The 112,841-nt window shown below is 63.3% G+C and carries 102 protein-coding genes, 1 tRNA gene and 3 pseudogenes (2 of these 106 running past the window's edge); 47 read left to right on the top strand and 59 right to left on the bottom strand.

What is annotated here, in order from left to right:
- The 4 genes from ACP2YP_RS09375 to ACP2YP_RS09360 all read left to right on the top strand — a co-directional run.
- A protein-coding gene (locus tag ACP2YP_RS09375) for a glycosyltransferase (protein WP_426423844.1) crosses the window boundary here: on the top strand, positions 1 to 350 show its final stretch. It extends 763 nt beyond the left edge of the window; 350 of the gene's 1,113 nt are visible here — the last part of the coding sequence; its start codon lies beyond the left edge, outside the window; its stop codon occupies positions 348 to 350.
- 269 nt (positions 351 to 619) lie between these two features.
- Positions 620 to 4,744, top strand: coding sequence for a beta strand repeat-containing protein (locus tag ACP2YP_RS09370; protein ID WP_426423842.1), 4,125 nt, complete (start codon positions 620 to 622; stop codon positions 4,742 to 4,744).
- Positions 4,745 to 4,924: 180 nt separating this feature from the next.
- The gene (locus ACP2YP_RS09365) at positions 4,925 to 6,025 is read left to right on the top strand and encodes an acyltransferase family protein (protein ID WP_426423840.1); all 1,101 of its coding nucleotides are present in this window, start codon (positions 4,925 to 4,927) and stop codon (positions 6,023 to 6,025) included.
- A 126-nt stretch (positions 6,026 to 6,151) separates the two neighbouring features.
- Complete coding sequence (locus ACP2YP_RS09360; protein WP_426423838.1) at positions 6,152 to 7,498, top strand: acyltransferase family protein; 1,347 nt, start codon at positions 6,152 to 6,154, stop codon at positions 7,496 to 7,498.
- 5 nt (positions 7,499 to 7,503) lie between these two features.
- Here ACP2YP_RS09360 and ACP2YP_RS09355 read toward each other — a convergent pair whose 3' ends face one another.
- From ACP2YP_RS09355 to ACP2YP_RS09340, 4 genes are all read right to left on the bottom strand, one after another.
- Positions 7,504 to 8,514 (bottom strand): acyltransferase family protein, encoded by a 1,011-nt coding sequence (locus tag ACP2YP_RS09355; RefSeq protein WP_426426092.1) that lies wholly within the window; start codon positions 8,512 to 8,514, stop codon positions 7,504 to 7,506.
- Positions 8,515 to 8,594: 80 nt separating this feature from the next.
- Positions 8,595 to 9,701, bottom strand: coding sequence for an acyltransferase family protein (locus tag ACP2YP_RS09350; protein WP_426423836.1), 1,107 nt, complete (start codon positions 9,699 to 9,701; stop codon positions 8,595 to 8,597).
- 32 nt (positions 9,702 to 9,733) lie between these two features.
- A complete protein-coding gene (locus ACP2YP_RS09345) occupies positions 9,734 to 11,074 on the bottom strand; it encodes a hypothetical protein (RefSeq protein WP_426423834.1) in 1,341 nt (446 codons plus the stop codon).
- 14 nt (positions 11,075 to 11,088) lie between these two features.
- Positions 11,089 to 12,312 (bottom strand): acyltransferase family protein, encoded by a 1,224-nt coding sequence (locus ACP2YP_RS09340; protein WP_426423832.1) that lies wholly within the window; start codon positions 12,310 to 12,312, stop codon positions 11,089 to 11,091.
- Positions 12,313 to 12,741: 429 nt separating this feature from the next.
- On the opposite strand from ACP2YP_RS09340, the gene ACP2YP_RS09335 reads away from it, so the two are divergent.
- The 6 genes from ACP2YP_RS09335 to ACP2YP_RS09310 all read left to right on the top strand — a co-directional run bounded on the left by ACP2YP_RS09335 (position 12,742) and on the right by ACP2YP_RS09310 (position 19,477).
- Positions 12,742 to 14,097 (top strand): O-antigen ligase family protein, encoded by a 1,356-nt coding sequence (locus ACP2YP_RS09335; protein WP_426423830.1) that lies wholly within the window; start codon positions 12,742 to 12,744, stop codon positions 14,095 to 14,097.
- Positions 14,098 to 14,160: 63 nt separating this feature from the next.
- Positions 14,161 to 14,787 carry a hypothetical protein gene (locus ACP2YP_RS09330; protein ID WP_426423828.1) on the top strand — a complete coding sequence of 209 codons (627 nt, stop codon included), beginning with the start codon at positions 14,161 to 14,163 and terminating at the stop codon, positions 14,785 to 14,787.
- 159 nt (positions 14,788 to 14,946) lie between these two features.
- A complete protein-coding gene (locus ACP2YP_RS09325) occupies positions 14,947 to 15,585 on the top strand; it encodes a transglutaminase-like cysteine peptidase (protein WP_426423826.1) in 639 nt (212 codons plus the stop codon).
- A 219-nt stretch (positions 15,586 to 15,804) separates the two neighbouring features.
- Positions 15,805 to 16,425, top strand: coding sequence for a hypothetical protein (locus tag ACP2YP_RS09320; protein ID WP_426423824.1), 621 nt, complete (start codon positions 15,805 to 15,807; stop codon positions 16,423 to 16,425).
- A gap of 27 nt (positions 16,426 to 16,452) precedes the next feature.
- Positions 16,453 to 18,702: a polysaccharide biosynthesis tyrosine autokinase gene (locus ACP2YP_RS09315; RefSeq protein WP_426423822.1), complete on the top strand. Its 2,250-nt coding sequence runs from the start codon at positions 16,453 to 16,455 to the stop codon at positions 18,700 to 18,702.
- Entirely contained in the window at positions 18,686 to 19,477 is a 792-nt protein-coding gene (locus ACP2YP_RS09310; protein ID WP_426423820.1) for a hypothetical protein, read from the top strand. The genes ACP2YP_RS09315 and ACP2YP_RS09310 overlap by 17 nt, the downstream gene beginning before the upstream one ends.
- A 114-nt stretch (positions 19,478 to 19,591) precedes the next feature.
- Here the strand turns inward: ACP2YP_RS09310 and ACP2YP_RS09305 are convergent, their stop codons facing one another.
- Positions 19,592 to 21,016: an undecaprenyl-phosphate glucose phosphotransferase gene (locus ACP2YP_RS09305; protein ID WP_426423818.1), complete on the bottom strand. Its 1,425-nt coding sequence runs from the start codon at positions 21,014 to 21,016 to the stop codon at positions 19,592 to 19,594.
- Positions 21,017 to 21,360: 344 nt separating this feature from the next.
- On the opposite strand from ACP2YP_RS09305, the gene ACP2YP_RS09300 reads away from it, so the two are divergent.
- A complete protein-coding gene (locus ACP2YP_RS09300) occupies positions 21,361 to 21,639 on the top strand; it encodes a hypothetical protein (protein WP_426423816.1) in 279 nt (92 codons plus the stop codon).
- Positions 21,640 to 21,808: 169 nt separating this feature from the next.
- A complete protein-coding gene (locus tag ACP2YP_RS09295; RefSeq protein WP_426423814.1) occupies positions 21,809 to 22,543 on the top strand; it encodes a metallophosphoesterase family protein in 735 nt (244 codons plus the stop codon).
- A gap of 27 nt (positions 22,544 to 22,570) precedes the next feature.
- On the opposite strand, the gene ACP2YP_RS09290 is transcribed toward ACP2YP_RS09295, so the two are convergent.
- The 3 genes from ACP2YP_RS09290 to rfbC form a co-directional block, all read right to left on the bottom strand.
- Entirely contained in the window at positions 22,571 to 22,993 is a 423-nt protein-coding gene (locus ACP2YP_RS09290) for a hypothetical protein (protein ID WP_426423812.1), read from the bottom strand.
- Between the two features lie 109 nt (positions 22,994 to 23,102).
- Positions 23,103 to 23,999 carry a dTDP-4-dehydrorhamnose reductase gene (gene rfbD, locus ACP2YP_RS09285; RefSeq protein WP_426423810.1) on the bottom strand — a complete coding sequence of 299 codons (897 nt, stop codon included), beginning with the start codon at positions 23,997 to 23,999 and terminating at the stop codon, positions 23,103 to 23,105.
- Position 24,000: 1 nt separating this feature from the next.
- Positions 24,001 to 24,555 carry a dTDP-4-dehydrorhamnose 3,5-epimerase gene (gene rfbC / locus ACP2YP_RS09280; protein WP_426423808.1) on the bottom strand — a complete coding sequence of 185 codons (555 nt, stop codon included), beginning with the start codon at positions 24,553 to 24,555 and terminating at the stop codon, positions 24,001 to 24,003.
- An 85-nt stretch (positions 24,556 to 24,640) separates the two neighbouring features.
- Here rfbC and rfbA point away from each other — a divergent pair, with 85 nt between their 5' ends.
- The 3 genes from rfbA to ACP2YP_RS09265 all read left to right on the top strand — a co-directional run bounded on the left by rfbA (position 24,641) and on the right by ACP2YP_RS09265 (position 26,886).
- Entirely contained in the window at positions 24,641 to 25,522 is an 882-nt protein-coding gene (gene rfbA, locus ACP2YP_RS09275; RefSeq protein WP_426423806.1) for a glucose-1-phosphate thymidylyltransferase RfbA, read from the top strand.
- A 12-nt stretch (positions 25,523 to 25,534) separates the two neighbouring features.
- Positions 25,535 to 26,599 carry a dTDP-glucose 4,6-dehydratase gene (rfbB, locus tag ACP2YP_RS09270; protein ID WP_426423804.1) on the top strand — a complete coding sequence of 355 codons (1,065 nt, stop codon included), beginning with the start codon at positions 25,535 to 25,537 and terminating at the stop codon, positions 26,597 to 26,599.
- Between the two features lie 83 nt (positions 26,600 to 26,682).
- Positions 26,683 to 26,886, top strand: coding sequence for a hypothetical protein (locus tag ACP2YP_RS09265; RefSeq protein WP_426423802.1), 204 nt, complete (start codon positions 26,683 to 26,685; stop codon positions 26,884 to 26,886).
- On the opposite strand, the gene ACP2YP_RS09260 is transcribed toward ACP2YP_RS09265, so the two are convergent.
- Together ACP2YP_RS09260 and ACP2YP_RS09255 are read right to left on the bottom strand one after the other, a co-directional pair.
- Positions 26,883 to 27,173, bottom strand: a complete 291-nt coding sequence (locus ACP2YP_RS09260) for a hypothetical protein (protein ID WP_426423800.1) — start codon at positions 27,171 to 27,173, stop codon at positions 26,883 to 26,885. The two genes, ACP2YP_RS09265 and ACP2YP_RS09260, sit on opposite strands and share 4 nt — an antisense overlap.
- 562 nt (positions 27,174 to 27,735) lie before the next feature.
- Entirely contained in the window at positions 27,736 to 27,891 is a 156-nt protein-coding gene (locus tag ACP2YP_RS09255; protein ID WP_354111157.1) for a hypothetical protein, read from the bottom strand.
- Positions 27,892 to 28,482: 591 nt separating this feature from the next.
- On the opposite strand from ACP2YP_RS09255, the gene ACP2YP_RS09250 reads away from it, so the two are divergent.
- The 3 genes from ACP2YP_RS09250 (at position 28,483) to ACP2YP_RS09240 (ending at position 29,727) form a co-directional block, all read left to right on the top strand.
- Positions 28,483 to 28,656, top strand: a complete 174-nt coding sequence (locus tag ACP2YP_RS09250; protein WP_187437049.1) for a hypothetical protein — start codon at positions 28,483 to 28,485, stop codon at positions 28,654 to 28,656.
- 221 nt (positions 28,657 to 28,877) lie between these two features.
- Entirely contained in the window at positions 28,878 to 29,129 is a 252-nt protein-coding gene (locus ACP2YP_RS09245) for a hypothetical protein (protein WP_426423798.1), read from the top strand.
- 232 nt (positions 29,130 to 29,361) lie between these two features.
- A complete protein-coding gene (locus tag ACP2YP_RS09240) occupies positions 29,362 to 29,727 on the top strand; it encodes a VanZ family protein (protein WP_426423796.1) in 366 nt (121 codons plus the stop codon).
- A gap of 54 nt (positions 29,728 to 29,781) precedes the next feature.
- On the opposite strand, the pseudogene ACP2YP_RS09235 reads toward ACP2YP_RS09240, so the two are convergent.
- A pseudogene (locus ACP2YP_RS09235) lies at positions 29,782 to 29,886 on the bottom strand (CHRD domain-containing protein); the annotation flags it as partial.
- A gap of 124 nt (positions 29,887 to 30,010) precedes the next feature.
- On the bottom strand, positions 30,011 to 30,295 hold the full coding sequence (locus ACP2YP_RS09230) for a hypothetical protein (protein ID WP_426423795.1): 285 nt from the start codon (positions 30,293 to 30,295) through the stop codon (positions 30,011 to 30,013).
- 317 nt (positions 30,296 to 30,612) lie between these two features.
- On the opposite strand from ACP2YP_RS09230, the gene galE reads away from it, so the two are divergent.
- Entirely contained in the window at positions 30,613 to 31,599 is a 987-nt protein-coding gene (gene galE / locus ACP2YP_RS09225; protein ID WP_426423793.1) for a UDP-glucose 4-epimerase GalE, read from the top strand.
- Positions 31,600 to 31,728: 129 nt separating this feature from the next.
- Here the strand turns inward: galE and ACP2YP_RS09220 are convergent, their stop codons facing one another.
- A complete protein-coding gene (locus ACP2YP_RS09220) occupies positions 31,729 to 32,172 on the bottom strand; it encodes a hypothetical protein (protein ID WP_426423792.1) in 444 nt (147 codons plus the stop codon).
- A gap of 149 nt (positions 32,173 to 32,321) precedes the next feature.
- The gene (locus ACP2YP_RS09215) at positions 32,322 to 32,801 is read right to left on the bottom strand and encodes a hypothetical protein (RefSeq protein WP_426423791.1); all 480 of its coding nucleotides are present in this window, start codon (positions 32,799 to 32,801) and stop codon (positions 32,322 to 32,324) included.
- A 209-nt stretch (positions 32,802 to 33,010) separates the two neighbouring features.
- Here ACP2YP_RS09215 and ACP2YP_RS09210 point away from each other — a divergent pair, with 209 nt between their 5' ends.
- Together ACP2YP_RS09210 and ACP2YP_RS09205 are read left to right on the top strand one after the other, a co-directional pair.
- Entirely contained in the window at positions 33,011 to 33,679 is a 669-nt protein-coding gene (locus tag ACP2YP_RS09210) for a hypothetical protein (RefSeq protein ID WP_426423790.1), read from the top strand.
- Positions 33,680 to 33,698: 19 nt separating this feature from the next.
- Positions 33,699 to 35,849 (top strand): CHASE2 domain-containing protein, encoded by a 2,151-nt coding sequence (locus ACP2YP_RS09205; RefSeq protein WP_426423789.1) that lies wholly within the window; start codon positions 33,699 to 33,701, stop codon positions 35,847 to 35,849.
- 212 nt (positions 35,850 to 36,061) lie between these two features.
- Here the strand turns inward: ACP2YP_RS09205 and pobA are convergent, their stop codons facing one another.
- The gene (pobA, locus tag ACP2YP_RS09200) at positions 36,062 to 37,234 is read right to left on the bottom strand and encodes a 4-hydroxybenzoate 3-monooxygenase (protein WP_426423788.1); all 1,173 of its coding nucleotides are present in this window, start codon (positions 37,232 to 37,234) and stop codon (positions 36,062 to 36,064) included.
- 50 nt (positions 37,235 to 37,284) lie between these two features.
- Between pobA and ACP2YP_RS09195 the strand changes: the two genes are divergently transcribed.
- The gene (locus ACP2YP_RS09195; protein ID WP_426423786.1) at positions 37,285 to 38,187 is read left to right on the top strand and encodes a helix-turn-helix domain-containing protein; all 903 of its coding nucleotides are present in this window, start codon (positions 37,285 to 37,287) and stop codon (positions 38,185 to 38,187) included.
- A gap of 19 nt (positions 38,188 to 38,206) precedes the next feature.
- On the opposite strand, the gene ACP2YP_RS09190 is transcribed toward ACP2YP_RS09195, so the two are convergent.
- Entirely contained in the window at positions 38,207 to 39,157 is a 951-nt protein-coding gene (locus ACP2YP_RS09190) for a GlxA family transcriptional regulator (protein WP_426426091.1), read from the bottom strand.
- Between the two features lie 120 nt (positions 39,158 to 39,277).
- On the opposite strand from ACP2YP_RS09190, the gene ACP2YP_RS09185 reads away from it, so the two are divergent.
- Positions 39,278 to 39,667 carry a nuclear transport factor 2 family protein gene (locus ACP2YP_RS09185; RefSeq protein ID WP_426423784.1) on the top strand — a complete coding sequence of 130 codons (390 nt, stop codon included), beginning with the start codon at positions 39,278 to 39,280 and terminating at the stop codon, positions 39,665 to 39,667.
- Between the two features lie 72 nt (positions 39,668 to 39,739).
- Here ACP2YP_RS09185 and pcaG read toward each other — a convergent pair whose 3' ends face one another.
- Together pcaG and pcaH are read right to left on the bottom strand one after the other, a co-directional pair.
- Positions 39,740 to 40,366: a protocatechuate 3,4-dioxygenase subunit alpha gene (pcaG, locus tag ACP2YP_RS09180; protein ID WP_426423783.1), complete on the bottom strand. Its 627-nt coding sequence runs from the start codon at positions 40,364 to 40,366 to the stop codon at positions 39,740 to 39,742.
- Positions 40,367 to 40,370: 4 nt separating this feature from the next.
- Positions 40,371 to 41,153: a protocatechuate 3,4-dioxygenase subunit beta gene (gene pcaH / locus ACP2YP_RS09175; protein ID WP_426423782.1), complete on the bottom strand. Its 783-nt coding sequence runs from the start codon at positions 41,151 to 41,153 to the stop codon at positions 40,371 to 40,373.
- Positions 41,154 to 41,256: 103 nt separating this feature from the next.
- Here pcaH and ACP2YP_RS09170 point away from each other — a divergent pair, with 103 nt between their 5' ends.
- The 3 genes from ACP2YP_RS09170 to ACP2YP_RS09160 all read left to right on the top strand — a co-directional run bounded on the left by ACP2YP_RS09170 (position 41,257) and on the right by ACP2YP_RS09160 (position 45,220).
- The gene (locus ACP2YP_RS09170) at positions 41,257 to 42,174 is read left to right on the top strand and encodes a LysR family transcriptional regulator (protein ID WP_426423780.1); all 918 of its coding nucleotides are present in this window, start codon (positions 41,257 to 41,259) and stop codon (positions 42,172 to 42,174) included.
- A 191-nt stretch (positions 42,175 to 42,365) separates the two neighbouring features.
- Positions 42,366 to 43,670 carry a nicotinate phosphoribosyltransferase gene (gene pncB, locus ACP2YP_RS09165; protein ID WP_426423779.1) on the top strand — a complete coding sequence of 435 codons (1,305 nt, stop codon included), beginning with the start codon at positions 42,366 to 42,368 and terminating at the stop codon, positions 43,668 to 43,670.
- Between the two features lie 242 nt (positions 43,671 to 43,912).
- A complete protein-coding gene (locus ACP2YP_RS09160) occupies positions 43,913 to 45,220 on the top strand; it encodes a GGDEF domain-containing protein (protein WP_426423778.1) in 1,308 nt (435 codons plus the stop codon).
- A 9-nt stretch (positions 45,221 to 45,229) separates the two neighbouring features.
- Here the strand turns inward: ACP2YP_RS09160 and ACP2YP_RS09155 are convergent, their stop codons facing one another.
- The gene (locus tag ACP2YP_RS09155) at positions 45,230 to 45,850 is read right to left on the bottom strand and encodes a TetR/AcrR family transcriptional regulator (protein ID WP_426426089.1); all 621 of its coding nucleotides are present in this window, start codon (positions 45,848 to 45,850) and stop codon (positions 45,230 to 45,232) included.
- A 609-nt stretch (positions 45,851 to 46,459) separates the two neighbouring features.
- Here ACP2YP_RS09155 and ACP2YP_RS09150 point away from each other — a divergent pair.
- Complete coding sequence (locus tag ACP2YP_RS09150) at positions 46,460 to 49,867, top strand: acyl-[ACP]--phospholipid O-acyltransferase (protein ID WP_426423777.1); 3,408 nt, start codon at positions 46,460 to 46,462, stop codon at positions 49,865 to 49,867.
- Between the two features lie 34 nt (positions 49,868 to 49,901).
- A pseudogene (locus ACP2YP_RS09145) lies at positions 49,902 to 50,258 on the top strand (esterase/lipase family protein); the annotation flags it as partial.
- Between the two features lie 153 nt (positions 50,259 to 50,411).
- On the opposite strand, the gene ACP2YP_RS09140 reads toward ACP2YP_RS09145, so the two are convergent.
- The 4 genes from ACP2YP_RS09140 to tcuA all read right to left on the bottom strand — a co-directional run bounded on the left by ACP2YP_RS09140 (position 50,412) and on the right by tcuA (position 53,832).
- On the bottom strand, positions 50,412 to 51,110 hold the full coding sequence (locus ACP2YP_RS09140; RefSeq protein ID WP_426423776.1) for a disulfide bond formation protein B: 699 nt from the start codon (positions 51,108 to 51,110) through the stop codon (positions 50,412 to 50,414).
- Positions 51,111 to 51,120: 10 nt separating this feature from the next.
- The gene (locus ACP2YP_RS09135; protein ID WP_426423775.1) at positions 51,121 to 51,279 is read right to left on the bottom strand and encodes a DUF5993 family protein; all 159 of its coding nucleotides are present in this window, start codon (positions 51,277 to 51,279) and stop codon (positions 51,121 to 51,123) included.
- Between the two features lie 68 nt (positions 51,280 to 51,347).
- Positions 51,348 to 52,454 carry a tricarballylate utilization 4Fe-4S protein TcuB gene (tcuB, locus tag ACP2YP_RS09130; RefSeq protein WP_426423773.1) on the bottom strand — a complete coding sequence of 369 codons (1,107 nt, stop codon included), beginning with the start codon at positions 52,452 to 52,454 and terminating at the stop codon, positions 51,348 to 51,350.
- The gene (tcuA, locus tag ACP2YP_RS09125) at positions 52,441 to 53,832 is read right to left on the bottom strand and encodes an FAD-dependent tricarballylate dehydrogenase TcuA (RefSeq protein ID WP_426426088.1); all 1,392 of its coding nucleotides are present in this window, start codon (positions 53,830 to 53,832) and stop codon (positions 52,441 to 52,443) included. Before tcuA ends, tcuB begins: the two co-directional genes overlap by 14 nt.
- A 158-nt stretch (positions 53,833 to 53,990) precedes the next feature.
- On the opposite strand from tcuA, the gene ACP2YP_RS09120 reads away from it, so the two are divergent.
- Entirely contained in the window at positions 53,991 to 54,674 is a 684-nt protein-coding gene (locus ACP2YP_RS09120) for a GntR family transcriptional regulator (RefSeq protein ID WP_426423772.1), read from the top strand.
- Between the two features lie 9 nt (positions 54,675 to 54,683).
- On the opposite strand, the gene ybaK is transcribed toward ACP2YP_RS09120, so the two are convergent.
- The 8 genes from ybaK to mobB all read right to left on the bottom strand — a co-directional run bounded on the left by ybaK (position 54,684) and on the right by mobB (position 64,358).
- Complete coding sequence (ybaK, locus tag ACP2YP_RS09115) at positions 54,684 to 55,157, bottom strand: Cys-tRNA(Pro) deacylase (RefSeq protein WP_426423771.1); 474 nt, start codon at positions 55,155 to 55,157, stop codon at positions 54,684 to 54,686.
- A gap of 110 nt (positions 55,158 to 55,267) precedes the next feature.
- A complete protein-coding gene (gene fdhF / locus ACP2YP_RS09110) occupies positions 55,268 to 58,033 on the bottom strand; it encodes a formate dehydrogenase subunit alpha (protein ID WP_426423770.1) in 2,766 nt (921 codons plus the stop codon).
- A complete protein-coding gene (locus tag ACP2YP_RS09105) occupies positions 58,030 to 59,739 on the bottom strand; it encodes an NADH-ubiquinone oxidoreductase-F iron-sulfur binding region domain-containing protein (RefSeq protein WP_426423769.1) in 1,710 nt (569 codons plus the stop codon). The genes fdhF and ACP2YP_RS09105 overlap by 4 nt, the downstream gene beginning before the upstream one ends.
- A 167-nt stretch (positions 59,740 to 59,906) precedes the next feature.
- On the bottom strand, positions 59,907 to 60,191 hold the full coding sequence (locus tag ACP2YP_RS09100; RefSeq protein ID WP_426423767.1) for a hypothetical protein: 285 nt from the start codon (positions 60,189 to 60,191) through the stop codon (positions 59,907 to 59,909).
- 95 nt (positions 60,192 to 60,286) lie between these two features.
- A complete protein-coding gene (locus tag ACP2YP_RS09095; protein WP_426423766.1) occupies positions 60,287 to 61,939 on the bottom strand; it encodes an OFA family MFS transporter in 1,653 nt (550 codons plus the stop codon).
- A gap of 317 nt (positions 61,940 to 62,256) precedes the next feature.
- Entirely contained in the window at positions 62,257 to 62,520 is a 264-nt protein-coding gene (locus ACP2YP_RS09090; RefSeq protein WP_426423765.1) for a sulfurtransferase TusA family protein, read from the bottom strand.
- A 44-nt stretch (positions 62,521 to 62,564) separates the two neighbouring features.
- The gene (gene glp, locus ACP2YP_RS09085; protein WP_426423764.1) at positions 62,565 to 63,821 is read right to left on the bottom strand and encodes a gephyrin-like molybdotransferase Glp; all 1,257 of its coding nucleotides are present in this window, start codon (positions 63,819 to 63,821) and stop codon (positions 62,565 to 62,567) included.
- A gap of 9 nt (positions 63,822 to 63,830) precedes the next feature.
- A complete protein-coding gene (gene mobB, locus ACP2YP_RS09080; RefSeq protein WP_426423763.1) occupies positions 63,831 to 64,358 on the bottom strand; it encodes a molybdopterin-guanine dinucleotide biosynthesis protein B in 528 nt (175 codons plus the stop codon).
- 210 nt (positions 64,359 to 64,568) lie between these two features.
- Here mobB and fdhD point away from each other — a divergent pair, with 210 nt between their 5' ends.
- Together fdhD and mobA are read left to right on the top strand one after the other, a co-directional pair.
- Positions 64,569 to 65,459, top strand: coding sequence for a formate dehydrogenase accessory sulfurtransferase FdhD (gene fdhD / locus ACP2YP_RS09075; protein WP_426423761.1), 891 nt, complete (start codon positions 64,569 to 64,571; stop codon positions 65,457 to 65,459).
- A gap of 64 nt (positions 65,460 to 65,523) precedes the next feature.
- The gene (gene mobA / locus ACP2YP_RS09070) at positions 65,524 to 66,099 is read left to right on the top strand and encodes a molybdenum cofactor guanylyltransferase MobA (protein WP_426426087.1); all 576 of its coding nucleotides are present in this window, start codon (positions 65,524 to 65,526) and stop codon (positions 66,097 to 66,099) included.
- Positions 66,100 to 66,120: 21 nt separating this feature from the next.
- Here mobA and ACP2YP_RS09065 read toward each other — a convergent pair whose 3' ends face one another.
- From ACP2YP_RS09065 to ACP2YP_RS09050, 4 genes are read right to left on the bottom strand one after another with little or no spacing between them, the layout of a single operon-like run.
- Positions 66,121 to 67,248, bottom strand: a complete 1,128-nt coding sequence (locus ACP2YP_RS09065; protein WP_426423759.1) for an FAD-dependent monooxygenase — start codon at positions 67,246 to 67,248, stop codon at positions 66,121 to 66,123.
- 52 nt (positions 67,249 to 67,300) lie between these two features.
- Entirely contained in the window at positions 67,301 to 69,250 is a 1,950-nt protein-coding gene (locus ACP2YP_RS09060) for a molybdopterin biosynthesis protein (protein WP_426423757.1), read from the bottom strand.
- Positions 69,251 to 69,263: 13 nt separating this feature from the next.
- The gene (locus tag ACP2YP_RS09055) at positions 69,264 to 70,370 is read right to left on the bottom strand and encodes a molybdopterin-binding protein (protein WP_426423756.1); all 1,107 of its coding nucleotides are present in this window, start codon (positions 70,368 to 70,370) and stop codon (positions 69,264 to 69,266) included.
- A 55-nt stretch (positions 70,371 to 70,425) separates the two neighbouring features.
- Positions 70,426 to 71,259 carry a substrate-binding domain-containing protein gene (locus ACP2YP_RS09050; RefSeq protein WP_426423755.1) on the bottom strand — a complete coding sequence of 278 codons (834 nt, stop codon included), beginning with the start codon at positions 71,257 to 71,259 and terminating at the stop codon, positions 70,426 to 70,428.
- A gap of 241 nt (positions 71,260 to 71,500) precedes the next feature.
- Here ACP2YP_RS09050 and ACP2YP_RS09045 point away from each other — a divergent pair, with 241 nt between their 5' ends.
- Positions 71,501 to 72,730, top strand: coding sequence for an ABC transporter substrate-binding protein (locus ACP2YP_RS09045; protein ID WP_426423754.1), 1,230 nt, complete (start codon positions 71,501 to 71,503; stop codon positions 72,728 to 72,730).
- 27 nt (positions 72,731 to 72,757) lie between these two features.
- Here the strand turns inward: ACP2YP_RS09045 and ACP2YP_RS09040 are convergent, their stop codons facing one another.
- Positions 72,758 to 73,720, bottom strand: a complete 963-nt coding sequence (locus ACP2YP_RS09040; RefSeq protein WP_426423753.1) for a TAXI family TRAP transporter solute-binding subunit — start codon at positions 73,718 to 73,720, stop codon at positions 72,758 to 72,760.
- Positions 73,721 to 73,827: 107 nt separating this feature from the next.
- Between ACP2YP_RS09040 and ACP2YP_RS09035 the strand changes: the two genes are divergently transcribed.
- From ACP2YP_RS09035 to ACP2YP_RS09015, 5 genes are all read left to right on the top strand, one after another.
- Positions 73,828 to 74,805: a Bug family tripartite tricarboxylate transporter substrate binding protein gene (locus tag ACP2YP_RS09035; RefSeq protein ID WP_426423752.1), complete on the top strand. Its 978-nt coding sequence runs from the start codon at positions 73,828 to 73,830 to the stop codon at positions 74,803 to 74,805.
- Positions 74,806 to 75,107: 302 nt separating this feature from the next.
- Positions 75,108 to 75,183, top strand: a tRNA-Ile gene (locus tag ACP2YP_RS09030).
- A gap of 109 nt (positions 75,184 to 75,292) precedes the next feature.
- Positions 75,293 to 75,439 (top strand): hypothetical protein, encoded by a 147-nt coding sequence (locus ACP2YP_RS09025; RefSeq protein WP_426423751.1) that lies wholly within the window; start codon positions 75,293 to 75,295, stop codon positions 75,437 to 75,439.
- Complete coding sequence (locus ACP2YP_RS09020; protein ID WP_426423749.1) at positions 75,436 to 76,059, top strand: hypothetical protein; 624 nt, start codon at positions 75,436 to 75,438, stop codon at positions 76,057 to 76,059. The genes ACP2YP_RS09025 and ACP2YP_RS09020 overlap by 4 nt, the downstream gene beginning before the upstream one ends.
- Positions 76,056 to 76,871, top strand: coding sequence for a hypothetical protein (locus ACP2YP_RS09015; RefSeq protein WP_426423748.1), 816 nt, complete (start codon positions 76,056 to 76,058; stop codon positions 76,869 to 76,871). The genes ACP2YP_RS09020 and ACP2YP_RS09015 overlap by 4 nt, the downstream gene beginning before the upstream one ends.
- A 229-nt stretch (positions 76,872 to 77,100) precedes the next feature.
- Here the strand turns inward: ACP2YP_RS09015 and ACP2YP_RS09010 are convergent, their stop codons facing one another.
- From ACP2YP_RS09010 to ACP2YP_RS08995, 4 genes and pseudogenes are all read right to left on the bottom strand, one after another.
- Complete coding sequence (locus ACP2YP_RS09010; RefSeq protein ID WP_426423746.1) at positions 77,101 to 77,859, bottom strand: SDR family oxidoreductase; 759 nt, start codon at positions 77,857 to 77,859, stop codon at positions 77,101 to 77,103.
- A 153-nt stretch (positions 77,860 to 78,012) separates the two neighbouring features.
- A pseudogene (locus tag ACP2YP_RS09005) lies at positions 78,013 to 78,189 on the bottom strand (integrase core domain-containing protein); the annotation flags it as partial.
- A gap of 92 nt (positions 78,190 to 78,281) precedes the next feature.
- Positions 78,282 to 79,172 carry a sigma-70 family RNA polymerase sigma factor gene (locus ACP2YP_RS09000; RefSeq protein ID WP_426423744.1) on the bottom strand — a complete coding sequence of 297 codons (891 nt, stop codon included), beginning with the start codon at positions 79,170 to 79,172 and terminating at the stop codon, positions 78,282 to 78,284.
- A gap of 38 nt (positions 79,173 to 79,210) precedes the next feature.
- Positions 79,211 to 79,519, bottom strand: a complete 309-nt coding sequence (locus ACP2YP_RS08995) for a hypothetical protein (RefSeq protein ID WP_426426085.1) — start codon at positions 79,517 to 79,519, stop codon at positions 79,211 to 79,213.
- A gap of 170 nt (positions 79,520 to 79,689) precedes the next feature.
- Here ACP2YP_RS08995 and ACP2YP_RS08990 point away from each other — a divergent pair, with 170 nt between their 5' ends.
- Positions 79,690 to 81,096, top strand: coding sequence for a DHA2 family efflux MFS transporter permease subunit (locus tag ACP2YP_RS08990; protein ID WP_426423743.1), 1,407 nt, complete (start codon positions 79,690 to 79,692; stop codon positions 81,094 to 81,096).
- Positions 81,097 to 81,207: 111 nt separating this feature from the next.
- Here the strand turns inward: ACP2YP_RS08990 and ACP2YP_RS08985 are convergent, their stop codons facing one another.
- On the bottom strand, positions 81,208 to 82,143 hold the full coding sequence (locus ACP2YP_RS08985; RefSeq protein WP_426423742.1) for a LysR substrate-binding domain-containing protein: 936 nt from the start codon (positions 82,141 to 82,143) through the stop codon (positions 81,208 to 81,210).
- Positions 82,144 to 82,288: 145 nt separating this feature from the next.
- Here ACP2YP_RS08985 and ACP2YP_RS08980 point away from each other — a divergent pair, with 145 nt between their 5' ends.
- Positions 82,289 to 83,320: a YeiH family protein gene (locus ACP2YP_RS08980; RefSeq protein WP_426426084.1), complete on the top strand. Its 1,032-nt coding sequence runs from the start codon at positions 82,289 to 82,291 to the stop codon at positions 83,318 to 83,320.
- Between the two features lie 235 nt (positions 83,321 to 83,555).
- Here the strand turns inward: ACP2YP_RS08980 and ACP2YP_RS08975 are convergent, their stop codons facing one another.
- Positions 83,556 to 84,116, bottom strand: a complete 561-nt coding sequence (locus tag ACP2YP_RS08975) for a DUF1697 domain-containing protein (RefSeq protein WP_426423741.1) — start codon at positions 84,114 to 84,116, stop codon at positions 83,556 to 83,558.
- 322 nt (positions 84,117 to 84,438) lie between these two features.
- Here ACP2YP_RS08975 and ACP2YP_RS08970 point away from each other — a divergent pair, with 322 nt between their 5' ends.
- A complete protein-coding gene (locus tag ACP2YP_RS08970; RefSeq protein ID WP_426423739.1) occupies positions 84,439 to 85,941 on the top strand; it encodes a tetratricopeptide repeat protein in 1,503 nt (500 codons plus the stop codon).
- On the opposite strand, the gene ACP2YP_RS08965 is transcribed toward ACP2YP_RS08970, so the two are convergent.
- The 7 genes from ACP2YP_RS08965 to ACP2YP_RS08935 all read right to left on the bottom strand — a co-directional run bounded on the left by ACP2YP_RS08965 (position 85,938) and on the right by ACP2YP_RS08935 (position 93,981).
- Positions 85,938 to 86,735, bottom strand: a complete 798-nt coding sequence (locus ACP2YP_RS08965; protein ID WP_426423737.1) for an adenylate/guanylate cyclase domain-containing protein — start codon at positions 86,733 to 86,735, stop codon at positions 85,938 to 85,940. The genes ACP2YP_RS08970 and ACP2YP_RS08965 overlap by 4 nt on opposite strands.
- Positions 86,736 to 86,830: 95 nt before the next feature.
- Positions 86,831 to 88,039 (bottom strand): adenylate/guanylate cyclase domain-containing protein, encoded by a 1,209-nt coding sequence (locus ACP2YP_RS08960; protein WP_426423735.1) that lies wholly within the window; start codon positions 88,037 to 88,039, stop codon positions 86,831 to 86,833.
- Between the two features lie 115 nt (positions 88,040 to 88,154).
- On the bottom strand, positions 88,155 to 88,739 hold the full coding sequence (locus ACP2YP_RS08955) for a HutD/Ves family protein (protein ID WP_426423733.1): 585 nt from the start codon (positions 88,737 to 88,739) through the stop codon (positions 88,155 to 88,157).
- A gap of 135 nt (positions 88,740 to 88,874) precedes the next feature.
- Positions 88,875 to 90,029: an ABC transporter substrate-binding protein gene (locus tag ACP2YP_RS08950; protein ID WP_426423731.1), complete on the bottom strand. Its 1,155-nt coding sequence runs from the start codon at positions 90,027 to 90,029 to the stop codon at positions 88,875 to 88,877.
- 24 nt (positions 90,030 to 90,053) lie between these two features.
- A complete protein-coding gene (locus ACP2YP_RS08945; RefSeq protein ID WP_426423730.1) occupies positions 90,054 to 90,887 on the bottom strand; it encodes an amidohydrolase family protein in 834 nt (277 codons plus the stop codon).
- Between the two features lie 25 nt (positions 90,888 to 90,912).
- Positions 90,913 to 91,752: a shikimate dehydrogenase gene (locus ACP2YP_RS08940; RefSeq protein ID WP_426423728.1), complete on the bottom strand. Its 840-nt coding sequence runs from the start codon at positions 91,750 to 91,752 to the stop codon at positions 90,913 to 90,915.
- Positions 91,753 to 91,878: 126 nt separating this feature from the next.
- Positions 91,879 to 93,981, bottom strand: coding sequence for an adenylate/guanylate cyclase domain-containing protein (locus tag ACP2YP_RS08935; protein ID WP_426423726.1), 2,103 nt, complete (start codon positions 93,979 to 93,981; stop codon positions 91,879 to 91,881).
- 322 nt (positions 93,982 to 94,303) lie between these two features.
- Here ACP2YP_RS08935 and ACP2YP_RS08930 point away from each other — a divergent pair, with 322 nt between their 5' ends.
- The 5 genes from ACP2YP_RS08930 to ACP2YP_RS08910 all read left to right on the top strand — a co-directional run bounded on the left by ACP2YP_RS08930 (position 94,304) and on the right by ACP2YP_RS08910 (position 97,742).
- Positions 94,304 to 94,609: a DUF2282 domain-containing protein gene (locus ACP2YP_RS08930; protein ID WP_426423725.1), complete on the top strand. Its 306-nt coding sequence runs from the start codon at positions 94,304 to 94,306 to the stop codon at positions 94,607 to 94,609.
- A gap of 45 nt (positions 94,610 to 94,654) precedes the next feature.
- Positions 94,655 to 95,566, top strand: coding sequence for a DUF692 domain-containing protein (locus ACP2YP_RS08925; RefSeq protein ID WP_426423724.1), 912 nt, complete (start codon positions 94,655 to 94,657; stop codon positions 95,564 to 95,566).
- Positions 95,556 to 96,332, top strand: coding sequence for a DNA-binding domain-containing protein (locus ACP2YP_RS08920; RefSeq protein ID WP_426423723.1), 777 nt, complete (start codon positions 95,556 to 95,558; stop codon positions 96,330 to 96,332). Before ACP2YP_RS08925 ends, ACP2YP_RS08920 begins: the two co-directional genes overlap by 11 nt.
- Positions 96,332 to 96,841: a DoxX family protein gene (locus tag ACP2YP_RS08915; protein ID WP_426423722.1), complete on the top strand. Its 510-nt coding sequence runs from the start codon at positions 96,332 to 96,334 to the stop codon at positions 96,839 to 96,841. Before ACP2YP_RS08920 ends, ACP2YP_RS08915 begins: the two co-directional genes overlap by 1 nt.
- A gap of 88 nt (positions 96,842 to 96,929) precedes the next feature.
- Positions 96,930 to 97,742, top strand: a complete 813-nt coding sequence (locus tag ACP2YP_RS08910) for a class I SAM-dependent methyltransferase (RefSeq protein WP_426423721.1) — start codon at positions 96,930 to 96,932, stop codon at positions 97,740 to 97,742.
- Here the strand turns inward: ACP2YP_RS08910 and ACP2YP_RS08905 are convergent, their stop codons facing one another.
- From ACP2YP_RS08905 to ACP2YP_RS08870, 8 genes are all read right to left on the bottom strand, one after another.
- The gene (locus ACP2YP_RS08905; protein ID WP_426423720.1) at positions 97,743 to 99,317 is read right to left on the bottom strand and encodes a L,D-transpeptidase; all 1,575 of its coding nucleotides are present in this window, start codon (positions 99,315 to 99,317) and stop codon (positions 97,743 to 97,745) included.
- Between the two features lie 542 nt (positions 99,318 to 99,859).
- A complete protein-coding gene (locus ACP2YP_RS08900) occupies positions 99,860 to 101,053 on the bottom strand; it encodes a CaiB/BaiF CoA transferase family protein (RefSeq protein ID WP_426423719.1) in 1,194 nt (397 codons plus the stop codon).
- A gap of 175 nt (positions 101,054 to 101,228) precedes the next feature.
- The gene (locus ACP2YP_RS08895; RefSeq protein ID WP_426423718.1) at positions 101,229 to 101,924 is read right to left on the bottom strand and encodes an ABC transporter ATP-binding protein; all 696 of its coding nucleotides are present in this window, start codon (positions 101,922 to 101,924) and stop codon (positions 101,229 to 101,231) included.
- Positions 101,924 to 102,673 (bottom strand): ABC transporter ATP-binding protein, encoded by a 750-nt coding sequence (locus ACP2YP_RS08890; protein ID WP_426423716.1) that lies wholly within the window; start codon positions 102,671 to 102,673, stop codon positions 101,924 to 101,926. Before ACP2YP_RS08890 ends, ACP2YP_RS08895 begins: the two co-directional genes overlap by 1 nt.
- Positions 102,670 to 103,962, bottom strand: a complete 1,293-nt coding sequence (locus ACP2YP_RS08885; protein WP_426423715.1) for a branched-chain amino acid ABC transporter permease — start codon at positions 103,960 to 103,962, stop codon at positions 102,670 to 102,672. The genes ACP2YP_RS08890 and ACP2YP_RS08885 overlap by 4 nt, the downstream gene beginning before the upstream one ends.
- The gene (locus tag ACP2YP_RS08880) at positions 103,959 to 104,906 is read right to left on the bottom strand and encodes a branched-chain amino acid ABC transporter permease (protein WP_426423713.1); all 948 of its coding nucleotides are present in this window, start codon (positions 104,904 to 104,906) and stop codon (positions 103,959 to 103,961) included. Before ACP2YP_RS08880 ends, ACP2YP_RS08885 begins: the two co-directional genes overlap by 4 nt.
- Positions 104,907 to 105,025: 119 nt before the next feature.
- A complete protein-coding gene (locus tag ACP2YP_RS08875; protein WP_426423712.1) occupies positions 105,026 to 106,258 on the bottom strand; it encodes a branched-chain amino acid ABC transporter substrate-binding protein in 1,233 nt (410 codons plus the stop codon).
- A 226-nt stretch (positions 106,259 to 106,484) separates the two neighbouring features.
- A complete protein-coding gene (locus ACP2YP_RS08870) occupies positions 106,485 to 106,634 on the bottom strand; it encodes a hypothetical protein (RefSeq protein ID WP_426423710.1) in 150 nt (49 codons plus the stop codon).
- Between the two features lie 156 nt (positions 106,635 to 106,790).
- Here ACP2YP_RS08870 and ACP2YP_RS08865 point away from each other — a divergent pair, with 156 nt between their 5' ends.
- Both ACP2YP_RS08865 and ACP2YP_RS08860 read left to right on the top strand, forming a co-directional pair.
- Complete coding sequence (locus ACP2YP_RS08865) at positions 106,791 to 107,879, top strand: glycosyltransferase (RefSeq protein WP_426426083.1); 1,089 nt, start codon at positions 106,791 to 106,793, stop codon at positions 107,877 to 107,879.
- Between the two features lie 100 nt (positions 107,880 to 107,979).
- On the top strand, positions 107,980 to 109,047 hold the full coding sequence (locus ACP2YP_RS08860) for an endo-1,4-beta-xylanase (protein WP_426423709.1): 1,068 nt from the start codon (positions 107,980 to 107,982) through the stop codon (positions 109,045 to 109,047).
- A 3-nt stretch (positions 109,048 to 109,050) separates the two neighbouring features.
- On the opposite strand, the gene ACP2YP_RS08855 is transcribed toward ACP2YP_RS08860, so the two are convergent.
- Positions 109,051 to 109,848: a protein-L-isoaspartate O-methyltransferase family protein gene (locus tag ACP2YP_RS08855; RefSeq protein WP_426423707.1), complete on the bottom strand. Its 798-nt coding sequence runs from the start codon at positions 109,846 to 109,848 to the stop codon at positions 109,051 to 109,053.
- Positions 109,845 to 112,841, bottom strand: the 3' portion of a protein-coding gene (locus ACP2YP_RS08850; protein ID WP_426423705.1) for an ATP-binding protein. 468 nt of this gene lie beyond the right edge of the window; the window shows 2,997 of its 3,465 coding nt (coding positions 469–3,465); its start codon lies off the right edge, out of view; its stop codon occupies positions 109,845 to 109,847. Before ACP2YP_RS08850 ends, ACP2YP_RS08855 begins: the two co-directional genes overlap by 4 nt.

The raw sequence follows: 112,841 nt of genomic DNA, 5'->3' as shown, positions 1-112,841 counted from the left end.
GCATCAACGACGCGGAAGAATCCTGGGACAAGAAGCCGAGCACCAGCGCGCGCAGCGCGCTCGTCAGCCCCGACGCACCGGCGTGGCGGCTCTATTATGCCTGCCGGAACCGGATCCTGATTGAGAAACGATATACAACCTCCCCGATTGTCTATCGTATCAACCGAACGAGCTACGTCGGCCTGCTCGCGGTCGAGGCAATCCTGGCTTACCGCAGTCTTAATGGTGCCCGAAAGGCGCTTCGTCCGCTGCTCGAAGCCATCGCCGACGGCGACGCACAGCGACTTGGATGGCGGACCGAATATCAATTGCCCGGCGCATCATCTTCGAGCACCGCGCCCGCGCATTAGCACGCGACGAATCATTTTCGTTTGCGCAACCGATTCACTCCGCGGTCACGGAACATTCCGTAGAACAACGGGCTACTGATGAAACGTAATTGGGCAATCGCGGCGCGTTCCTGTGAGGAACAAGCATTGTCACGCAATGTGCTGAAAATACTTGCAGTTCGTTCGGAGAAAAGCCGCGGATATCTACATCTTTAGCCTTCATTATAACGTCACTGACAAACTCTGCCGCTATGCACGGGGCAACACAGCGGGCGTCACCAGGGGAAGTCATGGCAACCATCACCAGCACCGACCAAAACGTTCTCTCTGCGAGCGCGTTTACGAACTCCATCGGCGTCAACACGCACGTGTCGTATGCGTGGGGCAGCTACAACAATCTCGCGCTTGTCGAAGCAGACCTCAAATATCTCGGCGTCACCACGCTTCGTGACAGTTTGACGAACATTCCGGCAGCACAGCCCGTGCTCGACGGTTTGGCGAACGCCGGATACAAGTTCGATCTCGGCGTTTCATCATCGATCCCGGCAACGGGCGCGACGGGCCTTCAGCAATATGTCAACGCGCTCGAAGCATTCCAGGCGGCACACCCAGGCAGCGTCATCGCGCTCGAAGGCCTGAACGAAGTCAATCTCCAGGCGTTCAGCTACAACGGCAGCTCGACGATCGAGGCCGCGGCGCAATTTCAGCAGGCACTCTACAGCGCGATCAAAGCGGACGCGTCGCTCGCAAGCCTTCCCGTCTACAATCTGACCCTCGGCTACGACGATCCCGCCGATTTCGCCAGGCTCGGCAATCTCGGCTCGTTCTCGAATTACGCCAACTCTCATGCTTATGTCAGCACCGGCACCACGCCCGCGGCCGCGCTGGCATCGGCCCTCAATCTCGCGAGCTCGGTGGCTCCCGGCGATCCCTCGGTCATCACTGAAACCGGCTACTCGACGCTGAGCACGACGCCGTTCCTCGGCATAAACGAGTCGGCTGAGGCGAAATCGATCCTCAACACCTTGATGGATGCCTTCAAGGATGGCGTCGGCAAGACCTATCTCTATGAGCTGCTCGATCGCAACTCGTCGAGCAGCGATACCAATCCGCAGAGCCATTTCGGGCTGTTCTACGACGACGGGACGCCCAAGCTGGCCGCCACCGCGGTTCATAACCTGACCACGATCCTCCACGACGACGGAACCGGCCATAGCCAGCCGACGAGCCCGCTGAGCTACACGCTCAGCAACATGCCGGGCTCCGGTAACAGCATGGTGCTCGGCAAGAGCAACGGCGCCTACGATCTCGTCGTCTGGGCCGAGCCGAAGGTCTGGGATCCGACGACCAACACCGAGATCAGCAATCCGAGCCAGACCGTCACGGTTCAGCTCGGCGGCGTGCATCAGTCCATCAAGGTTTACGATCCCACTGGCGGAACGGACCCGATCGCAACCTACACCAATGTCAGCTCGTTCACGGTTCCCGTAAGCGATCACCCCATCATCATCGAAATCGACGGGGTATCGCAGGCAGCCGGGGGTCCGGCCCAGGCCACCGACGTCACCGGCACGGCTGCCCAGATCGTTGCGGAACTCGCCGACCTCTCCGCGTCGACGGCCTTGCATTCGATCACGCTCACGGACACCCACGTGCTCCCGGTCGCGTCGGTATCGACGATGGACTACATCATCTCGCACTACGGAAACGCCCTTGCGGCCATTCAGGGCGGCTACTCGTTCTCCGTGACGACCTCCACGACGAGCTGGAGCGAGACGAAGTTCTTCAACGCCACCGGTACGCTGACGGGAACGCAGACGTCGAACTTCAGCAACGGCGTCATCACCAGCAAATCGCTCGTCAATGTCGACTCAAGCAGCGACATGGTTCTGTACTCGGCCGGCGTGAAAACGCAGGAAGTCATCGTCGGTGCAAACGGCGCTAAGGAGACCATCAACTACAATCCGGACGGCAGCATCTCGAGCGATACCGTCATCAATTCGGACAAATCGGTCACGACGACGATTTACGCAAACGGCCTGAAGTCGAAAGTCTATGTCACCAATGCCGATGGAACGCACACCAACACGTTCTACGGCATCACCGGCCAAGCATACGCCACCCAGATTCTGACGACAAAGGCGGACGGAACGGTAACAGCCATCACCGACCTGCACGCCGACGGCACGACCCAGTACACGAAGGTGGTCAACGCCGACGGCAGCACCATCACCGGCCTCTACAACGGCGCCGGCCAGAAGACGTCGGAGGTGCGCAACTATACCGACGGATCGAGCTTGACCACGAACTACGACACCTCCGGCGCCATGACGCAGACCGTCGCCAAGTCCGCCAGCGGCACGACGACAACCAACTACATCGCGGGCGTGCAGGCCTCGATCTATATCACCAGTGCCGACGGCACCAAGGAGACGAAGCTGTTCAGCGGCGGCCAGCTCACGAGCGATCTGGTCCAGAAGACCGACGGGTCGTCGACGACGACGGTCTATGCGAATGGCGTCAAATCCAAGGTGTATGTCACCAACACCGACGGAACACATACGAACACGTTCTACAACATTACCGGTCAGGCCTACACGACGCAGATTCTGCAAACCAAGGCCGATGGGACGGTGACCGCCATCACCAACCTGCATGCCGACGGCACAACGCAGTACACCAAGGTCTCGAACGCGGACGGCAGCACCACCACTGGCCTCTACAACTCGGCCGGTCAGAGGACCTCCGTAGTGCAGAACTACGCGGACGGTTCGAGCCTCATCACGAACTACAACACGTCCGGGGTGGCGACACAGACGGTTGCCAAGACAGTCAGCGGCACCACCACAACGACGAACCTCAGCGCCGGCGTTCAGACGTCGATCTACATCACCAGTGCCGACGGCACCAAGGAAACCAAGCTGTTCACGGCCGGCGTGATCGCCAGCGATCTCGTCCAGAAGACCGACGGCTCGTCGACCATGACGGTGTTCGCCAGCGGCGTGAAATCGAAGGTGTATGTCACCAACGCCGACGGCACCCACACCAACACGTTCTATAACATCACCGGGCAGGCCTACACGACCGAGATCCAGAAACTCAAGGCCGACGGCACGATCACGGCGATCACCGACCTCCATGCCGACGGCACCTTGCAGTACACCAAGGTGGTCAACGCTGACGGCAGCGTGGTCACCGACCAGTACGACGGTACGGGCCACAAGACGACCGAGACTGTCAACTACGCTGACGGCTCGACGCTGACGTCCACCTACGACACCACAGGCAACGTCACGCAGACGGTGGCGAAGGCTGGCGGCGACGCCACGACGACCAACTACAGCAGCGGCGTCGAGACTTCGGTCTACATCACGCACGCCGACGGCTCGAAGGAGTCCGATCTCTACACGGCCGGCCACCTGACCAGCACGCTGATCCAGAAAACGGACGGCTCATCGTCGACGACGGTCTACAGCAACGACGTCAAGACCGCGACGTATGAAACGCATGCCGACGGCACGCACACCAATACGTTCTTCAACGTCACCGGCAAGGCCTACACGACCGAGATCCAGCAGATCAAGGCGGACGGCACCATCGCGTCGATCACCGATCTGCACGCCGACGGCACCCTGCAATATACCAAGGTCGTCAACGCGGACGGCAGCGTCACGACGGACCAGTACGACACCACGGGGCACAAGACGACCGAGGTGCAGAACTACACCGACGGCTCGACCCTGTCGTCTACGTTCGACACGTCGGGCAGCGTGACCCAGACGGTGGCGAAGGCCTCCGGCAACACCACGACGACCAATTACAGCAGCGGGGTCAAGACGTCGGTCTACATCACCAATGCCGACGGCTCGAAGGATACCCAGACCTATTCGAGCGGCAAGATCGCCAGCGACTACGTTCAGAACACGGACGGCTCGAACGCGACGACCGTTTACACGGATGGCGTCAAGGCGAAGATGTACGTCAACAACGCCGACGGGTCGCACGACAATTTCTACTTCAACGCGACCAACACGGAGCACGACTCCTACAACACTGCCGGCAATCTGACTTATGTCGACATCCTGAACTCGGATGGAACGCACAACGAGTCGGCCAAGGTCGCAGGCATCACGCTCACCGGCGGCACTGGAAACGACACCTTCGCGGCGGCCGGCGCCGGATCGACCACGATCTCCTTCAGCGGTGGCAACGACACGGTCAACGGTTTCCATGCCGGCTCGGCAACGGGCCACGACACGGTCGCGATCGCAAAGCTGATGGCCGCCGACTACGGCACTCTCCAGCTCAGTCAGTCCGGTGCCGACACCCTGGTCCACGTCACGGCGAACGACTCGATCCTGCTGAAGAACGTCGTCGCCGCGAACTTGAACAGCAACGACTTCCTGTTCGTCTGATCGAGCCGGAATTGCGTGCGGCGGGCCCCTCGCCGCACGCATCCGCATCGGCTCGCCCAGATGCGGCCGCCTTATCGCTGCGGCATTGCCTCATCCATCATCATCGCGCCAAAAATCAGGATTTGACCGATCACTGATGCGCTCGGTAAAATCGAGCACCAGCGCGGCATTGAGGCGACATTGACGGATATCGAGGGTGCGCGGTCCCCCAAAGGCGGGATCGTACCGGGAATTCAATACCTGCGCGGTTTTGCAGCCATTCTGGTGGTGATCTGGCACGTCAACTGGCTGGTCAGCCTGCCGCCATCTTACGGTGAGAGCCCGTTTACGCTCGCCGAAACCGGCCTGTTCGGCGTCGCGATCTTCTTCGTCATCAGCGGCTTCATCATCACGATTGTTTCATTCGGGACGGTCCGCAGCACGCGCGCGGAATTCTTCGTCCGGCGCTTCGTGCGCATCATTCCCTTCATGTGGGTATGCGTGATCGGATACAACCTGCTGTCGATCGCCGGCACGGCGAAGATCGATCCTCTCCCGGGCTTGCGAGCCATGGCGCTCTGGCCGATCGGCGAGCTGCGGCCCCACGTGGTCTGGACGCTCAGACACGAGTTCATTTTCTACATCCTGTTCGCAGTCACCATGTTGCGGCCGCGCCCTCTGTCATATGTGCTCGCTGCCTGGTTCCTTGCACCGTTGGCGTGGTACGCGGCGTCTCACCTGCTGGCGTGGCCAGAACTGCTGCAGCCCGAAAGTTCAGGCCTCGCGCTCGCGACCGTGGTCGGTTACGGCAACATCATGATGCCCAACCTTCAGTTCGGCATGGGTTTTGCGCTGGGCCTGCTGTGGCTGAAGGGGCATCCCCTCGTGCAGAGCCGATTCCCGGCGGCGTTCCTGCTCACACTCGCTGCGACCATCCTGGCAACCACCCTGGTCGGGGCGACACTGTCGGAAGACAACGGGCTCCGCGCCCTGTGCTGGACGCTGTTCGCGACGATCGTCGTCTGGCTGGGCGTCGTTTCGACGGAAAAGCCGGGATCGCTGCATTCCCTCGGCATGCTGCTCGGCGACGCCTCCTATTCAATCTACCTCACCCACGCCGCGACCGCGGTCGTGCTGATTCAGATATCCGCGCGTCTTCACAATCCATTGCCGAGCGCACAGTTCGTTATCGCCGCGGTGGTCGCATCGGTCCTCGCCGGGATCCTGATCCATTGGTATGTCGAGCAACCGCTCATTGCCTATTGCCGCAGGTTCGGACGCCGCCGCTCGATTGTCGCGTAGCGGCGATCGATCGGGCGAACGCCGCAATTCGATGCTATGCCAAGGCGGCCGCTCGGCCATGAATTGGCTTCAACTCCGTGGCATCCGCTGATGCCGCCAGAACAGGCGCATGAAAGGCCTACGAGCATGTCGCAACCGGATCGAGACGCAGAGCTCGCAACCGTTTCGTTGCCGGGCGCCCTCGGCCGCGAGCGCTCCTCCGCGCCGTCGCGCTTCTGGCGGCTGCCCGACACCATCCAGTCTGGCCTGGCGCGGCATGAAACCGCGGAAAGCATCCTGGTGAAGAACAACGGTCTCGGACCGGGTTTCAACATGATGCGGCACCTGCTGTCGCTGGTCATCCTGTCGCATCACTGCCGTGTCGCAGTTGCCGGCCTGTTCGCCGGGGCCGCCTTCGTCAAGAAGCTCGATGAACCCGGAATGGCCGTCTATGTCCTCAGGGATCCCGGCGCCGCTGCCTTTGACAAGATGGGCGGACTGACCGCGCTGTCCTTCAGCCACCTCCATGCGTCCGAAATCATCCAGGAATTGCTCCGACCCGGGCTGATCGCGCTCGTCGGAATGTTCTTCGCGCTCAGCGGCTTCCTGGTCACCGGCAGCGCCATCAAGAACCCGGATCTCAAGACGTTCTTCATCAACCGCGTGTTGCGGATCGTCCCGGCGCTCAGCGTCGAGGTGACGCTTTGCGCACTCCTGGTCGGACCGCTGCTGACGCAACTGCCGCTATCGCAATATCTGTCCGAGTACCAGTTCTACCGCTATTTCGGCAACATCGTCGGCCACGTCACGTTCGAGCTGCCGGGCCTGTTTCTGCGCAATCCCTGGCCGGAGATGGTCAATGCCAATCTCTGGACCCTGCCCTGGGAGCTCTGGTGCTACGTCTTCGCCTTCGCGCTCCTGCTTGCGCGCATGATCTCTGGTGAGGCGCCAAAAATCCGCTGGATCACGCTCCTGGTGGGCGCAGCGCTCCTCGTCGAACTGGTCGCTTACTTCATCGATCCCGCGACCTTCAACGTCCGGTCCGATTCGACGAGACTGGCCGGCTGGTACCTCGTCTTCATGTTCTTCTTCGGCATGGTGTTCCGTCTGCACGCCAGATACGTGCCGATCCACTGGGCAATCTTTGCGGCGTCGGCGCTCTGCTACGCGGCGATCATGTGGCTCAACGTTCTGCTGCCGCTTGCCGGGATCTTCCTGACCTATTGCACGGTCTATATCGGCATGCAGAGTTTCAAAGCATTCGATCGCCTGTTCAGCCAGGATCTGTCCTACGGCATCTACCTCTACGGCTTCCCGATCACGCAGGCGACGATCGACATCTCGCAGCGCGTGCTGGGGCCGGATCACCGTCTCTCGCTGGCGATGATCCTGCCGATCGTCATCGTGCTGACGCTCGGCTTTGCGGCCTTCTCCTGGAACGTCATCGAAAAACCGGCGCTGCGACTGCGCCGGTTTTATCAGAGGCCGGCCTGACGTCATCAAGCCGCCGGGCTCTGCGCCATTTTCCGCGCGAAGACGTACCGGAGCGTCCCATCGACGAACCGGCGCAGGCGCACCTCGATGATCTCGTAGCTGAGCGCGCTTGCGATCAAGGCGAGCGCCAGCCCAAAGACCGCGAATCCGCTCCATAGGAGCCAGCGATCGACACCGCGGTCGACCAGCTTCAGCCCGATGACCTGCAACGGGAACAACACGAACGGGTGAACGAGATAGAGGCTGTAACTGATCTTGCCGAGGTATTGCAGCGGCGCTGAACTCAACAGACCCGCCATCCCGGATCCCGTCGCCAGCACCATTCCGAACAGCAGAAAGCCTGGGATCAGCGCGGCAAACGGATGCAGCACGTCGAGTGCGGCATACATCGCGGCAAAACAGGTGAGCCCAGCAACGATGCCCACGGCTCCCGTCACCCGAAAGCGCAGATTGGTCGCGCTGAACAACATGCCGATCACGAAGAAGGCAGTGATCGGCCAACGCAAGATGCATAGGAAGCCGATAAGGATCAGTGGCGCCGCAAGCCACCAGCTCTTCAGCCGCACAACGGCACCGAAGCACAACGCAAACAGGATATAGAACGCCCATTCGTAGGTCAGCGTCCAGGCGTTTTGCTGGGCGATCGGAAGTCCGAGTGCGTCCTGCACGAAGAACAAATTGGCGAAGAACACTTGGAGATAAGTCGGCAGGTCGATGCCCCGGAAGAACTTGTATCCGACGATCGGGCCGGCCACGAACAAAGCCATATGCAACACTACGAAGACCGGCATGATGCGCAGAACGCGATCATACATGAACTTTCCGATCGACCCGTGCCGTACCAGGCTCGCGGGAATCAGAAAGCCGCTGATCATGAAGAACAGTTCAACGCCATGCCCGCCCGAGTTGAGCACGGCCTGAAGCCACGGCCAGATCGGCGGCAGAAAGCCGGGATTGGGGATGTCGTAGACGCCCCCCTTCGGCATGTCGCAAAAATGATCGATCAGGACACTCATCGCGGCCACGCCGCGGAGCCCCTGGATGGACGGCACGAAGCCGCCACCGGCCTCGGCATAAGACGCGCGCGCCGGCGTCGTCACTCGGCCACCTGGCTTCGCAGGGACGGCTGGAGCGAAACCGAAGCAAAAGCCCGAGGGGATCGGAACCGTTGCCCGAAACTGATGCAAGGCTTTTCGACCGTCAGATAGGTCAGCCAACTGACGAGGACCGACGCGACGACCACGGCAACGGTGTACAGAAGCCATTGCAGCGGACCGTTGCCGGCACCGAAGAAGTAGAAGATCACGATCATGGCGAACGACCCCATCAGATAGACTGAATAACTGATCATTCCGACGAACGACATGAAGCCCCAGGCAGCCTTCTCTCCAAGGGCTGCGGCGCCAATGAAAACGAAAGCAGCCGCGATATAGGCAGCGCCCATTCCGTAAGCGCAAAAGAAGTTCTCCTGGTAGGAGATGCCGTAACGCTTGTACGCGACGCCAGCCGCGAAGGTCACATACAGAACCGCGCAGATTCCCACGTGGCGCCAATTCAGCTTGCCCTCCATCACGGTGTCGCGGATCACCTTGCCGAAGAACATCGCAGTCAGATCAAGAGCCAGCTCGAGCACGCCCCACACCGCGTGAATCTTGATCAGCGGAAACGCAACGATGCCGACGACGGACGCTGCAATCACAATTTGGAACGCAGTCAGGCGTCGCTTGAGGAAACCGGTCGCGAATAGACCGATGCAGCTAATGTAGAACATCAATTCCACCGCCAGGGTCCAATAGGCGATCCGGATGTTCGGAACGCCCATGAACATCTGGAACATGGTCACGTTGGCCGCGACGTGCGACAGCGGAATGGCCTTGCCTTCGATAACCGGGGAGAGAATCAACAAGACGACGATTGACAGCCAGTACGCCGGATAAAGGCGGAAGAACCGGCTGATGGCGAAGTCCCGAACCGGCGCGGCACTGTTCGGAAAACTGTAGGGGATCACGAAGCCGCTGACAAAGAAGAACAACACCACGCCGAAACGCCCGAAGTTGAAATACTCGCCGAGCGCATGGTGAAACGTCCAATAGTAGCTTCCGGTCGGCTGATTGAGCACGATCTGCTCCAGCGAGTGCTGGAGTACGACCGACAGCACAGCGATGCCGCGGAGCGTGTCGATGAAGGCCAACCGTTTATGCATCACAAACTTCCTTGGGTCTTCCTTGGGTCGACTTACGAAGCGGGCCGCGGCGCGTTCGCTCCAATAGCCGGACGCTCGTCTTCCAACAGATTCGCGCGTGCCAAATTCGGTCGTCGAGAAGGCTCTTGGAGAACGAAAGACGCCCGACGCGAGAATACAGTGGAGAAGCTCAGCGCGATCATCAGAAGCCCTGTAGAGGGACCGTAGTTTAGAACCGTGATCGTAAAAAGATTGACCGTGAAGATCAGCGACAACTTGTAAACATCGGTGACCAGAAATGTCGCCCGGAACACCGTCCACATGAAAACGACAAACGGCAATCCGAACATGAGGTACGTACCGATGTAAAAATTGTCGACCGGCACCCAATACGAAACCAAGTTCGAAAACAATTGTTGCGGGTAGTTGAAACAACCCGCGCCACACCCGGTGATGAAGCCAACCGGCATCAGCTCGCTCATGTACACGAAAGGCAACTGCCAGCTGTTGTTGATCCGGTCCATGATGCTGAACAGCAGATCCTTGTTGCCAACCGACGCACCGGAAGCCAGCAGAATGAGAATTCCCGGCACAAAGATGGAGACGAAGGACGTCAGTGCGATCCCTCGCAGGGCCGAGAACTTCATTCGTTCCGGCAAGCTCCGCACGATGAGCATCAACACCATGTAGAGCAAGAGCACGAGCATTGTCGTCTTGCTCGTGGTCAATTTGATCGCATAGATCGCAATCGAACCGAATATCAAGCACCACAAGGTGCTCCGACGAATCGAGGTCACCACGAACGTGACCAGAATGAAGAACGCCGCCATCGTATTATCTGCGGCAAAGCCCGAGAGCCGTTGCTCCGCGGCAGCCCACCACAACCGCCCCGCCTCTCGGACCGCGCCGAACGACTCATATTTGAAGCCGGTCCACGGCATGGTCGTGTATTTGGACAGGAATACGCCAATGACGGAAGCGTAAAACACGCCCGTGAAAATCATCAGCAATTTCTTGTACGATCCGAGATCATTGTCGCAAAACGAGAAGCCGACGAATACGGGAAGCATCATCTTGAAGGATGATGAAACTGCATTGACCGTGCCCAGAAAAAGGTACCCGATGCCGAGCGACAGCACCATCTGGAGCAGAAAAAGAACGGCTATGATACTTCTGTTCCGGACGATGCAGCGCTGGACAAACAAGCCGATGCACAGCATCGCGACGACGTCCGGCAGAAACCAAAGCGCGCCGACGTGCAAGATACTCGTATAATATCGCATCGCGCCGCCGAAGGCGTCGCGGAATATATAAAGCGTGAGTGCCACGGCCTCTAGATTGAAGCCAAAATCGACCAACGGCCTGTTCTGGGGAGCTGCCGTAAGAGCTGCCATGCGTACCGAATTCCCTAGTTTGACGGCCGTGCGGACGGCACGGCGGGAGACGACGACAGATTGGGAATCTTGCCGAGGATATTCCTGGTTAGTCTGCCGCCCGGAAGCTCGACGTAGCGATACGTCAGATTTGACAAAGCCAGAACAGCGGCGAGCACGGCAACCAGGTTCAAGGTGGTGGACAAGCCCGGATAAACGGCATCAAGCGCCGCGATCGGCCGCGGCCCCAACGCCCGAACGAAATATTCCGCGAGCAGGACGACGAACGCGTGCACCATGTAGATCGAATACGATCGCGCGCCGAGCCAAACCAATGGCTTGGCGACAAGGACCGGTGGCACGATGGCAGCATTCGGAAACGCGAGAAGGGAGCCAAGAAACACTGCGAATGTAAGAGGCGCGGCGAAGCTGGTCCAAGGATAGGCCTCTGCGAACGAAACATTCGCGAAGGTTGCAGCCATGGCGACCAACTGAAATCCTCCAAGCCAGTAGGGGCTGGCTCGACGAACACCGCTTGGCAGCAGCGAGACCGCCTTTACCGTGAGCACGCCAAGGAAAAAACTCGTAAAGCAACGCAAGATACCAAAATCGTATTGGGCTCCGAGATCACGTTTCCCGAGAACCAGCGTGAGCGTGAACCAGCTTGCGGCAACGAGCACCACTGCGGAAACGTAGAGCCATCGAAGCGAACCGAGCCTTTGCGCGATAAGCACGACGATGCCAAAGACGAGGTAGGTGTAGAACTCGACGCTAATGCTCCAGCTCGGTGCGTTCCAGTTCAAGTAGTGAACGAACCCCAGCGAATGAAGCAGGAAAATATTCAGGAAAAACGAATATGCGTTGTTCACTTCGAAGGCCGCAGGAACCGCGACCATGACTCCGGCCATGACGAGCCCGATGCGAACCAACCGAAACAGAAGCGTGACGAAAAGCATCACGATATGAAGCGGGTAGACGCGTGCGAAACGCCGGACCATGAAATCGCGCAAGGAAAAATGACCGAAGTCCGAATGCACGTAGCTTAGTGACATCACCATGCCGCTGAGCACGAAAAACAGATCGACGAGAAATCCGCCGCTGCGGAAGAACGGGCCGTCGATCCACGCGTGGTTCGGAAATGCCGCCAGGAAGGTGGGCATCAAGATCACATGGTGAATGACCACGGTAACCGCGGCAATTCCTCGAATGCTGTCCAGAGTGAGGACATGCGCTTTCTCGCGATGAACGGCCACCGTCACGATAATTTCCTTGCACCTTGCAGTGCAGCATTTCTACTGGGCATTCGACGCGAATACAATGTCCGGCCCGGCACCTGTCGCATGCATTTCGATTGGAGGAGTCGTGCCCGTCGGAAGGAGCGGTGCGAGGGTTAATTTGCCGCAGGCAATACACCTACAAGCGATGATTAAGCGTCCGTCTGCCCTATGGATGAGCAGCGTGCCGTCTTTGCCTTCTGCGGAACAAGAGCCTTCTGCGGAACAAGAGGCTTCCCGCTCAACGCACCGTTCGCGTTAATTTTGTAATTTTGTGCGCCTCGCATGTTCGCGAAACTGCGCGAATAGCCTACTCATTCGGCACGAATGTGGCAAAAGAGCACCGAGCGTTGGGAATTGGAATACTCGGGAATTGAGATAAGGAGTCGCGGCGCGGCTCTTCGGGAGTTGATCTTGCACAAGGTTTCGCGGTTTGCGGCGATCGCGGTATTCATTCTGGCCCCGCTCCCGTTCGGCTCCGCCGAGACGGTCTGGATCTGCGTCTGGACGATTCTGCTCGCGTTCAGCCTCGCCACCGCCGACCTGCGCAGCGCGACGGTCGACGATTTTTACTTGTTGCTGCCGCTGTTCGCCGTTCTCGTTGTCGTCGCGGCCGTGATCACAATGCAGTTGTGGCCGAATCCATTCTTTCATCAGGCCGATGCGGCGTGGGCGGTTGCACGAGATGCAACGGGAGGAAATCTACCCGACCGAGTCTCGATCACCGCAAACGGTCCCTGGCTCGCGTTCGGCTATCCGCTGCTGCTCGTGCTTGCCTTCACGCGCGCGGTCTATATCGCGACCGACGCGGAGGACGCGCGGCAACTGCTGCGCATCCTCGCCTGGACGGGGCTTGCCTACGCGGTCTACGGAATCTTTGCCGAAATCGGCGATCCGACAACGCTTCTGTTCCGCCGCAAGGAAGCCTATCTGGGCTTCGTCACCGGCACCTTCGTCAACAGGAACACGGCTGCCACCTTCTTCGGAAGCTGCGCTCTGCTGTTTCTGCTGCCATTGTTGCGCTTCATCTACCGCCAGGATCGGCCGAACCGACCGCCTTCGCGGCGAACGACCGCGCTGATCGCATACTATCTCGCCTCACCATTGGCGCTGGGAGGCGGCTTTGTCGTTTGCCTGGTCGCAACCGCCATGACGGGCTCGCGCGCAGGGCTTTTGCTGCTGATCCTGACCGTCTTTCTGGCGACCGCGCTCTTCTTTGCGCCGCTGCGTGTCGGCAAGTTTCGCCGCTGGGGATGGCTCGCCGGCGTCGCCGTCGCGCTGCTCTTATTATTTCAGCTTGTCGGCGGCGCGGTAGCCGGAAGAATTCTGACCTACGGCCTTGTCGATGAACAGCGGTTCACCGCGTACCGAACCACATTGACCATGATCCGGGAGCACCCGTTGCTTGGGATCGGATACGGAAACTTCGAGAGTGCCTTTCCGGCCTACAGGCCGGATGCGCTTGGCAGCCTCGGAATCTGGGACCGTGCGCACAGCACGCCGCTCGAGCTCGCGGTGGAGCTCGGCATCCCTGCCGCGTGTCTGATTATAGTCACATGTCTCTGGTATCTTTACCATTTGTTAAGCGGAAGCTTGCGTCGGCGGCGCGACCGCTACATACCAATCATCGGCGCAAGTGTGGCGACGCTTGGCTTCCTGCATACGAGCATCGATTTCTCGTTGCAGATTCCGGGATTCGGCGTGTTTTTCGCGGCGATCACCGGCTGCGGGCTGGCACAAAGCAGGCCCTCATCCGAGCAAAAAAAGTAGCGTAGTTGCGATTTTGGCAATATGTTGAGTCAAACTTACTCGATTGCATGGCTGGGGAGTCGAATGCGTAAATCCGTGGGGCTCGGGGCTGCCTTGCTCGCGATGACAGCAGCGACGTCGACTTTTGCAGCACAGAGCGGCTGCGTTCCAAATCCCGACGCAGTGACTTCTGAGCGGGCAATTCAATTCCTCGGCAATCCCGAGGCTCTTCTGAGCCAGTTCAAGGACGGTCAAGGCGGTCTCGCCGCCCAGATCCGGGATATGCTGACCAATCGGCCGGAGACACTGGAAGGCATGGGCTCACTCGCCAAGGCGAGCTCGGATGACCAGGGCCGCGCAATTGGCGCCGGAATGGGCACTGCCGCCGCGGTCTGTGTGCTAACGCAGCCCCAGTTCGCCCAGCAGATCCAGGCCGCCGCGCTGAAGACCGAAAAGCCCGGGCTGATCCAGTCATTCACGAGCATCACCGGCGACATCCCGACAGAGGCAACGGCAGGCGCGGACGCCAACGGCGACACAACCGCAGGCGGCGGACAAGGAACGACGGCGCAACAGCGCGCGGGCGGAGCAACCATCTCGGACCCCACAACCTCGTTTTCCTCCGGACCAAGCCCAACCGTCCAGACCAACACCTTGTTCGCGGCTTCGACCGGAACCTCGTCGCTCACGACCACGAGCCCGTCGCGCTAGTCCCGGAACGAAATCAAACTCAGCGTATTGATTAACCAAGCCGGCCACGCGCGCACGTGGCCGGCCATTTGCATTCAATTTTAGAGGTTCGAGGAACCGGGCTCTAAAATTTTTGTGCGAGACCTAATGCGTCAAGAACGACGGATAACGGGGGATGACATGAAACTGTTGTACGCGCCATTGCTCGCAGCCTTCATCGCCTGCGCCGGCAACACTGCGAAGGCCGAATCGGATAGCGCACAGCGTCCGGCCGGAGCCTCGTTCATCGAAGAATTCGACAACGCCCTTGCACCGATGAATTTCGTCAAATTCTGCATGAAGAACGATGCGGAATGCGGCACCGATGCCAGCGAGCGCACACTACCGCCTGCCGACACCGCCATGGCGATGCTTCGTGAGGTGAATATCTCGGTCAATGAATCCATTGTGCCGATGCGCAAGCCGACGGATCCGGTGACCGCAAACTGGACGGTCTCGCCATCGGCCGGTGACTGCAACGACTACGCGGTCACCAAGAGACACCAGCTGATCGCGATGGGATGGCCGCAGGCGGCCCTGCGTCTTGCGGTTGTGCGGATTAACGGCGGACAGGGTCACCTGGTGCTGGTGGCACGGCTTCCCGATGGCGACGTGGTCCTGGACAATCTGTCCCCGAACGTTCGCCCCTGGAATTCGCTCGGCTACGAATGGATTTCGATGCAATCCGGCGCCAACCCGCACTTCTGGGTGAGCATCGGCGATCATGGACGCAAGCTTCGCGAGAAGCGCTTCGCTTCCCTATCCGGCTCGTCGCTCTGATCGTTGCACCTTCGGATCCCACTTCTTAAGCGGATCGTGTCTATCGACGCCCATGGCTCACGCTGCGGGCGTTGTCGTATACCCTGTTCGAACAGGTCATCCGCCCAATACGAAATTTGCTATGAATTTCTGGGGTTTCAGACTATATTTTGCACCGCACAAGAATTTGACATAGTTAAGCGCGACACTCGGTTTGAGCGAAGTCTTGCGGCGATTTGAATGAACGCAATGAGTGGTTTGGCCCTGCCTCAACGACGACGATTTGCCGATCGCAGCCTGGGCGACTTTCGCCTGGCGATCGCTTTGGCGCTGTTGATCGTGGCGTGCGCCACCGGTCGCTGCGAGGCTCAATGCGTCGGGCAGTCCGACCGCGTCCCCGTGCCCGTCTTGCAAGCCTTCCAGACCGATCCCGCATCGCTGCTGCACGAGGTTCGCAACGACCGCAGCAAGCTCGCGGGTCGCCTCGCCGCCTATATCGTGACCGATATATCTGTCCTGCCCACAGTGCGGGACCTCATCAGCCAATCCAACAACATCGATCGTAATACGATCGGTGCGGCCTTGCGCCGAGCGCAGCTGATCTGTCTTCCTCGCAAGCCTGAAACCTCCCAGAAGATCGGCGAGTTTGTACGAAAGCTGGCAGACTCCGCCGTGAGTTCCGGCTACTCAGCGGAGTTGGAGGCGGTGGAATTCGACCCGAATTCGGTGGCTTCCCAGTCGGTGGGAAGTGCGCAACCGTCGTCAACCAAGAAGCCTTCTGGGGCTGCGAGCAGCTTACTGACCGGCGAGTGGAATACGGAGATCGCCGATCCGTTTGCTCTCGCGCCGCTCCCCCAATAACCTCACGCCAGGTCAATGAACATACAGATGTACCAGCCCAGAGAGCAGTTTCAGCTGCACGAGAGGTCCGCACTAGATTTGGCGGGAGCGACGCTGAACGTCGAGCGTATACTGGGCATCCTGCGGCGGCAGTGGCCGCTTATCGCAGCGGTCGTCGGTGGCGCCTTCGCACTCGTCATCGTTTACCTGCTGACCGCGACGCCGATGTACACGGCGAACACGCGAATCCTCATGGATACCCGCCAGACTCAGGTGCTCGACAAGGAGACCGGCGTCTCCAATGCGCTGATCGACCCTGGCTTCGTCGACAGCCAGGTCGAAATCATCAGCTCGGACGACCTGATCCGATCTGTCGTCCGCCGCATGAAGCTCACGGAAGATCCCGAGTTCAACGGCTCGGATCCGGGCCTTATTCCGGCGATCATCGGCAGGGTGATTTCGCTTTTCGGATCAGATGGACCCGCGTCGAAAGAGCGAATCGAGCGTGGGACGGTTGGCGCCGTGCAGGCCAATCTGAAGGTCGAGCGCGTCCTGACAACGTACGTGTTGTCGGCCAGCTTCCGTTCGCGAGACGCCGACAAGGCGGCCCGGATCGCCAACGAGATCGCCGATGCCTATATCGTCGGCGCCCTCGATGCGAAGTATCAGTCCACCAAACGTGCCAGCGAATGGTTGCAGCAGCGCAGCGCCGAGCTGCGCGAGCAGGCGACCGCCAGCGATCGCGCCGTGCAGACCTTCAAGAGCCAGAACAATATCGTCGGCACCAGCCGCGGCCTGATGAACGAGCAGCAGCTCACCGACGTGAACACGCAGCTTATCCAGGCCCGCGCGGCCACCTCCGAGGCCAAAGCACGGCTCGACCGCATCGAGGCGATCAGCGACAAGGATCTCGCCCAGCCGACGGTCACTGACGCGCTGAACAATCCCGTGATCACCCGCCTGCGCGCTCAATATCTCGATCTGTCGGCGCAGTATTCCGATTGGTCGGCCCGCTACGGCAAGACCCATCAGGCGTCGATCAATCTCGCCAGTCGCATGGATGAGCTGCGCAAGTCGATCGCAGACGAAGTCAAGCGTATCGGCGATGCCTATCGCAGCGATTACGAGATCGCCAAGAGCCGCGAGACCTCGCTGGAGGAAAACCTCAAGAATCTCGTCAGCCAGGCCGGCAACACCGGACAGGCGCAGGTGAAGCTGCGCGACCTCGAAAGCGCAGCCGACACCTACCGCAACCTGTACAACAGCTTCCTCGAGAAGCAGCAGCAGGCAATGCAGAACCAGACCTTCCCGATCAGCGAATCCCGCATCATCAGTACTGCTGTGAAGCCGGACCGCAAGAGCTCGCCCAAGACGGTGCTCTCCCTGATCGGCGCCCTGTTCGGCGGTCTTTGCTTCGGCCTCGGCGCCGCCTTTGCCCGCGAGATGTTGAGCGACGTGCTGCGCTCTCCGACCGAGGTCGAGGACGAGATCGGCGTCAAATGTCTCGGGGTGCTTCCGGCCATCGGCGCCAAGGCGATGGGCTCGCCGAAGGTGCGCGGATCGCGATCGCCCGATGGCACGCCCGTCGAGGCCAGCGGCCAGCTCTCCCGCTACGTCATCGACCATCCCTTCTCGCGCTATGCCGAGATCATGCGCAACATCAAGGTCTCGATCGATGTCGCCCGGCTGTCTCGTGAGGTGAAGATCATCGGCATCGTGTCGTCGCTTCCGAAGGAAGGCAAAACCACGGTTTCCGCCAACTTTGCGCACCTCACCGCATTCACCGGCAAGCGGGTGCTGCTGATCGACGGCGACCTCCATACGCGCTCGCTGACCAAGGAGCTCGACCCGACCGCCAAGAGCGGGTTGCTCGAGGCTCTCAAGAATCCGCAATCGGTCGGACACCACATCCGGCGCAGCGCGGAGACCGGGCTGGACTTCCTGCCCTCCTTCGCCGTTACGCGCATGGTGAACTCCGCCGACATCATGGCCTCGAAGGCGATGGCCGATTTGTTGGCGCTGCTGCGTGACGAATACGACTACATCGTCATCGATCTGGCGCCGGTCATGCCCGTGACCGATGCCAAGGCCATCAGCCATCTCATTGACGCCTATATCTATGTCATCGAATGGGGCCGCACGACGCGTACGGCACTGCAGGAATCGATGTCGAGCTCCGAAGGTATCCAGAAGAAGGTGCTGGGCACCGTTCTCAACGGTGCAAACCCGAAGATGCTGAAGCGTATCGAGGGTTACAAAGGCTCGCACTACAACGCGTACTATGTCGAGGGAGCCTAATAAAGCCGACGCCGGCGCATCTCGTCCGCGCTGGCTTGCGCGCGCCGCCAATTGTTTGCTGGCGGCCTCCGCCCTGGCATGGGCGGCATCGACCCTCCCCAATCTGACCGATCTCACAGTATCGCGGGTTGCCCGGCAAATCGCCGCCGGCGAGAGCTACGACGCGCCGTTGCTAAGGCGCATCGTGGCGGCGAACCTGCCGGCCGCTCAGCACCAGTGCGAACCAAAGGCGCTTCGAGAGTTGCTCGTCTTGCAATTGTCGGCCGCCGACATGACCGTCCGCAGCACCGACCTGCCACAGGCGGATGCGGATGTTGATGCCGTCCAGCTGATGAGCAGGATCCTGCTGGGATGCGCTCCGACCGAGTCGCTCGCGTGGCTGGGGGCGTTCTGGGCTGGCTCGCGCCAGAACGGACTAACGGCCAGAACCGCCGCGCTTCTCGGCCAATCGTACCGCCTGGCACCGCATGAGGTCTGGCTGCAAATGATGCGCGTGCCTCTCGCCTTCCGGGCCTTCGACGCGCTGCCCGCTGCGTTGACAGACGCTGCGGTTCAGGACTTCAACGACGTCTTCCACGACCGGCTGTATCCCAGCGCCGCCGCGCTCTACGTCAAATCCCCGGCGTCGGCACGCGGCAGACTCCTCGATCTGACCTGCGACGTGTCCGAACCGGAGAAATTGGCTTTCTGGTATCTCGTCCGGGACGCCGGAGGAAAGATCCAGCATCGGTGCTATCCGGCCGACGACCGTCCGCGCTACTTGCTTAAGAATTAGCCGGATGCTCCCGACTGCATCGATAGCGCGCGGACCGGAGCGCCGCGCCTCATTAGCTGATGATCGATGCCGTGGAAAATGTCTCTGCCGCCGACAGACAGAGGCCCGCGCTTCTCAGTAGGCTTCCTGATGGATCAGCGCCAGAGCGGTCTTCAGGATGATCCTGATGTCCAGCCAGATGCTCCAATTGCTGACGTACCAGACATCGTACTCGACCCGCTTCTCCATCAGGTCGATCGTCGGCGTCTCGCCGCGGAAGCCGTTGACCTGGGCCCAACCGGTCAGGCCCGGCTTCATGTGATGCCGATACACGTAGTTGCTGATCAACTGGTCGTAATAATTGTCATGTGCGAGCGCATGCGGCCGCGGTCCGACCAGCGACATCTCACCGCGCAGGACGTTCCAGAGCTGCGGCAACTCGTCGATGCTGGTCCGTCGCAGCACGCGACCGACGCGGGTGACCCGGGCGTCAGACTTCGTCGCCTGTGTCACGGTGTGGCCATTCTCCGCCACCGTCATGGAACGAAACTTCCAGATCTGGAACGGCTTGCCGTTGAATCCGCGCCGAGACTGCTTGAAGATCACATTACCCAGCGAGTCCAGCTTGATCATGATCGCCGCCGTCATCAACAGCGGTGCCAGCAACAGCAGGGCAAACGAGGCAAGGCCGATATCCAGGCAGCGCTTCTGCGCCCGCTCGAACACGGTGAGCGGGGCGCGCTGGATCTCGATGGCAACCGTGCCGCTGACCGGCTGGAACGGCCGTGAGACGAGATCGGCGATCGGAAAGTCCGGCAAAAGGCGAATCGGCTGGGGAACCACGCGCAGGTGCTGGCTCAGGCTCTGGAGCAGCGGCATCTCGTCCCAGTCGATGACCAGGAGATATTCCTCGACATCGGCCGCGCGCGCCTGACGGACGACGTCGCGAATTTCGTGATCCCAGCCCGAGCCGTCGTCGGACGGCCCGAGAACGAAATGACGCACGACATTGAAGCCGTGCTTGCGCAGATCCTTGAAACGGCTCGACGTGAAATCGAGCGGCTTCAGGCTGAGCAGCACGACCTTGCGGTCGACCAGCCGGCCTCTGGCATAGCTCGAGTTCAGCGCGATGCGCCACAGCACCCGGAGGCCTCCGAGGGCAACACCACCGGTCGCAGCAAACAGCAGCGTGGTTCCGCGCGACAGATCCGCCGACGATTTGAGCAGGAACGCCTCGACCGCGAGAATCGTGAGCGAGATGACCCAGACCGCGAGCGTCTTGCGAAGCTGCCAGACCGTATTGAGAAGACGATGATGATCGTAGACGCCCTGGAAGTACGAGATCGTCACGAACACGGCGGCGACCACGAGACCTGCGCCGACCGATGAATCCTGCTCGGCGATAAGCAGGCGATATAGACCACTCGCCGCGAAATAGCTCAGCAGGAGCACAAGAAAGTCACCAGCGATCAGAGCGACCTGGAGGGGACGTTGGAGGGCACCGCGGCGGTTCGATACAACCGAATAATAGTTTTCCGAACCAAAAGTTGCTACAGCCATCCGAACCTCGCTGCCTCGTCACGCACTCGCAACCGCCGAGTTGCAAGCAGTCGATTTAATTTGCGGTGCGTCTCCGACAATCTCTTAACTAAACAAAGCAACAATGCGGCACCGCACCAAAAAAATCAAATCTATTTTCTGCAATGCGATGCCTGCATACGCGCATGCTCAAAGTGTTGTCACAAGCCTGACATTCAACTGAGCATTGCGCCGCGTATCGCACCAAATCATTCCAATTTTATACATTAATGCGCGCTCATTTGAACGGTTGTTCAACCCTGTTGCTTAAGCCGACCTTAGGCTGGCGCCATTAACACTCGTGGCAGTTTCTTGGGAGTTGTGCCGTGAGTACCGTCGTCATTTTCAGTCTGCTGATCGGATCGTTGCTCGGCGGCCGATTCCGGGTTTTCATTCTGCCTCCGGCGATCGTGCTGGGCGGAGCGACGATCGGCGCCGTCTCTGCCTGGCAGGGACAAGGCCCGGCTCACATTTTCGTTGTGATCGTTGTCTTTGCAGCCGTGCTCCAGCTTGGCTATCTCTGCGGCGCGCTTCTGCTCCGCACGCGTGCGACAGCGTCTCGCACCGAGGCTTCACCGTCGTTCGACAGCCGCAGCTTCGGCTGAGCGCACCAAGCGCAGCAAATCGACGCCTCATCAGACCGCACGGATGAGAAGACAGCCGCACGAACCGGCGTTCACATGGCGTGGACGAAAAAAAGCCGCTCGTGCCGACCCGAATTCGTCGATTGCATATTGACATCTCGGGCGAAGCTCTCTGAAAGAGTTGGACCCCATGGTCACAACCCCGACTCAGAACTCGCCCCGGCCGAAACTGCCGAACGGCGTGCGGATCTACGCCCTCAGCGACATCCACGGCTGCGCGCATCTGCTCGAACAGATGTTCGCCGTCATCGATGCGGACATGGCAAACAGCCGGCCCTATCGCGCGATCGAGGTCTTTCTCGGCGACTACATCGATCGCGGACCGGACTCGCGTCACACCCTCGATCTGCTGATCGACCGCAGCCGCCGCCGTAACACGGTCTTTCTCAAGGGCAATCACGAGGCCTATTTCACCTCGGTGCTGGATGATCCCTCGCGCGCCGCCGACTGGTTTCAGTTCGGCGGCCTCCAGACCCTGATGTCCTACGGAATCTCGGCAACGCCCGATCTCAGCAAGGACGAACAGTCCGATCTCGTGCGCGAGCTCATCTCCGCAATGCCGCCGCAGCACATCGCGTTCCTGCGCCAGTTGCGGCCGACATTCACATGCGGTGACTTTTTCTTCGTGCATGCCGGCGTTCGTCCGGGAATTCCCCTGTCCGAGCAGCGCGAGCAGGATCTGCTGTGGATCAGAGACGAATTTCTCCAGAGCAAGAAGCGTTTCGGCAAATACGTCGTGCACGGCCATACGCCGGTGCGCCAGGCCGAGCTGCTCGAGAACCGTGCCAATATCGACACCGGAGCGTATGCGACCGGCAACCTGACCCTGCTGTCGATTCAGGGCAACAGCATGCTCGCGATCTAACGACGCGCCTGCGCGCGGCGCGAAGCGTCAATTGGTCTGGCTTGCCGACGGCCGGTATTCCGGAAACCGGCTGAGCATCGCGGCCTTCAGGAATTTGAAATGGGCGATCGAGGCGCTGAGCTCCTTGAGCCTGCGCTGGCCGTTCAGGATTTCCGTGTCGAACAGATCCTGATGGTGATTGTCCAGCGCCTCGCGCTCGAGATATTCGTCATCGCCGTTGCCGATGGTCACGGCCGCGCGCGCCAGCACATCCTCCACCCGGCGGTTCAGGCCTGATTGCTCGCGCTCCGCCGCATGCAGCGCGTCCTCGATTGCGACCATGATGGCCTCGATGCGCGTGCGATCAGTGTCGGCGTCGCGCTCGGGCGAGCGGGCACGGAACGTCTGCTCTCGGCCGAAGCGGTCTTTCAGGAAATTGTGAGTGCGGGCCCGCAAGAAGAGCTGAAACATGCGTGCACTTTCCGGTTCGAGGCGCCAAACAGGAAATTGGGCCCTGGATGGTTAACAAAGTTTAAAGGCTGCGGACATTGTCCTCCGATGCGCTCCTGTAAACCGGTGTTCAGATCGTCGCCTCGAGGGCATCCAGCTCGCGATCGAGCGCCTGCTGCCAGCTCGGCGGCGTGATGCCGAACCGCTCGCGCAGCCGCGTGAGATCAAGACGGGAATTGGCCGGCCGCGTCGCCTTGACGGGAAATTCGTCCGAGCGGATCGGAACGATTTCCTTCACAGCGAGTTTGGCGCCCCTCGATTGCAATCCGGAAACGATCGCAGTCGCAAAGCCGTGCCAGCTGGTCTCGCCCGCGCAGACCAGATTGACGACGCCGCCTCGTTGCTCGAACGCCTCGCGAAGCTCGCCGTCGCTTCGCGGCAGCATTGCAACCACCGCTTGTGAAATCGCATTCGCTGTCGTGGGCGCGCCGATCTGGTCGGCGACGATGCGCAGCTGCTCGCGCTCTCCGGCGAGCCGCACGATCGTCTTGAGGAAATTCGCCCCCGTTGCTGCGTAGACCCAGGACGTGCGCGCAATCACATGCAGAGCACCTGCCTCGGCAATGGCCTGGTCGCCGGCAAGCTTGCTTTGGCCATACACCGAGAGAGGCGCCGGCGTGCTGTCCTCGCGCCAGGGACGATCGCCGGAGCCGTCGAAGACATAGTCCGTCGAAAAATGCAGCAGCGGCACGCCGCGGGGCGCCGCCCACTGGGCGATTGCCCTGGGAGATTCCGCATTGATACGAAACGCGAGCTCTCGCTCGTCTTCCGCACGATCGACAGCAGTGTAGGCGGCGGGATTAATGATCAGATCCGGCTTGATCGAATCCAGCTTGCCGGCAAGCTCGCCCGGCCGCGACAGATCGAACTCTTCGAGCGCCGGCGCAACGATATCGGCCCGCCCCTGAAGCAGCGGAAGCAGAGCTCCGCCCACCTGCCCCGCAGTGCCTGTCAGAAGGATCTTCATCTCAGATCTCCCCGTAACGCGGCAGATTCTTCACATCTGCGAGCAAGGGCGCATCTGCATCCTTGGGCGACAGCGAGGGATCTGCGAGGCCCCAGTCGATGCCGATTGCGGGGTCGTTCCATCGAACCGAAATCTCGTCCTTCGGGCTGTATAGCGCGTCGCATTTGTAGAAGAAATCGGCCGTCTCGGAGAGAACGGCAAAGCCGTGCGCGAAGCCACGAGGAACCCACAATTGCCGCCGATTCTCCTCATTCAGTTCGACAGCAACATGACGCCCAAAATTTGGGCTACCGACGCGGACGTCGACAGCAACATCCAGGACGCGACCGCGGAGCGCAGTGACCAGCTTGCCCTGCGCGCCCGGATTTTGTAGGTGCAGCCCGCGCAACACACCATGACGCGAGCGTGACAGATTGTCCTGAACGAACGGCTGCGCAACTCCGCTCTGCGCGTAGCGCTCGAATTGGTAGGTCTCCAAGAAAAAGCCGCGTTGATCGCCGAATAGCTTCGGCTCGATGATCAAAACCTCGGGCAGATCTGTCTTGATAACGTTCATTCCAGTGACTTCAGCTCCGCCCACACAACAAACTTGTGCAGCGCACACTATCTGATATTTTCGAATTGGTAAACCAGAGGGACCTATGAAGGGAATTATACTCGCTGGCGGAACAGGCTCTCGCCTTTTTCCCGTCACGACAGTGGTGTCGAAGCAGCTGCTTCCGGTTTTCGACAAGCCAATGATCTACTATCCGCTGTCGACACTGATGCTCGCTGGAATTCGCGACATTCTCATCATCTCGACGCCGCAGGACAAGCCGCTGTTCCAGCGCTTGCTCGGCGATGGATCGGAGATTGGCATCAACTTCTCTTACGCCACGCAGGAAACCCCGCGCGGTCTTGCCGACGCCTTCATCGTCGGCCGCGAATTCGTGGGATCGGATTCCGTCGCGCTGGTTCTCGGCGACAATATCTTCTACGGCCACGGACTTCCGGAAATGCTAGCCAGGGCGGCAACTCGCAAGAGCGGCGCCACGATCTTCGGCTACGTCGTCAACTCACCCGAGCAATACGGCGTGGTCGAGCTCGATAGCGACGGACGCGCGCGCTCGATCGAAGAGAAGCCCAAGCAGGCGAAGTCGAATGTGGCCGTCACCGGCCTCTATTTCTACGACAACAGCGTGGTCGACATCGCTGCGGGGATCAAACCTTCGGCGCGGGGCGAGATCGAGATCACCGATGTGAACAACGCCTACCTCGCGCGTGGCGACCTGTTCGTCGAGGTGCTTGGGCGCGGGTTTGCTTGGCTCGACACCGGCACGCACGCCTCGCTGGTCGAAGCTAGCCACTTCGTTCAGATCCTGGAACAGCGCCAGGGCTTGCGCATCGCCTGCCCCGAGGAAATCGCGTTGCGGCGCGGTTACATTTCTCTCGAAGCCTTCAAGAAGGTTGCAGAGAGGACCGCCAAGAGCAGCTACGGCGAATATCTGCAATCGGTTGCCCGCTCCTTCGCCGCTCAAGACTGAGGCAGATCATCCATGCGTTTCGAAGACTCCACGATTTTCGTCACGGGCGGTGCAGGTTTCATCGGCTCTGCAGTCGTCCGTCATCTCCTCCGCGACACGCACGCGCGCGTCGTCAACATCGACAAGCTGACTTATGCGGCGAACCTCGAGTCGATCCCTGACGCCGAAGCAAACCCGCGTTATGCATTCGAGAAGCAGTGCATTTGCGAGGCAGCCTCGCTTCGCAAGCTGTTCGAAAAGTACCAGCCCGTCGCGGTGATGAATCTGGCGGCCGAGAGCCATGTCGATCGTTCGATCGACGGCCCCGGCGAATTCATCCAGACCAACATCGTCGGCACCTTCACGCTGCTGCAGGAAGCGCTGCGATACTGGAGAGCCCTGACCCCGGATCGCCGCTCACAATTCCGCTTCCTTCACATTTCCACCGACGAGGTGTTCGGGTCGCTCGGCAAGGACGGTTACTTCACGGAGACCACGTCCTATTCTCCCAACTCGCCCTACTCGGCGAGCAAGGCATCGTCCGACCATCTGGTCCGCGCCTGGCGCGAGACCTATGACCTTCCCACGTTGGTGACGAACTGCTCGAACAATTACGGGCCGTATCACTTTCCCGAGAAGCTTATTCCCCACATCATCATCAAGGGGCTCGCCGGCGAGCCGCTGCCGGTTTACGGCGACGGACAGAACATCCGCGACTGGCTCTACGTCGAGGATCACGCCAAGGCGCTGACGCTCGTGCTCGAGCGCGGTGCGGTCGGCGAGACGTACAATGTCGGCGGCCGAAATGAGCGCACCAATTTGCACGTCGTGGAAGGCATTTGCGACCTGCTCGACGAAATGTCGCCGCGCGCGGCGGGCTCCCGCCGCGGCCTTATTTCGTTCGTCGCCGACCGCCCCGGTCACGATCGCCGCTACGCGATCGATGCTTCGAAGCTCGAGCGCGAGCTCGGATGGCGCGCCGACGAGAATTTCGAAAGCGGCCTTGCCAAGACGGTTCGGTGGTTCTTCGACAATCGCAACTGGTGGCAAGCCATTCTCGATCGCGGCTATCAGCAGAAGCGCATCGGCCTCGGCTAGCGGATCGGCCACCTTTTCGCGGCAGCCGCCGTCCCGCCAGAACTGACGGCAGGCTGACCGCTCCAGGAGGGACTTACACGAGGATGGACGAATACTATTTCGTCTGGATCCGCGGCCTGGATGGTCGTCCGAAGCCGCAGATCTGGGACGCGGACCAGTTCTCTGGCCCCGAATGGAAGTTCACGCACGTCATGGCCCGGCATCCTCTGGACGCAAGAGTACGCAGGATGGGGCTGGACCGCCTTGCGAAGCTTTTTCCCGCGCCCGACCTGGACGAACTGGCTTAAGGTTCTGCCCTGTAAGACTCGAGGTAAGGCTGATCGACGCGACTCTGCGCCATCCAGGCCTTCCACGCGTCTTCATGCTTGGCATATAGCTCCAGCCAGCGCTGCTCGCCGGGAACAGGCTGGGCGCCCCGCTCGATCCATATCGCTCCGGATCGACCGCCATCCGGCTCGCTGTCGAGCCGCTCGAACTCAAAGGTCTCCTCGAGCGTCAGACCGATCAGAACGCGCCTGCCGACCGCATCGACAAAATATCGCCGCGGCGCATTGTTGTTCCTGACGCTCGTCATGGCGCACCTCTTTCGCGATCCACAGGCCGTTCAGACCAACAGGACAACGCCCGCAAGTCCGAACGACCAAGGGCAAATTGCCGGACCATCCGTGTCGGCTTCCCAAACTCAGTCACGCACGCAAGGACCATCAGGTGCCTGCAAGAACCGAGCGCAACTTAATGAGGGCATGCGAAGGGAACAATATCGGGCACGGCTAACCTGCCTCGCATGATCTACCGTCGCGCGCTGTGGTTTCGGCTGAATCCACTCAGAACGCACGGCGCGCCCTGGCAAACGACACGTGCTGGCGCTCCCAGGCAGCATGGACAGGTCTCTTTTCCCTGTGCGCTCGCCGTGCACGCATCGCATAGCCGATGCAGAAGCCAACGAAGATCGAAATCAGAATCGAAACCCAACTCATCCGAAGGTCTCTCTATTTGGCTTCGCGTCGATCGCCTCCATTCGGCGAGCGGACATTCTCATCTTCGAGTTGTGTCGAGATCGTGATCACGGTCGCTGATTTTGTCGTCACGGGCGAGAATTTTTGGGCAGCAGTGTGCTTGCTTCCTGGCCGTTCGCGTCAACCAACCAGCCAGAAGAAGAATTTCACTGACAGCAGAATGATGAAATAGGCCCACCCCGCCATTGCGATCAGCGCAATGCCGAGAAAGGCACCTTCGAATGCCCGCTCTCTCATCTTCGCGAGAGGCTTGGCTGATAGCGTTTTTTGAAGCATCTCGATCTTCTTGTTATTCGTAGCGCTCAAACGATCATAGCCGAACGAATTCGACGATCTCGTGACGGATGCAGACGAGAATCGGCTGATATGCGTACGCCGACTCTCTCACGACATCGATCTTCAACGAATTTTGAATCGATGCGGCGCGGAGCATCGGGCGACGGAACAATTTTCCAATGGCGCGCCTGAGTGGGATTTGAACAACTCAATGGTTTGCAACTTTCACGAGAGATCGCCCGGCTGCATGTGAAAATTTCGCAAGCGGTCTTGTGGGGAGAGCGGGGACCGCTTCGGCGGCAACCGGATGTGGTGACCGGGCGTCAGGCCGGATGGCTGCGACCGTCGCTGATCGGCGCGAAATCGAGAAAACCCCGGAGTTGTACGGAGCGCCAGGCGCCGATTTCCTCGCGGTAAGGTTGAGGAGTTAGCTTAATCCCCGTTGTTTGTTGCGAAGTCTCACCGATCGCATATCCATCTTCGCACCGGGCTCCCCCAAACGGCCCGGCCCCACCCAAGCAAAGCCGTCGAGCGACATGGGTCCGCTTGGCGGCTTTGTCGTTGTGTCGATGCAAGAGGATCATTTCGGTTATGGCGCGGAAGCCCTGGTCGTTCAAGGAAGACCGCCGGCTCATGGAGCTGGCCAAATCTTCGACGTCGTTGGAGGAGGCGGCGAAGCAGCTCGGGCGATCGCCCGATGCGATCAAGCGGATGGCCTTGCGTCTCGGCTTGGCGCTCAAGTCAAAGGCCGCAAAGAAGAGCTAGCGGGCGTACGCCGCGCGAGCGACAATTCGTGGACGCGGGCCATTGCCGTCGGCACCAGCCGAACGCAAGCCGCAAAACGACGCATTCCAGACGCTTCAGCACCCTCGATCTCTCCGCGCGCGGATGTTAGACTCCCCAATTAAACATCGGCTGTTTGCCGCCGAGGACGATCGCTCGGCGGCCTCGGTACCCGATCGATAATCTATTGGAGGATTTGCACCATGTTGTCCCGCGCTCTCGCCGTAGCCTTGCTCCTGGCTCTGCCTTCCGTGGCGTCGGCGCAAGTTCCTGTGGGGTTCGGATTCCCGAAGGGCGCACCCTGGTGTGCGTTCGGCTTCGATTGCCGATTCCTGAATTTCCACGAATGTGCGGACCGGATCTATGATCCCGCGCGTAACTGCCTCAAGAATCCCTACTTCGCGGCCCGCTACCCGACCGATGTCGACAAGGGCTGGTCCTACAATCGGCGTTGAACGCCACGCCCCGCCGGCGTCGCGGCGTGCTGCGACCGCAGTCGCGGCTGCGGCCCGCGACACTGCACTGGTGGCCTGACCGGCCCGAATTTGGACAGCCAGGCGGTATGCGTCATCCGAACATGTCCCGGTGCGAACCACCAGTCATGAACCACCATCGGCGATGCGCACTCCTTAACGATGATCTCCGCTTTTGAGGGCGGCACGCCGGTCGACCGGCTATGATGCTGCAATGCGACAAAACCATCTCATCGCGGCCGCGGCCATCTGCCTTGCGCTGATCGTCTATGCCACGCTGGCCAAGCTTGCGGGCAGGCCGGTGCTCATGGGTCATGCTGAAGCCTATTGGGTCGTCGTCATCGAGCGCTTCAGCGCCTATGGCCTGCTGGGCTTCCTGCTGTCGTTCCTGCTGCCGGGCCGCTTCAAGCTGGCTTGCGCGTTCGTGATCGCCGTCGCAGCCGGGCTCGAGATATTGCAGACGTTGATACCCGACCGGGATCCACGTTTCATCGACGTGCTGCAAAAGGCCGCCGGCGGCACGGTCGGCGTCATCCTTGCCCAGACCATTCTGGCCTTCCTGCCCAGACCGCCGTGCTGACGCGAGCGGCATCAAGTCACATCGCGGCGGCGATGTGCGGACAAAATCGACGGCCTATTTCATCATCTGCCCGCGCAGCTCGCCACCCGGATTGGCCGCGGTGTGGACGTCCGCCTACCATTTGCAGGCCAGCAGATCGGCAGCCTGCGTCTCGGTGAGGCATCCCTCCCAACCCGAATCCCGTCGGTCGACCCGTTCTGGTGTGAAACGCCGGGACTCACGCCAAATTCCGGTTGGATGAGGATGCCTGATTCAAACGGAGCCAACTTCTGCGGCTGCGGACCTACGCCACGCCGCGGTTCAAGCCCGCCTGATCGACCGCGAGTGCTCCGGACATGTGACGATGGGTTTCCCTCAGCGCCGTGATCGCGCGATCAAGATCGAACTCGGTTTCACGAATAGTTTCGAAGAACCGAGCCATCAAGGCGGAGTTCAACTTGACGCGGGTGTTTCCATCGCGGCTCTTCCGGCGATCGAGCGACAGGTGCAGCGCCTGCACCCTGGCCTCAGCAGCATTACAGCCGCTGAGTGTCGCGAGTTCGTCATAAGTCATCCAGATCTGAGGCATATCCCTGTCCGCCTTTTGTTATGAGCCCCAACCTAGATTTCAAGTTTAAAGCGGGGATTGCTGCGGCGAGCTCCCGCGACTTTTTCCCGGGAAGATAGTCAATATGGAGCTAACATTAGCGGTGGCTGGCCTGGAGACGAACGGGAGAGTTCGCAGGGCTCAGGACCAAGGATATTTTGCGTCCAAGCTTGCTACGGATGCCGCTGTCCACGGCGCGAACTTGACCTCGATGGGATCACACGCGTGCAGCTTTTCAGATCGTCGAGCCGGTCCTAAACTAACCGAATTGCATGCGGCAACGATTGGGGTGAAAGAACATGACCGACCGGCCGACTGTCCTCGTCACAGGAGGCGCGGGATATATTGGCTCGCATGCCTGCCGCGCCCTTTCCGCTGCCGGTTATCAGCCCGTCGTTTATGACAATCTCTCAACAGGTCATCGCAGCTTCGTGGCCGGGGAGCTGGTGACAGGCGATCTGCTTGATGGCACGACGCTGGCGCGCGCCTTTGCCGACCACAAAATCAAGGCGGTGATGCACTTCGCGGCAGCGAGCCTCGTCGGCGAGTCCATGACCGACCCGCAGAAATACTACATCAACAACGTCCAGGGCACGTTGTCGCTCTTGCAGGCGATGCGCAACGCCGGCTGCCACCGCATCGTGTTTTCCTCGACCGGTGCGGTCTATGGCAATGCCGATTCCAAGGCGCTGTCGGAGGATTTTCCCTGCGCGCCGATCAACCCTTATGGTGCTTCGAAGTGGATGATCGAGCGCATGCTCGCCGATTACCGCGCGGCCTACGGCTTCGGCGCGTTCTGCCTGCGCTATTTCAATGCCAGCGGTGCCGATCCAGCCGGCGGCATCGGCGAGTTGCGCGACAACGAGACGCATCTCATCCCACGCGCCATGATGGCGCTGCAGGGGCATGTCGAGTTCGCCGTGTTCGGCGACGACTACGACACGCCCGACGGCACCGCGATCCGCGACTACATCCACGTCACCGACCTCGCCGCGGCGCATATTGCGGCGTTGAAGCTGCTGGAAACGGGACATGCCGGCGGCAGCTTCAATCTCGGCACCGGCTCGGGCTTCTCGGTGCGCGAGATCCTGACCGCCATTCGGCAGGAGACTGGGCGCGACGTGCCGCACACCGTCAAGCCGCGCCGCGCCGGCGATCCCACCTATCTCGTCGCAGACCCCTCGGCCGCACGAAAAGTGCTTGACTTCGTGCCGCGCCATTCCGACCTGCCGACCGTGATCCGCACCGCCTGGGCCTGGCACCAGAAGGCGCATCCGCTTAAATGAGCTCGAAGTATCGTGCTCAAGTGCAAACTTGACATGTGTGCCGTCCCAACGATGACGACATCACTCTCACGCTTGAGCGCTCTCACCATGAGCGCGAGGGGATTTCACCTGAACTGACGACTAATTGCGTCATGGCCCGAGTTGCCCGGGCCCCACCAAAGGCCGCGACCGCGGCCGGCTGTCGAGCCCCTTGGGCAGTTTGTCGGGATTGAGCTTGAGGACCGCGCATTTGGCGTCCGCGGGCAGCGCTTCTTCCTGGCTGTAGATCAGCGTGCACTCGAACCCGACCTCGGGCGCCTCTCGCGCCGTGCCCGAGCATGTCGCCATCGCGCCGTTGCACAGGCCGGTCAGACTGACCTCGACCTCATCTGGACCAAACACGCTCGGATTGCCCTCGGCATGGCGCTTCACGGTCAACACAGCCGTGAAACGTTGCTGATCGACCTGATAGGAGCCGCCATAGGTGAAGAAGCTGTCGCGGCCCGAGATCCGCCCATCGACAAGCTCCACAAGGCCCGTGCCCTGGCCACGCGGGGTTCTGAACCAGGCAGCGTATTGACCGTCTCTCAGCATGAAAACATCCGTCGTCATATTCAAACGTATTTGCGACGAACTCTGGGGCGCGACAATGACCAATACGACGCGTATTCCGCCACGGTTAACACCCTGCAAAACCAATTCATCAAATTGCCGGTGCCGCATGCCCGACGCGGGCCGTAGATTCAAAACAGTTCGATGCCGTCATCCGCGGGCTCGACCGCCTCGACCCGGCGGGCGGCGGCGCTCGACGACAGCCCGAGGGCTTGCAAAAATTCCCGGTGGACGTCGCGCTCGCGCTCCATCGTGTAGCGCGCGAAGAGATCGTCGAGCAGCGCCTCGTCCTGCGGCAGCGGCCGATGCGTGCCGGCGCTGGCCGTCTCCAGGCGCGCAGCGATGGTCGGCAGTGTCGCAGAGCTCTCTCCGAGCGAGTTCATCAGACCTTGCGCCGAATTCATCAGGTCCTCGAACTCGGCGCCTTCGTCGACGAGCCGGCTCATCAGCGTGCCCAGCCGTTCGTTGCCGGCTTCGACCTCGCGCAACGCCTGGAGGATCTGCGGCTCCAGATTGGCGAGCTGGGTGGGATCGCCCTGGACGCGGAGCTCCTTCAACTCGTCGGCGGAGCGCGGCAGACCGAAGACATCAAATCCGGAGCTGGACAACACGGGCGAAGCCGCCGCGGCGGTCTGACATTGCGTCGACAGTAACGGTTTGCCGCGGCGCCGTTTTCTGCCATCACCGGTTTGAACCTGTTCCTGCCAGGCTGCACCAATACCAAGAGTGATTCTGATCACACTTGCTTGGGCGCCCCCCTGTTAGGCTCCGCCGGGATGTGGATCAGTCGGGTATATCGTTCGAACTGGATGAAAAAGTCATGAGAAGCCTGATCGGCGCGATCGCCGGCGTATTTTGCCTCGCGGCTCCCGCCATTGCTGAGACCCCCGCCGCCATCGTCGAGGACGTGCAGGGCAAGGTCGACGGCGTCGAATTCATGGACTATGTGGCGCCCGGCAAGATCATCAAGCTCGGCCCCAAGGCCGGCATCACGCTCAGCTATCTGAAATCCTGTCTGCGCGAGACCATCACCGAAGGTGTCGTGCTGGTTGGCGCCGAGCAAAGCACCGTGCAGCTGGGCAACGTCCAGCGCGTCAAGGTGCCCTGCGACGCCAACGCCGCGCAGCTCTCCGAGCGCGAGGCGAACCAGAGTGCGGCGACCACATTCCGCACCATGCGATCCGACGCCAACAGCGCACCCGCCAGGCTGCCGACGATCTACGGCACGGCCCCGCTGATTCAGGCCAAGAGCGGCAGCACGCTGGTGATCGAACGCACCGACGGCAAGGAGCCCACGATCAGCCTCCCGCTCAAGAGCGACATCATGGTCGCCGGAAAATTCTATGACCTCTCGAAAGCCGGGAAGTCGCTGACGCCGGGCGGCAGCTATCTCGCGAAGCTCGGCGCCAAGCGCTACACTTTCCAGGTCGACGCCACCGCGACCTCGTCGCCGACGCCGATCGTCGGCCGTCTGCTGCGGTTCGAATAGACGGCCCGCGGCAGCAACGATGCGGCGGGTCGGCAGGCGGGACATCGTTGCGGCGATCCTGATTGCGCTCGTTACGGGCGCGGCTTTCACGTCTCCGCCGTTGCAGAACCTGCAAGGTCTCTCGCTCGACATCCTCACAGCCTTGCGCTGGACGCTGATCGGCGACCGCCGCGATCCCGCGACATCGCCGGTCGTCGTCGTGGCGATTGACGGCGAGACCTACGACACTCCGCCCTTCAAGGGATCGCCGACCCAGACCTGGACGCGCGAGATCGGCCGGGTGCTCGGCAGCATCACCGAGGGCGGCGCCAAGGTCATCGGATTCGACGTCATCTTTCCGAGCTCGATCGAGCAGTCGGAAATTCCCTTTGGCGACGTGTCGTTCGGCAGCCGTGTGAGGGGATTTGACCGGGACTATCTCATCGCGCTCAGGCGACTCTCCGACAGCGGCAAGCTCGTGCTCGGCGAAATTCTCAGCAACGACCATCCGGACAGGCCGGATCACGCGCAGCAACTGGCCGTGAAAAACAACATCCGCGCGCTCAACGTCCATACCGACAGTGACGACGTGATCCGCCGGATGCCGCTGAATTTTTCCATCGACGGCCAACCGGTTCCCGCAATGGCAGTGGAGCTTGCCGCCCGCGCTCTCGACGTAAAGCCCGAAACCGGATCATCCGGTGTGACCGCATTGGCTGGCTACGCGATTCCAGGCGCAGTGCCCAACGCGCTGACACTCAACTTCCGCGGCATGGGCCGAGATATCCCGGCCTATTCTTTCGCCGATTTGCGCGCCTGCATCGAGAAGGGAGACACCGAGTTCTTCCGCCGCGCTTTCGACGGCAAGATCGTGCTCCTCGGCAGCATCCTGACCTTCGATGACCGCAAGCTTACCTCAATGCATCTGGCCCGCGGATATGACGGCACACCGGCGCCGCGATGCGCCCTGCCCGCCCCTGCGAGCACCGTGCAACAAGCCCGCAGCGCGGTCGCCGGCGTCTTCGTCCACGCCACGGCCGTGCGTAATCTGCTCGAGCATGATGCCATCACCGAGCTCGGCCTCCCGCTGCGGGCGATCCTCACAATTGTGTTCGCGGCGATCATTGCCGCTGCCGCCTGCCTGCTCGCTCCGAGCGGCGCGGCGATCACCTGGCTTGGGCTCACCGTCGCCTACGCTGCTGTCGCCGTCAGCACATTCGCGCATGCCATCGCGCTGCCCCTGACCGAGCCCGTGCTCGCGGGTCTCACCGCGCTCGCGCTGATGATCGGCTACCGCTTCGTGATCGCCGACCGTGAGGAGCGCTTCCTGCGCAAGAGCTTTGCGTTCTATCTCGCGCCCGAGGTGATCGACGGCATGGTCGCCTCCGGCAAAATGCCGGTGCTCGGCGGCGAGATGCGCCACATCACCATGTTCTTCTCGGACCTCAGCGGCTTCTCGTCGATCGCCGAGAAGATGACGCCAAGCGAGCTGGTCGCGTTGATGAACGACTATCTCTCCGCCATGACCGACATCATCGAAAGCCATGGCGGCTATGTCGACAAATATATCGGCGATTCCATCGTCGCGATGTTCGGCGCGCCGGCGGACGATCCCGATCATGCGCGCAACGCGGTCGCCGCCGCGCTGCGATGCCGCGACCGGCTCGAGGAGCTCAACGAAAACCATCCCGCATTCCGGGGCCGCGGCCTCGCCCACCGCATCGGATTGAACAGCGGCGAAGCCGTGGTCGGCAATATCGGCTCGCGCCGGCGCTTCAACTACACCGTGATGAGCGATACCGTGAATCTCGCCTCGCGGCTCGAAGGCGCCAACAAATATTTCGGCACCGTGATCATGGCGTCCGAGATGACCGTGAACCAGAGCCGCAGCGCCTACACCTGGCGCGAGCTCGACATGGTCAGGGTGCAGGGACGCGACGAGCCGATCAGGGTGTACGAGCCGCTCGCCGACATGAACAAGGAGACGCATGAGCAAGGCATTCGCGCGGCGATCTATGCCAAGGGACTTGCGTGCTGGCGGGCGCGCGAGTTCGCCAAAGCGGCCGAGCTGTTCGAAAGTGCGGCCGGCGACGATCCGCCGTGCCGATATTTTGCCGGGCGTGCCCGGACTCTGGTGGCGAATCCACCGCCGGCTGACTGGACGCCGGTGAATACGCTGGAAGGGAAGTAGCCAGGAGCGCTGACTCACCCTCTCCCCTTGTGGGCCCTTGTGGGAGAGGGTGGCTCGCCGCATAGCGGCGAGACGGGTGAGGGGTTTCTCTCCACGAGCGATTCTCGAACGATGATATTCGCTGAAGCAACCCCTCATCCGGCGCTTCGCGCCACCTTCTCCCACAAGGGGAGAAGGGAAGAAAGCGTTACGCTCATCGGATATGCAGCGCCTTAGAACGGCAGACCCACATAATTCTCCGCCAGCAACCGCTGCGCCGTCTCGGACGACAGCAGGTATTCGAGCTCGGTCTGCTGGAGCCGGTCTTCATACTCGGAACGATCCGGGAAACGGTGCAGCATCATCGTCATCCACCACGAGAAGCGCTGCGCCTTCCAGATCCGCGCCAGCGCCTTGGCGGAATAGCCTTGCAGCCCGGAATCGTCGCGGTCCTGATAATGCGCGAGCATGGCGTGGTAAAGATAGTAGATGTCGGACGCCGCACTGTTCAGCCCGCGCGCGCCGGTCGGCGGCACGATGTGGGCGGCATCGCCGGCGAGAAACAGGCGGCCATAGCTCATCGGTTCGGCGACGAAGCTGCGCAAGGGCGCGATGCTCTTTTCGATCGAGGGGCCGGTGATCAGTCGCGCAGCGACCTCATCGGGCAGGCGACGCTTCAGCTCCGCCCAGAACGCGTCGTCCGACCAGTCCTCGACCTTGTCCGTCAGCGGCACCTGGAGGTAATAGCGGCTCAGCACCCGTGAGCGCAGCGAGCAGAGCGCAAAGCCGCGCGCATGCCTCACGTAGATGAGCTCAGGCGACACCGGCCTGGTGCGCGACAGCACGCCGAGCCAGCCGAACGGATAGACCTTTTCGTATTCGCGCAACACGTCTTTCGGGATCGATTTGCGGCTGACGCCGTGAAAGCCGTCGGCGCCGACGATGTAATCGCAATCGACGCGGACCGTCTCGCCGTTCGCTCGATACGTCACGAAGGGCCGATCCGAGGTCAGGTCGTGGGGCGTCACGTCCTCGGCGTTGTGCACGACCTTGCCGCCGAGCCGATCGCGCGCCTCATAAAGATCGCGCGTCAATTCGGTCTGGCCGTAGACCAGCACCGAATTGCCGCCGGAGCGCTTGTGCAGATCGATATGGGAGAGCACGCCGTCATGGGCGATCTCGAAACCGTTGTGGATCTCGCCCTCGCGGTCCATCCGCTCGCCGCATTGCGCCTCGCGCATCAGCCGGGCAAAGCCGTGCTCGAGCACGCCGGCGCGGATGCGCGCCAGCACGTGATCGCGGCTGTATTTCTCCAGCACGATGGTGTCGATGCCCTTCAGGTGCAGGAGTTGGGACAGCAACAGCCCGGACGGCCCACCGCCGATGATGCAGACCTGAACTTTCATTTTTCCATCCTCCCGTCGGCACTTTTTTGCAGATTCCGCAGCCTGGACCGATGGAGGGTTTCGCCATTATCTTGTACTATTCGAACATGAGAACCGCAGCCCCCGCCCCGGCCATCCGGGTCTACAATCTGTTCGGCGAAGCCGGCGACCTGCCGGACGTCGTCCATTGCGAGACGATTGCGTCGCGCTCGGTGCTGCATGACTGGACACTCGCCGTGCATCGCCACGCCCGGCTGCACCAGGTGCTGCTGATCGAGCGCGGCGGCGGCGAAGCGACGCTCGACGGACGCGTGGTGCCGCTCAAGCCGATGCAGATCGTCAACGTACCGGTCGGCCATGTCCACGGCTTCCGCTTCGTGCCGGGGACCCAGGGCTGGGTCCTGACCATCGCTGCGGAAATCCTGGACGAGGCACTGCTCGCCGCCGAGGGCCTGCGCGGCGTGCTGTCACGATCGGCCGTCGTTCGCGGCACGCCGCAGGTCCGCGCGACGATGAAGCAGATCTTTGCCGAGCACGCCGCGCGCGATTTCGGCCGCGCGCATGTGCTGCGCGCGTTGTCGGCCGCCATGATCGGCCTCGTGGCACGTGCGCTCACGAGCGAGAGCGGCACCAGCAGCAGCTCTGAATCAAATCTGTTCCGCCGCTTCGAAGCCCTGCTCGAACAGCATCATCTGGAGCGCTGGACCGTTGCGGACTACGCGAACACGTTGGCGATCACGCCCACCCACCTCAACCGCGTCACGCGTGCGGCGACCGGCGACACCGCCTCGCACCTGATCCTGAATCGGCTGATCCGCGAGGCGCGCCGCAACCTCGTCTACACCAACCTGCCGGTCTCGACGATCGCCTATGCACTCGGCTTCGAGGACCCCGCCTATTTCAGCCGGGTCTACGCCGCAGCCACCGGGCTGTCACCGCGCGCGTTTCGCGCGCGACTGCATGGCGGCGATTAGAGCCTTGGACTCATCGGATTTACGCGCCGAACCGGCGGCGATAGTCCTGCGGCGGCGTGGCCAGCACGCGCAAAAAACTGCGGCGCATGGTCTCCTCCGACCCGAAGCCGCAGCGCTGGGATATCCGCTTCACCGGCAGGCGCGTCTCCGACAGCATTCGCCGCGCAGCCTCTACCCGCAGCCGCTCGATCGCCCGAAGCGGCGTCAGTCCGGTCGCCTTGGCGTAATGGCGGCTGAAACTGCGTTCGCTCATGCCGGCCTCTTGCGCCAGTCTGGACAGAGAGAGATCGCCGGCGAGATGCTTGCTGATCCATTGATGCAGCGCGCCGAATTCATCCTCGGCGGATTGCAGCGACAGCGCCTCGCTGAACTGCGCCTGCCCGCCCGGCCGCTTGAGGAAGACGACGAGATAGCGCGCCACTGCCAACGCCGTGGTGCGACCGAGATCTTCTTCCACCAGGGCCAGCGCCAGATCGATGCCGGCAGTCACGCCTGCCGAGGTCCAGATCGAGCCGTCGCGCACGAAGATCGGATCGGGCTCGACGCGCACGGCCGGGAAACGCCGCGCGAGCTCAGCGCAATACGACCAATGGGTCACCGCACGCCGTCCGTCGAGTGCGCCCGATGCTCCGAGCAGAAATGCGCCGGTGCAGACCGACGCCACGCGCCGCGCCTTCTTCACGCGCTGCCGCAGCCAGTCCAGCAGCACCGGATCGGAGGCGGCGAGGTCGACACCCGGGCCACCTGCGACCACCAGCGTGTCCAGCCCACTGCCGGCGCGCGGCAGCGGTTCCGTTGCAATCTCCAAGCCTGAGGACGCTGTCACACGCGCGCGATCTTTCGTCACCACGCGAAGGGCATAAGGCGGCGTTCCGCCGGCTTCTAATATCTGCTCGTTGGCGGTCGCGAACACCTGGAGCGGCCCCGTGACGTCGAGCAGCTGCACCGACGGATAGGCCAGCACTTCGATCACACGCGCGGAACTCCGCGTGGCGCGCGAAACGGAACTTGGCGAGAAACGAGGGGTCTTTGGCATTTGCGCCAAAGCGTGCCCGGTTACGTTGCCGATGTCCAGCCTCGAGGAGAGACCATGACCACGAAGACCTTCACCAAGACCGCCCCGCCGGAGTGGCTTCTCGCGATGTGGAAAGAGATCGACGACAAGACCTTTGGCAAGGGCTTTGACTGTTTTACCGAAGACGCGATCTGCAATCTCGGTGTCGCCGACTGGCACGGCCGCGAGGCGATCCGCAACAATCTGCGGCAATTCATCGACCGCGGCTTTACGGCACTCCACGACGTGGTCGAGTTCTGGGATAGCCCGGAGCTGAAGATCTTCCACGGCAAGGTCGCGATGCGCTTCGACGACCCCAACATCGCAGCCGTGAGACCGACGATGGTCCATTTCTTCTATATGGACGAAAAGGATCCCACCAAGGTCAAGCACTGGATCGGCGCGGTGGGACCGACCGGCTTCTAGCGTCCGGGATCGAGACAACAGAAACGGCCCCATCTTCGGGTGGGGCCGTTTTCATTTTTCGAACGGGATCAATCAGACGTCGAAGAACACGGTTTCGTCCGGTCCCTGCAGATTGATCGTGAAGGAGTATACGGCGTTGCCGGCACGCTCGCTGCGCGTGGCGATCAGTGTCTTGCGGCGCACCGGCGGCTCGACCAGATTGAGCACCGGATCGGCGGCGTTGGCCGCCTCCTCGTCCGAGAAATACAGCCGCGTGTTGAGGCCGATGTTAATGCCGCGCGCGACAATCCAGATGTTGACGTGCGGCGCGCATTTGCGCCCTGTCCTATCGACGACCGCACCCGGCTTGATGGTCTCAAAGGTAACGAGCCCACTCTCGAAATCCGAGCCGCCGCGGCCCCAGCCGCGGAAATCCTCGTCCAAAGCGCCGGCCGAGCGATCGGCCGGATGATTGTAACGACCGGCCGCGTTGGCCTGCCAGATCTCGAGCAGCACGTCGCGGAGCGGCGAGCCGCTGCCGTCGAGCACCTTGCCTTCCAGGGTGATGCGCTCGCCTTGCGTGTTCGGCGTCACCAGCACGTTGGAAAAGTTCTTCTCGAAAATGTCGAAGCCGGCCATGGCCGGAATCAGGCCGATATGGACATAGGGCCCGGCGGTCTGCGAGGCGGTTTCCTTGAGATAGTTGAGCGGCTGCGGCATTGGCTCAGTTCCCTTCGGGACGATTTTCGAAATAGGTGGAGCGCTGGCCGCGCAGCACGATGTCGAAGCGGTAGGCAAGCGAGTCGAACGGCGTCGAGGCGTTGAGGTCGAGCGGCGCCACCAGGCGATCAAGCGCGTCCTTGTCCGGGATCGTCGTCAGGATCGGGCAGACCGGGATCAGGGGATCGCCCTCGAAATACATCTGCGTGATCAGGCGCTGCGCGAAGCCCGAGCCGAACACCGAGAAGTGGATGTGGGCGGGACGCCAGCTGTTGACGAAGTTGCGCCAGGGATAAGGGCCCGGCTTCACGGTGCGGAAATAATAGTAGCCGGTGTCGTCGGTCAGCGCGCGGCCGCAGCCGCCGAAATTCGGATCGATCGGCGCCAGATAGGTGTCCTTCCTGTGCCGGTAGCGGCCGCCGGCATTGGCCTGCCAGAACTCGACCAGCGTGTTCGGCACGCCGCAGCCGGTCTCGTCCAGCACGCGGCCATGGACGATGATGCGCTCGCCGACGGGATCCCCGTCCTTGGCGTAGTTGCGGATCAGATCATTGTCGAGCGGGCCGAGATCGTTCTGACCGAACACCGGCCCGGTGATCTCCGAGACCGAGCTCTCCAGCGACAGCAACGCCTGGCGCGGCGAGCGCAGCACCGAGGATTTGTAGCCAGGCGCGTATGCCGGCGGATGGATGGTGCGGTCGCACTGGAAGAAGCCGCCGTCGCGCGGGGTGAACGGCTCGGGGCTGTTGAGGCGGGGATCCCTTAAGGCTGGCGCCTGGGCATTCATCGGCGTTGTCTCTCCCTCTGGCCGCGACCGGTCCGGGCGGCGTGTTGGTGAGATCATGAGCCATGCTATTCCACAGATAAATAGATCGATTATAATATGTTGCATGAAGAAAATCGATCATATGGCGCTCGATGGCCACGCCCTCGAACTGTTCCTCGCCGTGCTGGAAGAAGGTTCAGTCACGGCCGCTGCAACCCGGCTCGGCCTGACGCAGTCGGCTGTCAGTCACGCCCTGAACAAGCTGCGGCGGATCGCCGGCGATCCGCTGTTCGCCAAATCGGGCCGCGGCATCGTCGCGACCGCCCATGCCCAGGCACTGGCCGCGAAGGCGCGGGCGCTGATCGACGAGATGCGCAGCTTCGCCGGCGGCATCACATTCGAACCGGCGAGCGCGCAGCTTTCGCTGACGATCGCCGCCAATGATTTTCAGCGCGACTTGCTATTGCCGCGCTTCTTCGGACATGTCGCCGCGCAGGTGATGAGCCTGAACCTGCGCGTGATCCCGTCGCAATCTCCCTCACCTGCAATGTTGCGCGAGAATCGCTGCGACCTTCTGATCACACCGCTGCCGCCGTCCGGCATCGACATCGTGCAGAAGCGATTGCTGAGCGATCATTACGTCTGCTACTACGATCCCAAGGCGCGCGCCGCACCAGTCAGCCGCAGCACCTATCTCGCGGCGCGTCATATCACCGTGGTCTACACCGACAACGAGCGGCTGGACTTCGACCGCCGGCTCGCCGCGAACGGATTCCTCCGCGACATCGCCATTTCCGTGCCGAGCTTTTCCGGTGTGCCGTCGTTCCTGCGCGGGACGCAGATGCTGGCGAGCATGCCGACCCTGCTCGCCGCCGGCGTGATGCGCGGCTTCGCCCATGCGCGGATTCCGCTGGCCTCACGCACGCGCACGCTGGCCGAGCTGCCGATGTTCATGGTCTGGCACCAGCGTTACCAGAAGGACCCGGCGCATCGCTGGATTCGCGCGCAATTGGAATCCGTGGCTACGACGGCCGCCGCCTGAATCTGACGGGCCGATTTGCGTGGCTGGCGGCGGTCCAAGCCTCGACCTCATGGCGGGTGACCGCGCCGCTGCGCCGGACCAAGGAATTGTTTCAGCGCCGGTAACGATAGTGCCTGTTGGCTGCCGCGGCGGTGGCCAGCCCCTCGCCAAACCCACTGGTTGCGCGCGAGCGGCCACGCTAGAATTCGGCCATGACAGTGACCGACATTGCGAGCCGAACCTACAATCACAGCTGGCGGCTGGATCCCATCATCCGCAGCCTGCTCGATACCGACTTCTATAAGCTGTTGATGTTACAGATGATTCGGGAATCGTACTCGGATCAGCAGGTGACTTTCTCAGTCATCAATCGCTCGCGCCATGTGCGGCTTGCCGAGATCATCGACGAGGGCGAGCTGCGCGCCCAGCTGGACCACGCCCGCACCATCCGCTTCACCAAGAAGGAGCTGATCTGGCTCGCCGGTAACACCTTCTACGGCAAGACCCACATGTTCTCGGCGGACTTCATCCGCTGGCTCGCCGAATTCCGCCTTCCCGAATACGAGCTGCGCAAGGTCGAAGGCCAATACGAGCTGCATTTCCATGGGCCGTGGACCCACACCTCGATGTGGGAAATACCGGCGCTTGCCATCCTGAACGAATTGCGCTCGCGCGCGGCGATGAAGGGGCGCGCCCGCTTCGAGCTCGACGTGCTCTATGCCCGCGCCAAAGCCAAGCTGTGGACCAAGGTGGAGCGGCTGCGCAAACTGGAGAATTTGCGGCTCTCCGACTTCGGCACCCGCCGCCGTCACGGCTTCCTCTGGCAGCGCTGGTGCGTGGAAGCGGTGAAGGAAGGGCTCGGCTCGTCCTTCATCGGCACATCCAACGTGCTGCTGGCGATGGATAACGATCTCGAGGCCATCGGCACCAACGCGCATGAGCTGCCAATGGTCGCGGCCGCGCTCGCCAGGGACGACGAGGAATTGCGCTGGGCGCCCTATCGCATCCTCGACCAGTGGCGCCAGACCTATGGCGGCAATCTGCTGATTGCGCTGCCCGATGCCTTCGGCACGAAAGCCTTCCTGCGCGATGCGCCCGAATGGGTGGCCGACTGGACCGGCTTCCGCCCCGACAGCGCGCCGCCGATCCAGGCCGGCGAGGAGATCGTCGCCTGGTGGGAGAAGAAGGGCCGCAATCCCAAAGACAAGCTGCTCGTGTTCTCCGACGCGATGGACGTCGGCTCGATCGAGGAGACCTATCACCACTTCTCCGGCCGGGTGCGGCTCTCGTTCGGCTGGGGCACCAACCTCACCAACGACTTCGTCGGCTGCCCGCCGGACGGTTCGTTCAATCTCGATCCCATCTCGCTGGTCTGCAAGGTGTCGTCGGTCGACGGACATCCGGCCGTGAAACTCTCCGACAATCCGGAGAAGGCGACCGGCATGCCCTCGGAGATCGAGCGTTATCTGCGCGTGTTCGGCGATGCCGGCCGCGTGCGCAAGCCGGTGCTGGTCTAGCACCAGACCGAATTTCTCTCGATCGGGTAAATCGCCTAGGGCGAATTCGAGACACCGGTTGCGAATACCGCAACAGTTCCGGGTTGGCGGCATTTGCGACGATCTGCGCGCATCCACTTCACGACGCTTTCACTCTACGACGCAGCCTCCGCTCTTTCAGGTCGAGTTAAGCAACCTTCTGCTCTACTTTGCGTTGCAGGCGCAACGCTCCGCTGGGATCGTTGAGTGACTTGGGGAACGCAGTGTTTCGCAGAACAGCAACATCGGCGAAGGAACGCAGCTTCCTTCACGTCATCAAGCTCGTCTCGCTTTTCGTCATGGTCGTTGTGCTTCAGGCGGCGATCGCGGGATTCAGCTTAGAGGTGATGTCATCGGTTCGCGCCTATGTCGCGGGCGAGGCGATGTGGTCGCGCTCGCAGAAGAACGCCGTCTATTTCCTCAACCTCTATCTGCATTCGGGCAAGGCCAGCCAATTCGCGCAATACCAGGCCTCACTTGCCGTCCCGATCGGCGACGAATATGCAAGATGGGCACTCGAGCGCGATCCGGTCGATGTCGAGATCGCCCGCATCGGCTTCCTGCAAGGTGGCAACCATCCCGATGACGTTCCTGGCCTGATCTGGCTGTTCCGCTATTTCAAGCAGGTCCGCTTCCTCAGCGAGGCGATCCGGGAATGGGCTGCCACCGATCCGATGCTGCTGGAGCTCAGCGTCTTCGGTGAAGTCATCAAGGGCGAACTGAAAAACGGCCCCATTCGGGACAGCGACCGCGTGCAGTTCCTGTCGTCGCGGCTTTCCGAGTTGAACAGGCAGTTCACGGGGCATGCCGAGCGGTTCTCGAGCGTGCTCGGCGAAGGTTCCCGCGCCATCAAGTTCACGCTGACGTCCTTGAACATCGCCACCGCCGCGAGCCTGATCCTGCTGCTGATCTGGCATACGCGACGACTGGTGCTGCAGCGGCAGGCGTTCGAGGATGCGCTGTACGCCGAGAAGGAGCGCCTCGCCTTTCAGGCCTCGCATGACTGGCTGACCGGTCTTGCCAATCGCCGCGCCTTCGAAGCGCGCCTGCAGAGCGAGCTCGATGGTCGCGGCGAAAACTCGCTCAGCCTGATCCTGCTCGACCTCGACCAGTTCAAGAGCGTCAACGACAGCTGCGGCCATCTCGCGGGCGACCGGCTGCTGTGTCAGGTCGCGCGACTGCTGCAGCAGGACCGGCGGCCACACGATCTGGTCGCCCGGCTCGGCGGCGACGAATTTGGACTGATCCTGCCACAATGCGTGCCCTACGACGCGGTCGATATCGCCGAGCAGCTGCGGCGGTCGCTCGAGCTGTTCAACTTCGTCTGGGACGATCGCTGCTTTGCGGTGACCGCCAGCATCGGCGTTGCCTTGATTGCCGGCGCCAACACAACGCTCGAAGAGGCGATGCGTCGGGCGGATGCCGCCTGCTATCGCGCCAAAGAGAAGGGGCGCAACCGGGTTCAGGTCGACAACGGAAGACCGGACGTCGTTCTCGTCGCAGCGCGGCCGCGCGAAGCTGCCCGCGCGTGACCGTCGCCGTTATCGTGCCGGCAGGATCCGGAGCCCCAGGAGATGCGCGTCCAGGAACTGCGTGACCTGCTGGCGCAGCATCTGCGGCGGCACGGCGACCATGCGCTCTTCGAGGCCGAGCGAGATGATCCCATGCACTGCGGAAAACAACGTACGCGACAGCAGTGCGATCTTCACGTCATCCGCATCCGGTAGCACGCGCACCAGAGGTGCATGCATCAACGCGAACGCGTCCATCACCATCTGAAGAATGTCGTCGGGATAAGGACGGTCGTCCTCCATCCGATGCTCGAACAGCGAGCGCAACAGATTGGCGTTTTCGGCGAAGAATTCGAGATAGGTCTCCGCCAGACCATAGAGCTGGACGACCGGATCCTCAGCCGGAACCCCTCCCAGCCGCTCCGTCAGCGCCTGAACCGTCGCCCGGTTGACCGTCAGGATCACCCCGTCGAAGTCGCCGAACTCGTTATAGACGCTCCCGACCGAGCAGCCCGCGGCCTCGGCCACGTCCCGAACCTTTAACGATCTCAATCCTTTAGACGCGATAATGCGGCGGGCGATCTCCACGATCTGGAGACGCCGTCGATTTTTTTTCTGGTCCCGCAGCGATTCTTCTTGAACATTGTTCATCTTCAGGTTACTCACGTGAACATTGTTCAAATTAGCCCGGAGACCTGCAAAATGCAAACCCTCGCTGTTGATATCGCCTCCACCTTCGTCGATGACGCCGCGGCCCTCTTGAGCGGCTTTGGCCGCGCCCTGCTGCGGGTCGTCATGGCCCCGATCGATCGGATCGCAAATGCCTGCGACATTGCCGGCGTACTTGCTGAGCGCCGCGCGACCTTCCGAATGTGGCGGATGAGCCGCGCTCGTGCCCGCCACGAGCGCCGCCGCTTCAGCCTGCTCGGCCGCTTCAACCCCTTTCGCCATCTCGCTCACCTCACCTGAGGAGAAGCCGGTGCGCATGCGAGACCACTCGAATGCGGGGACCGGCCGCAAAGAAGGACTTACTATGTCCGACATTCGTGGCCGATTCACTTCCGCCCGAACTGCGGCTGCCACCAGATATTTGCGAACCTAACGAGACCACCTGGAGACCAAAAGGATCGGAAGGACCGAGGGGACACAGCAGGCCGGCGACGATCGTCACCGTGCAATCGCTCTCCCACAACCTTCCGGTCGTGACGTTTCATCGACAACGCAATAACCTCAGGCTGCCTTTCCAAAACAGGACTCGTCATGATCAGGGATTTGATGTCGTCACGCCGCTTTGCGCCGCTGTTCTGGGCGCAATTCTTCTCGGCGCTCAATGACAACGTGCTCAAGAACGCACTCGTCATCATCCTGCTTTACAGCGCTGCGACCGGCCACGGCGATGCACTGGTGACGGTGGCAGGCGCCGTGTTCATCTTCCCCTATTTCATCCTGTCCGGGCTCGGCGGCCAGCTCGCCGACAAATACGTCAAATCGGTCGTCGCAAGGCGGCTGAAATTCGCCGAGATCTTCGCTGCGGCCTTCGCCGCCGCCGGCTTCTTCCTGCACTCGGTGCCGCTGCTGTTCGCGGCGCTTGCGCTGTTCGGCATCATCGCCGCCCTGTTCGGCCCTGTAAAATACTCCATGCTGCCGGACCAGCTCGAGCTCGGTGAGCTCGCGACCGGCAACGCGCTGGTCGAAGGCGCGACCTTCATGGCCATTCTGCTCGGCACCGTCGCGGGCGGCCAATTCGTGGCCGGCTCCGCCCACATGGGCTGGGTCGCATCGGCCGTGGTCGTGCTGGCCCTGTTGTCCTGGGCCTTTGCCTCCCGCATTCCGCAAACAACGCCCTCCGCGCCTGATCTGCCGGTCGATGCCAATCCCTGGACCTCGACGCTCAGCCTGTTGAAGACGCTCTATGCGGACCACCGGCTGTGGGACGGAACGGTGATCGTCTCCTGGTTCTGGCTGGTCGGTGCGATCGTGCTGTCGCTGCTGCCGGCGCTGGTCAAGGACGTCGTCGGCGGCAGCGAAGGCGTGGTGACGCTGTGCCTGGCGACCTTCGCGATCGGCATCGCTATCGGCTCGCTGTTTGCGGCCAGCCTGAGCCACGTTCGCCCGAACCTCGCGCTGGTGCCGATCGGCGCCATCATGATGGGATTTGCCGGTATCGACCTTGCCTGGGCCATCGGCGTCACGGTGAAGGGGAACGACATCGCCGCGGTCGATTTCGCAACCTCGTTTGCGGGTCTGCGCATGCTGATCGACTTCGTCGCCTTCGCTTTCGGCGGCGGGCTGTTCGTCGTTCCGTCCTTCGCCGCGGTGCAGGCCTGGTCGGCTCCGAACGAGCGCGCCCGCATCATCGCCGCCGGCAACGTGCTGCAGGCCGCCTTCATGGTGGTCGGATCGCTGTTCGTCGCGCTGTTGCAGGCTGGAGGATTGCATGTCGGCTGGATCTTCCTCGGCCTGGGTGTCGCGAGCTTCGGTGCGGTGTGGTTCGTGCTGACGAAATGGGGCAAGGAAGGCGTGCGCGATTTCGGCGGGCTACTGTTCCGCGCCCTGTTCCGCACCGAGGTGCGTGGGCTTGAGAACCTGCCGCCATCAGGCACGCGCATGCTGATCGCACCCAACCATGTCAGCCTGATCGACGGCCCGCTGCTGCACGCCGTGCTGCCGATCGACGCGAGCTTCGCGGTGGATACCGGCATCTCCAAGGCGTGGTGGGCCAAGCCGTTCCTGCGCGTGGTCAAGCACTACACCATCGACCCGACCAAGCCGCTGGCCGCGCGCGACCTGATCAAGCTCGTCGCAGCGGGCGAGCCGGTCGTCATCTTTCCGGAAGGACGCATCACCGTCTCCGGCTCGCTGATGAAGGTCTATGACGGCACCGCGATGATCGCGGACAAGGCCGACGCCGTGGTCGTGCCCGTTCGCATCGAGGGCGCGCAGCGCTCGCATCTCAGCTATCTCAACAGCAGCCAGATCAAGCGCTCCTGGTTTCCGCGGGTGACGGTGACGATCCTGCCGCCGGTCAAGCTCCCGATCAATGAGCAGCTGAAGGGCAAGGCGCGCCGCAATGCTGCGGGCGCCGCGCTCCAGGACGTGATGATCGACGCGATGGTCAAGAACGCTATGCTCGACCACACGCTGTTCGATGCGCTCGGCCACGCCTATCGCGATCGCGACACCGGCAAGATCATCGTCGAGGACGCGCTCGGTACCAAGCTGACCTATCGCAAGCTGATCCTCGGCGCGCAGGTCTTGGGCCGCAAGCTCGAAGCCGACACCTCGGCCGGCGAAAATGTCGGCGTGCTGCTGCCGAACTCCGCGGGCGTCGCCGTCGTCTTCATGGCGCTGCAGAGCATCGGCCGGGTTCCGGCGATGCTCAACTTCTCCGCCGGCCCGGTCAATGTCCTCGCCGCCATGAAGGCTGCGCAGGTCAAGACCGTGCTGACTTCAAAGGCGTTCATAGAGAAGGGCAAGCTCGACAAGCTGATGGCCGCGATCTCCCCGGAAGCGCGCGTCGTTTATCTCGAGGATGTCCGCGCCTCGATCGGCACGGCCGACAAGATCAAGGGCCTGCTCGCCGGCAGCGCACCGCGCGTTGCCCGCCAGGCCAACGATCCGGCCGTCGTGCTGTTCACGTCGGGCTCGGAAGGTACGCCCAAAGGCGTGGTGCTGTCCCACCGCAACATCCTCGCCAACGCGGCGCAAGCGCTGGCGCGGGTCGATGCCAACGCCGATGACAAGGTGTTCAACGTGCTGCCGGTGTTCCATTCCTTCGGTCTGACCGGCGGCATGATGATGCCGATGCTCGCGGGCATCCCGATCTACATGTACCCCTCGCCGCTGCACTACCGCATCGTGCCCGAGCTGATCTACCAGACCGGCGCCACGATCCTGTTCGGCACCGACACGTTCCTCACCGGCTACGCACGTTCGGCGCACGCCTACGACTTCCGTACCCTGCGCCTGGTGATCGCCGGCGCCGAAGCGGTCAAGGACCGCACGCGGCAGGTGTTCATGGAGCGCTACGGCATCCGCATCCTCGAAGGCTATGGTGTCACCGAGACGGCGCCAGTGCTGGCGATGAACACGCCGATGGCCAACCGTCCCGGCACCGTCGGCCGCCTGTCGCCGCTGATGGAAAGCCGCCTCGATCCGGTCCCCGGCATCGAGGAGGGCGGACGCCTCTCGGTGCGCGGACCGAACGTCATGCTCGGCTACCTCATGGCCGAAAATCCCGGCGTGCTCGAGCCGCTCGCGGAGGGCTGGCACGACACCGGCGACATCGTCGCGATCGACCCGGCCGGCTTCATCACCATCAAGGGCCGCGCCAAGCGCTTTGCCAAGATCGCCGGCGAAATGGTCTCGCTGTCGGCGGTCGAGAGCATCGCAGCGACGCTGTGGCCGCAGGCCGCATCGGTCGCCGTGTCGATCCCCGACCAGCGCAAGGGCGAGCGCATCGTGCTGCTGACGACGGAGAAGAGTGGCGAGCGCGGCACGATGCAGGCCCAGGCCAAGGCGATCGGCGCCTCCGAGCTGACCGTGCCCGCGACGATCATGGTGGTCGACAAGGTGCCGCTGCTCGGCACCGGCAAGGCGGACTACGTTACTGCAACGACGATGGCCCGCGAGCAGGCGACGGCAGCATCGGAGCGGGAAGTTGCGTGACACGCAGCCCACGGCCGTCGCACCAGCGCATGCGATGTGCGACGGCGTGGTGCTGCTGCATGGCATCGGCGTCGGCTCCTGGACGCTGAAGAAGCTGGATCGAGCGCTGCAGCGTCGTGGCTTCGCCACGCTCAATCTCGACTATTCCAGCCGCAAGAAGCCGCTTGAGGCACTCGCGGAGGAGATCCACGCGCCGATCGCCGCATTCGCCGAACAATGCGACGGCGCGATCCACTTCGTCGCCCATTCCATGGGCGGGCTACTTACGCGGGTTTACATCGCGCGATACCGGCCAGCGCGGCTTGGCCGCGTCGTGATGCTGGGCACGCCCAATGGCGGCAGCGAGGTCGCCGATCTCTTGAAAAACCTGTCGCTCTACCGCGCTGCTTTCGGCCCGGCCGGCCTGCAGCTTACCACCACCCAAGACCCGGTGCTCGCCGACCTGCCGTCGCCCGATTATGCGATTGGCATCATCGCCGGATGCCGCACCATCGCGCCGATCGCGTCGGCCTTTGTTCTGCCCCGCCCCAACGACGGGCGGGTTTCAGTTGCGAGCGCGAAGCTGGCCGGGATGGGCGACCACATCATCGTTAGGGCGCCCCATGCCGGGCTGCCGCGCCACGCCGTCGCGATCGAGCAGACGATCGCGTTTCTGCACGACGGACGGTTCAATCCGGTCACTTGAGCAGGAGATAGCGCACTGGATTGTCGTCGCACTGACCTGCCCCGCACTCCAGCACAGTGGACAGCAGATTGCAGCAACCAGCAACGCGAAGATTGCGAAGACCGCGTTCGATGCCGGGCCGTTCACCGGCGCAGCGCCATCTCGCTCGCCGGCCACATCCTTCAGAACGAAGACGAGCGCGACATAGCAGACGACGCCGACGGCCGCGATCAGCGCCCAGGTGTAGAAATGCAGCCCAAACAGCGCCGAACCGTATCCGGCATCATCAGGCGCAAGATGCAGGGACACCTGCCGGAGCGAGATGAAGCCGGTGACGAGCCCCGCCACAAGGATCATCGCATAGTGTGAGCCACGCTCGCCGAGGCGCAGGTTGAACAGGAAGCCCATGCCGATCGCAACGAACCCGGCCCGTTGCAGCAGGCAGAGCGGGCAAGGCAACTCGCCAAGCGCAAGCTGATAGACAAATGCGACGGTCAGGACGAGTGAGATCCCGAGCAGTCCCAACATGTTCAGGACCGCGCCGACCGATCGTTGCCCGCTGATCTCTGTAGTACTCATCTCGCCACCGTCAGAACGAGAATTTCAGCGGATCCGTCGCGTGGTGGAAGAACCATGCGACCGTGATGACGATGGTTGCGCTCCAAAGCGCGTAGCTCAGTCCCGCGCGCGTAGACCAGACGCAGGCACTACCTGCGAGCGCCAGCAGAAACGGCAGAAACATATACATGAGCGGGGGCTCCTCCGACGATTCGCTCTCCGCGAACGGCCCAGAGATACGTCAGCCCCGCACGCCCCTCAAGAGCCGGCTTCGCTGCGCCGCTCCTGCGCGTAACGCACCAGCGCCGCGAAGCGGTAGATGCCGTGCACGAACTTGCCGTAGGGCATGGTGATGAACAGCGCGAACACCGCGCCGAGATGCAGCGCCAGCAGCGGCCCCATGGCGGCGGTCTCGCGCAGGAGCAGAAGCAGCAATCCCGTGAACCCGGTCAGGAACAGCATGGCGATGAAACCGACATCCATTCCGTAGCGGGTCTCGTCGAGCAGCTCAGCCGCCCGGCGCGATTTGGCGACGAACAGCCCGATGGGGCCGACGACGAGGCCGATGCCTCCGAGCGTGCCGAGCACGACGGGCAGGTCCCACCACGGATACGGCGCCTCGCGGCCGAGCAGATAGTGATAGAGCGTGGCAACCGAGGTCGCGGCAAAGCACAGCAGGAAGCCGTAGAACGTCAGATGATGGAAAAGCTTGCGACGGTCGGTCGGCGTGTCGTCTTCGTTGTAGCAGCCGACACCGCCTCCATGGAGATAGCGTAGCTCACCGGCATCGCGAATTGCCTGGAAGATCGAGCCGCCGTCGGCGCGGCCGCCAATCGGCGGACCGATGTCGCGCCAGAAGGCGCGCACGCTCATAGCGAGCGCGAGGATCGCATAGAGAAAGGCAGCGCTGAACAGCGCGGCCATCGCGTTGTGCGGCATCAGCTGGTAGAAGGCGCCAGGGCCGGTGTGGACGCCGAACAGCACGCTGCGGTCGTTCAGCGCCGCGAAGCCGAAAATGAAGGCAGCCATGCTAAGCGCAGCGATGACGCTGATGACGAGCCCGTTGCGCGCGAAGGCGCCGGACAACGCTTGCGGCCAAGCATAGGCCGCATAAGACTCGGCACGCGCCACCGCCAGCGTCTTCGGAACATTGACGTTGAATTCGTGCGGCGGCGAGAACTGGCAGTCGACGTAGCAGGCGCCGCAGGAGTGGCAGAGGTTGGCGAGATAGTTGAGATCGCCGTCGGAAAAGGCGCGGCGCTTCTCCATCGCGGGAAACACCGCGCAAAGACCCTCGCAATAGCGGCAGGAATTGCAGACCGTCATCAGACGGTCGACTTCGTCCAGAATTCTAGTTCCGTGCATGTTTCGCCGCTTCCCGTCCTGCGATCCGCCCGAATACGCTGCCGATGGTCATGCCCATGCCGGCGGCATAACCCTTGCCGAGCACGTTGCCAGCCATGATCTCGCCGGCCGCAAACATGTTGGCCGATGGCTTGCCGTCAGCCATCAGCATCCGCGCCTCCCTGTTCACGCGCGTGCCGAGATAGGTGAAAGTGATGCCGGGCCGCACCGGATAGGCGAGATAAGGCGGCGTCTCGATCCGGCGTGCCCAGTGCGTCTTGGGCGGCGTGACGCCTTCGGTCACGCAATCGTCCAGGATGGTGTGGTCGAAGGTGCCTGGCCGCACCGCGGCGTTGAATTCGGTGATGGTCTTTTCGAGCGCGGCCGGGTCGAGCGTCAGCTTGCCGGCGAGCTCGGCAATCGTCTGCCCGGCAATCGGCGGGAACAGCGTCGGCATGAACGAGGTGACGACGGTGGAGTCGAAGATGATGTAGGCGATCTGGTCGGGCTGCGCTGCAACCAGCCGGCCCCAAATCGCGTAGCGCTTCGGCCAGATGTCTTCGCCCTCGTCATAGAAGCGCTGCGAATGCTTGTTGACGACGATACCGAACACGACGGAGTCATGCCGCGTGATGATGCCGCCGTCGAACTTCGGCGCGCGGGCGTCGATCGCGACCGCGTGGCACTGGGTGGGATCGCCGACCTCCTGCACGCCCTTGTCGAGCAGCATCTTCAGGATCGAGCCGCGATTATAGGGCGTGCCGCGGATCAGGAAATTGTCGGCCGCCTCGCCCCAATATTGCTTCAGCCACTCGATGTTGGCCTCGAACCCGCCGGCCGCGGCCACCAGCGACGTCGCGCGGATCTCGGTCTCGCCATTGATCGGCCGCTTGAGGCGTGCGGCGAGGAACATGCCGTGTTCGATCACGAGGTCGATGACCTCGGCGTCATATTCGACGTCGACGCCAAGCCGCTCGGCGGTGAGATAGAGCGCATTCAGCATCGCGCGGCCGCCACCGAGAAAGAAAGAGTTGGTGCGGCCGAGGCTCAGCGTCCCGCCGAGCGAGGGCTGCCACCGCACGCCCTGCTCCACGATCCAGTTCAGGATGTCCTTGGACTCCCGGATCATGTGACGGGCAAGCACCTCGTCGGTCTGCCCGCCCGTGACGCGCAGCAGATCCTCCCAGAACTCCTCCTCGGTGTAGGGGCCGGTGAGGATTTCGGTCGCGGCGTCATGGGCGCAACGCATGTTGCGGGTGTGACGGGTGTTGCCGCCGCGGTAGAACTTTGGCGCACCTTCGAGCACCAGCACCGAGGCACCGCCGCGGCGCGCCGAGATCGCCGCACAGAGCGCCGCGTTGCCGCCGCCGATCACCAGCACGTCGTATTTGCTGCCCATGCCGTCGGTCCGATGCGACGAAGTTAGAAACATTCTGCCCGCCGGCGGCCCCGGTCAAGCCGATCCGCCATTGCGTACTGTTGTATACAAAGATATACAGAGGCGGTGCAAGCCGCATCTCTGCATGGGCAGGATGCACATTGCGAGCCCAAGGATTCATGGCCAGACGCCCGGCAAAGGCAGGCGGAGCGATCGCACGCGGCGGTGGCGTGGCGCTGGGCGAAGCGGTGTTCCGCTCGCTCTGCGAGGCGCTCCAGGCCGGCAGCTACCGCGCCGGCGATCGCCTGCGTGAGGAAGAGGTGGCACAGCGGCTGAAGGTCAGCAGGACGCCGGTGCGGGAGGCGCTTGGTCGTCTCGCGGCGCGCGGCTTCGTCGAGCCCGCCGGCGGCCGCGGGCTGATCGTCCGCAACCTCGACATCTCGGAGGTACTTGAGCTCTACGCCATGCGCGAGATCATGGAGGGTGCCGCCGCGCGCCTCGCCGCCGAGCACGCATCTGCGCCGGAAATCGACGCGCTCAGGGATATCGAGCAGGCATTTGTGGAAGCGTCCGAGGCTGACGCCGCGGAGATGGCGCGGCTCAACCGCGCCTTTCACGAAGCGATCTGCCGCGCCGCGCGCAATCGCTATCTCGACAACGCGTCAGGCGAATTGCAGGACTGGATCGCCCTGCTCGGCCCGACCACCTTCACCGTGACGGGTCGCCCCTCGACCAGCCACGGCGAGCACCAGGCCATCATCGACGCCATCGCCGCACGCGACGGCGGCGGGGCCGAGCAACTCGCGCGCGCGCATATCCGTGAGGCGCTGCGCTGCCGGCTCAAGCTGTTGCAGAAGCAGTAGGCGGCAGGCTCAGGCGAGCACGTCCGCCACGACCGCCTTCAGAACATCCCGCGCATCGGTTGGCTTCATCCGCAGCTGCAGGCCGCGCTGACCGCCATTGAGATAGACCAGGTCATGGGCGAGCGCGCTCTGCTCGATCACGGCGCGCACCGGCTTGCGCTGCCCGAACGGGCTGATGCCGCCGACCTTGTAGCCGGTGATGCGCTCGGCCTCCGGCGGCTTCATCATCTGCGCCGACTTGCCGCTCACGGCCGAGGCGAGCTTTTTCATCGAGACTTCCTGATCGGACGGAACAATCACGCAGACCGGCTTGCCGTCCGCCAGCGCCATCAGCGTCTTCAGCACACGCGCGGGATCCTCAGCCAGCGCAGCGGCCGCCTGCATCCCGATGCTCTCGGCATCGGGATCATAGTCGTAAGCGTGAACGGTGAAGGCAACACCGGCGGTTGTGAGCGCGCGGGTGGCGGGGGTGACTTTGGACATTTGCGACTTCTAGCACCGTCATTGCGAGGAGCGAAACGACGAAGCAATCCAGAATCCGACCGCAGAGGCAGACTGGATTGCTTCGCTACGCTCGCAATGACGGCCGAGGCCTACTCCGCCGCGTCCCGCATCTCCGCGCGTTCGGCTCTCGCCGCGCAGAACTTGAACTCCGGAATCTTGCCGAACGGATCGAGCGCCGGGTTGGTCAGCAGATTCGCCGCCGCCTCGGCATAGCAGAACGGCATGAACACCATGTTCTCCGGCACGTCGCGGTCGGAGCGGACCTTGACCTCGACCGCGCCGCGGCGGGTCTCGAGCCGAATGAAATCGCCCGGCGCGAGCTTTTTCCTGTGCATATCCTTCGGCGACATGAAGGCGACGGCTTCCGGCTCGATCTGGTCGAGCACCTGGGCGCGGCGGGTCATCGAGCCGGTGTGCCAGTGCTCCAGCACGCGGCCGGTCGAGAGCACCATCGGATATTCGGCGTCGGGCAACTCGTCCGGCGGAATGACATGCGCCGGCACAATCTTGCCGCGGCCGCTCGCGGTCGGAAAACCCGTCGTGAAGATGATCTCGTTGCCGGGCTTGTTCGGATCGTCTGCCGGATAGGTGACTGCGCCCTCACGCACCAGCCGCTCCCAGCTGATGTTCTTGAGCGACGGCATCAGCTCCGCCATTTCGGTGTAGACCTCGCCTGGGCCGGAGTAATTCCACGGCAGTCCCATGCGCTTGCCAATCTCCTGGATGATCCAGAGATCCTGCCGCGCATCGCCCGGAGGCTTGATCACCTGGCGCGCGAGCTGCACGCGACGGTCGGTGTTGGTGAAGGAGCCCTCCTTCTCGGCGAAGGCCGAGGCCGGCAGGATGACGTCGGCGTGGAACGCGGTCTCGGTCACGAAGAGATCCTGCACCACGAGATGATCGAGCATGGCGAGCGCCTGGCGTGCATGCTGGAGATCGGGGTCGGACATCGCGGGATTCTCGCCCTCGATATACATGCCCGTGATCTCGCCGGCGTGGATCGCGTTCATGATCTCGACCACGGTCAGGCCGCGCTCGGGATCGAGATCCTGCTGCCAGATCTTTTCGAAATTGCCGCGCAAATCGTCGCGGCCGACCGGCTGATAGTCCGGCAGGAACATCGGGATCAGGCCGGCGTCGGAGGCGCCCTGCACGTTGTTCTGGCCGCGCAGCGGATGCAAGCCGGTGCCGGGGCGGCCAACCTGGCCGGTGATCAGCGCCAGCGCAATCAGGCAGCGCGCATTGTCGGTGCCGTGAACATGCTGGCTGATCCCCATGCCCCAGAAGATGATCGAGGATTTTGCCCGCGCGTAGGTTCGCGCGACCTCGCGCAACGTCTGCGCCGGGATGCCGCAGATCGCCTCCATCTTCTCCGGCGTGAACTCCTTGATCTTCTCCTTGAGGTCTTCGAAGCCTTCGGTGTAGCCGGCGATGTACTGGTCGTCGGTCAGGCCTTCGGTGATGATCGTGTTGATCATCGCGTTCAGCATGGCGACGTCTGAGCCCGGCTTGAACTGCAGATGCTTTGTCGCGTGGCGCGACAACGTCTGCCGGCGCGGATCCATCACGAACAGCTTTGCGCCATTCTTCGCCGCGTTCTTGATGAAGGTCGCCGCGACCGGGTGGTTCACCGTCGGGTTGGCGCCGATCACCCAGATCACTTCCGCGTCCATGGCGGCCGAGAACGGCGCCGACACCGCGCCCGAGCTCAGGCCTTCAAACAGCGCGGCGACCGAGGAGGCATGGCATAGGCGGGTGCAGTGGTCGACATTGTTCGAGCCGAATCCGGTGCGCACCAGCTTCTGGAACAGATAGGCCTCTTCATTCGAGCCCTTGGCCGAACCGAAGCCGGCCAGCGCCTTCACGCCCTTCTCGTCGCGGATCTTGACGAGGCCCTTGGCGGCGATATCGAGCGCTTCGTCCCAGCTTGCTTCGCGGAAATGGGTGAAGGGGTTAGCGGGATCGACCTGATCGTTGGAATCCTTCTTGGCATTCGGCAGCCGCACCAGCGGCTTCGTCAGGCGATGCGGATGGTGGATATAGTCGAAGCCGAAGCGGCCCTTCACACAAAGACGATTGTGGTTGGCCGGGCCATCGCGGCCCTCGGCATAGATCACCTTCTCGTCCTTGACCTCGTAAGTGACCTGACAGCCGACGCCGCAGAACGGGCAGAGTGAATCCACCTTCCGGTCTGCGTAGGTGACGCGAGTCTGCTTGTCGTCGAGCATCACGGCCGGCATCAGCGCGCCGGTCGGGCAGGCCTGCACGCATTCGCCGCAGGCGACGCAGGTGGATTCGCCCATGGGATCGTCGAAGTCGAACACGATTTTCGAACCGTGACTACGATAAGCCATGCCGATGACGTCGTTGACCTGGACCTCGCGGCAGGCGCGCACGCAGAGGCCGCATTGGATGCAGGCATCGAGGTTGACACGCATCGCCGGATGGCTGGCATCGGTCTCCCAACGCTCGGCGGCAGGAAAACGGCTCTCGGTGACGCCCGTGGTTTCGGCCCAGTGCCAGAACTTCGAATCCGGATCGTGCGAGGTCGCGCGCGCCGGCTGGTCGGCGACCAGCAGCTCCATCACCATCTTTTGCGCCGACACCGCACGCGCGCTCTCGGTCTTCACCTTCATCCCGACCGACGGCGTGCGCTTGCAGGACGCCGCCAGCACGCGCTCGCCCTCGATCTCGACCATGCAGGCGCGGCAATTGCCGTCGGGGCGATAATCGGGCGCGGGCGAATAGCACAGGTGCGGAATCTCGCGGCCCTGACGTTTTGCGACCTGCCAGATTGTCTCGCCGGGATTGGCCTCGACCTGCTTGCCGTCGAGCTCGAACGTAATCTTGGTCATTCGGCCGCTTCCTTGAACTCGTCAGGGAAATATTTGATCACGGAGGACAGCGGATTGGATGCCGCCTGTCCGAGCCCGCAGATCGAGGCATCGCGCATCGCCTGGCTCAATTCTTCCAGCAGTGCGCGGTTCCAGACCGGCTTCTGCATCAGCTGTGCCGCCTTCTGGGTTCCGACGCGGCACGGCGTGCACTGGCCGCAGCTCTCGTCCTCGAAGAACTTCATCAGGTTGAGCGCTGCTGCGCGCACGCTGTCCTTTTGCGACAAGATCACGATTGCGGCCGATCCGATGAAGCAGCCGTATTTTTCCAGCGTGCCGAAATCGAGCGGGATGTCGTCCATCGACGCGGGCAGAATGCCGCCGGAGGCGCCGCCCGGAAGATACGCGTAGAACTGATGGCCGTCAGCCATGCCGCCGCAATATTCGTCGATCAGCTCACGCACGGTGATGCCCGCGGGCGCGAGCTTCATGCCGGGGTTCTTGACGCGGCCCGAAACCGAGAAGCTGCGCAGGCCATGGCGTTCATGACGGCCATTGCCTTTCCACCAGTCGGCGCCCCTCTCGACGATGTCGCGCACCCACCACAGCGTCTCGATGTTGTTGATCAGCGTCGGCAGGCCGAACAGGCCCACCTGGAACGGATAAGGCGGCTTGTGCCGGGGCAGGCCGCGCTTGCCCTCGATGCTTTCGAGCAGCGAGGACTCTTCTCCGCAGATGTAAGCGCCAGCGCCACGGCGCATGTGCAGCGTCGGGCCACCCGCGGGGAGCTTCGCGATCTCGCGCTCCAAAATCTCGCGCGAGGCCGGATATTCGTCGCGGACATAGATGTAGACGTCGGAGGCCTGCACCACATGCGCGCCGATCAGCATGCCTTCGATGAACCGATGCGGATCGCTTTCGAGATAGACGCGGTCCTTGAATGTGCCGGGCTCGCCTTCGTCGCCATTGATCGCCATCAGCCGCGGGCCGGGCTCGCCAAGCACGGCGCGCCATTTGCGCCCCGTCGGGAAGCCGGCGCCGCCGAGGCCGCGCAACGAGGCGTCGTCGAGCGCCTTCAGCAGATCGTCCTTCGACAATTCGCCAGAGCGCACGCGATTGAGCAGCTTGTAGCCACCACCTGCGACATACGCGTCGTAGGCGATGTATTTGGGCAGATGCGCATGCGTGTCGCCAGCCTTCGCCACCGCCATCACATTGGCGACAGTCGCATGGTCGACGAAGTTGTGGCCGACTTCTGCGGCCGGCGCGGTATCGCAGCGGCCGACGCAGGGCGCGCGCACGACGCGGATGCCGGGCCCCGCGGCGTCTTGCAGATCCTCGAGCAGCTTCTCGCCGCCGAGCATCGCACAGGTCAGGGAGTCGCAGACGCGGATCGTCAGCGGCGCGATGTCAGGCTCGCCTTCCTTCACCACGTCGAAATGCGCGTAAAAGGTCGCGGTCTCGAACACTTCGGCGAAGGCGAGCTTCATCTCCTCGGCGAGCGCGGCCAAATGCGCAGCCGAGATCTGGTGATATTTGTCCTGGATCAGATGCAGATATTCGATCAGCAGGTCGCGCCGCCGCGGCTTGTCGCCGAGCAGCTGCTCGATCTCGTGCGCCGCGGTGGGATCGACCTGTCGGCCCTTGGGCGTGGACTTGGCGCGCCGGCGTCCCTCGCCCGGATGCTCGAATTCTCTGACCTTGTGAACGTCGTCGTTGCTGCTCATGGAAACGCCGCGTTCTCCTCAAAAGCGCGATGATCAGGCTCTCGCTGGAAACAACTCTAGTCCCTGGCATGCCAGATGCAAGGAAATTTAGAACGGCTCTATAACGATTTAGGGAGCAGGCCGCGGACGATCATGCCCCCCTTGAAAAAGTTGATCGCGGAATGGTCTCAGGTCTTGTCCATGCACTCTTCGATGTAGAACCAGCGATCGTCGCCGGCGAGGTCCTTGGACTTCACCTCGGCGCGGCAGGCCTTAAGCTTGGGTCGGTTGGCCGACCATCTGGCCTTCATAGCTTTCAGCTTCTGCATGGTGAGCTTCATCTTGCCCGGTGGCTTGGCGTCGGTCGTCGTGGCCGGCGCTGGAGCCGCGGGCGTAGTTGCGGTCTGTGCAGATGCGGTGTGGAGGCCTGCAGCCAGCAGCATGGTGGCGAGGCAGATACGGGCGCGAAGCATAAGTGTCCCCTAAGTCCTAGTCTCTTGATCATTCGGAAAGGCGAACCGCCGCCAGACGCCGATGATGAGCATCCCGCGGCGGCGTAGGCTTGCGATCAGAAGATTTTGGCTGCGCTTATCAGCGTCATGTACACGCCCCAGGCCAGGGGAACGCCGACGAACAGCCAGAACAAAGCGGCCTTGCCGTCCAGACCACCCGTGCCAATCCCGAACGAGCCCGTTTGACCTGCGTTGGTGCCGACGCTCGCGGCTTGAAGCTTGGCGATCTCAGCTTCGCTCATGTGCCACTTCGGATCGACCGGCTTGATCAGATAGTTGCAGATCAGGCCCGCGATCAGCATCGCGCAGAGGATGTACATGGTCGAGTTGTAGACCTGGTCGCGCGGAACACCTGCCGCTAGCTGGAACTCGCGGATGTAGTTGACAATGACAGGACCGATGATGCCGGCGGTCGACCACGCCGTCAGCAGACGGCCGTGGATAGCGCCGACGAATTGGGTGCCGAACATATCGGCGAGATAGGCCGGCACCGTGGCAAACCCGCCACCGTACATCGACACGATGATGCCAACCGCGAGCACGAAAAGCAGCTTCGAGCCCATCGCCGCGAAGGTCGGCGCCAGCGCATAAAGCACGATGCCGAGGATGAAGAACGTGTAATACGTGTTCTTGCGACCCATAATGTCCGACATCGAGGCCCAGAAGAAACGGCCGCCAATGTTGAACAGCGATAACAGGCCGCCGAACCCGGCCGCAATCGTCGCGATCTGAGCCTTCTGAGCCGTATTCAGTGCGTTGAAGCCGACGTCAGGCAGACCGATCAGCTTTCCGGCGAAGATCTCCTGGAGGATCGGCGAGGCCATGCCGAGCACGCCAATGCCTGCGGAAACGTTCAAGCAGAGCACCCACCAGATCAGCCAGAACTGCGGCGTCTTGTGCGCATTGTCGAGATGAACGTTATGTTCGGAGATCATCGTCTTCTTCTCGCTCGGCGGCGTCCAGCCGTCGGGCCGCCAACCGGCCGGCGGCAGGCGGTAGCGGAATGCGCCGATCATCATGAACACGAAATAGCCTGCTCCCATAGCGAGGAAGGTTTGCCAGGCCCCGACCGACGTTGGTGTCTTGAATTGATTCATGAGCCAATCGGCGAGCGGGAAACCGATCATGGCGCCGCCACCGAAACCCATGATGGCCATGCCGGTCGCCATGCCGCGCCGGTCCGGGAACCATTTCACGAGCGTCGACACCGGCGAGATGTAGCCGAGCCCAAGTCCCACGCCACCGATCACGCCGGCGCCGAGCCACATGATCCAGAGCTGGTGGACGTAGATGCCGAAAGCACCGATCAGAAGACCACCGCCCCAACAGCAGGCGGCGACGGCGCCGGCTTTCCGCGGACCGGCGCGCTCGAGCCAGCCGCCCCAGATAGCGGCGGAGACGCCGAGCAAGACAAAGAACAGCGTGTACATCCACCCCAGGCTCGCGACCTTCCAGTCGCAAGTCGTGGTGAACAGCTCCTGCCACAGCGACATGTCCGGACACGCTTTGCTCTGCGTGATGCCAATCGCGCGCGAGAGCGGCAGCCAGAACACCGAGAAACCGTAGGCCATGCCGATGCACAGATGGATGCAGAGTGCCGCCGGCGGCACCAGCCAGCGGTTGAAACCAGCCTTGGCGACCGTGTGTTCGCGATCGAAAATTCCCGCGCCTGCGCTCGAAAGTTTCCCAGCGCTTTCAACTGTCGTCATGCATTCCTCCCCTGCAGCCGCCCTTCTGAGCAGCCTGCCGCTAGCACCCTGTCCTCAGCCCATTGCGGTGCAGCTGCTGTCCCTGCTGCTCCGCCCAATCACCCGACGCGCGCCAGGATCGTCACGCGCGTCTGAAAAGCTAACCCCTCCGATCGAGGCTGTATGCCCGATACCATTTGCTGGCTTCTTGTGTGGCCCGGTGATCCGCGTATCGCGGACAAGACTCAACCTCCGCGCCTGCACGGAGAAAGTCAATTGGGGCAGAAGCCATGATCGATGTCGATAGATAAAAGGTCGATATCAGCGCGGCAACGCGCTCAAGAACGCGGCGCAGCATTGGCACTGCCTATCGAGCCATTCGCTTTTTCTATCAAGAACACGATGCGCGCCTCGTTGCGCGCGGTGATTTCCACCGTGTCGCCCGTCTCGCGGATCAGGTTCGGAATGTCAATCACCGACAACGGATCGGTGCAGTGCACCTCGAGCTGATCGCCCGGCTGCAATGGTTTCAACGCCTTGCGCGTTTTCAAGGCGGGCAATGGGCATTTGAGCCCGGTGAGATCAAGCGTCGTTCTGGTCATCGGCGCAACATGGCGGGAGGGGTCGAGGACGTCAATGCAACCGCCTAGAGCAAATCAGCATAGGGCAGGAAACCTACACTCGCGCCCGGTTCGACTCGCGTAACGTCTTCGCCAAGTTCAATAAGGCCATCGGTCTCGACCAACGACGACAGGAGTCCAGCGCCTTCGCGCGGAAACTTGACCGCCTCCAGCGCGCCATTCTCTGCGCGGCGCAAGGATGCGCGCACATATTCGCGTCGGCCGAGCTTCTTCTTGTAGGTGAACGCCGCGCGCAGCGGAATCGGCAACAGCGGTTCCGGTAGACTTCCGGCGAGCGCCAGCACGGTTGGCCGCACCACATGGACGAACGTGACAAAACTCGCGACGGGATTGCCGGGCAGCCCGATCAAGGGCGTGCCGCCGATGATGCCCATCGCCACGGGCCGGCCCGGCTTGATCGCCATCCGCCACAGCACGAGTGAGCCGACGCTCTCGACCGCCGCCTTGACGTGGTCTTCCTCACCGGTCGAGACGCCACCGGTGGTGAGGATCAGATCGTGCTGGCCTGCAACCCGCTTCAATCCGCTAGCAAGCGAGGCGCGCTCGTCGCGCAGAATGCCGAGATCGGAGACTTCGCAGCCGAGACGCCGCAGCATCGCCATCAGCATGAAGCGGTTCGAATCGAACAGCTGCGAGGCCGCACGCGGCTCGCCGGGCGAGGCCAGCTCGTCGCCGGTGGAGAACACGGCGACGCGAATGCGCCTGACCACGTCAAGCTGGGTCAGGCCAAACGCAGCGGTGAGCGCGACATGTTGCGGCCGCAGTCGCTGGCCGGCGCGTAACGCGACGGACCCAGCAGGAATGTCCTCGCCGGCCGGACGAACATTGGCGCCGCGCTTCAGCCCGGGTGGCAGCACGATCTTGCCGGCCTCATCGATGCGGACGTCTTCCTGCATGAAGACGGTCTCGGCCCCGGGCGGCATCGGCGCGCCCGTGAAGATGCGCGCGGTGTGGCCGGGCTTGATCGGCGCTTGTGCCAAGCCGCCGGCCTGGATGCGGCCATCGAGCGGGAATGCCCGCTCCGTTTTCTCGGGGAGGTCGACATTGCCGACGGCGTAACCGTCGACGGCGGAGTTGGTGAAAGGCGGCAGCGGCAGCGGCGCCGCGATATCGTGCGCCAGCACGCGCCCGTCGGCCTCGACCAGCGCCACCGTCTCGAGATCGGCAATCGCGCTGACGCGTGCCGCGATCAGGCCAACGGCCTCGTCGACCGACATCATCGGTCCGCCGAAGGCAAAGCAATCGTCCGACAGTTGCGCCATGGTGCCTCGTCAGCGCATCGCCGCGCTTCTTGCAACCGCTTCCTCGACCGGCATCGCCGCACGCAGCAGCAATGCTGCCGCAGCCTCGATATCATCGAGATGGACGGTCGGCAGCCGGGTTTCAACTGTAGCGTCGGTCGCAATTCCGACAATGCTGGAATCGTCGGGAAACAGCAGCGCCTTGTCGTTGGCGGCGCGATGCACCTCGATCTTGCGATGCGGCTCGCGCTTGAAACCCTCGACCACGACGAGATCGACTGCAGACAGCTTGCTCAGAAGTTCCGGCAGCCGCGGCTCGGCCCCGCCGCGCAATTCGTGCATCAGGGCCCAGCGGTTCGCAGAGGCCACCAGCACCTCGGCTGCACCGGCCTCACGATGGCGCCAGGAATCCTTGCCGGGAACGTCGACGTCGAACTGATGATGCGCATGCTTGATGACTGAGACGCGCAGGCCCTGCGCGTTGAAATGCGGGATCAGCCGCGTCAACAGCGTGGTCTTGCCCGCACCGCTCCAGCCTGCAAGGCCGATGACTTTCATTCAAGCTCCGTCTTCCGCAACCAGCGCTCGCCGATGGAACCACAGCCCTCTCCTCGTCATTGCGAGGAGCGCCGCGACGAAGCAATCCAGACTACTACGGAGATATTCTGGATTGCTTCGCTGCACTCGCAATGACGAGCGGAGGCATTTCGTTCTCTCCACAGCATGCTTATATCGGCTTGACCCGAATGTCATGCTAACGTCGCGGCCATGATGAAGATCGACAAAGCCCCGGTGCCCCTGATCGTCCCCAATCCGGACGACCCGCGCCTGACCCGGAGCGTAACCGGGACCGACCAGACCGGCGCCAAGGTCGAGATCAAGGTGCCGATGGAGCGGCCGCTGACGCTCTACCTGAATTCGCAGGAGATCGTCACCATGATGACGATTGGCGACTATCCGGAATATCTGGCACTGGGCTACCTGCTCAACCAGAACATGCTGAAATATAAGGACGCAGTCACCGAGGTCGAATACGACGACGACCTCCAGGTCGTGGTGGTGCGCACCGAGCACCACACCAATTTCGAAGCCAAGCTGAAGAAGCGTACCCAGACCTCGGGCTGCGCGCAAGGCACCGCCTTCGGCGACCTGCTCGAGGCGGTCGAGAGCGTCGCGCTGCCCAATGCCGTGCTGCGCACGTCCTGGCTCTACCAGATGACGCAGACCATCAACACCATGCCCTCGCTCTATCTGGAGGCCGGCGCGATCCACGGCTGCGTGCTGTGCAAAGAGGGCGAGCCGCTCTGCTACACCGAGGACGTCGGCCGCCACAACGCCGTCGACAAGATCGCGGGCTGGATGTATCGCCACGGCGTCGATGCCTCCGATAAGATTCTTTACACGACGGGACGTCTCACCTCGGAAATGGTGATCAAGACTGTGCGGATGGGAATCCCGATCCTGGTGTCGCGCTCCGGCTTCACCGCCTGGGGTGTCGATCTCGCGAGGCAGGTGGGTTTGACGCTGGTCGGACGTACGCGCGGAAAGCGCTTCATCGCGCTCGCCGGCGAGGAGCGGATCGTCTACGACCAGAACCTCGACTACGTCGAAGAGGAATCGGCAAAGCACAAGCGTAAGGGCGAAGGTGGTGACGACTAGGACTCCGGCAACGAACTTTCCACCAACACTTGGCGTGCTGCTCGCCGGCGGCCTCGCGCGCCGCATGGGCGGTGGCGACAAGCCGATGCGGACCATCGGCGGCCGCACCATTTTGGAGCGCGTGATCGCGCGCCTGTCGCCCCAGTGCGACGGGTTGATTCTCAATGCCAACGGCGATCCGGCGCGCTTCGCTGCGTTCGGCTTGCAGGTCATTGCCGATGACGTGCCCGGCTTCCCCGGCCCGCTCGCCGGCATTTTGGCCGCGCTCGACTGGACTGCGGCGAATCGGCCGGAGGTCGAATGGGTGCTCAGCGCCGCCGGCGACTGCCCGTTCCTGCCACGCGACCTCATCGCCCGCTTGCATGAGGCGCGAGCGCGAGAGAACGCGCAACTCGCGGTCGCCGCATCCGGCGACCAGTCGCATCCGGTGATCGGGCTGTGGCGCGTCGCCTTGCGCGATGAACTGCGTCACGCGCTGGTCGTCGAGGATCTCCGCAAGATCGACCGCTGGACCGCGCGCTACCCGCTCGCGACGGTGACGTGGCCGGCCAAGCCGCTCGATCCGTTCTTCAATGCGAACACGGTCGAGGATATCGCCGAAGCCGAGCGGCTGGCGGCGCTCGACGCGGCGTCTCAATAGAATGGCTGGGTCGCGGAAAAATCACGCCGCCAGCGGCACCGACCAGGCGTCGTAGCCGTAGACCCAGCTCGTATCGGTCCGCTCCTTCAGCCAGATGTTGGCACGCGAGGTTTCCTGCACCCGCGTGGTCCGCACCTTGCGCGTCGCCTCGAAACGGCGGAAGGCATCCACGACGCCGTCGCGGTCGACACTTTCGAGGCAGCGCGAGAGCACCGCGCCATCCTCGATCGCCATCGCCGCACCCTGCGCCATATAGGGCGTCATCGGATGGCAGGCGTCGCCGAGCAGCGTCACCTTGCCGTCGGCCCAGCGCTCCAGCGCATCGCGGTCCATGATCGCCCATTTGTGCACGTCGGGACACGCCGCCAGCACCTGGCCAACCTGCGGATGAAAACCTTCGAACGAAGCACGCAGATCGCGCACGTCGCCCTTCGCCGACCAGGACTCGATGCGGAAGTTCGGCTCGGGCTGGCTGGTGACGAGATAGACCTCGCTACTGTCGGGCTTGACGTAGTAGATCACGATGTGGCGGTCCTCACCCCACCACTTCGTGCAGTCGTCGATTTTCTCGCCGAGCAGTGCGGCCGGATAGGTGGTGCGGTAGGCGATGCGGCCGGTGAATCTGACCGGCGCGGTGTCGAACAGAATGTCACGCACCGCCGAATGCACGCCGTCGGCGCCGACCACGGCATCGGCAACAGCGCTGGTGCCGTCGGCAAAGCTCAGCCTGACGCCCTCGCCGGTCTCGTCGAGGCCGACGAGCTTGTGATTGAGCCTCACAAACTCCTCCGGCACCGCGCTCGCCAGCGCCGCATGGAGATCGCCGCGATGGGCCAGAAGATAGGGCGCGCCGAACCTCTCCTCCGCGCTCTCGCCAAAGATCATGTCGAACTTGATGTCGCCGCTCTTCCAGTCGCGGTTGTTCCAGGACCGCGGATAGAACGAGTGCTCGCGCATCCGTTGCTCAAGCCCGAGGGCGCGCAGCACCTTCATCGCATTGCAGCCGATCTGGATGCCGGCGCCGATCCGGGCGAACTGGGAGGCCTGCTCGTAGACCATCACGTCGACGCCGACGCGCCTGAGCGCCGCAGCGGTCGCGAGTCCGCCCATGCCGGCACCGACGATCGCAACCGAAAGCGGCCTTGGCATCGCGTCCCCCAGTCTGTCTGTCGCGCGGCTTCAATGCCGCGTCGTCTGTCGTCTACGCAGGCCGGAAGCCGGCTCGCTCCAGTGCCGTGCGTGCCTCATCCGAGCCGAGTGAATCAAGAAACGCCTGCACCGCCGGACGTTGCTTGCGTGCCGTCACCAAGGCAAAGTCATAATGCTCTTCCGCGAACGGAATGAAACCAAGGCCGACCGCATGGGCGACCGGCGCAATGGTCATGCCCCAGTCGGCACGGCGCTGCCCAACAGCCGCGGCAACCGCATTGTGCGAACGAGGCTGGTTCCAATAGCCCTCCGGGCGCGCACCGCCGAGCAGCCGGTCGATCAGGATCCGCGTGCCGGCGCCCTGGTTGCGGTTGACCATGATGCAGGCGGGATCAGCGAGCGCGGCCGCGACTGCTTCCTTCGCGCCGAGCCCCTCGAAGCGTTTGTCACCTTTCCGGAACACGATGCCCTGCATCCGCCGCCAGCCCGGGACGAGCTCGAGCCCCTCGGCAAGGTAAGGCGTGTTGTAGGTCTCGCTCTTGTCGTCGAACAGATGGATCGGCGCAAGGTCGCATTCGCCGCGCTTCGCCGCCGCAAGCCCGCCGAGGCTGCCCACCGCAATCGAGCGCACGGTGAGCCCGGCATGCGCGAGCGGTGCGGTGACGAGATCGAGGCCGGTGCAATGGCTGCCGACGATGACGAGATCAGGCACCCGCACATGCGGCGTAAACAGGGTCACCTCTGCTTCGGTCCCCGCCGGCATTTGGTCGGCGAGCGCGTCGATGCGCAAAAAGCCGTCGGCTTGCGCGAAGGACGTGATCGCGCCAGAGCCCTTGCTGGAGGGATAGGCGATCAGGCCGTCCTTGCCCTCGACCAGCGAGACCATGACGAATTCGGTGCGGCCGAGCTCGGAAGCAATGCGCACCGGCACGGTGGCACTCACCTTGGCATCGGAGCGCGGCGGCAGGCCGGCCATCTTGCGCAGCGCCGGCACGATCATGTCGTGAAAGGTGAACATCGCCGAGGTCGGAAAGCCCGGCAGGATCACAACCGGCTTGCCGCCGCAGACCGCGAGACACAGCGGCTTGCCCGGCTTGAGCGCAACGCCATGCGCGATGATGCCGGGCTGGCCGAGCCGGCCGATGATGCGATGGGACAGATCGCCCGCCCCCTTCGACGTGCCGCCGGAGAGCACCAGCATGTCGGCATCCGCCAGCGCCTGGCGCATGGCGGCTTCGAGCTTGGCCTCGTCGTCGGGAATGGCGCCGAGGAAGACTGCCTCGCCGCCGTTCTCGTCGATCGCGGCTGCGACGATGGCGCCATTGGTGTCGTAGATCGCCGCAGGCGCAAGCGCCTCGCCGGGCTGCACCAGTTCGTCGCCGGTGGAGATCACCGCGACGCGCGGCTTCCGCGCAACCTTCACCTCGGCGATGCCACAGGCCGCCAGCATGCCGATCTCACGCGAGCCCATGATCGTGCCGGCGCGCAGCAGCGCCTCGCCACGCGCGATGTCGGATCCGGCATAGGACACGAATTGGCCCGGCGAGACCGCGCGACGAACATCGATCGCATCGGGGCCGGCCGGCTGGCTGTGCTCGACCATGACCACGGCATCGGCGCCGCGCGGCAACGGGCCGCCGGTGGCGATTGGCGTTGCGGTCCTAACTGCGACTTGCAGCTTCGGCACGGTGCCGCAGTGAATGGTCTCGCCGTTCAGCGCGAGCCGCACCGGTGCGCCTTCACCAGCGGCGGAAAGATCCGCCGAGCGCACGGCAAAACCATCAACATTGGAGCGGTCGAAGGGCGGCACGTCGATCGGTGCGGTGATGTCCTCGGCGAGCGCTGTGCCGAGGGCATCGCAAAGCCTGCGCTGCTCGCTGGGGATCGCGCGCGGAAACAGGGCCGCCTCGAAGCGCGCGAGCGCCTCCTCACGCGAGAGGATCTTGAGGAACTGCTCCTGTTCAAGCGCGCTGCGATCTGGCGCTTTTGGGATCATCGTCATGCCGGAACCCATATCATTCCCGCATCAAATAAGCATCGACCGGCTCGCCCGCCGCAAATCCCTCATGGCTGGCTGGAATGAGCAGCCATGCATCCGCTCTGGCAATGGCGTGGAGCGGCCATTCACCGACTGCAAGCGGCATCCACATTTTATGTTCCTCGGCCAGCAGAGCTATCTCGGCAATGCCGACGTTTGAAGCGATTTTTCGCGCGAGCGGCAGGGTCACTGCGCGGCGCGGCTGCCGCACCGACATTTTGTCGATGAGCGGAAGCACCAGGGCAAGCCAGACCGCCAGCGCTGGACCGGGCGAGCCGGGTAACGCGACGATGGGAACTTCTCCGAGCCGCCCGGCGGCTGCGGTGCGTCCGGGCTGGAGCGCAAGACCATGGGCGAACTCCGCCCCGCGCTGAGCCAGCGCTATCACCGTAGCATCCTCGCGACCGACGCCGCTGCCGCCGACCGTCAGCAGCAGATCGCAGACGGAGACATCGAGCGCTTCCGCGATCGACGCTGCATCGCGTGTGCTGGCTTCATGCGCGATCACATCCGATCCTGCCGCGCGCGCGAGGTCGGTGATCATCTGCATCGTCGCGGTTGCGCCCGGCACGTTGACGATGCGCAGCCGCGGTCGCCTGACGCTCAGCCTTTCGACATCGGCGACACGCGCGAGCAACAGAGCCGCTGCATCGATGGGATGTCCCGCTGTGGCCGCGGGCGAGCGGTCTGCGGTGTCGCCGCCGGCACGCCCGACGCCTTGCCCTGGAACGCCCTCGGCCAGAACCTGGGCGAGCGGGCCCGACATCTCGACCGCGTCGGCGTCGAGCACACAATCACATCCTGCCGGCATCGCATCGCCGGCGTCCACCCACGCGGGAAGCTCGGTCAGAGGCAGCGGCGAATAGGAGGACGCACCGACGAGATCGTTGGCGCGCAGCGCCCAGCCATCTACAGCGGCGATGTCGCGCGGCGGATAGGCTGATAGCAACGGCATTCCCGCGGCGATACAGCCGACCGCTTCAGCCAGCGGCAACTCGACCGGCGCGACCGGACGGACGCCGCGCAGCAAAACAGCGAGCGCAGTGTCGAGCGGCGTCAGCGAGGGCGGCAGGCGCTGGGTCATGCCTCATGATGGATCACGCATCGCGCGGTTTGGCAACCGCTGGTGCCTCGACCGATCAGCCGCCCCGCTTGTCCGCATTCGGAAAGAACACCTGTTGTCCGTCGACCTTGTAGCCGGCGATCGCCGCTTGCCCTTCCGATGAGATCAGCCAGTCGATGAAGATCTGGCCCAGTTCCTTCCTGACGTTCGGATGCTTCTCCGGGTTCACCAGCATCACGCCATATTGGTTGAGCAGCCGCTTGTCGCCCTCGACGACAATGTCGAGATCGCCGCGATCCCTGAAGGCGATCCAGCTGGCACGGTCCGCGAGCACATAGGCATTCGCAGTGCGTGCGGTGTCGAGGGCGGCGGTCATGCCCTGCCCACTTTCGCGATACCAGGCGCCCTTGGTACTGGCGATATCGATGCCGGCAACGATCCAGAGTGCGAGTTCCGCAGCATGGGTGCCGGAAAGATCGCCGCGCGTTATGAACGGCGCACCCTTGGCCTCGACCGCCTTCAGCGCCGTCGCGATGTCCTTGCCCTTCACGCCGGCGGGATCACTCTTCGGCCCGATCAGCACGAAGTCGTTGTACATCACGTCGTAGCGCCTGGTGGCAAAACCGTCGGCGACGAATTTCTCCTCCTGCGGCCGGGCATGCATCAACACGACGTCGACCTCGCCCCGTCGTGCAACGGCGAGCACCTCGTCGCTGCGGCGCGCGATCACCGTCACCTCGACACCGGTCTTGTCGCGAAAGATCGGCAGCAGATAGTCGAGCAGGCCGGAATCCTGCGTCGATGTCGTCGAGGCCAGGACGATTGCGCGATCCTCGGCAGACGAGGCCGCGATACCCCCGGCAAGACCGCAGAGAAGCGCAAATGCAACGGTCAGTCGGCGAACGGCCATGGCAGGTTCCCATTGAATACGACGCGATCATGATGGTCGATTGCGCCGCACTCGTGACGGATTAGGCTGCGCCAACGCGCCGAGGAGCTGACCGGCTACGATCCCTCGCCCGCCGGGCAGATCCGGTTCGCCGCCTGAGATTGACGCCCACCCCTGAATAGTTGCAAAAGAAACCAATTCAGCCGGGCCGTACCCGGGACAGGCAACTCCGGCCAACGAGCCGGATCATGGGAGGACAAGCGTGAATCCAGCGAGATTTGGACTGCCGGTCGCGGCCGCCTTCTTAGCGATGCCCTTGGCGGCGGCGCTGCTGTCGGGCGCCGCAATGGCGCAGGTGTCCGACGACATCGTCAAGATCGGCGTGCTCACCGACATGAACGGCCCGGCCTCCGCGCCGACCGGCCAGGGCTCGGTGACGGCGGCACAGATGGCGATCGACGATTTCGGCGGCACCGTGCTCGGCAAGCCGATCAGCGTCGTAATCGGCGACCACCAGCTCAAGGCCGATGTCGGCGGCGCGATCGCGCGGCGCTGGTACGACGTCGACCAGGTCGATCTGATCGTCGACGTGCCGGTCTCGGCCGTTGGCCTCGCGGTGCAGAACGTCGCCAACGAGAAGAAGCGCCTGTTCATCACCCACTCCACCGGCACCGCCGATTTCCACGGAAAATTCTGCTCGCCTTACGCGATGCAGTGGGTGTTCGACACCCGCGCGCTCGCGGTCGGCACCGCGGACGCCGTGGTCAAGCGCGGCGGCGACAGCTGGTTCTTCATCACGGACGACTACGCCTTCGGCCATTCGCTGGAGCGCGACGCCTCCAGCGTCATCACCGCCAATGGCGGCAAGGTGCTGGGCTCGGTGCGGCCGCCGCTGGCAACCCCGGATCTCTCCTCCTTCGTGCTGCAGGCGCAGGCCTCCAAGGCCAAGATCATCGGCATTGCCGCTGGTCCCCCCAACAACATGAACGAGATCAAGACCGGCTCGGAGTTCGGCGTGTTCAAGGGCGGCCAGCAGATGGCGGCGCTGCTCGCGCTGATCACCGACATCCACGGCCTGGGCCTGCAGGCAGCCCAAGGCCTGTTGCTGACGACATCGTTCTATTGGGACATGGACGACAAGACCCGCGCATGGTCGAAGCGCTATTTCGCCAAGATGAACAAGATGCCGTCGATGTGGCAGGCCGGCGTCTATTCCAGCGTGATGCACTATCTCAACGCCATCAAGGCGGCCGGCACCGACGATCCGCTCAAGGTCGCGGCGAAAATGCGCGAGACGCCGGTCGCGGATTTCTTCGCCCGCAACGGCCGCTTGCGCGACGACAATCTGATGGTGCACGACCTCTGGCTGGTGCAGGTGAAGACGCCGGAGGAAAGCAAATATCCGTGGGACTATTACAAGATCCTCACGACGATTTCCGGTGACAAGGCCTTTGGCCCGCCGGACCCGGCGTGTGCGATGCTGAAGAAGTGAGAGCGTGACGATCGCTTCGAGCGATCGTCACTTCACCACGCCAATCTCGCGAAAATACTTCATCACGCCCGGATGAATCAGCTCGGGCTTCGGCGCGGCGGCGACCGTGTTCGCTGCCGTGGTCTCGCAGGCCTGCGCGAGCTTCTTGCAGAAGGTCGCTTCTGCGCCGTGCAGCGTCCTCGCGAGACGATAGGCGACATCGTCCGGCAGATCCTCGCGCGTGAGGACAAAACTCCAGGAGCCGAGCGAGGCGATCGGCTCGGGCAGTTTGGGATAGGAGCCGGCCGGCACGGTCAGCGGCTTCAGGAACGCGTGCTTGGCGCGGATGCGCGCGATCTCCTCGGCACCCGGCGCGATGAAGCGCGCGCCTGACGCACTCGAGGCCACCGCTGCAAAGCCGGGCCAGCCGATGCCGGCGCCCCAGAGTGCGGCCACACGGCCGTCCTCGACCATTGCGGGGCCGTCGCCGGCGCGGTCGAGATAGATCGCTTTAAAATCCTCGTCCTGCTTGAGCCCAAGGCCATCGAGCACATAGCGCGCCAGGATCGGCAGGCCCGAGCCCTTGGCGCCGAACGCAACCGGCTGGCCGACGAGATCGTGAATGGTCTTGTAGGGACTGTCCGCCCGCACCACGAACATGCCGGGGTTGGAATAGATCGCGGTCAAGATCTTCAGCGCTACCTTCGCCCGCCCGATGCCGGCAAACGCCTCATAGGCAGGCTCGCCCGCGACCAGTGCGAGATCGAGCTCGCCCTTCTCCAGGAGCGGAATGTTCTCGTTGCTGCCCTTGGTGTTGCGCGGGGCGATGGTGAGCGCGGGATCCGCCGCGTTCATCACCTCTGCAAAGGCGTTGCCATAGAGCGGGAAACCGCCGCCGGGCGTCGCGGTGCCCAAGCTGAGTGTCGAGGTGGAAATGGCGTTGCCTCCGGTTTGAGCGGCAGCGGGGCTCAACAGCAGCGCCGCACTGAGAAGGATGATTGCGAATTTCATGGTTGGTCCCGGCGGACCTGCGCCAACACCGACTCGCGACGACGTAGGCAGCGGCCCGTTTTTGTGAAAGCATGCCCCACAACGACAATAGAACAATGGGAGGCGTCATGTTGCGAATTTTGCGTAACACTGTTTTCGGGCTCGCGATCATCCTGGGCATGTTCAGCACCTCCCCTCCCGCCTCCGCCGCCGACTACCCCAGCCGCCCCGTGCACTGGATGATCGGCTTCGCCGCCGGCGGCCCGGTCGACATCGTCGCGCGCATCATGTCGCAGTGGCTGTCGGACCATCTCGGCCAGCAGTTCATCGTCGAGAACCGCGCCGGCTCCGGCGGCAACATCGCGGCCGGTGCCGCGATCAATTCGCCGGCCGACGGCTACACGCTGCTGTTCGTCGCTCCCAACAACGCGATCTCGACCTCGCTCTACAAGAAGCTGCCGTTCGACTTTTTGCGCGACACCGTGCCGGTCGCCAGCATCATGCAGCTCACCAACATGCTGGTCGTCTCCAATGCAATGCCGGTGAAGACGGTTCAGGAGTTCATCGATTATTGCAAGGCCAATCCCGGCAAGATCTCGTTCGCCTCGTCCGGCAACGGCACCTCGGTGCACATGTCGGCGGAGCTGTTCAAGGTGATGACCAAGTGCGACATGGTGCACGTGCCCTATCGGGGCTCGGCCTTGGCTTTCCCCGACATCATCTCCAACAAGGTGCAGCTGATCTTCGACAATCTGCCGTCCGCGCTGGAGCAGTCGAAGGGCGGCACTGTCCGCGCGCTCGGCGTGACCTCGCCGCAGCGCTGGCCGAGCGTGCCCGACGTGCCCGCGATCGCCGAGACCGTGCCGGGCTTCGAATCGGTCGGCTTCTACGGCATCTCCGCGCCGAAGGGCACGCCGCCCGAGATCGTCGAGATCCTCAACAAGGCCGTGGCCGAAGCGCTGAAGGACCCCAAGCTGGTGGCGCGCCTGGCCGAGACCGGCGGCATCCCCAAGCCGATGACGCCGGCCGAGTTCGGCAAGCTCGTCGCCGACGAGACCGAGAAGTGGCGCAAGGTGGTGGAGTTCGCCGGGGTCTCGGTGGACTGAGGGGGCTACGGAGGGGTCCCCTCCGGTCAAAACGCGAAAACAACCCCATGCACAGTAGAAAAATCGCACGATTTCAGAGACTTACGGAAGCGAAATCGGCACCACCGCGGAGAACGGTTGACTCGTCGGGCAAAACAGGGGCATAAGGGCATGATCGCAAAATTCGGCAATTCGGAATCAGCCGGCAATGCTGCCGCCGACGTTTCCGGTTCGCCGGCCCCGGCATTGCACCCCCGCCTCAGGCCCTGTAAACGAACCGCGCACCGTTGCCGGCCACACCTTCCCGCGGCCGTCTCGCGGCGGGGCCTGTAGCTCAATGGTTAGAGCCGGCCGCTCATAACGGTCTGGTTGCAGGTTCGAGTCCTGCCGGGCCCACCAATTGGGTCAATGATTTAGAGGGAATTTCGGCCGGCTTCAAAAAGCGCCGCCTCAGATATTGCCACAGGTACGCTACTCATTTTGTTCTTCATTTGAACCGGAGACACGCATGGTCGCCAAGGAAATACGACTGGTGAAATATGCCGAAGGGCGCCTATACGCCGGTCCGGAAGCAGCCGCTCGCAAACTCGTCGAGCTCGCGGCCAGCATCGAGCCAATTCAGGACGGCCGCATATTCGTAGGGAGTTCGTTTTGACCGACAGGCAGCAGGAGGACCACGGCGTCGAGGCGATCGGCAAGCTCATCGAGGTACTTCAGCCCCTGAGCCCCGAAACTCGCGCCAACGTCCTGCAATTCGTCTTTAAGGCTTTGAATATCACAATGGCTGGAGAGGCGCCGGCAGCACCAGCGGCGCCCGCCTTCACGCCCGCGCCTCCGGGCGCGGCGCCCGCTCATATCTCTGCACCCGTCCGTCAGCCGCCCGCGCCGCCGGCAGGCGCGTTGACCGACCTTCGATCACTCAAGGAGCAAAAGCAGCCAAAGACCGTGAACCAGATGGTCGCGATCATGGCGTACTACCTCGCGCACTTGGCACCGGACGGGGAGCGTCGCGACCACATCACACCCGTGGACATTGCCCGATATTTCCCCCAAGCCGGCTTCGAGCTCCCGACCGGACCGCCCGCCCAAACCTTGCTCAATGCCAAAAATGGCGGCTACCTCGAACAAATCGCGACCGGCCAGTACAAGCTCAATCCCGTGGGCCATAACCTTGTCACCCACCGCCTGCCGCGAGGCGAAGGTAACTCATTGGTTGGCAGTGGCCGGCGTCGGGCTGTGAAGAAGGGGGCAAAGAAGAAGAAGGCCCGGAAGTGACCGTCCATCCGGCCGAGCAATGGCGCGAGCTCTGCGACGCGTTCAAGACCTACAGCGAACACCTGAACAAGGTGTCGTCCGTGCATGTGAACTCGCAGGCTCTCCACAACGAAACGCGCGCTGTCGCGCAAATTTACTTCCGCGGCGTGCGGCATACATTGCAACAACTCTCACTCACTGAGATCGCCGATCAGCTCACTCTGCACTTCGAGGCGCTTATCACGCTCGCTGAGGGGCGGAATAACACGAGTTCGTACAAGAAGCACGTGACCGCCGTTCGCCGGCTCATTCCGAAAGTCACCAGCCAAATCGAGATACAGGCGGGAGGACCATATAACCCCGTCAGCTCATCCGAAAACGATCAGAAAATCCTCGCCACCCTCTACGACCTTGTCCCATCATCCGCCCTCTCCTACGAGCAGGCGCTCAAGGATATGGCGGTTACTGATCGTGTTTCGTGGCGCGGCGCAGCCCACGAGCTTAGAGAAGCGCTCCGCGAGGTGCTCGACCGCTTCGCATCCGTCGAAGACATGGAGAAGGCAAACGTCAAGAAGGAAAAGAACCAGCGCGGCGACGATATCTACACGATGAAGCAGAAGGTCCGCTTCATCCTGAAGAACCGCGAAAAGAACGCGACCGAGAGCGCCGTACCTGAAAACGCCGTCAATATGGTGGAAGAAGTGATCGCCTCAATGACCCGATCGACCTACGACCGCGGCTCCCTCTCGGCGCATCAGGAGCGCGGCAAAAAGGAGTGCCAGCAGCTGAAGCGATATGTGGATGTCGTTCTACACGAATTGCTCGAAATCTGAGTCGCCTTCTTCCTCCGAACTTAAGGGTGCGAGGAACCGCCTGTTTGCGCTGACTCTGCTATTACGGTGCACTAAATGCCAGGGGATTACGGTGACAGTGCACTCAATGCGAGGGCTCGAAAAGCCGATCGATCTCGAAAAGCCGATCGATTAAGTGCACTGTCACCGTAATTCCGAGCGTCTCGTCCCTCATGGGGAACCTCCTGAACAGCGCCACCCAGTCCCTGCGTCAGCTAACGGCGGCGACGCCGTCCGGCGTGACCGTGAAGATCGAGCCCGCGTCCGTCGGCGAATTTATCACCAGGTCGAAGACCGCCCGAGCCACATCCGCCGGAAACAGCCGCGCGCCCATGTTCGCAATGAACGCCTCCGTCGAGACGCCAAGATGCTGGGCATGGCCGCTCACCGCGGCCTGCCCGAGATCCGTCTCCGGCATGATGCGGGTTGGGACAAGCGCGATGAAGCGGATGCCGAGTTCGCGACGATCCGATTCAGCCTGGCAGTACTTGGCAAGGAACATCTGCATGCGTTTGGCGCCGGCGTAGCCGCCCGAGATCGGCGACCCTCCGAGGCCGGCGCCGCTAGAGACGATCACCACGACCGAGCCCGGCGTCAGCGGCCTGCGCAGCGCCTCGCGGCAGAACAGGAAGGTCATCTTGGTGTCGACTTCCCAATTGACCGCGAATTGCGCCCAGGTGAGCTCGGAGGTCCAGGCGCTGGTCGGGGGCATGGCGCCGCCGCAGATGACCAATACGTCGGGCTGAGCGGCCTGAAAGACCGTTGACGGCGCCGATTCCGATGCGGCATCCAGCGCCAGGGTATCGATCCCCCGCTCAGTGAGGCTGGCCAGGCCGCGCTCGCCCCGGGCGACCGCCAAAGCCCGCGCGCCCTCGGTGGTCGCACGCTCGACGATCTCGCGGCCGACGCCGCGGCTTGCTCCCAGGACAACCACGCGCTTGCCCTGCAGCAGTGCATTTCCCGACGACATGGTTCAGATCTCCTCAGAAGTCGTTGTCGATGTGTAGACTGTCGGCAGCGGAAAACTCATCGGTCCGCCGCGCAGTTTTTTCCAGTCGGGCCGCCCCCGGTCGGCAGCCCTCGCCTCAGTGCAGGTAGACTTCGATCTGGATCTTATTAGTGGCTAAGCATGCGCCGAGTGGAGCCTGACGTAGTTGTAGTCGAGCCGCCAGCGTTCGATCACGGCCCGGGCCTCGGCCAGTTTGGCGAAGACTTCCTCGTTCAGGCACTCGTCGCGCAGCTTGCCGTTGAAGCTCTCGACGAAGCCGTTCTGCTGCGGCTTGCCGACGAGCAACAACCGGTGCCCCCACGTCACACCCCTCCGGGCGAGGATGAATGCGGCCTTCTTTCCGTTCAGGTACGGCCGATGGGTCGATAGTTGCGCTCATCCACTCACCCTCCATCCACCACGCACTCCGCACCATCGATGACGTACGCCGCGTGACGAAAATCCCTGATGGTGGCGAGCTTGTCGGCTGACCAGTTCAGCAGCATGAAATATTTCGGCCGCCCGTTCGGGTCATTCGGATCGAACACCAGGATCGCGGGACGTCCCTCGACCTGCCCCGTCACCAGGTGCCAGTCGCTGACCTTCGAATAATTGCCGAAGTAATTCGACACCTCGGCCTTGCCTTTCAGCCTGGTGCGATTGACGAGCTCGAGCCTGACGTCATCGGCGATCATGGCGCGGATCGCGTTGAAGTCGCGGGCATTGAAATGGTCAACATAGGCGTTGAGCCGTGTCCGATCGGCTTCCGACAGGCCCGGCTGCGGCACATCGTCAGGCTGCTGCGCCAACTCACGCAGCTGCGTGCGCCCACGATGCAGCGCGGCTTTCACCGCCGGCAGGCTGAAGTCCATGATGTCGCAGACCTCGGCAAGCGAGCAGCCGAGCACGTCCATCAGGATCACGCTGGATCTCTGCGCCGTCGGCAGCCGCATAAAGGTGCGCAGGCTGGTTGCAGCGATCTGGCGGCTTTCCACATCATCGAGCTGGTCGGCGATCATGTCCACCTCCTCAGCCGAACGCTGCGCCTCCTGCCGGTTGCGGCGGCGCAGGAAATCCAGCGCGGTGTTGTGGGCGATGCGGAACAGCCAGCCCTCGGGATTGACGATGGGCGCGACCGATTGCGGCGCCTCCATCGCCTTGATCAGCGCATCCTGCAGCACATCCTCACCGTCGATGACCGAGCCGACCATGCGCGCACAGTAGCGATGCAATTTCGGTCGCATCCGCGCCAGCAGGGCCTCGATATCGATGGTGGCCAGCGGGTCTGGCGCCATTGCTCCTCCGTCTCGCCTATCCAGACTCGCTCGCCTGTTCAGGACTCGTCCAGCATACGATAGTTGCCGACGATCCTCACATCACGAACCAGCGGCGGCTCGGCGCAGCGGTCGCGGATGCCGTCCTGAAACGCCTGAAATGCCTTCAGTTTCGGGATCGGGCTCGAGCCGTCCTCGGCCGCAGCCTCGACAAGATGGATGAAGGTGTCGTCCTCCAGGCGCAGCGTCAGATAGCGTACGCCGTCCGGCCCGGCCGCCTTCAATTCAGCAAATACGGCCGAAACCAGCTCGGCGTTCCGATCAGCCAGCTCCGGCTTGGCCTTGTATCTGATCAATGTCCTTCTCATCGCGCGCTCCTTGCTCATGTTGCGACCAGCTCACCCCCCAGGACGTTTGCCAGCCGGCGAAGGATGCGGCCCGGAGAAAATTATTTCTGGGCGCATCCTTTGCCCCGACGGCCTCGTCTCACCCGCAGAACGCGCCGCGACAGGGTGGCGCGACACACGGAGAGAGGGCGATGCAGACCCCGACCAATCGCGCCGAGCGGAACTGGGTGCTTGGCGTCACCGCGCTGGCATCCTTCATGATGGCGCTGGACGCCATGATCATTACGACGGCATTCGCGGCCATCCGTACCGAATTCGGCAGTCCGGTCGAGACACTTCAATGGACCGTCAACGCCTTCAACCTGACCTTTGCCGTGCTGCTCCTGACCGGCGCGGCGCTCGGCGACCGGTTCGGGCGCCGCCGCATGTTCGCGGCCGGGATCGCCCTGTTCGTCGTTGCATCAGCGGCCTGTGCACTCGCAAGCAATGCCACCGCGCTGATCGCCGCCCGCGCGCTGCAGGGCGCCGGCGCCGCGCTGGTGATGCCGCTGGCGATGGCGATCCTGAGCGGCACGTTCGGCCGGGAGGAGCGCGCCCGGGCGCTCGGCATTTTCAGCGGCATCACCGGCTGCGCGCTGATCATCGGCCCCGCCATCGGCGGCTTCATCACCGAACATTTCGGCTGGCGATGGGTGTTCTGGATCAACCTGCCGATCGGCCTGATCGCGATCGGGCTGGTGCTGGCACGCTTGCGCGAAAGCTTCGGACCGGCTGCCGCATTGGACATCCCCGGACTATTGCTCGTCGCCCTCGCGGCGCTGGCGCTGGTCTGGAGCCTGTTGCGCGGCAACGCTGTGGGGTGGGCGAGCGCCGAGGTCATCGGCACGCTGATGTCAGGCCTGGTGTTCGCAGCCTGCTTCGTGCTCTGGGAATTGCGCGTCGCCGCGCCGATGGTGCCGATGCGACTGTTTGCATCGCGCGCGCTGGCGTCCGGCATGTCCGCAAGCGTCTTGTTCTACGCTGCGATGTATGGCGTGTTGTTCCTGTTGCCGCAGTTCCTCCAGACTACGCTGGGCTTCGACGCCTTCGGCGCCGGACTTCGCTTGCTGCCGTGGACAGCGACGCTGTTCATCACCGCCCCGGTCGCCGGCGCGGTCGTCAACAGATTCGGCGAGCGGCCGCTGGTGGTGACGGGATTGCTGATGCAGGCGATCGGCCTTGGCTGGATCGCTGAGATCGTGAGCCCCTCCGTTCCCTATTCCGCGCTGGTCGCGCCGTTGGTGCTGGCTGGCGTCGGCGTCTCGATGGCGATGCCAGCCGCGCAGAACGCCGTCCTGAGCTCGGTCGCGGTGGCCGAAATGGGCAAGGCGTCCGGCGTCTTCAACATGGGCCGCTTCCTTGGCGGCATGTTCGGCATCGCAGCGTTGGTGGCGGACTTCGCGGCCAATGGCGGGGTCGATTCGGCGGCGCATTTCGAGCGCGGATTTACAGCGGCGATGGGCCTCGCCGCAACGCTGTCATTGGCCGGCGCGGTCGCGGGGTTCTTCCTGCCGGCACGGCGACCGACCGTCGGCGCAGCCGCGCCACAAGATGCGTGACGCTCATAGGGCATTACGGTGACAGTGCGCTAAACTCTTCGTCCGGCGCTACTGCGACACTCAATTGCCTCGCTCGGATCGGGGCCGAAACTGCCTCGCTCGCCCGCGTGTCTAGATTCGGTTCTTTGTCGATCGTGTTTTGACGGCGCGAGCCGATTGCGGCCCTGCCGGTCGATCAAAAGTTTTCAGCAGAGCATCGGCGACGCGACTTCGATAGCGTTGGCTGTGCTGAAGAACATGAAACTCGCGCTGAGGCAGCTTGAATGGGACGTGGCACAATAAGCCATTCTCAATGCTCGCGGCCACCACCGAGGCAGAAAGCGCCGTCGCCCCGAGTCCCGCTTCGACGGCGGCCCTGACCGCCTCGTTTGAAGGTAACTCCATAACAACCCGCAATCGTTCAGGTGGGACCCCAAATCGCTTCAAGGCCTGCTCGAAAACTGACCTCGTGCCCGATCCTGGTTCGCGGAGCACCCACTCACTCTCGAGGAGAGCAGCGGCGCTGGGTATCTTGCCCCTTGCCCAAGGGTGTTCGGGGCTGACGATAAGGACCATCTGGTCCAGAGCCACGCGCGTGCTCAGGAGCTTCTCCTTCTCTATCGCCCCTTCAACGAAGCCCAACTCCGCGGCGCCGGTCTCGACCGCTTCAGCGGCCTGCGCGGTGTTGCCAATCGTCAGGCGGATATCGAGACGCGGATGAACTCGACGAAATGCGACCAGGTGACGTGGCAGCCAGTAGCTCGCGATAGTTTGGCTTGCTTGAACCGTCAGCGTGCCGCGCTCAAGATTTCCAAACTCGCTCAGAGCCAGTTCAGCTCGATCGACCTGTGCCAGGATCGCTCGTGCTTCGGCAAGAAACACGCTTCCGGCTTCGGTGAGCTCGATACGACGTCCTATCCGATCAAAGAGCTTCGCATTGTGGCGCGCCTCCAGAGCGGCGATGGCGTGGCTGGCCGCCGACTGCGCCAGATTAAGCGCTCGGGCAGCTTGGGTCACATGCTGGCGCTCGGCGACGGCGACGAAAATACGGAGCTGCTCCAGCGTCATGGCAATGCCCTTATCTATCTCAAAACGAGATCATACTGAGACATAACATCTATTGGAATGATTGTTTGCGGGCTCGTATCTTTTTCTCAGGATTTCGAGAAACCGAACTTGCAAGGAGGCCGCCTTGAACACGTATATCCAAAAGATGCCCGTACGCCGGTTCGATCATGACGCGCGCGGCCAACATAAGCCTGCGACGGTGTGGCCTGGCCTTGTCTTGACCGCCGCGATCGCCGGCGCCGGCTTCGCCTTGCGTGAAATTCCGGGTCTCAGGCTGTTCAGCCCGATGATTCTGTCGATCATGACCGGTATCGTCTTCCACAATGTCATCGGCACGCCAGTTCGCGCCAAGACGGGCGTCGTCTTCTCTCTGCGTCGCATCCTGCGACTTGCCATCATCCTGCTGGGACTGCAGCTTACGGCGCAGGAGGTGGTCGATGTCGGGGGGAAAGGGATCGCCGTCATTGCATTGACGCTGGTCGGCACGTTCCTCTTCACCACATGGGTCGGCCGCCTGATTGGCGTTGACCGAAAGCTCACCCAGCTCATAGCGGCAGGCACGTCGATCTGCGGCGCGTCAGCGGTGATCGCAACCAACACGGTTACCCAGGCCCATGACGAGGATGTGGCCTACGCTGTCGCCTGCGTCACGGTCTTCGGTTCCGTCGCCATGCTCGCTTATCCGCTGCTCCCGGCCGTCCTTCACCTCGATCCGCACGCCTTCGGGCTCTGGAGCGGCGCCTCTATTCACGAAATCGCCCAGGTGGTGGCGGCTGCATTTCAGGACGGCAGGCAGGCTGGCGAATTCGCAACGATCGCCAAACTATCACGCGTGATGATGCTGGCTCCCACGGTGATTGTGCTGGGTCTCATGGCCTCTCGCCGGGCAAGCCGGCATGGTCACGTACACAGCCAAGCCAAGCCGGCTCTGCCCTGGTTCGTCCTCGGGTTTGTCGCCCTTGTGGGCGTCAACAGCGTCGTGACCATTCCTCACGAGGCGCGAAGTGTGATCGTCCTGGCGACCACCTTCCTCCTGTCCATGGCGCTGGCCGCCATGGGCCTCGAGACGGACATAGCGAAGCTCAAAGCGAAAGGGGTGGCTCCGTTCATTCTGGGTTTGTCGTCTTTCGTCTTCATCGCCGGCTTCAGCTTGCTGCTGGTGAAAGTCTTGACATGACCGAAACACGTTATCACCCCCGCCCCAAGGAGAATCCAATGAAGAAACTCATTACGTGGGTTACGCTGGGGTTACGGTGACAGTGCATTAAATTACTCCGGTCGACCTCGCAGATTGGGGGCTTATGGGCTACTTGAGTGCACTGTCACCGTAATACCCGTAATACCCGTAATACCCGTAATACCAGGGGAATGGTCCGCGAGCGCTCCATTTGCCCCAATGATCGATTTTATTTTCAATCCGCGAGGCCGGATCGGGCCGGAGTCACCGCCTCCCCGATTCGTCTCAGCGTATTCGTGTTGCGCAACGTGCCGACGCCGTTCAGGCGCCCCGCGCCTAACGCCGAAAGCAAACGCGATCGCGCTGGATCGCCGGTAAAATGGATCCAGAGATCACCACCTGCGACGGCAATTCGTTCATCGCTGATGTAGCGCGTCAGGGCGTTTTCGCCGCCTTTCGGGATTGGATCGCGCATCACACGAACGGCGACCCTTGCCGGATCAGCGCTCGCTTCAGCACGAAACGGGTTTGCGCGCAGCAGGAGTCGCCACGCGTCAGCGTTGCGAACGATAATCGCGATATGTTTGCCGAACCGGACCTTGAAGGCCGCTTCGAGATTTTTTTCCAACTCGCAAATCGACGCCTTGTCGCTCTCAAAAGTCAGATTTCCCGTCGCGCCGATGGTCCTGGGGTTATGGAGGCCGAGGCCTTGCGCCATGGCACGCAGCTCGGCCATCGCCAATCGCCGGCCGAGCGGAAGAACCACGCTGTAAAGCAGGGCCACGTAGGTCGTCATCGTTGGATGGCTCTCGTCTTCGGTCGGCTGTCCTGACCAGCAGTATCTTTCACAAGATCAAGTATCATATGGGGTGCAGTCCAGCACTGTCACTGCAAACTCCCTGAACGAAGTCGCCAAGACCGAGATCGATTTCCCGATCGTGCGTCACGCGGACGCGGCGTGAGGCAGGCCTGAGCGGGAGCCCCTTCGGGCTCCGGCTTGGGCACGGAAATGCTCACCCCGCGCCAAGCCCCGCACCAGCCTCGCACCGGAGACTGCTTCAATGGGCCCCTCCGATCGCGCTCGGTAGACCCGCAAGCACATCTTCTCTGGTCACCTCATGAACCGTCAAGAACGCCGGGCCGCGGCCAGACAATCGCAGAAGATCGCGCCGCAAAATCTGGCGGCCGCCAAGAGTCTCGAGGCTGCGAAGCAGGGCCAGGCGCTGTTCAATCTCGGCCGGTATGCCGAAGCCCTTGACTACTTCAACGTATTCGCAAAGCTCAATCCGAATGTCGCGCCGCTCTATCAGACGCGCGGGCTTTGCCTGCAGCGGCTGGGCCGGTTCGAGGAGGCGCAGGCCGACTTCGAGCGGTCGATAGCGCTGAACCCCACTGAGGCCGAGACACACAAGAACCTCGGCACGCTTCATGCGAGATTTGGCCGGATGGAGCAGGCCTTCGCGAGCTTCGATCGCGCGCTCGCGCTCCGTCCGAATTTTACCGCGGCGCTCAACGAAAAGGCGCGGGCGCTGTGGAGCCTGCAATTGCTGGACGAGGCCTTTGCGGCCTTTCGCCAATCGCGGGCCCTCGAGCCCGGCAATGCGGACACGATCTGGAATCTCGCGCTGCTGCAGATGCTGACCGGAGATTTCGAGCGGGGCTTGCCGGGGCGCGAGGCGCGGTGGAAGGCGTCGTCGCTCGGCCTCGCCGATCGCGGATTTACCCAACCCCTTTGGCTTCCCGACCAGCCGCTCGAAGGCAAGACCATCCTGCTGCATGCCGACGAGGCGCTCGGCGATTCCATTCAGTTTGCTCGCTATGTGCCCTTCGTGGCCGCGCTCGGTGCGCAGGTCATCCTGGAGGTCAAGCCTGCGGTCCAGCGGCTGCTGGCCGCCGTGCCCGGCGTCGCACATTGTATCGACCGATCGTCGACGCCGTCGCTCGCGTTCGACCTGCACTGCCCGCTTGGCAGCCTGCCGCTGGCGTTCGGGACCCGGCTCGACACGATCCCGTTCGCGGAAGGCTTTCTTCCTGCGCCGCCGGCGGCGCGCGTGAAGGCGTGGCAAGACCGACTTGAACACCGGCTTGAAGACCGGCCTGGTCCCCGCACCCGCTTCCGCGTCGGCCTGGTCTGGTCTGGAGATCCCGGTCACAACAACGATCACAACCGGTCGATATCCCTGCGCGCGCTTGCGCCGCTGCTGGATTGCGACGTCCAGTTCGTCTCCTTGCAAAAAGGCATCAGGGATCAGGACCGCGCCTTCCTCAGCGAGCGCTCTGATATCGTCGACCTGACGGAGCAGCTCACCGATTTCAGCGAGACGGCGGCGCTGGTCTCCTGTCTCGATCTGGTGATTTCGGTCGACACCAGCGTCGTGCACCTCGCCGGCGCGCTGGGGGCGCCGGTCTGGACCATGTTGCCTTTCAATCCGGATTGGCGCTGGCTGCTCAACCGCGACGACAGCCCGTGGTATCGGTCGATGAGGCTGTTCAGGCAGCCGAAGCGAGGCGACTGGGCCAGTGTCGTAGACAACGTTCGCCGCGGGTTGGAGACCCTGGTGTCCGCGCGGCGCAGCCACGACAAGGCGAACGACGAGCCGGTACCTGCTCTCGCACCCTAACCTTCAACCCGATACAGCCGCCACCGCGCCGGCACGCCCTTGAGCTGGTGGCTGCCGTGATCCCTGAGGCTAATCTGGGATTGTGCCGCGAGCAGGTCCTTCACCGCACGCGAGACCAAGACCTCGCCCGCGCGGGCTTTCGCGGCGACGCGGGTGCAGATGTGGAAGGCGAGACCGACCATCTCGCCGCCGCTGATCGTGTATTCGCCCGCGTGCAGGCCAACCCTGATATCGAGGCCGAGCGTGCGCACGGCCTCTCGAATCGCGGTCGCGCAATTGATGCCGGCGGCCGGCGCCTTGAAGGTGGCGAGCACGCCGTCGCCGGTCGTCACGACTTCCTTGCCGCGCGAGGACTTCAGCTCTTTGCGGACCGCCGCGTAATAGAGGCCCATCACCTTGGTCCAGCGCGCATCGCCGAGCTTTGCCGCTTTGGCCGTGGAGCCGACGATGTCGACGATCAGGATCGTGGCGAGCGCCTGCTTGAGATCGGCGCTTCCGTCGGCGGATTTGCGCGGGGTCGCGATGGCGCCGGTCAGCGGCTCATAATCATGGCTGCGCCGCCGCGCGATCGCGGATTTGGTATAGTCCTGGGCGCGCTGCGCGGTGCCGCAGCGGATCGTTTTCTCCTGCGGCAGGCGCGTCCAGTAAACCTTGCGTCCCTTGCCGGCGCCCTGCACCTCGACGGCGCCCCATTTCAGGAACACCGCCGAGCCGACCCGCCGCACGCACCACGCCTTCGACGTATATCCCGACACGTTCGACTGATGCAGGCCGATGCGAAGAAATTTGGGCATGAGTGTGCAGCCAAACGCTGGACGGGCGGAGCTGACGTGGAGCGTAATTGGACGCCCACGCCTTGGCAACAGCACGCGCGCACGCAGCGCGGCCGTTACGTCCCTGCGCCCGGCTGAAACGCAAATAGCTCGATCGGCTCGCTGAAACCGCGCACGGCGTGCTGGCCGACCCGCTCGAGCTCGAACTCCGGCGTCACCAGCTCGGCAAAATCGCGCGACAGCAGCACCGGCTTGCCGATCTGCTTGGTGAGCGCCTCGAGGCGCGAGGCCATGTTGACGGCGGGACCGATCACAGTGAAATCGAGCCGGGTGGTGGATCCGATATTGCCGTACATGACGTCGCCGACATGGACGCCGATGCCGTAGTTCAGCGGCGCGCGGCCCGTGCCGTTGTTCCGCTTGTTCAGCGCGGCCATGGCCTGCCGGGCCTCGGTGACGGCGCGCAGCAGATTGGCGCAGGCGTTGGGCCGGTCGAGCGGGAAGATCGCCAGCAGGCCGTCGCCGATGAATTTCAGGATCTCGCCGCCATGCCGCGCGATCGGGTCGGACATCGCGTCGAAATAATCGTTGAGGAGATCGATCACGTCGTCGCGCGGCCAGTTGTCGGAGATTTTCGTGAAATCGCGCAGGTCGCAGATCATGATCGCGGCGTGGACCGTCGTGCCGGTGCCGCGACGCGTGGCGCCGGCGAGGATCAGCTCGCCGGCATGGGCGCCGACATAGGTCTCCAGCAGCGTGCGCGCCAGGCGATTCTTGACGCGGATCTCGCTGACCAGCGCCAGCACCGGCAACAATTTCTTCAACGCGGCGATATGCGAATCGTCGAAGCCGCCGCGGCGATCGGTTGCGAAGGTGACGAGATGCTGCTTGCCGAGCGTGTGGTAGAGCGGCCAGGCGACATAGTCGGTCAGGCCCTTCGCCCGCATCTCGTCATAGAGCGCGTGCTTGCGGCCGAGCGCCGGGTCTCGCTCGAGATTCTCGCGGACTTCAGCGGCGCCGCTCTGGATTTCGTTGGCGGAGCTGCCGATATATTCGGACCGCTCCCTGACATCGAAATCGACCCGCGCGATCTCGGCCTCGCGCATGCCGTCGGACCACATGAAGCGGGCGCCAAGCCATTGCGGGTGCTGGATCAGGATATGAAGCGTCGACCGCTTGAGCGGGATGCCGGCTTCCTGAAGGCGGTTGCACATCTCGGCAAAGATGTTGTCGATGAAGCGTTCGCCGCGCGTGCCGTTGGTCAGCCAATCGACCACGGCGTCGCTGCCGGAATGGATCAATTCATCGTTTCGCGGCGCGTTCATTATCGGCCTCTGGGCGGCGGTCTGCATCCCGGACATATCGTGTTGCAGCGCGGCCGCGTCAACCTAGCCAGTTGCATGGATTGTGCGCATCGCCCTGGTTGCGCCGGATCGCTGCTCAACCGACGATTTTGATCGAGCCCAGCACGGCCAGCCCCGAAACCAGCGCGAGCGTCGAGGCCGCGGTCAATTCGACCTTCAACGTGTTTTCGTGCGAAATCGCAAATTCCTCACCGTCGAGACGGATTCTGCAGTCGCCGCGCGCCGCGTAGATCAGATGCGTGCCGGCAGACAGTGGCCGGTCACCCGGCTCCTTGAGTGCCAGGAGTTCGATCTCAACCGCACCGCGCCGCGCCATCAGATTGACGACCTCGACCGGGCCGGCCTCGAGCTCGGTGACGATCTCCATCTCGCCGGTGAAGCGCACGGTCGTGAACGGCTCGCGCTCGTCGAATTCCTGCCCCGGCGCTTTCAGCACCAGCCCGCGTCCGCCGATCACCATCTGCAAGCGGTCGATGCCGGACATGTGCGAGAACGGCCCCGGCGCCACGATCGGCGTGGCGGCGAAGCGCCACAGCAGGCTGTCCCAGTCCTTCACCTCTGCGCCCGGCCGATGCGCATCCGCGATATCGGTAAAGATGCCGCCGCCGTTCTTCCAGGGCGAGCGGGTGTAGTGTTCGGATTTCAACAGCGTGGTTTTCATGTGCACGGGCGTCCGGTGGTGGATCACCCGCGCATCATTAATCGTCTTGCGCCTTGGCGTCGAGGTTCAGCCTGGTGCTCAGCCCGTTGACGAGCGAATCCAGGCCATAGGCGCGGGTCGCGAGGCTTGCACTCCTCACTCGCTCTTGCCGCCGTTCAGCTTCGGCAATGTCTCGACGATCTTCTGCTTGCCGTCGACGATCTCGGCCAGAAAGCTGGCGCGGTCGATATCGCCGTTCTGGTCCCAGCTTGCTTCCATCAGCATGCCCGGCGCTTTGTCGGGCGTCAGCGTCAGGCCCTTCATCGCCGCGCCAAAGGCCTTGCTGTCGAACTTGCCGATCTTCTCGGTGACGTATTTGACGAGGTAGACCGCGGTGTAGCCCTTGATGCCGTTGTGGTCGGGCCGGTACTTGAAGCGCTCGCTGAATTTTTTGGTGAACGCCTCGATCGCTGGAATCGGCGCATCGGCGCTCAAGCCGACATGGCCGCGCACGCCGTTGGCGGCGGGGCCGGCGAGCTCGACCACTTTCTGGCTGAGCAGCGTGGTCTCGCCGAACAGCGGCGTCGACAGGCCTTGCCGTTTGGCCTCGATCAGGAAGCGCGCGCTCTCCTCCTCGTTGGTGTAGACGAACACGGCGTCGGCCTTGGCGCTCTTGAGCTTGATGACGTCGGAGCCGAAATCGACCTGGCCCTGCTCGGTGGAGATATCGGCCGCGACCTCGATGTTACGCGTCTTCATCTCCTTCACAAAGTTGTCGTGGCCGCCCTTGCCGAAATCATTGTTGACCCAGACCACCGCGACGCTTTTCACCTTGAGCTTGTCGTGCAGATAGTTGGCGATCTTCGGCATCGAGAATTGCTGGCCGAAGGCGGTGCGAAACACCCAGGGATTGCCCTGGGTCGTGATGTCGGCGGCCTCGGCGCCGACGATCTGCGGGATCTCGGCTTGTTGGGTCAGCGCCATGTTGACCTTGACCGAGCCGGAATAGATCGGCCCGAGCACGACATAGGGATCCTTGTCCAGGACCTTCTGCAACTGCGCGCGCGAGATGCCGGGATTGCTCTGGGTGTCCAGATGCTCGGTCTGGATCTTGCGACCCAGAATGCCGCCGGCGGCGTTGACCTCGTCGACCGCGAGCGCGACGCCGTCCCGCCAGTTGGTGCCCGACACGGCGCCGGGGCCAGAGAGCTCGATGACATCGGGGATGTAGACCGTGCTCTGCGCGCGGGCCGCGCCCGTCGTGAGCGATGCCGCTAACGCAATGACGAGCGTTCCTGCAAAATGCCTCATGATGTCCTCCCCTTTGCTTATCTTTTATGATCCGTCGAAGCCGAGAAGTTTCGCCGGCGTTCGCCACAGCAGGCGATGCTGGTCGCCTGGATCCGAAAACAGCTTTGTCAGCACCGCGAGCAGCGGCCCGTAGTCGAGCCGTTCAGCGGCGCGCAGGAACGGATAGTCCGATCCCCAGACGCAGCGATCGAGCGTGAAGGCCTCGACCAGCGCGGCGATGAACGGCCAGGTGTCCTCATAAGGATGCGGCTGCTGCGAGAACTTGTAATAACCGGACAGCTTGACATGCGCGTCGCGCTCGCGGCCGAGCGCGAGCAGCGCCTGGAAGGCCTTTCCTCTCACGCCTTGCGAGACTGACGGCCGGCCGCAATGGTCGAACACCAGGCGTACCGGTGACTTGTCGATCAGCGGCAGCAGGTCGAGCAACTGATCGTTCTCGACCTGGATCTGGAGGAACAGGCCGAGGTTCGTCAGCTTCTCCAGCAGCGGCGCGGTATTGCGATAATAATCGGCACCGTGGAACGGCACGTTGAAGGCGACGCCGATCACGCCGGCGGCCTTCAATCGTTCGAGCTCGCGGATATCGACATCGTTCTCGACGACGGCGACGCCCTTGAAGCGGCCGCCGCCCTGACTCAGCGTGTCGAGCAGGATGCGGCTGTCGCTGCCGTAGCCGGTGTTGGTAGCGACCACGAGCGCATGGCGGACATCAAAGACATCGAACACGCGGATCAGCTGCGCTGCCGGCGCGATCTCCTGCCCGCTCGGCCGGTACGGCGTATCGGCGCCATAGGGAAAACGGACGGGATCGATGGCATGGATGTGGCAGTCGATCTTGGGGCCCGCCGGCAATGTCATGGCGAAAAACTCCCCGGCGTGCGCTTCAGAACGTGGCCTCGATGGCCTTGATGAGCTCGGGCGTCACATCGGGCATCACGCCGAACCAGGCCTTGAAGGCGAGCCGTGCCTGGTTGAGCAAGAGGCCGAGCCCGTTCACCGTGACACAGCCGCGCGCGCGGGCCTCAGCCAGGAACGGCGTCTCGAGCGGCGTGTAGATGAGATCGGCAGTGAGCGTTGCCGGTTTCAGCCGCGACAGGTCGATCTCGAGCGCGCTTTTGCCGACCATGCCGCGGTCGGTGCAGTTGACGAGCAGCGCGACATCACCAAGCGCCGCGGCGCGATCGTCCCACGCGACGGTGCCGACGGCGGAGCCGAATTCGGTCGCGATCGCCTGCGCCTTCTCGGCCGTGCGATTGGCGATGCGGATCTCGCGTGCGCCGTTCTCCAGCAGCGCCACGACCACCGCGCGCGAGGCGCCGCCCGCGCCCAGCAGCAGGATCGGCCCGGCATCGCCGCGCCAGTCGGCCTTGGCGTCGCGCAGGCTTTGCACAAAGCCGTTGCCGTCATTGTTGAAGCCGGACAGCGTGCCGTCCGCCTCGACGACGATGGTGTTGACGGCGCCGATGCGCTTGGCGGTCTCGTTGACGCGGGTCAGCATCGGCATCGCCGTCTGCTTGTGCGGCATGGTGACGTTGCAGCCGCGGAACCCGAGCGCGACGAGGCCGCGAAGCGCATCCTCGAGCCGCTCTGGCTTCACCGCGAGCGGCACATAGGAACCGCGGATGCCGTGCGCCTTCAGCCAGTAATTGTGAATGACCGGCGAGCGCGAATGCGCGACCGGCATGCCGATGACCCCCGCCAGTCCAAATCCATCCTGCGACATGCCGCGCTTCCCGTCCCTGCCCCGCACCCTTCGGCGCGCGACCATGTTATTTGGTCATTTGTCCAATTCTATTAGGGGGAATGGCAAGCCCGCGCAATCTGAATCTGGGGGACGCGGGCGCCGCCGCTATTTCGACGTCAACGCCGCCACGGGCCGCCAGGCGGGATCGGGCGCGACTGCCGCGAGCTGCCGGCAGCGGTCGCGCATCAGCTCGGCCGGGCGATCGTGGCCACGCTGTTTCAAGACGGCCTCGAAATCGGCGAGCGCGGCGGCGAACCGGCGCGCGCGATAGTTGGCGAGGCCGCGCGCGTAATCCGCGATCCAGCCGATCGCCTCGCCACCGCTTGCGCTCTCGTTCGCGATCTCGATCTCGATCAGCTCGTGGACGGAGAGTCCCTCCTCCCGTCCATAGACCGCGATACTGTCGACCTCACGCGTGACGACGGCGCCGCGCGCCAGATGTTCGGTCGTCTCGCCGATCAGGATTTGCGTTCCATAGGATTTGTTGACGCCTTCGAGCCGGCTCGCAACGTTCACGGCATCGCCGATCACGGTGTAGTTCAGCCGCAGCTCCGAGCCGATATTGCCGACCAGCATGCGGCCGGAATTGATGCCGATCCGGATCTGGAGCGGCTGGCCGAGATCGTCGGCGAGGCCCGACTGCTCGATCGCCCTGCGGCAGGCGAGCGCCGCGCGGCAGCATCGCGCGGCGTGATCAGCTTGCGGCTGCGGCGCGCCCCAGAACGCCATCACGGCGTCGCCGATGAACTTGTCGATGGTCCCGCCATTGGCGACGATGATCTCCGCGGTGACGTCGAGATAGCGCGACAGCAGCGGCACCACGCGATCGCCGAGACGCTCGGACAGACCGGTGAAGCCAGCAATGTCGATGAACATCACACTGAGCTCCTGGATGCTTCCGCCAGGCCTGGCCTCGACGCCCTGGCGCAGCAGAGCGCGGACCAGATCGGCCGGGATGAACTTGCGGAAGGCGGATAGTCCGGACGCCATCTCGGCGATCGCACCCGACAGGCTCGCGATCTCCTTGAGCCGGGACGGATGCCGGCGAACCTGTTCCAGCGCGAAGGCTTCGACATGGCGAAGCTCGCCGACGACGCGTGACAATGGCGCGGCAATGACGGAACGCGCAAGCGCCGCCGACGCGAGTGCCGCAAGCACCGCGCCGATGGCAAGGCCCAGGATCAGGTGCCGCAGCGTGGTCTCGACCGGACCGAGGAATTCGGCCTCCGGGATGATAGTTGCCAGCGACCAGCCGGGAAACGGCAATGGCGTGAGCGCGACTTCATAGGCCGCGCCTTGCGAGATGAGCCGGCTTCGCCAGGCTTCCTTGCGGCCGGCCTCGCCGGCTTTCGCGAGCGCCGTCCGCGCCAGCGGCAACAGCGCGGTGTCTGCCTGCGCCGAATGCAGCTCGTCGGCCGTCTTGTCCGGCGCGGCGACAAGCTCGCCGCTGTCGTCGATGATGAAAGCCGTTCCGGTGCGCCCGACCTCGAGCTGCGACAGGAAGCGCGCAAGCCTGGTATATTCAATGATGACGGCAAGAACGCCCTGCCGCTCCTGATAGACGTCGATCGGTCCCGCAAAGGCGATCGACGGCCGCTGGCCGGTCGGGTGGTCCGTGACCCGGAACCATTGCGGGTCGTCCGCGGCGAGCCCGGCCTTGAACCAGGCCTGATCGGCGACGCGGAATCCGGTCGGCTCGAAGCGGCGATTGGCGAATTCGATATCGCCGGGCACGACGTCATATTCATCGACGCGGCGCTCGCCCGCATGATCGGTCAGCGAAATCTCCATCATCTCCAGGCGGCGATCACCGAGCTTGTGGGCGGCGAAGAACGAGCCATCGGGCCAGCCGAAGGCGACCCAGGAGATCGTCGCCTGCGATTGCAGTTGCGACAGGAACACGAATTCGCGCTTGTCGGCTTCGCGGGTGTCGAGCACGTTCTGGAGGAACAGGGTGCGGATCGCGGTGTGCGCGGCGCGCGCCTCGTCGACGATCGCCGAAACCTCCTTGCGCACCGCCGCCACGATCTGCTCGTTGATGGTGGAGGCGAGCTGCCGGCTGGTCTCCTCCGCCGTCCGCCACCACAACAGGCTGGAGAGCGCCGCCGTCAGCAGGATCGTGGCCAGGACCAGCGCGGAGACGGCGAGACGGATGCTGAACGTCAGCCGGGCGAGCGCCTGAAGGTGCCGTGCGGGATCAACGTTCATCGTGGTTTCCGTGCTCCGGCGAAGCCGCGACTGGCCACATCTCCTGTTATCGCTCTACGTGGCGCGCTTATGTTCGTTACGTGTCGCATGCCCATGCGCCGCCGCCAATGCTCTGCCGCTAACGTCTCGATAGCACCTAGGCATTGGCCTCGCCGCGCGGTTTGCCCGCTAATCCCGGCCCAAGCGCACGGCCTGTGCGCCCTCACCCAACGGTCTCACGGACTCGTGAGCGGCCCGAAAGTAACCCGGGTTGTGGACGAGACGAATGAGACGGTGTGCCCCTCGCTTTGACAAGCGAAGCCACCTCAAAAGGAGAATCTCGATGTCTGCCAAACTTGCCATCACCACGCTCGCTCTCGCCGGCGCCATGTCGACCGCGCTTGCAACTCTCGCGACCGCCGCCCCGCTCACCAAGGCCGAAGCCGATGCGGCCGTTGCCGCCAAGAAGGAGAAGTGTTTTGGCGTCGCGTTGAAGGGCCAGAACGATTGCGCGGCCGGGCCGGGCACGACCTGCCAGGGCACCTCGACCACCGACTTCCAGGGCAATGCCTGGAAGTTCGTCCAGGGCGGCACTTGCACCACCATCGATCTGCCGGGCGGCAAGAAGGGCTCGCTGAAGCCAGTCTAAGGTTCCGAACCGGAACATCGCCAAACAGGAAAGCGGAGGAGCGACATGAACACGACGACCGGGCCTGTCCCGTCCACGCCCCTCCGCTTTCCGATTCCAATCGGTGGCGTTGCCGGCACCAGCTTCAAGCACGCGCACCTCGCCGCCATCCTCGCCAATGCCCCGCAACGCGGCTTCTTCGAGGTCCATGCCGAGAACTACATGGGCGCGGGCGGTCCGCCGCACCGCGCGCTGGAAGAAATCCGCCGCGACCATCCGCTCTCGCTGCACGGCGTCTGCATGTCGCTCGGCGGACCACAGCCGCTCGACAAGGCGCATCTGGCCCGCTTCCGCGGCCTGGTGGCGCGCTATCAGCCGGCCATGGTGTCCGAGCATCTCGCCTGGTCGACGCATGAGACGAGCTTCTTCAACGACCTGCTGCCGCTGCCCTACACCGAGGCGACGCTGCGCCACGTCTGCGATCATATCGACCAGATGCAGGACGCGATCCGGCGCCCGATCCTGCTGGAAAACCCGTCGACCTATCTCGCCTTCACCGAAACGACGATGAGCGAGACCGATTTCATCCGCGCCGTCGCCGCGCGCACCGGATGCGGCCTGCTGCTCGATATCAACAACGTGTTCGTGTCCGCGACAAATCATGGATTTTCCGCACTCGACTATCTCGCCGATTTTCCGCTGTCGCGCGTAGGCGAAATTCATCTCGCCGGGCACGACGAGCAGGCGGACGACGACGGCGCGCCGCTCCTGATCGACAGCCATGACGGCCCGGTCGCCGACGCCGTGTGGAAGCTCTACGAGATCGTCATCGAGCGCTGCGGCCCGGTGCCGACGCTGATCGAATGGGACTCCAAAATTCCGGATTGGCCGGTCCTGCAGGCGGAGGCCGCCGCCGCACAGGCGATCCTCGATCGCCGCGGGATCGCCGCGCCTGCGGAGGACCGTCATGCCGCCTGAGCCGGTCTCCTTTGCCGCGGCCTTCGCGCCGGCGCTGCTGGATCCCAAGCGCACCGCGCCACCGGTCGTCACCGGGCCGAACGGCAGGGCCGCAGGAAAGCGCTACGATGTCTATCGCAACAACGTCACGGTGAGCCTGATCGACGCACTCGCCGCCATCTATCCGGCGGTGCAGCGCATCACCGGCACCGACTTCTTCCGCGCGATGGCGCGCTTCCATGTGCGCGAGAATCCGCCGACCTCGCCGCTGCTGTTCGAATATGGCCGCGGCTTTCCGGACTTCATTGCACAGTACGAGCACGCGCAGATCATGCCCTGGCTCGCCGATGTCGCCCGGATCGAGCGAGCCTGGCTCGACGCCTACCACGCGCACGATGCGGCGCCGCTGGCGCCGGCGCAACTCGCAACGATCGCGCCGGAACGACTCGGCGATCTCGTTTTCACGCCGCACCCGGCAGCGCGGATCGTGCGGTCGGAATTTTCCGCGGTGACGATATTTGCCGCCAACCGCGATGGCGCGCCTGCGAGTCGCATCGACGCCTCGACGCCCGAAGACGCGCTGATCACGCGCGCTGAATTCGACGTCGTGGTCCGACACCTGCCTCCCGGCGGAGCGGTGTTTGCGACCAGCCTGATGTCGGGCCGGCCGCTCGGCGAGGCCGCCGCGGTCGCCCTGGATGCAGCCGCCGACTTCGACATCGCCACCAATATTGCCGGGCTGGTTGAAGCCGGCGCGTTCACCTCAATTGCCTTCGGAGACGCATGATGATCACGGACCAACGCATGTCGGCTAGCAGCAGCCTTCCGTCGCTCGGACTGCTCGTCGACAAGGCCAACCATCTGGTGCAGACCATCGCCTTGCCCTCGGTTGTTCAGCTGGTGCTGCGCATCGCGCTGGCCGTACCATTCTGGCGCTCCGGCATTCTGAAGTGGGCCGGCTTCCTCAAGCTCAACGACACCGCGGTGACGCTGTTCAGCGACGAGTTCATGCTGCATCTGCCGGGCGGCCCCTATCACTTTCCAGCACCGACCGTGATGGCTTTCCTGTCGGGATGCGGCGAGATCACATTCCCGATTCTCCTCGTGCTCGGTCTCGGCACGCGGTTTGCCGGGCTCGGGCTGCTGTTCATGACGCTGATCGTCGAACTCACAGTGCCCGATGGCTGGCCGATCCACATCACCTGGGCGGCAATGGCCCTCGCCGTCATGGCTTACGGCCCCGGGCGCGTCTCGCTCGATTATCTGATTGGCCGGACGTTCTCGCCAGAGCGATAAACGCGACGGGTCTTAGACGACGCCACGCCGATTTCAGAGCAGTCGATCCGTGCTATCCTCGGAGGTCCAAACCTTCAGCGAGGCATGCATGTCCAGCTCTGACAAGGTTTTCGCCGGCTCGGTCCCGAAGCTCTACGACGAATATCTGGTCCCGCTGATCTTCTCGGTCTATGCCGACGACCTGGCGAGACGCATCGCTGCGCTATCGCCCTCCGACCTGCTCGAGATCGCCGCCGGCACCGGCGCCGTCACGCGGGCCGTGGCAGCACTGCTACCTGCCGGCGTCCGCTATGTCGCGACCGACCTCAACGAGCCGATGCTCGCGGTGGCCAAGCAGCGTCAAGGTGAAGACCCCCGCATGACCTGGCGTCTGGCGGATGCGCTGACGCTGCCCTTCGACGACGCTGCTTTCGACGTCGTCTGCTGCCAGTTCGGTGCCATGTTCTTTCCGGATCGCAGCAAGGGTTATGCGGAAGCGAAGCGGGTATTGAAGCCTGATGGCACCTACCTGTTCAGTGTCTGGGACCGTATCGAGGAAAATGTATTCGCGGATGACGCGACCGTCACGCTCGGCAAGATATTTCCCGACAATCCGCCGCTGTTCATGGCACGGACGCCGCACGGCTATCACGACAAGACGGTCATCAAGGCCGATCTCGAACGCGCCGGCTTCAAGGACATATCGATCGAAACACTGACAGCGATGAGCCGCGGGCCCACGGCCGAATATGTCGCGATCGCGTACTGCCAGGGAACTCCGCTGCGCGGCGAGATCGAAGCCAGGGATGCGAGCAAGCTCGAGGCCGCAACCGATGCCGTCGCGCAAGCCATCCGAAAACGCCACGGCTCCGGACCGGTCGAGGCGAAGATTCAGGCCTTGGTGATCACAGCACGGCCGTGATTACCAAAAGCTCCGCTGCACCGGCTGCGTCGACTGATAGTACTGGTATTGGCCGCCGCGCCGGCGCGGATTGACCGGCTGCGGGTTGGGATCGCGCTGCCCAAAGAAGAAGAAGCCATTGCCACCAAAGCCGTTGCCTCCCCAGCCATCGTCGGTGGCCACTTCCATCGGCGCAGGCGCGGTCGGCTTGCGGGTGATGAAGCCGCCTTGCGGCTGGTTGCTCAGGACCGCGACGAACTCGGTGCGGTAGTTGGTCTCGGCACTCAAGGGCTCGTCCGAGATGATGATCGAGGAACGCGGCAATGCGGTCGGCCCGATGCGATTCCACACGTCCTGCGGGATGGTGACGCGGTCAAGCGCGTCCTTGGCATTGTCGCCTTCGTCGATCGTGACGACGCTCCAGCGCAGGCCCGCGTCGTTCTTCACCATCGCCGTGAAGATGTGCGTGCCGAGCGGCTGGTCGGGATTGCGGATGGTGACGGGAACTTCGATGCTGGTGTCGAACACCTCGCCGCCGCCATCGGGCGCCGGCTTGTGGGTGTTGCGCCGGACATAGAGCTTCTGTGTTGCGCGGCTGATGTAAACCGAGACCGGCTCGAGCGCGAGTTTTGCGTCGGTCGCAGCCTTCACGGCCTCGGCCTTGTTGGCCGCGGCGACTTTGGCGGCTTCCTTGGTGGCAGCCACCGCATCGCGCTTCGGCTGCGCCGCGGCCTTGGCGGCGTCGAGCTGAGTTGCCGCATCCGCGGCCTTGGTCGCGGCCTTCTGCTTCAGCTCGTCGGCCTTTGCCTTGGCCTGGTCGTTCCTGGCGTTCGCGACCAATTTGTCGGCATAGGCGTTCTCGGCGTCGGCGCGGGCCTTCTGCTGCTCCAGCTTGCGCAGCGACGCCGGGAGCGATTGTGCGTCCTTCGCTGCCGCCGCCGCGGCCTTCTTGGCGTCATCAGCCGCGCGCACGACCTCCTCCGCCTCGGCGGAGAGCTTGTCGGCACGCGCGGGAGCCGCCGCAATGGCTTCCTTGCTCGGCACGAACAGCGCGGGATGCGAGAAATCGACCGGAGCGGCATCGTTCGGCGAGATGATCACCCGCATGCCGATATTGGTCTTGTCGAACAGGCCCTCGGCGAAGTTGAAGGGCATGCGCACGCAGCCATGCGAGGCCGCGTAGCCGGGCAGCGGCCCGCCATGCAGCGCGATGCCGTTCCAGGTGATGCGCTGCATGTTCGGCATCCAGGCATCGTCGTACATCGTCGAATGGTGGTCCTTGTCTTTCTCCACCACGGCAAACACGCCGGCGGGGGTCTCGCGCCCGGTCGTGCCGGTCGAGACCGGCGCGCGCAGGATCCAGCCCTCGGAATCGTAGAACGTGACCTGCTGGCTCTTGATCGACACGATCGCCATGATCGGCTCGCCGGCCTCGCGCTGCGCCACCGCTTCGGCGATCTGGCGCGGCTGCTTGGCCGCCATGGCGCCCGGGGTCAGCGCGGTCAGCGCAATCGCAGCCGCGAACATCACAATTCCGGGAGGCCCCCAACGCCGCATCGCTTCCTTGGATTGCGCCGTCGTTATCAGGTCTTTCATGCCATTCCCCGGTTGCGTGTCCGCATTTGGTCGATCTTCGATCAGATTGCGTTCTTTGGATTAAGAAATCGCAGCCACCATCTGTTCCGTATTTGGCGATATTCGGTCCGTTCCGGCGATGAAACTCTCATATACGAGGGTCCGTGCGGGCGGAAGGGCGGTTCGCGGCCGGAGCTGGCGGACGCGCTGCGGCGGAATGTCCGCCGCAGGCGGCGAGGACGGGATGTGACCGGAATCACAGAGAATTGCGGGAAGCCGCGGCAACATTGGCGGTCCCCTCTTGCGGCCGTCCTGATCGGCGTTGCCCGCAATCTCGGTTCTTGAGGCGGATAGGCCTGTCCACTCGCGACGATCGGTCATCCGGCGCTAAGCCAGATGGCTTTGATCTTCATTACTTTTTTTGTGACGCAACCCACAGAGGTTCGTGCTGCTAGCTTCGGCGGCAGGTCGAAATGTACTGGCAGCAGAGCTTTGGACCGGTGACCATGACGGCGTCGGCGGGCAGCAAGCGATAGCGCCTCACGTGAGTTGGCGCGCCCGTTTTAAGGCGCGCCAACGGCCTTGTTCGCGACGAGCGTTTCGATCTCGGCGTCGCTCAGGCCAGCTTCGCGCAACACCTCGCGCGAATGTTCGCCGAGACGCGGCGCCATGCGGTGGATGCCGGCCGGGCTTTCGGAGAATTTCGTTGCGGGGCGCGCCTGGCGGATGCGGCCTTCCGTGGGATGATCGATATCCGCGAACAATCCGACGGCCGCGAGATGCGGCTGATCGCCGATCTCGGTGAGACGAGCAAACGCTGTGTGCGGCACATCCAGCCGCAGCAGCAGTTCCTCCCACTCCGCCGTGGTGCGGGTCGGTCCGATCTCGCTCATGCAGTCGTAGATCTTGTCGATGTTTTGCGAGCGCAGCACGGGGTCGCGCACGCCGAGCTCGTCGCTCAATTCGGGGCGGCCGACGGCCTCGAAGAAAGCGCACCAATTGTCCCCGGAATAGGGCAGCATGGTCAGCCAGCCGTCCTTGGTCTTCACCGGACGGCGGTTCTTCATGCGCTTGTAGCCAGCGGGGCCGATCGGCGGATCGAACGCATGTCCGCCCAGCATCTCGATGCTGTTGAAGCCGGCGATCGTTTCCAGCATCGGCACCTCGACCATCTGGCCTTGGCCAGTGCGCTCGCGCCGGAACAGCGCGGCGGACACCGCGCCGACCATCGCCAGCGCGCAGATCTTGTCGCCGATCAGGCTCGGAACGAATTCCGGCTCCTCGTCAGATCCGATCGATGATGCGAGGCCAGAGGCCGCCTGGATGATCTCGTCGAAGGCGGGCCGCGCCGCCCACGGGCCGTCCTGGCCAAAACCGGTCGCCGCCGCGTAGATCAGCCGCGGATTGAGCTTTGCACAATCGGCGTAACCGAAGCCGAGCCGCGCCATCGCTGCGGGGCGCACATTGGTGACGAGCGCATCGACCGTCGGGATCAGCCTGGCCAGCGCCGCCTTGCCGTCGGGATGCTTCAGGTCGAGCGCGAGGCTGCGCTTGTTGCGATTGACCGCCATGAACTGGCCGCTCATGCCGCGGTTCCGGAACACGCCGGTGTAGCGCCAGGTATCACCCGAGGGCGGCTCGATCTTGATGACGTCGGCGCCCCAGTCGCCGAGCATCTGCGCGGCATAGGGTCCGAACAACACGCTCGTCAGATCGAGAACGCGGATACCGCTGAGGGGGCCGGTTGGTGTCGTCATGTCTTCACTGCGGTTGGAGGAAGTGACCGCGGGCAGGCACGCCGCATCGCTCGCGATGTCGGCGGCCGGGACGATACCTTGATTATCAGGCGTGAGATGTAGCTTAGAATTCAGATGCGTATGCGCGGCTTGCAGTCGTTCTGTTTTGCGCGCGCGTCACACGGGAGTGCGAGCGTCAGACCTCGAGCCATTCCTGCCGCACCGCGGCATTCGCCTTCAGCTCTTCGGGCGTGCCTTCGAACACGACGCGGCCGTGGCCCATGATGTAGACGCGCTTGGAGATGCGCATCGCGATCGACAGTTTTTGCTCGACGAGGAGAATGGCGACGCCGGCTTGCGCGATCCGCGCGATGAGATCGCCGACTTGTTGGACGATCAAAGGCGCGAGACCTTCGGTCGGCTCGTCGATCATGATCAGATCGGGATCGCCCATCAGCGTCCGGCATGTCGTGAGCATCTGCTTCTCGCCGCCGGACAGCACGCCCGCGGCCGTGTCGGCGCGTGCGGCGAGATTGGGGAACATGTCGAGCATGTCCTGCAGCCGCCATTTGCCGGGACGGCGCGTGTCCTTGATGCCGAGCAGGAGGTTCTGGCGGACCGTCAGGCTCGGGAAGATATCGCGATGCTCCGGCACGTAGCCGAGGCCCAGGCGAGCGATTTTGTAGCTGGGCAGGCCGGCAATGTCCTTGCCCTTGAAGCGGATCGTGCCTTGCGGCGCGACCTCGCCCATGATCGCCTTGACCGTGGTGGAGCGGCCGACGCCATTGCGGCCGAGCAGGCTCACGACCTCGCCGGCGGCGACGTCGAGATCGACGCCCTGGAGGATGTGGCTCTTGCCGTAATAGGCGTGGAGATCCCTGACCTCGAGCATCAGTGCGCTTCCTCGCCGAGATAGGCTTCCTTGACCTTCGGATCGCGCCGGATCTCTTCCGGCGTGCCCGAGGCGATGATGTGGCCGTAAACCAGGACCGAGATGCGGTCGGCGAGGCCGAACACGACGCTCATATCGTGCTCGACGATCACGAGCGTCTTGCCCTCGGTCAACCGCCGGATCAGCGACACGGCGCGATCGGTTTCGGCGTGGCTCATGCCTGCGGTCGGCTCATCCAGCATCACGACCGTGGCGCCGCTCGCAATGGTGATGCCGATCTCGAGCTCGCGCTGCTCGGCGTAGGTCAGAAGCCCGGCCGGCACGTCGCGCCGGTGCGTGAGATGAATGTCGTCGAGGATTTGCGCCGTGCGCTCGCGCACCTCAGGCAGGCTGTCGACGTTCTTCCAGAACGCGTATCGATGCCCCGTCGCCCACAGCACGGCACAGCGCACGTTCTCCCAGACCGTCATGCGCGCGAACACGTTGGTGACCTGGAACGAGCGCGACAGGCCGCGGCGGTTGATCTCGAATGGCTGCAAGCCAGAGATCAGATCGCCGTTCAGCTTCACCTCGCCCGAGGTCGGCGCGATATGGCCGCTGATCAGGTTGAAGGTGGTGGATTTCCCGGCGCCGTTCGGGCCGATGATGGCGTGGCGCTCACCCTTGGCGACACTGAGATTGAGGTCGCGGATGATGCCGACATTGCCGAATCGCTTCTCGACGGCGCGGACTTCGATGGCTGCGGTCATGCGAGATATCCCCGGTCACGCGCCACCGTGGCAGCCCGGTCCCATGCCTCCGCGATCCGCCGCCAGGTCAGCCGCGCGACGAACGCGCCACCGACGACAAGAATCGCAGCCGCGATCCATGTCACCGGCGATGTCGGATTGAAGGCGATACCGAACAAATTGATGGGATCGCCGCCGGAGAAACGTGCGACGGTCTCGATGGTCAGGATCACGCCGTAGGCCAGGGCAATCGTCGGCACGATCGCGAGGAGATAGGACGGGATCACCGTCCATAGCGTGCCGGCACGGATCAGCGGCCGATGCATCATCAACAGGCCGGCGATGCCACCCGGCGCATACATCACGATGCCGATGAAGATGATGCCGAAATAGAGTTGCCAGGCCGTGGTGAGGTTGGTCAGCCCGAGCTGGAGATAAGTGACCAGGATCGCGCCGAGGATCGGGCCGAAGAAAAATGCGGTGCCGCCGATGAAGGTCGAGAACAGCACGAGACCGGACTGGATCGCGCCGAGATAGGCAGAGTTCGCGATCTCGAAATTGATCGCGGCAAGACCTCCGGCGATGCCGGCGAAGAAGCCGGCAAAGCAGAAGGCGAGATAGCGCACGACGTGCGGATCGTAGCCGATGAACTGGACGCGCTCCGGGTTGTCGCGGACCGCGTTGCAGATCCGCCCGAGCGGCGTGCGCGTCAGCGCGTACATCGCGATCGCCGACAGCACCAGCCAGAACGCAATCAGGTAATAGACCTGAAGCTGCGGCCCGAACGACCAGCCGAGCATTTTCGGCAGCGCGGTGCGGTCCGTGGTGATGCCGGACTCACCGCCGAACACCGAGCGCAGGATCAGCGACGAGGACGCCACCAATTCGCCGATGCCGAGCGAGATCATCGCAAACACCGTGCCGGCGCGCTTGGTCATGACCCAGCCAATGATCATCGCAAACACGAGGCCGCCGATGCCGCCGAACAGCGGAATGAACGGCAGCGGGATCGGCCAACCGTGCGACACCACCGCATTCATCATGTGGCAGGCGGCGAAGCCGCCGAGGCCGTAATGCACGGCGTGACCGAACGACAGCAGGCCGGTCTGGCCGAGCAGGATGTTATAGGACAGCGCGAACACGATCGCGATGCCGATCAGGCTGAAGGATGTCAGCGAGCCGCCCGACGAGAAGATCATCGGCAGGACGATCAGCACGACGATGCCGATCAGCCAAACGCCGTAGAAGCGCAGGCTTCCGCCGGCAGCATCTGCCGGCACCTTGGAGGTCGAAGTCGCAGCCGTGGTCATGATTCGCGCGTCCCCATCAGGCCCATGGGGCGTACGATCAGAATGATCACCAGCAGGAGATAGGGAACGATCGGCGCGACCTGAGCGATCGTGACGTTCCAGACGTCGGTGAGGACGGACGGTCCCGCCGACGGATCGAGCGGCCCGAAGGCGCTCGCCAGCGAGCCATCGAGCGCCACCGCGAAGGTCTGCACCAATCCGATGACGAGCGAGGCGATGAAGGCGCCAGGCAAGGAGCCGAGGCCGCCGAACACGATGACCACGAACAGGATGGGTCCGAGCGAAGCGGCCATGTCGGACTGGGTCACCAGGGCGGGACCTGCAATGACACCGGCAAGGGCGGCGAGCGCGCTGCCGACCCCGAACACGGCCATGAAGACGCGCCCGACATTGTGGCCGAGATGCCCGACCATGTGCGGATGGGTCAGCGCCGCCTGGACGATGAGGCCGACCCGGGTCCGCTTCAACACGATCAGGAGCGCCACGAAAATAATGACCGACACGGCCAGCATGAAGATCTTGTAGGCGGGATAGTTGGTCGAGAAGATCGTGAAGGCCGGGAAGTCGAGCAGTGCCGGCACGCGGTAGTCGAGCGGGCTCTTGCCCCAGATCATCGAGACGATCTCTTCGATCGCGAAAGCGAGACCAAACGTCAGCAAGAGCTCGGCGACATGACCGTGCTTGTGGGTATTGCGCAGGCCGTAGCGCTCCACCGCCATGCCGATCGCGCCCACCAGCAGTGGCGCCAGCACCAGCGCCGACCAGAAGCCGATCCACTTCGTGAGCTGGAAGCCGAAGAAGGCGCCGAGCATGTAGAAGCTGGCATGGGCGAAGTTGAGCACGCCCATCATGCTGAAGATGACGGTCAGCCCGCTCGACAGCAGGAAGAGCAGCATGCCGAACAGCACACCGTTCAGGGTCGAAATGACAATGAGTTCAAGCACAGCACACTCATGGATATCCGGGGCCTGATGGCCCCGGTGAACATCGCCCAATCAAAAATAGTCCGGCTGCCGTCACCCCGCGGCCGATGATGGCCGCGAGACAACGACAGCCTTCGCGATTACGGCCGCGCCATCTTGCAGGTCGTGGAGACCATGGCCTGCGGCGTATCGATCCTGGAGACCAAATGCCAGCCCCAACCAGTGCTCTCCTCGTCGAACGGCTCGCTCTCGGTCAGCTTGCCGAGGGAGGAGATGTAGATCGGCTGCAAGAACTGATGGTCGTCCTTGCGCATGATGCCCTCGCCGCCGTCAAGGACCTCGAACTTCAGGTCCTCGAGCGCCGCCGCCACCTTCACGGGGTCGATCGAATTGGCCTTCTCGGCCGCCGCCTTGAACATGCGTATCTCGTTGACCGCGCGCGGATACCACAGCGACAGATTGACCTTGGCGCGGAACGCCTTCTCGTAGTCCATCGCAGCCTTGTTGCCGGAATTCGCAAAGCCTTCGGTGATCTGGAAGACCTGATGGTCCAGACCGGTCTGCTTGACGGCCGTGGGACCGCCGGCGCCGCCGGCATAATAAGTGTACCAGTTGACCTTCAGTCCGGCATCCGCCGCGGCCTTGAGCAGCAGCGCAAAATCCTGGCCCCAATTGCCGGTAACGACGCTGTCGGCGCCGGACGCCTTGATCTTGGCGATGTAGGGCGAGAAGTCCGTGACCTTCAGCAGCGGATGCAGCTCGTCGCCGACGATCTGGATGTCGGGCCGCTTGGCACCGAGCATCTTGCGCGCATCTGTGCGCACCGACTGGCCGAACGAATAGTCCTGGTTGATCAGATACACCTTCTTGATGGAGGCGGTGCCCTTCATGTAGTTGGTGAGCGCTTCCATCTTGATGTCGGAGCTCGCATCCCAGCGGAAATGCCAATAACTGCACTTCTCGTTGGTCAGGCTCGGATCGACAGCGGCGTAGTTGAAGTACAGGACTTCCTTGCCGGGATTGCGCGAATTGTTCTTGGTGACGAAGTCCGACAGCGCCGCGGCGACCGACGAGCCGTTGCCCTGGGTGATGTAGTGAACCCCGGCGTCGATCGCCTTCTGGGCCTGCACCAGGCTCTCTTGCGGATTGGTCTTGTTGTCGAGCGGGACGATCTCGATCTTGTGGCCGAGAATGCCGCCCTTGGCGTTGAGCTCGTCGGCCAGATACTGGAAGGTCTTCAAACCACCCTCGCCGACGCTGGCACCGCCGCCGGAGAGCGGATCGATATAGCCGATCTTGAGAGTGTCCTCGGCCGACGCTGCATGACCGAGCATCGGGGCGATCACGGCAATGGCCAAAGTGAGCTTGCGCATTATTTGTTTCCTCGCTGGCTATCGACTTTAGTCGATGGGCTCTTTTGCGCATGTTGCAGCGCATTTCAGCCTTCTTATGAGCAGAACGAACTTTGCTTTTCAAGGGCAACAGGACATGGCTCGGGCCGCCGCTATGAAATGTGATGCGGCTGCCCGGCCGGTCCGCAGCATTCCGCGACGAGGAATAGAACGCAAGGGGAAAGGCAAGCGTCAGCGGCAGAACTGGCTACGCGAGAAGTGCGCGATCCTCGTCGCCGACGAGATTGAAAATGATGCCGGTCAGCGAGCCCAGGCCGAACGCCGCGAGCAGGCCCATGCCGCCCCAGCCAGGCCAGACCCCAAGCAAGCCGAAGCCGACGCTCGACCCGCTGCGCACATGATCGCGATAGGCCCCCGAATGAGGCCGTCCGACCGGTTTCGCGCGTTAGCGTTAAATTTGCGAAGTCCTTGAACGGACCGACGCGATCATCGAAAAGAAACCATGATTTCAAGACGTCGCCCGGCTTTCTCTCAATGCGTGGACGTGACTGACATGGTCGTTGCCGAGCGAATACACGCAAACCGGGCCGCCCTGCCCCATAGCGGCACCGATGCGTCGCTGGTCCCGGACGCCCCCGCCGACGGGGGCGAGCGGATGACGCTCAACCTGTTCTTCGAGGAGCGGGACGACCGCTGGTTTCCGGGCGACCGCCACGTCCGGCCGCTGCTGCGGCGCATGCTGCTCGGCAAGTCCTGGATCAGCGGCCAGCGGCGCGTGTTCCTCAACCTCTGCGCCGGGCTCGACCGGGTCGGGATCCGCTACCGCATCAACGATTACGGCTATATCCGCAAGCACCCCGACGAGCTCGCCTGCATCATCGGGCGTCCCTTCGTGCTCGACTGGTTCGCTTGGCAAAACCCGCTGTTGCTGGGTGTCGCGATGTACGACCATCCCGTGGACGCACTTGCGCATCTCAAAGACTTGCACAGCAAGACCATCCTGGTGCCCTGCAACTGGTACGCGGAGATGTGCCGGCCGTACTGGCCGCATGTCGAGGTCTGGCCGGTCGGCATCGAAACCGATTTGTGGACCGAGACCGCCGCCGAGCAGAAGAGCGTCGATGTGCTGCTCTATGACAAGGTGCGCTGGGAGCACGACCGCTACGAGAGCGAGCTGATCGAACCGGTCCGCAAGCATCTCGAAGCGAGCGGCCACTCGGTCGAAGTGATCCGCTACGGTCATTACAAGGAAGACGACTACAAGGCGGCGCTGGCGCGCAGCCACAGCATGGTCTTCCTCTGCGAGCACGAGAGCCAGGGCATCGCCTGCCAGCAGGCGCTGTCGAGCGGCGTGCCCGTATTCGCGTGGGATCGCGGCGGGCCGTGGCAGGATCCGGAGTATTTTCCGGACAAGGTGAGATACGAAGGCGGCGTGTCCTCGGTGCCCTATTTCGACGCACGTTGCGGCCGCACGTTCATCGACGCGAACGGCTTCATCTCCGGCTGGAGCGACTTCTGGTCGCAGGCCAGCGCGGGCGACTTCGCACCTCGCGATTATGTGATGGACAATCTGACGCTCGAAAAGGGCGCGCTTCACTATTACGGGATCGCTGAAGCGGTGATGCAGCGTCAGGCGCGCTGACAAGACCGTTCGCGAAAGTTAACCCAACAACAGGAAACCACGGCGCCGCAATGCGCCGCTTGGTACATTGGCGCGTTGGTTCCGAAAGGACGGCCGCCACGTGACGAAGCTCGACAGACGCGAATTTCTCCTCGGCAGCGCCGCAACGCTCGCGGCGGGCGCATCGGCGTCCGCACTCCCGGTGTCGAAACTTGCGCAGCGCCGCCCGGGCTTTGGCGCCGCCGCCACGCTCTGGGACTTGCAAGCCGATCCGCGGCTCGGCGAGGCCATCAGCACCTATTGCACGCAGGTGGTGCCGGTGCTCGAGCTGAAATGGCCGATGCTGCGGCCGGACGCGCACACCTTTGCCTTCGAGCGCGCCGATGCCATCTATGATTTCGCCCAGCAGAACGACCTGACCATGCGCGGCCACGCGCTCGCCTGGTATCACGACATTCCGGACTGGACCAAGCAGATCAAGGATTCGAAGGGCGTCGAGCGCGCCTATGTCGATCACATCAACACTGTCGTGTCCTATTACAAGGACAAGCTGACCTCGTGGGACGTCGTCAACGAGCCCATCCCCGACAATCCCAAAGGCGTCACCGACCGGCGCGACACGTTCTGGACGCAGCATCTCGGCGATCGCTGGATTCCGCTCGCCTTCCGCACCGCGGCCGCAGCCGATCCGTATGTCAAGCTCGCCATCAACGAATACGATATCGAGTCGGCTAAGGACTCGTTCATCGCCAAGCGCGCGGCGTACCGCAACCTCATCATGAGTCTGCTCGACCAGGGCGTACCGCTGCACGCGGTCGGACTGCAATCGCATCTGCATGCCGAGCTTGAGATCGACACCCATGGGCTCGCCGAGTTCGTCACCGAGCTCCGCTCGTGGGGCCTCGAAGTCTACGTCACCGAGCTCGACGTCGACGATCAGAAGCTGACGGGAAGTCCTTCGGAGCGCGACGCCATCGTCGCCAGGCGTGTCGACGATCTGCTGACGGCGATTGCGACCAGCGGACCGGTGCGCTCGATCCTGACCTGGGGACTTTCCGACCGTTACAGCTGGATCAACGGCACCTTCGCCCGCAAGGACAAGCAGCCGAACCGTCCGCTGCCGCTCGACTGCGAGTTCAAGCCGAAGCCGTTCATGGACGTGATCAGCAAGTTCATGAAGGACGTGTGACGTCTAGTGCGGGTCCGACGGCAGCCCCTGCGCGATGCCGCGAAAGCTCAGCGGCGCGAGCGACGATGCCCGCTGCCACCAATCGGCGACGCGATCGTCCAGCGCAGTCACCCCGCGGCCCTGGCCGGGAAAGATCCGGATCTGCTGCACCGCTTCGGCCTCGAACCCCTTGCCCTTGCGCGTGATCCTGAGGGCGGCACCTTCGCGGTCCCGCTGCGTTAACGGAACCAGCAGGCGGCCGCGCGGGCGGAGCGATTGAAGCCAGAGCGGATGCGGATGCGAGAAGCCGGCATGCACGATAATGACGTCAGCCGGCTCGCCGATGTCGCGGCAGCCGTCGCCGTTGATAACTTCGACATTCCGATAGGCGCGAAGATAGGCCGCGGCGCGCACCGCAAGCCGTGCGTCGCATTCGATGGCCTGCACCCTGCCCTTCGGACCCACGATCTCTGACAGGATCGCCGAGAAATAGCCGAGCCCACACCCGATCTGGACCACGCGGTCCTTCTCCCCGACGTCGAGCACATCGATGAAATGCGCCCACAGGCTCGGCAGTCCGGTGTCGAGCCTACGGCGCGCGTCGATCGCGACCAGCACATTGTCGTAGAGATGGACAGGATCGGCATCAGGCGTCAGCCGGTAGCTGCGCGCCGCCTCGCTCTTGATGCGCCAGGGCCCCCTCGCCAGAAAATTTTCGCGCGGCACCGCCGCAAGCGCTGCAAGCAGGCGCGGTGAGGAGAGCCGTTCCCGCTTCGCAATCAGCTCGACATAGCGCGCACGGGCGGCGGCGAGCTCGCTCATCTCACCGGGTCGGCCGGCTGACGAACGGGCGTGTCCCCACCGAGCTCGTGCACGAGTTGCATGGCCTGCTTCAAATCGTGCGCCAGGAATCCTTCGTTGAACTTGCCGACGATCGGCAAGAGCAAAAGGCTCGCATGTTCGCGCTTGCCGGAATCATACGACAGCCGCGCGAGGCTGACGGCGGTGCGCAGCTCCCAGGACAACGCGCCTTGCTTGCGCGCCGTCTCCAGCGACAGTTCGAACAGATCCTCGGCCTCCTGCACCGAGGCCGGATTGCCGTCCGACAACGTGATCTCGCCCTGCAGGCGATAGACCTCGGCGAGGTAGGAGTGATCTCCGGTCCGTCGTGCGGTCGCAAGCGCACCGTCCAGCGCGCGCAAGGCGGCGTCGCGCATGCCGACCTTGGCATAGGCCTCCGCGAGCAGGCAGCGGAACCAGCAGCCGGCAAGCCAGGAATCCATCGCCTCGTATTCGTCGAGGCCGAACCGCATCTGGCTGATGCCTTCGTCGGCTTCGCCCAGTTGGGCCAGCGCCCAGCCGCGCAGGATCGCGGCCTGCTGCTTCCAGTGCAGGAAATTATGCTCGGTGGCGATGATCATGGCGCGGTTGGCGTGGTCGCGCGTGCCCTCGATATCGCGCAGATGCTGGCAGAGATAGGCGCCGAACACCAATGCGAAGGCGAGCGAGAAGGGATGGCGGATCTTCTCCGCATGCAGGATCGCCTGCTCGCTGTGCTGGCGCGCCGCGTCGGGCTGGCCGAGGAACCACAGGAGATAGCCGAGATAAGACAACGAGACGACGCCGGGATCGGTGCCGTGACGCTCCATCAGGTCGGAATGCAGATCGGGGCTGTAGAGATTGATACAGCGGTGCAGATGATGCTGCGCGGCGGCGAAGCGCCCGCGATAGAGCATGGTCATCGCGATCGAGCGGTGCGCTTCGATCAGATAGCCGGTCTGCTGCGCCGGCTCCGTCCGCTCGTTGAGCCGCTCGCGCTTGGCGAATTTCAACAATTCGACGCTGAGATCATGCGCGCGGGTGAGATCGGCACGGATGAAATGGCACACCCAGAGCCCGCGGGTGGCGGCAAAGGTCTTTTCGTCGTCGTCGAGCTGCTGGCCGAGCTCGAGGGCGCGGATGTAGTTCTCCTCGACCTCCTGAACCGCGTAGCCCTTGGCGGCGATCAGCGCGTTGCCGAGCGCGATCCGCAGCTCGAGCTCCATCTCGTCGGCACCCTGCATGCGGGCATTGGCCTGCACCACGCTGAGGCCGCGGCGCAAATGGCCGATTGCCTCGAGATTGGCGCCGCTCTTGGCCGCCTGCTTGCCGGCCTTGAGCCAGAAGCTCGCCGCGCCCTCGCTCTGGCCGGACTCGGTCAGATGGTGGGCGAGCAGCTCCGGCTCGCGCTCGGTCTTCTCCGGATACATCTCGGCGAGCACCTGGGCGATGCTCGCATGCAGCTTGCGCCGCTCGCTGTGCAACAGGCTCGCATGCGCCGCGTTCTGGATCATCACGTGCTTGAAGGAGTAGAGCGCGTCCGGAGGATGGCCGCGGCGCGTGATCAGGCCCGCCTCCTCCAGATGCGTCAGCGCCGCTTCGATCTGCTCCGCCGGCGTGTTGGCGACCGCATGCAGGGTCTCGTAGGAGAACTCGCGGCCGATCGTGGCGCCAATCTGCGCGATCCGCTTGAACGGCCCCATCCGGTCGAGACGCGCCATCAGCGAGTCCGTCAGCGTCGCCGGGATCGCCAGTTGCCGCCACGGGCCAGACAGCACGTAGCGGCCATGCCGCTCGGTCAGGAGATCGGATTCGAGAACCGTCTTGGTCAGCTCCTCCAGGAACAGCGGCACGCCGTCGGTCTTGACGATGATCTCCTCGATCACCTCCTTGGGCAGCTCGCGCCCGGCGACACGCTCGACCAGCGTCGCGCGCAACGGCCGGCTCAGCCGGTTCAGCACGAGCGTGGTGATGTGCGAATGCGCGTTCCAGCTCGGCTGGAATTCGGAGCGCGCGGTGATGATGGCCAGGATCGGCCGGTTCTGCACCCGGTCGACCAGGAGGTCGATCACCTCGCGCGAGGTCGGATCGATCCAGTGCAGATCCTCAAAGGCCATCACCAACGGCATCTCGCGCGCGAGGCCCAGGAAGTGATTGACCAGCGCCGCGACGGTCGCGTCCTTTTGCTGCTGCGGCGACAGGTCGAGCGGCGGATAGCGCTCGCCGGTGGGGATCGACAGCAGGGTGGCAAACAGCGGCGCGACCTGCGCGATATCGCCGCGGGCGGCGGCAATCGCATTCTCCAGGCTCGCCAGCGACAGCGCGGACACATCCTCGCGATCGAGGCCGAGAGAGAATTTGAGCTGCTCGACGAACGGATAGAAAGCGGTGGAGGTGTAATAGGGCGAGCACTGGAACGAGACCTGTCCGTGCCGGTCGCCTGCAATCCGCTCAAAAATCTCCTGGATGATGCGCGACTTGCCGATGCCGGGCTCGCCGAACTTGACGACGACCTGGCCGTCACCCTCCTTGACCTGCTGCCAGCGCCCCATCAGCAGCGCGATTTCCTCCTCGCGGTTGACGAGCGGGGTCAGCCGCGTGCCCATGGCGGCCGCAAAGCGAGTTTCCACCCGCGTGGCGCGCACGACGTGCCAGGCCTGGGCCTTCTCCGAGATGCCCTTCAGCGCATGAGCGCCGAGATTGCGGTAATCGAACTTCCCCTTCAGCAACGACTGCGTCGAGGAGGAGATCACCACGCCGTTGGGCGGCGCCAGCGCCTGCAGGCGCGCGGCAAGGTTGACGGTCTCGCCGACCGCGGAATCCCGTTCTTCGGTGCCCTGGCCGACCAGGTCGCCGACCACGACGAGGCCGGTTGCGATCCCAATGCGGACGGCGGGCGCGTGGCTGAGCGCGCCGCGCGGCTCGATCGCGCGCGCCGTCGAGAGCACCCGCACGATCTCGAGCCCGGCGCGCACCGAGCGCTCGGCATCGTCCTC

Origin of the sequence: Bradyrhizobium genosp. A (assembly GCF_049949275.1) — a bacterium.
Lineage (GTDB): Bacteria > Pseudomonadota > Alphaproteobacteria > Rhizobiales > Xanthobacteraceae > Bradyrhizobium.
The sequence above is the reverse complement of the archived record's forward strand: the minus strand, read 5'-3'. Positions and strand labels throughout refer to the sequence as shown.

What these genes read in the sequence shown, in the direction of transcription:
- ACP2YP_RS09370 (WP_426423842.1), top strand. Translation starts at nt 620, where the DNA reads ATGGCAACCATCACCAGCACCGACCAAAACGTTCTCTCTGCGAGCGCG.
- ACP2YP_RS09360 (WP_426423838.1), top strand. Translation starts at nt 6,152, where the DNA reads ATGTCGCAACCGGATCGAGACGCAGAGCTCGCAACCGTTTCGTTGCCG.
- ACP2YP_RS09355 (WP_426426092.1), bottom strand. Translation starts at nt 8,514, where the DNA reads ATGAGTGTCCTGATCGATCATTTTTGCGACATGCCGAAGGGGGGCGTC.
- ACP2YP_RS09350 (WP_426423836.1), bottom strand. Translation starts at nt 9,701, where the DNA reads ATGCATAAACGGTTGGCCTTCATCGACACGCTCCGCGGCATCGCTGTG.
- ACP2YP_RS09345 (WP_426423834.1), bottom strand. Translation starts at nt 11,074, where the DNA reads ATGGCAGCTCTTACGGCAGCTCCCCAGAACAGGCCGTTGGTCGATTTT.
- ACP2YP_RS09330 (WP_426423828.1), top strand. Translation starts at nt 14,161, where the DNA reads ATGCGTAAATCCGTGGGGCTCGGGGCTGCCTTGCTCGCGATGACAGCA.
- ACP2YP_RS09325 (WP_426423826.1), top strand. Translation starts at nt 14,947, where the DNA reads ATGAAACTGTTGTACGCGCCATTGCTCGCAGCCTTCATCGCCTGCGCC.
- ACP2YP_RS09320 (WP_426423824.1), top strand. Translation starts at nt 15,805, where the DNA reads ATGAACGCAATGAGTGGTTTGGCCCTGCCTCAACGACGACGATTTGCC.
- ACP2YP_RS09315 (WP_426423822.1), top strand. Translation starts at nt 16,453, where the DNA reads ATGTACCAGCCCAGAGAGCAGTTTCAGCTGCACGAGAGGTCCGCACTA.
- ACP2YP_RS09310 (WP_426423820.1), top strand. Translation starts at nt 18,686, where the DNA reads ATGTCGAGGGAGCCTAATAAAGCCGACGCCGGCGCATCTCGTCCGCGC.
- ACP2YP_RS09305 (WP_426423818.1), bottom strand. Translation starts at nt 21,016, where the DNA reads ATGGCTGTAGCAACTTTTGGTTCGGAAAACTATTATTCGGTTGTATCG.
- ACP2YP_RS09295 (WP_426423814.1), top strand. Translation starts at nt 21,809, where the DNA reads ATGGTCACAACCCCGACTCAGAACTCGCCCCGGCCGAAACTGCCGAAC.
- ACP2YP_RS09290 (WP_426423812.1), bottom strand. Translation starts at nt 22,993, where the DNA reads ATGTTTCAGCTCTTCTTGCGGGCCCGCACTCACAATTTCCTGAAAGAC.
- rfbD (WP_426423810.1), bottom strand. Translation starts at nt 23,999, where the DNA reads ATGAAGATCCTTCTGACAGGCACTGCGGGGCAGGTGGGCGGAGCTCTG.
- rfbC (WP_426423808.1), bottom strand. Translation starts at nt 24,555, where the DNA reads ATGAACGTTATCAAGACAGATCTGCCCGAGGTTTTGATCATCGAGCCG.
- rfbA (WP_426423806.1), top strand. Translation starts at nt 24,641, where the DNA reads ATGAAGGGAATTATACTCGCTGGCGGAACAGGCTCTCGCCTTTTTCCC.
- rfbB (WP_426423804.1), top strand. Translation starts at nt 25,535, where the DNA reads ATGCGTTTCGAAGACTCCACGATTTTCGTCACGGGCGGTGCAGGTTTC.
- ACP2YP_RS09265 (WP_426423802.1), top strand. Translation starts at nt 26,683, where the DNA reads ATGGACGAATACTATTTCGTCTGGATCCGCGGCCTGGATGGTCGTCCG.
- ACP2YP_RS09260 (WP_426423800.1), bottom strand. Translation starts at nt 27,173, where the DNA reads ATGACGAGCGTCAGGAACAACAATGCGCCGCGGCGATATTTTGTCGAT.
- ACP2YP_RS09255 (WP_354111157.1), bottom strand. Translation starts at nt 27,891, where the DNA reads ATGCTTCAAAAAACGCTATCAGCCAAGCCTCTCGCGAAGATGAGAGAG.
- ACP2YP_RS09250 (WP_187437049.1), top strand. Translation starts at nt 28,483, where the DNA reads ATGGCGCGGAAGCCCTGGTCGTTCAAGGAAGACCGCCGGCTCATGGAG.
- ACP2YP_RS09245 (WP_426423798.1), top strand. Translation starts at nt 28,878, where the DNA reads ATGTTGTCCCGCGCTCTCGCCGTAGCCTTGCTCCTGGCTCTGCCTTCC.
- ACP2YP_RS09240 (WP_426423796.1), top strand. Translation starts at nt 29,362, where the DNA reads ATGCGACAAAACCATCTCATCGCGGCCGCGGCCATCTGCCTTGCGCTG.
- ACP2YP_RS09230 (WP_426423795.1), bottom strand. Translation starts at nt 30,295, where the DNA reads ATGCCTCAGATCTGGATGACTTATGACGAACTCGCGACACTCAGCGGC.
- galE (WP_426423793.1), top strand. Translation starts at nt 30,613, where the DNA reads ATGACCGACCGGCCGACTGTCCTCGTCACAGGAGGCGCGGGATATATT.
- ACP2YP_RS09220 (WP_426423792.1), bottom strand. Translation starts at nt 32,172, where the DNA reads ATGCTGAGAGACGGTCAATACGCTGCCTGGTTCAGAACCCCGCGTGGC.
- ACP2YP_RS09210 (WP_426423790.1), top strand. Translation starts at nt 33,011, where the DNA reads ATGAGAAGCCTGATCGGCGCGATCGCCGGCGTATTTTGCCTCGCGGCT.
- ACP2YP_RS09205 (WP_426423789.1), top strand. Translation starts at nt 33,699, where the DNA reads ATGCGGCGGGTCGGCAGGCGGGACATCGTTGCGGCGATCCTGATTGCG.
- pobA (WP_426423788.1), bottom strand. Translation starts at nt 37,234, where the DNA reads ATGAAAGTTCAGGTCTGCATCATCGGCGGTGGGCCGTCCGGGCTGTTG.
- ACP2YP_RS09195 (WP_426423786.1), top strand. Translation starts at nt 37,285, where the DNA reads ATGGAGGGTTTCGCCATTATCTTGTACTATTCGAACATGAGAACCGCA.
- ACP2YP_RS09185 (WP_426423784.1), top strand. Translation starts at nt 39,278, where the DNA reads ATGACCACGAAGACCTTCACCAAGACCGCCCCGCCGGAGTGGCTTCTC.
- pcaG (WP_426423783.1), bottom strand. Translation starts at nt 40,366, where the DNA reads ATGCCGCAGCCGCTCAACTATCTCAAGGAAACCGCCTCGCAGACCGCC.
- pcaH (WP_426423782.1), bottom strand. Translation starts at nt 41,153, where the DNA reads ATGAATGCCCAGGCGCCAGCCTTAAGGGATCCCCGCCTCAACAGCCCC.
- ACP2YP_RS09170 (WP_426423780.1), top strand. Translation starts at nt 41,257, where the DNA reads ATGAAGAAAATCGATCATATGGCGCTCGATGGCCACGCCCTCGAACTG.
- pncB (WP_426423779.1), top strand. Translation starts at nt 42,366, where the DNA reads ATGACAGTGACCGACATTGCGAGCCGAACCTACAATCACAGCTGGCGG.
- ACP2YP_RS09155 (WP_426426089.1), bottom strand. Translation starts at nt 45,850, where the DNA reads ATGAACAATGTTCAAGAAGAATCGCTGCGGGACCAGAAAAAAAATCGA.
- ACP2YP_RS09150 (WP_426423777.1), top strand. Translation starts at nt 46,460, where the DNA reads ATGATCAGGGATTTGATGTCGTCACGCCGCTTTGCGCCGCTGTTCTGG.
- ACP2YP_RS09140 (WP_426423776.1), bottom strand. Translation starts at nt 51,110, where the DNA reads ATGAGTACTACAGAGATCAGCGGGCAACGATCGGTCGGCGCGGTCCTG.
- ACP2YP_RS09135 (WP_426423775.1), bottom strand. Translation starts at nt 51,279, where the DNA reads ATGTATATGTTTCTGCCGTTTCTGCTGGCGCTCGCAGGTAGTGCCTGC.
- tcuB (WP_426423773.1), bottom strand. Translation starts at nt 52,454, where the DNA reads ATGCACGGAACTAGAATTCTGGACGAAGTCGACCGTCTGATGACGGTC.
- tcuA (WP_426426088.1), bottom strand. Translation starts at nt 53,832, where the DNA reads ATGGGCAGCAAATACGACGTGCTGGTGATCGGCGGCGGCAACGCGGCG.
- ACP2YP_RS09120 (WP_426423772.1), top strand. Translation starts at nt 53,991, where the DNA reads ATGGCCAGACGCCCGGCAAAGGCAGGCGGAGCGATCGCACGCGGCGGT.
- ybaK (WP_426423771.1), bottom strand. Translation starts at nt 55,157, where the DNA reads ATGTCCAAAGTCACCCCCGCCACCCGCGCGCTCACAACCGCCGGTGTT.
- fdhF (WP_426423770.1), bottom strand. Translation starts at nt 58,033, where the DNA reads ATGACCAAGATTACGTTCGAGCTCGACGGCAAGCAGGTCGAGGCCAAT.
- ACP2YP_RS09105 (WP_426423769.1), bottom strand. Translation starts at nt 59,739, where the DNA reads ATGAGCAGCAACGACGACGTTCACAAGGTCAGAGAATTCGAGCATCCG.
- ACP2YP_RS09100 (WP_426423767.1), bottom strand. Translation starts at nt 60,191, where the DNA reads ATGCTTCGCGCCCGTATCTGCCTCGCCACCATGCTGCTGGCTGCAGGC.
- ACP2YP_RS09095 (WP_426423766.1), bottom strand. Translation starts at nt 61,939, where the DNA reads ATGACGACAGTTGAAAGCGCTGGGAAACTTTCGAGCGCAGGCGCGGGA.
- ACP2YP_RS09090 (WP_426423765.1), bottom strand. Translation starts at nt 62,520, where the DNA reads ATGACCAGAACGACGCTTGATCTCACCGGGCTCAAATGCCCATTGCCC.
- glp (WP_426423764.1), bottom strand. Translation starts at nt 63,821, where the DNA reads ATGGCGCAACTGTCGGACGATTGCTTTGCCTTCGGCGGACCGATGATG.
- mobB (WP_426423763.1), bottom strand. Translation starts at nt 64,358, where the DNA reads ATGAAAGTCATCGGCCTTGCAGGCTGGAGCGGTGCGGGCAAGACCACG.
- fdhD (WP_426423761.1), top strand. Translation starts at nt 64,569, where the DNA reads ATGATGAAGATCGACAAAGCCCCGGTGCCCCTGATCGTCCCCAATCCG.
- mobA (WP_426426087.1), top strand. Translation starts at nt 65,524, where the DNA reads ATGGGCGGTGGCGACAAGCCGATGCGGACCATCGGCGGCCGCACCATT.
- ACP2YP_RS09065 (WP_426423759.1), bottom strand. Translation starts at nt 67,248, where the DNA reads ATGCCAAGGCCGCTTTCGGTTGCGATCGTCGGTGCCGGCATGGGCGGA.
- ACP2YP_RS09060 (WP_426423757.1), bottom strand. Translation starts at nt 69,250, where the DNA reads ATGACGATGATCCCAAAAGCGCCAGATCGCAGCGCGCTTGAACAGGAG.
- ACP2YP_RS09055 (WP_426423756.1), bottom strand. Translation starts at nt 70,370, where the DNA reads ATGACCCAGCGCCTGCCGCCCTCGCTGACGCCGCTCGACACTGCGCTC.
- ACP2YP_RS09050 (WP_426423755.1), bottom strand. Translation starts at nt 71,259, where the DNA reads ATGGCCGTTCGCCGACTGACCGTTGCATTTGCGCTTCTCTGCGGTCTT.
- ACP2YP_RS09040 (WP_426423753.1), bottom strand. Translation starts at nt 73,720, where the DNA reads ATGAAATTCGCAATCATCCTTCTCAGTGCGGCGCTGCTGTTGAGCCCC.
- ACP2YP_RS09035 (WP_426423752.1), top strand. Translation starts at nt 73,828, where the DNA reads ATGTTGCGAATTTTGCGTAACACTGTTTTCGGGCTCGCGATCATCCTG.
- ACP2YP_RS09025 (WP_426423751.1), top strand. Translation starts at nt 75,293, where the DNA reads ATGGTCGCCAAGGAAATACGACTGGTGAAATATGCCGAAGGGCGCCTA.
- ACP2YP_RS09010 (WP_426423746.1), bottom strand. Translation starts at nt 77,859, where the DNA reads ATGTCGTCGGGAAATGCACTGCTGCAGGGCAAGCGCGTGGTTGTCCTG.
- ACP2YP_RS09000 (WP_426423744.1), bottom strand. Translation starts at nt 79,172, where the DNA reads ATGGCGCCAGACCCGCTGGCCACCATCGATATCGAGGCCCTGCTGGCG.
- ACP2YP_RS08995 (WP_426426085.1), bottom strand. Translation starts at nt 79,519, where the DNA reads ATGAGAAGGACATTGATCAGATACAAGGCCAAGCCGGAGCTGGCTGAT.
- ACP2YP_RS08990 (WP_426423743.1), top strand. Translation starts at nt 79,690, where the DNA reads ATGCAGACCCCGACCAATCGCGCCGAGCGGAACTGGGTGCTTGGCGTC.
- ACP2YP_RS08985 (WP_426423742.1), bottom strand. Translation starts at nt 82,143, where the DNA reads ATGACGCTGGAGCAGCTCCGTATTTTCGTCGCCGTCGCCGAGCGCCAG.
- ACP2YP_RS08980 (WP_426426084.1), top strand. Translation starts at nt 82,289, where the DNA reads ATGCCCGTACGCCGGTTCGATCATGACGCGCGCGGCCAACATAAGCCT.
- ACP2YP_RS08975 (WP_426423741.1), bottom strand. Translation starts at nt 84,116, where the DNA reads ATGACGACCTACGTGGCCCTGCTTTACAGCGTGGTTCTTCCGCTCGGC.
- ACP2YP_RS08970 (WP_426423739.1), top strand. Translation starts at nt 84,439, where the DNA reads ATGAACCGTCAAGAACGCCGGGCCGCGGCCAGACAATCGCAGAAGATC.
- ACP2YP_RS08965 (WP_426423737.1), bottom strand. Translation starts at nt 86,735, where the DNA reads ATGCCCAAATTTCTTCGCATCGGCCTGCATCAGTCGAACGTGTCGGGA.
- ACP2YP_RS08960 (WP_426423735.1), bottom strand. Translation starts at nt 88,039, where the DNA reads ATGAACGCGCCGCGAAACGATGAATTGATCCATTCCGGCAGCGACGCC.
- ACP2YP_RS08955 (WP_426423733.1), bottom strand. Translation starts at nt 88,739, where the DNA reads ATGAAAACCACGCTGTTGAAATCCGAACACTACACCCGCTCGCCCTGG.
- ACP2YP_RS08950 (WP_426423731.1), bottom strand. Translation starts at nt 90,029, where the DNA reads ATGAGGCATTTTGCAGGAACGCTCGTCATTGCGTTAGCGGCATCGCTC.
- ACP2YP_RS08945 (WP_426423730.1), bottom strand. Translation starts at nt 90,887, where the DNA reads ATGACATTGCCGGCGGGCCCCAAGATCGACTGCCACATCCATGCCATC.
- ACP2YP_RS08940 (WP_426423728.1), bottom strand. Translation starts at nt 91,752, where the DNA reads ATGTCGCAGGATGGATTTGGACTGGCGGGGGTCATCGGCATGCCGGTC.
- ACP2YP_RS08935 (WP_426423726.1), bottom strand. Translation starts at nt 93,981, where the DNA reads ATGAACGTTGATCCCGCACGGCACCTTCAGGCGCTCGCCCGGCTGACG.
- ACP2YP_RS08930 (WP_426423725.1), top strand. Translation starts at nt 94,304, where the DNA reads ATGTCTGCCAAACTTGCCATCACCACGCTCGCTCTCGCCGGCGCCATG.
- ACP2YP_RS08925 (WP_426423724.1), top strand. Translation starts at nt 94,655, where the DNA reads ATGAACACGACGACCGGGCCTGTCCCGTCCACGCCCCTCCGCTTTCCG.
- ACP2YP_RS08920 (WP_426423723.1), top strand. Translation starts at nt 95,556, where the DNA reads ATGCCGCCTGAGCCGGTCTCCTTTGCCGCGGCCTTCGCGCCGGCGCTG.
- ACP2YP_RS08915 (WP_426423722.1), top strand. Translation starts at nt 96,332, where the DNA reads ATGATCACGGACCAACGCATGTCGGCTAGCAGCAGCCTTCCGTCGCTC.
- ACP2YP_RS08910 (WP_426423721.1), top strand. Translation starts at nt 96,930, where the DNA reads ATGTCCAGCTCTGACAAGGTTTTCGCCGGCTCGGTCCCGAAGCTCTAC.
- ACP2YP_RS08905 (WP_426423720.1), bottom strand. Translation starts at nt 99,317, where the DNA reads ATGAAAGACCTGATAACGACGGCGCAATCCAAGGAAGCGATGCGGCGT.
- ACP2YP_RS08900 (WP_426423719.1), bottom strand. Translation starts at nt 101,053, where the DNA reads ATGACGACACCAACCGGCCCCCTCAGCGGTATCCGCGTTCTCGATCTG.
- ACP2YP_RS08895 (WP_426423718.1), bottom strand. Translation starts at nt 101,924, where the DNA reads ATGCTCGAGGTCAGGGATCTCCACGCCTATTACGGCAAGAGCCACATC.
- ACP2YP_RS08890 (WP_426423716.1), bottom strand. Translation starts at nt 102,673, where the DNA reads ATGACCGCAGCCATCGAAGTCCGCGCCGTCGAGAAGCGATTCGGCAAT.
- ACP2YP_RS08885 (WP_426423715.1), bottom strand. Translation starts at nt 103,962, where the DNA reads ATGACCACGGCTGCGACTTCGACCTCCAAGGTGCCGGCAGATGCTGCC.
- ACP2YP_RS08875 (WP_426423712.1), bottom strand. Translation starts at nt 106,258, where the DNA reads ATGCGCAAGCTCACTTTGGCCATTGCCGTGATCGCCCCGATGCTCGGT.
- ACP2YP_RS08865 (WP_426426083.1), top strand. Translation starts at nt 106,791, where the DNA reads ATGGTCGTTGCCGAGCGAATACACGCAAACCGGGCCGCCCTGCCCCAT.
- ACP2YP_RS08855 (WP_426423707.1), bottom strand. Translation starts at nt 109,848, where the DNA reads ATGAGCGAGCTCGCCGCCGCCCGTGCGCGCTATGTCGAGCTGATTGCG.